The organism is Maritimimonas sp. 2210JD6-3 (assembly GCF_056591795.1).
In genome coordinates this window covers 1-115343 of sequence record NZ_JBWQOJ010000004.1, presented here as the reverse complement: position 1 = coordinate 115343, position 115343 = coordinate 1, and the positions used below count along the sequence as shown (strand labels likewise).

Below are 115343 nucleotides of genomic sequence, written 5' to 3'. Positions count from 1 at the left end.
CAGGCTCATGTCCATTGCGTTTTTTAACCAAGTCCATGAAAGCATTTATTTTCGATTCCATAATTCTGTACGTTATTTTATAGTAGATTTTATAAGATTATGAATGCAAATGTACTTAAATTAGTAATATCGCAATTCAAAAAAAATATTTATTTCATGATTAACGAAAACGTTTGAAGTCTAGTATTCTTAACGTATCAAATCTAAGCGAAAAAGCTCATTTTTTCTAATCAAAAAAACTTAAATTTGCACTCTAAAATTTGATTTTCTAGATGTTAGATAAAATTAAAGAATTAATTGGCGAAGTTGAAGCGTTTACTGCTACTTCTACGAAAGAAGTGGAGGCGTTTAGAATTAAATATTTAGGCTCAAAAGGAATCTTAAAAGAATTATTTTCTGAGTTTAAAAATGTTCCGAATGAACAGAAAAAAGAATTCGGACAGACTATAAACACGCTTAAAAACGTAGCCGAAGCTAAAGTTACTTTATTAAAAGAAACATTAGAAAATGTTATAAATGAAGAAGGAATTTATGGAGATTTAACCCGACCATCAACTCCTATAGCATTAGGTTCTCGACATCCAATTTCTATAGTTAAAAATCAGATAATCGATGTTTTTTCAAGAATAGGATTTACCATTTCTGAAGGACCAGAAATTGAAGATGACTGGCATAATTTTACCGCTTTAAACCTACCAGAATATCATCCGGCAAGGGATATGCAGGATACTTTCTTTATCGAAAAAGATCCTGATATTTTATTACGCACACATACCTCATCGGTACAGGTGCGTTACATGGAAAACAACACTCCACCAATTCGTACCATTTCTCCTGGGCGTGTATTTAGAAATGAAGACATTTCTGCAAGATCACATTGTATTTTTCATCAGGTAGAAGGTTTATATATTGATACGGATGTTTCGTTTGCTGATTTGAAACAAACATTATTATATTTTACAAAAGAAATGTTTGGAAAATCTAAGATTCGATTACGCCCATCTTATTTCCCTTTTACGGAACCAAGTGCAGAAGTAGATATTTATTGGGGGTTGAAAACCGAAACCGATTATAGAATAACCAAAGGAACGGGTTGGTTAGAAATTATGGGATGTGGCATGGTAGATCCTAACGTATTGCAAAATTGCAATATAGATTCTTCAACATATAGTGGTTATGCTTTTGGTATGGGTATTGAGCGCATTGCTATGTTATTATACCAAATTCCTGATATTCGAATGCTGTTTGAAAATGATGTTCGTTTTTTAAGTCAATTTAAATCTGTTATTTAAATTATGTCACTTAAAAAATATCTAGAAAAACAGGGATATCATGCCGTTAAACTAAAGAAAACCAAAACCAATCACTTTGAGCTAAAGGCCAAAATCAATGGTATCAAAGGACGTTTTATCATAGACACAGGAGCATCAAATTCGTGTGTAGGATTAGAAGAAGCGGATCTTTTTGGTCTAAATACTGAAAGTTCAGAACATAAAGCAACAGGTGCTGGTTCTAATGATATCGAAACATTGATATCTAGAAAAAACAAAGTTAATCTAAATGGTTTTTCATTGAAAAAAATTGATTTAGTACTACTAGATCTATCGCACATAAATACAGCCTTATTAAAACAAGAAGCAAAAGCTGTTAACGGAATTTTAGGAGCTGATGTTCTTGAACGCAGTAAGGCAATTATAGATTATAATAAAAAAAGACTCTACCTTATAAAGTAATATGGATAATTCTGCTGATAATCGTTACAAACTTCGCGGCGTTTCAGCCGCTAAAGAAGATGTTCATAATGCTATAAAAAATATCGATAAAGGATTATTCCCTAAAGCGTTTTGTAAAATTATACCCGATCATTTAACAAACGATGATGATTATTGTATTGTGATGCATGCAGATGGTGCAGGCACAAAATCATCTTTGGCCTACATGTATTGGAAAGAAACTGGTGATCTTTCTGTATGGAAAGGAATAGCACAAGATGCATTGATTATGAACATTGATGATTTGCTTTGTGTAGGTGCAACCGATAATATCTTACTATCATCTACGATTGGACGAAATAAAAATCTAATCCCAGGCGAAATATTATCAGCCATTATAAATGGTACCGAAGAATTATTATTAGACCTTAAAAAGTTTGGTATTACCATTCACTCTACGGGTGGTGAAACTGCTGATGTTGGTGATCTTGTACGAACTATTATTGTAGATTCTACAGTAACTGCTCGTATGAAACGTAGTGATGTAATTGACAATGCGAACATTCAAGATGGTGACGTCATTGTTGGGTTAGCCTCTTTTGGTCAGGCAACGTATGAAACTGAGTATAATGGTGGTATGGGCAGTAACGGATTAACCTCTGCTCGTCATGATGTTTTCAATAAGTATTTGGCTGCAAAATATCCTGAAAGTTTTGACGCTTCGGTCCCAGAAAAATTAGTGTATTCAGGTACTACTAAACTTACCGATTCTGTTGAAAATTCACCTATAAATGCGGGTAAATTAGTGCTTTCTCCTACGAGAACCTATGCACCAATCATAAAGAAAATTTTATCAAAGTATTCACGTCAAGAGATTCACGGCATGATTCATTGTAGTGGTGGCGCCCAAACTAAAATTTTACATTTTGTTGACGATTTACACATTATAAAAGACAATCTATTTGAGATACCTCCGCTATTTAAACTCATACAAGAGCAATCAAATACAAATTGGAGAGAAATGTATCAGGTTTTTAATTGTGGTCATAGAATGGAACTGTATGTACCGAAAGAAATTGCAGAAGATATCATTACTATCTCTAAAAGTTTTAATGTAGATGCGCAAATTGTTGGTCGTGTTGAAACTTCCGAAAAGAGAAAACTCACTATTAAAAGTGAACACGGAATTTTTGAATATTAATTTTAGCGTATGAGGTTATTAAGTTCTGCATCGTCAAAGAGAATTAGCTACTTTATAACAATACTTCTTTTTTCAAGTATTATTTACGGGCAGTCTATTCGTCAAGAAAGAATGAAGAAATTAAGCTTTTTGATTGGTGAATGGATTGGGACATCGACTTCTTATAAAAATGGAAAAGTAAAAAGTAAAGTTTCGGCTTTCGAAAAAATCTCTTATTCACTAGACGGTCATATAATAACAATAGACCTAAAATCAGAATCTTTACAATTACATACCATTATTTATTACGATGAAAACGATAAAGTCTATTATTATAATCCTTTTTATAAAAATGGTACAGCAAAATATGAGGCCGAACTTATTGATAACAAATTAATTGTTAAACCCTCTAAAACAAAACGATTTGTTTTCACATTAGACACTAATGGTAATTTTCAAGAATACGGAGAAACGTTAATTGATGGTAAATGGGTTAAGTATTTTGAAGATAATTTTAAGAAAAGCTAAAAGTTTGTACATAGTAATTTCTATTAAAGAATCTTCTGAAGTTTTACATATTGCAATAACATAATTGTTTTTGCATCTTTGATCTCACCCGTTCGAACCATTTTCATGGCATCTTCGATATGAAGCTCTAAAACTTCAATCTCCTCCTGCTCATCATCTGCTCCGCCGCCTTCACTTTTTTTCATAGAAGCATCATATGCTGCAATAAAAAAATGTAATATTTCGGTTACAGAACCCGGTGACATATACGATTCAAAAACTTTTTCTACAGAAGATAAATGATAACCCGTTTCTTCTTCTGTTTCCTTTTTTATACAATCTTCAGGATTGTCATCATCTAACAAGCCCGCACAGGTCTCTATAAGCATACCTGTTTTATTGCCATTGATATATGTGGGTGCTCTAAATTGCTTTGTAAGAATAACCGACTTTTGCTGTGTGTTGTATAGCAATATTGTTGCTCCATTACCGCGATCATAAGCTTCTCGCTCTTGAGATTCCCACACTCCATTTTTCTTTTGATACTCAAAAAACAATTTTCTAAGCGTGTACCAATTATCTGATAATATTTCTTCTCTTAAATTCTTTATCTTAGTGTTTTGCATAGCTGAATTGAAATTCTCGTGTAACAAAATACGATAATTAAATACATATACTCAAAACAACTCAATATGATTTCACACTTTGCAAAACTAGAGTGGAAACAATATTTCCGTTCCTCATATTGGCAAAAAAGTCTGGCATTAAACATCTTATTAATCTTTTTTGCACTTTATTTTCTAGTTACTTTTTTATTACTAGGATTCGGAATTGTTCCGCTGCTAAAGAAAATTTTTCCCGATGATGACCCGCTTCAAAAACTTAATTCCTTTTTAATTTTCTGGTTTTTAGGCGACTTGGTTTTTAGGTATTTACTGCAAAAAATACCGATGATGAATATTAAACCCTTATTGTTTTTACCGATAAAAAAAACAAAACTGATTCATTATGTATTAGGTAAATCGACAGTATCATTTTTTAATATCATGCCGCTATTCTTTTTTATCCCTACAAGCATTATGTTCATAAGAGAGGGATATAGTACTTCGAGTATTTTAGGTTGGTTAGTGGCAATGATATTTCTAACATTAGCGAACAATTTTATCAATTTTTTAATTAATAGAAGTAATATCGCTTTTATAAGTATCGCTTCGTTATTAGTGCTATTAATAGGATTACAATATTTCGGCATATATGATGTAGCATCCTTTTGTGGAACGCTATTTAACTTAATTATTGATAATCCGATACTATCAATTGTTCCGATAGCCTTAACATTAGTTGCATATTTCTTCAATTTTAAAAATTTAAAAGATCAGATATATTTAGATGGTGCGGTTTCTAAAAAAATTAAAGAAGCTTCAACTGCTGATTTATCTTGGGCAGATCGCTTTGGTGATATAGCACCATTTATTAAAAACGATATTAGACTTATATGGAGGAATAAAAGACCTAGAACCGTATTCTTTATTTCAATCATATTTATTTTATACGGATTAATCTTTTTCGGAAATGACAATTATAAAGGAATGACAGCTTTTCTTGTATTTGTAAGTGTTTTTATTACAGGAGGCTTTGCCTTAAATTTTGGGCAATTTATTCCAGCTTGGGATAGTTCCTACTACGCTATGCTTATGAGTCAAAATATTCGATACCGTAAATTCTTAGAGTCAAAATGGTATCTAATGGTAATCGTAACTGCAGCTTCATTCTTATTAAGTATACCTTATATCTATTTTGGTCTCAAAATATTTCTATTGATTGCTGCGGGTGCCATTTTTAATATAGGTTTTACCTCCTTATTCTTACTATATGCGGGATCTTTTAATAGAAAAAGAATTGATCTTGAAAAGAGTGGGTTTGCAAATTATCAAGGTACGAGCGCTACACAATTTTTAATCATAATTCCAATAATGGGCGTACCGATGCTTATTTTCTTTGTGTTCTCAAAATTGTTTGATTTTAATGCTGGTGTCACTGCTCTTGCGATTGTAGGAATTGTCTGTTTACTCTTCAGAAATTATCTACTCAATTATATTGAAAAAAGATATCTAGAAACTAAATATGAAACCATCAGTGCTTTTGAACAAAAAGCGTAATACAATAACTCATGATACAAACCACAAATATTACAAAAAAGTACAGTAAAGAAACGACTGTTTTAAGTATTGAATCCTTAGAAATCCCTAAAGGACAAAGTTTTGGTCTTGTAGGTAATAATGGTGCAGGAAAAACTACGTATTTCAATCTTTTATTAGACCTTATTAGACCTTCTACAGGCTCAATTACTAATAATGGAATTACTGTGAATGAAAGCGAAGAATGGAAATCGTTTACCAGCTCTTTTATAGATGAATCTTTTCTTATCGGATATTTGACTCCCGAAGAATATTTTTATTTCATAGGAGATCTGCGTGGTATGAATACTGCCGATATAGATACTTTTTTAAGTCAATTTGATGAATTTTTTAATGGAGAAATATTAGGGAAGAAAAAGTACTTGCGCGACCTTTCAAAAGGAAACCAAAAAAAAGCAGGAATCGTTGCTGCCATGATAGGCAATCCAGAAGTGGTGATTTTAGACGAACCTTTCGCTAATTTGGATCCAACAACACAAATTAGACTAAAAAAATTATTAAAAACTTTAACAGAAGATAACAACGTTACGGTATTAGTTTCTAGCCATGATTTAAGTCATGTCACTGAAGTATGTGAGCGCATTGTTGTACTCGATAAAGGCGAAATTGTAAAAGACATTAAAACATCTGCTGAAACTCTTAAAGAGTTGGAAAGTTATTTTGCTGTGTAAAACTTGAATTGTCATAAGAAATGCTTCTTAAACTATACTAAATACATAACTCGAATACAATCTCTATAAAAAAGCTTAAAATCGTTTATAAATAGTTTGTACTTTTACCTACTCAAATAACAATAATTCTTACAGAATTTAGTTTACAATTATATAACTCTCTATTTTGAAAAAAAGTTTTTGGTCGGCTTTTATTTTTATCAGTTTACTACTGTCGTTTTTTGCTTGTTCTACAAAAAAAGACGCCTTTTTAAATCGTAGTTACCACGCTATTACTACAAAATACAATGTATTATACAATGGGCAAGTGGCCTATGACCAAGCAAAACAACAAATAGATGATGAGTACAATGACAATTTTTGGGAAATACTTCCTATAGAACCCTTAAAAATTGAAGAAAAGAAAATAGAAATTGCACCGCTTCCTGGGCAACAGAAAGAACTCAAAGAAGAGGAGCTACAAGGTTTTGAAAAAGCAGAACTAAAAGCCATAAAAGCTGTTCAAAAACACTCTATGGAAATTAGTGGTCGAGAACGTAACAAACAAATAGACGATGCCTATCTTCTATTGGGTAAAGCACGGTATTATTCACAACGTTTTGTTCCTGCATTAGAAGCTTTCAATTTTATTTTAGGCACGTATAGTGATCCGCGAATGCGTGACGAAACTAAGCTTTGGCAAGCAAAAACCTTGGTTCGTTTACAAAATGAAAAGTTAGCGTTAGAAACCTTAAAAATTCTTTTAAAAAACGATAACGCCCCATTAGCTATTATTGAAGACGCACATGTGGGTATGGCCATGACATACCAATCATTAGACAGTACAAAATTAGTAATTAAACATTTAGATAGTGCCGTTTTATATTCTGTAGATCCAAAACAAAAAGCTAGAAATCTATTTATTTTGGGGCAATTACATAGACAAGAAAAAAATATTGATTCCTCTAATATTGCTTTTGAGAAGCTTATCAAATTTAAAAAAGCACCCTATCGCTACCGCATTCATGCTGAAATTGACAGAGCCAAAAATTATTCGAATTCAGATAGTACAGAACTCGTTCTTAAAAAATTATATAAACTCATTAAGAATCGTGATAATCGGCCTTATTTAGATGAACTCTATTATCAAACAGCCTCTGTAGAAATACAAAATAACAACACCGATAAAGGAATCGAACTACTTAATAAATCAATAAAAACAAAAGATGCAAAACCCTATCAAAAAGAGCTGACCTATGAACTACTAGGTAATGTCTATTTTGATAATGCCGATTTTAAGTTAGCTGGATCCTATTATGATAGTGTAATGCAAATTACCGAAACCGAAAATTCGAAAAGAATTCGAAGAATAGCGCGTAAACGGAGAAGCTTAGATGATGTAATTTTATTTGAAAATATTGCCAAATCTAATGATAGTATTTTGACTATCGTAGCGATGGACACCGCTCAACAACGAAGCTATTTTCAAGATCATATTGATAGACTAAAAGAAGAAGCTGAAGCGGAAAAAAGAAGATTAGAAACCATCGCTGCTAATTCTGATGATTTTTCAGGATTTGGAAACACCAATACAAACAACAGTGCAAACACTAATTTTTATTTTTACAACACTCGCGCTTCAGGATTTGGAGAACAGGAATTTAAGCGTATATGGGGAAACAGAGCACTAGAAGACAATTGGAGATTGTCTGATAAAACAATTGCAGTTAATAATCAACAAAATAATAGTAACATTTCTCAAACTACATCAGATACATCAAAACAATATGATATTAGTTATTATCTAGAGCGTATTCCACAACGAAAAGAAAAAATAGATAGTATTAAAACCACTCGTGATGATGCGTATTATCAACTCGGACTTATTTACAATGAGCAATTCAAAGAAAAAGAATTAGCAGCTAATAGGTTAGAAACATTATTGAGTTTTAGTCCAACAGAAAACTTGCGCTTACCCATAAAATATCAACTCTATAAAATTTACGAAGAATTAGACCCTTTAAAAAGCAATAAATTAAAAGAAGAAATCGTTAGTAATTATCCAGAGAGTAGATATGCTCAGATCATTGAAAATCCAAATGAAGTGCTCGTTTCAGATGATTCGACCTTAACTCCTCAAGGAGTATATAATGTTATTTATTGTGATTATGATTACGAACATTATGAACGCGCATTACAAAAAACAGAAGAAGCCATTAAACAATTTGAAGGTTTACCAATTATACCTAAATTTGAGTTACTAAAAGCGTATTTACAACTAAAGCTACATGATAGAGAAAGTTTTGAAAAAGCATTAAATTTCGTCGCATTTAATTATGCCAATACTGAAGAAGGCAAACATGCGATGAAGATTTTAAACGATATTAAGGCTAAAGAAAAAGAAGAAAACAAAAAATAATAGTTTTATACCCTACAAAGCATAAAGGAGAAATCAACAAACAACTAGTTAAACTTAAAAATTTAAAATTATGTTTTCTGAAAAAAGAGCAACACCAAACGGTCAGTCATTAGAGAGAAATATTATTGGCAAAAACACATCATTTGTAGGTGATATAAAATCAGATGGAGATTTTAGAATTGATGGTAAAGTGCAAGGCACTATCAAAACAAATGGTAGAGTTATTATAGGTCAAGCCGGATTTGTAGATGGTAATATAGAATGCACCAATGCCGATATTGAAGGGAAATTTTCTGGAAACTTATCGGTTGATCAATTACTTTCTTTAAAATCTACGGCTAATATTTCTGGCGAAGTAATATTAGGAAAACTTTCTGTAGAACCTGGGGCTACTTTCAATGCTTCTTGTAATATGAAAGGTTCTGTAAAAGCCCTCAAAAATGAACAACGCGCAACAGCAACCAAACCAGAAACCGAAAAGACCGCTTAATGCGTATGCTCGTTATTCGGGTATTGTAATTCAAATGCTCGTTATTATTGGCATAGGTACTTATACAGGTGTAAAGCTTGACGAGTATTATCCTAATGATTACAAAGCTTTTTCTATTACGCTATCGTTAGCAGCAGTCATTTTATCTATTGTTTTTGTAATAAGACGTATTATTGCAGCTTCAAAAGATGATACATGAATTCTGAATTTAAAAAGAGACAAACTTCATTTTTATTACAGCTAGTTGCAATAACACTAGGAAGCTTAGCACTACACAGTTATCTTTTTCACTACTTCTTTGAAGGTGAGTTGTTTTTTCCATTGTGGCACATCTATGTGTTTTTATGTATTATAACTTTTCTAATATATACCTTGATAAATTATAGGTTTTCTACAGGAAAAACAGAAGTTTTTAATGCCTTCATGATAGCCACACTAATAAAGATGATTTTGGCTATTATTTTTCTTTTGCCTCTAATACTTTCAGATGTTAAAAACAAGAAACCTGATATTCTCAATTTCTTTATTCTTTATTTCATTTTTCTCGGTCTAGAAGTCTTCTCTATTAGTAAGTTTTTACAAAACAACACGCCTGAAAATCAGTAAAAAAGCTTCATTTGTTTTACCGTAAAATAATCCTCTAAATATTGTTTGTCAATTCATATAATGTATGTACATTTGCACCGAATTTTTAGAGACATATATTTTAATTTATATAAGTAATGCAAAGCAATATCTTTAGAACTTTTTTACTAGGATTATTTTTATCTTTTTCAATGGTAAGTTTCGCTTCTGATAAGGATGAAAATTCTACACAAGAAGAAGAAAAATTTGATCCTAAAGAAATGATCTTGCATCACGTAAAAGATGCGCATGGTTTTCACCTTTGGGATTGGAATGGACATGCAGTATCAATACCACTACCAGTTATTTTATGGACAGATAATGGGCTAACAACTTTTATGTCTTCCGCTTTTCACCATGACGATGAAGGTAAAGTTATTGTTGAGGCCAATGGTAGTAAGTTTGTAAAAATTCATGAAAAAATATATCAGTTAAATGATGGTGCAACAACCGTAGCGTTTGACACTGAACATCATCCAACTAATGCAAAAAAGCCGATCAATATTTCGATAACAAGAAATGTATTAATGCTTTTTGTTTCTGCTATCTTGTTGATTCTAATATTTACTACTGCAGCCAGAAGTTATAGAAAATCTAAAGACGGAGTACCAACGGGTATCGCTGGTTTTATAGAACCTTTAGTAGTGTTTGTGAGGGATGAAATAGGTAAACCAATGATTGGTGAGCATAAGTATAAAAGATACATGCCATACCTTCTAACAATCTTTTTCTTTATCTGGATCAATAATATTTTCGGATTGATTCCAATTTTTAACGGAGCAAACTTAAGTGGTAATATTGCTTTTACAATGACGTTAGCAGTATTCACCTTTATCATAACAACACTAAGCGGTAATAAAAATTATTGGAAACATATTTTCTGGATGCCTGGTGTGCCAGTACCAATGAAAATATTCTTAATGCCAATAGAAATTATTGGAATGTTTGTAAAACCAATTTCACTAATGATTCGTTTGTTTGCGAATATTACAGCAGGTCACGTAATTGTACTTGCCTTAATGTCGTTAATATTTGTATTCAAATCGTATTTAGTGGCGCCTGTATCGGTTGGTTTTACATTATTTATTACGGTAATAGAGATTATCGTAACAGCAATACAGGCATATATATTTACAATTTTGTCAGCCCTATATTTTGGTATGGCAACAGAAGAAGAACATCATTAATTAATTTAAATTTTATATTATGACTATTACTGGAATTGCAGCTATTGGAGCTGGTTTAGCAGCGATCGGAGCTGGTTTAGGTATTGGTAAAATTGGTGGACAAGCTATGGAAGCTATGGCACGTCAACCTGAGATGCACGGTAAGATTCAATCTTCTGCATTAATTTTAGCAGCCTTCGTAGAAGCAGTAGCACTATTTGGTGTTGTTGTTGCTTTCTTACAAGGGTAAACAAAAATAAAAATATAGAAGTAACGGTTGGTTGCTTCTATATTTTTAAAAATTTAAATTAAAAAATAGAAAATAAAATGGATTTAATTACACCTGGTTTTGGACTCGTTTTTTGGACAGCAATTACTTTTTTAATCTTATTAACTATTTTAAGAAAATTTGCTTGGAAACCTATTTTAGGAGCAGTAAGCGAACGTGAAGATTCTATTAAAGACGCATTAGCTGAAGCGGAAAAAGCGCGTAAAGAAATGGAAAATTTAAAATCTGATAATGAAAAGATTTTAAAACAAGCTCGCGCTGAAAGAGATGGCATGTTAAAAGAAGCCCGAGAGATTAAAGATAATATGATTAACGAGGCTAAAGAAGAAGCTAAGGAACAAGCTAGTAAATTAATTGAGCAAGCTAAGACTACAATTCAAAATGAAAAGTTAGCAGCTATTACTGACCTTAAAAACCAAGTAGCTGAACTTTCAATTGATATTGCAGAAAAAGTAGTTAAGAAAGAACTTGCTACCAAAGACAAGCAATTAAACCTTGTTGAAGAAATGCTTGGTGATATTAAATTGAATTAATCACTTTTTAGAGGACTGAACTGATGAAAGATACTAGAGCAGCCATACGATATGCGAAAGCACTGTTAAACCTATCTATAGACATGCAAAAAGCTGATGAGGTGAATCAAGATATGCTGTCAATTGCAAATACAATTGAAGGTGCAAAAGATTTACAAATAATGTTGAATAGTCCTGTCATTAAAGCTAGTGCTAAAAAAGACACTTTACTGGCGATTTTTAGTGGTATTAATAATATTTCTAAAGGATTAATTAATCAGTTATTAGAAAACAAACGATTGGCTATTCTCGAAAATATAGCGAAACAATATACTATTATATATGATCATCATAAAGGTACGCAAGTAGCGAAGGTTACTTCGGCAGTTCCTTTAACTGATGCTTTAAAAGAAAAAGTACTTGCTAAAGTAAAAGCTATTGTAGGTAAAAAAGTTACTTTAGAGAATATTGTAGATCCTTCTATTATTGGAGGTTTTATACTAAAAGTAGGAGACAAACAATATGACGCAAGTATTTCTGGTAAAATGAACAATTTACGTAGAGAGTTTGATGATAACTTATACGTACCCAATTTTTAATGACATGAGGAAATTATTTGTGCTATTATTTATTTCTTTTTCTTTAGTGGGTTTTTCTCAAAAACTTAAGGTTAAGAAAAACACAATTTTACTAGGAGGAAATGAAATTGCTAAAATGACTACCGAAGGTGAAATTTATCTTTTTAAAGATTTGGAAGATACTACTTTAGCGAAACTAGAATTTAGTGGTCGTGAAGCAACATCAAGTTTAACTGAGCTTTGGGTCAATGTTTCTAATCCAGAAGGCACAGTTACTAATGAAGTAAGTTTTAGACCAGGATTAACATTTAATCCAAAAAAAATGATTGCAGGATTCATTCAAAATGAATTAAAATTTTTCGATTCTTCGGGTATAAAAACAGATATTATTACTTCTTTTTTTAATTCTAAAACTGAAAGAAAAGACAAGAAAATGTATGATGCTATTGCTGCGAATGAAAGCAAATCTAATGAATGGATCTCTCAATTTGATATTAATAGTATTGATGGTGTAGTAACCGAAATCGCTACAAAAAAAATTGCTTGTTACGTTAAACTAAAGAATCCAGAAAATAAAGATCCAAAATTAACCTCTCTTGTTTTAATAGATTTTGAAGATGTTATTATTGCAACTGTAACTCCTAAAGAGAAAGAAGTTTTAGGTGTAAGCATTAGTACAGGTCTTTCAAAAGATCTTTTAATTAAAGGATATGATGGTAAAAAAACATATGTCAGCTTTGATAACAAAGCTATCGAAAATAGAGATGATATCTACGCAGAAATCTTAAAGCAAATGTATCTTAATGGATATGATAAAGTATTTCAAGTAGGTGTAAAAGAAACAATTAATAAATAAAAACTTATACAGAAAAATAAGTTTAAAAATTGATAAATCAATAAAATGGCAACAATAAAACCAGCTGAAGTATCAGCGATTCTAAAACAACAACTTTCAGGGTTTGAAGGTAAAGCAACACTTGATGAAGTTGGAACAGTATTACAAGTAGGTGACGGTATTGCACGTGTGTATGGATTAGCGAATGTAGGCTATGGAGAACTTGTTCAGTTTGAAGGTGGTCTAGAAGGTATTGTATTGAACCTTGAAGAGGATAATGTAGGTGTTGTATTATTAGGCCCATCAACAGAAATTAGAGAAGGAGCTACCGTAAAACGTACTGAGCGTATCGCTTCTTTACGTGTAGGTGAAGGTATCGTTGGTAGAGTTGTAAATACATTAGGTGAACCCATCGATGGTAAAGGCCCTATTTCTGGTGAAACTTATGAAATGCCTTTAGAGCGTAAAGCACCAGGTGTTATTTACCGAGAGCCTGTAACGGAGCCATTGCAAACAGGTATTAAATCTGTTGATGCCATGATTCCTATTGGTAGAGGTCAACGTGAATTAATTATTGGTGACCGCCAAACTGGTAAATCTACCGTGGCTATTGATACCATCTTAAATCAGAAAGAATTTTACGATGCTGGTGAACCTGTATATTGTATCTATGTTGCCATAGGTCAAAAAGGTTCTACGGTTGCTGCTATTGCCAATATGTTAGAAGAACGTGGTGCATTAGCCTATACAACTATTGTTGCTGCCAATGCATCAGACCCTGCTCCTATGCAAGTATATGCCCCGATGGCAGGTGCTTCTATTGGTGAATATTTTAGAGATACTGGTCGTCCAGCTCTAATTATTTATGATGATTTATCTAAGCAAGCAGTAGCCTATCGTGAAGTATCATTATTATTAAGAAGACCTCCAGGACGTGAAGCCTATCCTGGTGATGTATTCTACTTACACTCAAGATTATTAGAGCGTGCTGCAAAAGTGATCAATGATGATACCATTGCGTCACAAATGAATGATGTTCCAGATTCTTTAAAAGGTAAAGTAAAAGGTGGTGGTTCATTAACGGCATTGCCTATTATTGAAACACAAGCAGGTGACGTTTCTGCATATATTCCAACAAACGTAATTTCGATTACAGATGGTCAGATTTTCTTAGAATCAGATTTATTCAACTCTGGTGTGCGTCCTGCAATTAATGTAGGGATCTCGGTATCTCGTGTTGGTGGTTCTGCCCAGATAAAATCAATGAAAAAAGTATCAGGTACGTTAAAATTAGACCAAGCACAATATCGTGAATTAGAAGCATTTGCGAAGTTCGGTTCTGACCTTGATGCTGCGACCATGAATGTAATTGAAAAAGGTAAGCGTAATGTTGAGATTTTAAAACAAGCGCAGAATGATCCATTTACTGTTGAGGATCAGGTGGCTATTATCTATGCAGGTTCTAAGAACTTGTTAAGAGATGTTCCTGTTGAGAAAGTAAAAGAATTTGAAAAGGATTACATCGCATATTTAAATGCAAAACATAGAGATACTTTAGACACTTTAAAAGCGGGTAAATTGACTGATGATGCCATTGCCGTTCTTGAAGATGCTGCAAAAGAATTATCAGCTAAATATGCTTAACAAGATTTTAGTATTGAGTATTGAGATGTTAGTACTTCTCAATACTTAGTACTCAATACTAAATACTTAAAAATAATATGGCAAACTTAAAAGAAATACGTAACAGGATTACATCTATCGGGTCAACGATGCAGATTACAAGTGCTATGAAAATGGTATCGGCTGCAAAATTGAAAAAAGCTCAAGATGCTATTACTGCTATGCGTCCATATTCAAACAAATTAACTGAGTTATTACAGAATCTAAGTGCTACTTTAGATGGTGATCTTGGAGGTGCTTTTACCGAACAACGTGATGTAAATAAGGTACTTGTTGTTACAGTAACTTCGAATAGAGGTTTATGTGGTGGATTTAATTCATCAATCATAAAGAAATCTATTGAGACAATTTCGAATGATTTTGATGGTAAACAGGTTGATATTTATGCAATTGGTAAAAAAGGAAACGATCTTTTATCAAAAGAGTATAATGTCATTGCAAATAAAAGTGCTCTTTTTGATGAGTTAACTTTTGCTAATGCTGCTACTATTGCCGAAGAACTTATGAGTTATTTTGTAGAAGGCACCTATGACAAAATTGTCGTAGTATATAATAAGTTTAAAAATGCCGCAACACAGATAGCAACGGTTGAAAAATTCTTACCGATTGTACCTGCCGAGCAAGATGCAAATGTAAACTTAGATTATATTTTTGAACCTTCTAAAGAAGAGATTGTTCAAGGATTAATTCCGAAATCATTAAAGACACAATTATACAAAGCTGTTAGAGATTCTTTTGCTGCTGAACACGGAGCGCGTATGACAGCGATGCATAAAGCAACCGATAATGCTACAGAGTTACGTGATGATTTATTATTAACGTATAATAAGGCGCGTCAAGCTGCTATTACTAATGAGATTCTAGAGATCGTTGGTGGTGCAGAAGCATTAAACGGATAATAAAACATAACGAATAAGCTAAAATAAAAACACCCAAAGTTTGTTAACTTTGGGTGTTTTGTCTTAAAACGTCATTACGAACAAAGTGAAGTAATCTCTTCAAAAGATTGCCACGTCACTTCGCTCCTCGCAATGACAAAAAATACAGTAATGAAAGTACTCCTACTAGACACGAATCACAATCTCTTAAAATCTGGACTAGAAAATCTAGGCCTTGAATGCCATGAAGATTATACATCCAGTAAGGAAGTTATTGAGCAAAAGATTGTAGAGTATGATGGCATAATCATTAGAAGCCGTTTTACTTTAGATAAAACTTTTCTCGGTAAAGCCAAAAACTTAAAATTTATTGGTCGTGTTGGTGCTGGATTAGAAAACATAGATAGTGAGTATGCCAAATCAAAGGGAATTGAGCTCATAGCAGCACCAGAAGGCAATCGAAATGCCGTTGGGGAGCACACGTTAGGCATGCTGCTTTCCTTATTTCATAAATTGAATAAAGCAGATAAGGAGGTACGACAAGGACAATGGTTACGGGAGTCTAATCGTGGCTTAGAACTCGATGGTAAGACGGTAGGATTAATTGGCTATGGTAATATGGGAAAAGCATTTGCTAAAAAATTACAAGGATTTGAAGTAGCAGTACTTTGCTATGATATTAAACCCAATGTAGGTGATGAAAATTGTAAACAAGTAACACTTGAAGAACTCCAAAAAAAAGCAGATGTAGTAAGTCTTCATACACCACAAACCGAATTGACTATCAATATGGTCAATTTAAACTTTATCAATGCTTTTAAAAAACCTTTCTGGTTACTAAATACAGCTCGTGGGAAATCGGTAGTAACTGAAGATCTTGTTACGACCTTGAAATCAGGTAAAATTTTAGGAGCCGGACTCGACGTACTCGAGTATGAGAAAACTTCTTTTGAAAATCTATTTAAAAAAGATGTCACATCGAGCGCAGTCGAGATGCCAGAAGCATTTCGATATCTCATTGATTCTGAAAACGTAATATTATCACCGCATGTAGCTGGGTGGACGCTAGAAAGCAAAGAGAAACTCGCACAAACCATCGTTGCTAAAGTAAAAGCAAAATTTTGCTAACTTTCTAGCATGAAAAAGACAATTCTTGTTTTCGGACTTTTAATTGTCGCTTTGCTCATACTCTTTGAAATAAGCAAGCGCACCTATCTTTCTGGAGATACTTCTATTGAAATAATTATTGCCATTGTTGCACTAGTTTTCTTCTTTGTTGGTATTTATATCAACAAAAAAAGCTTACATAAAAATACACCGGAACAAAAAGAGGTTAATCATAAAAAAATAAAGGAACTCAATATTAGCAACCGTGAATACGAGGTATTATGCGAGATTGCCAAAGGGTTATCTAATCAAGAAATTGCTAATAAACTATTTGTTTCTGAAAGCACCATAAAAACGCATGTCTCTAACATTCTTGTGAAGTTAAATGCAAAACGCAGAACGCAAGCAATACAAATATCTAAAGAGCTTAAATTGCTTCCGTTTTAATGTTTTCAAACTAAAGTAGTAGTGTTTTAGTACTTTCGTATGAGTCTAATTCTAGTTTACCATGATACTTTTGTGGTACCTTAAATTTTATAAAAATGAAAAATACGATTATTAAATACGGAATTAGAAGTGCACTAGCCATTGTTTTCTTATTCCTTATTAGCACATTACTTTTACAAAACCTAGACTTTAGCACACAAGAAGTTTATGGTTATGCCAGTATCATAGTTTCACTATCGTTTGTTTTTTTTGGTATTAAGCATTTTAGAGATCAGGTAAATAATGGATTCCTTTCTTTTGGAAAAGGACTTGTAATAGGGCTATTTATCACCTTATTTGCATCGGTAACGTTTGGCCTTTATAATGTAATATATGTCGAATATATCAATCCAGAATTTATGACAAAATATTACAATTATTCTGTAGAGCAAGTGAGCAAAACATTATCAGGCGAAGCACTTCAAACCAAATTAAAGCAAATGGAAGAAGAAAAAGAACTGTTTTCGAAACCTTTTATGAATTTCTCGCTGATGTTTTTAACAGTATTTATGATTGGATTAATAATTTCATTAATTTCATCATTAGTATTACAACGTAAATCTTCTTAAAATTATAGCGTATGCAATATGAAGCAACTTCAGTAGATAACTACATTGAGCAAATACCCGAAGAAAGAAAGCCTGCAGTAAGTAAATTACGCCAAGTAATTTTACAGAACCTCCCAGAAGGATTTGAAGAAGGCATCAATTACAAAATGATTGGTTACTATGTACCCCATTCAAAGTATCCAGCCGGGTATCATTGCGACACAAAATTACCTTTACCTTTTATGAATGTAGCTTCCCAAAAAAACTCCATTAATTTATATCATAGTGGTATTTATGCAGACAAAAAACTCTTAGATTGGTTTGTTGCTGAGTATCCAAAACATAGTAAACGTAAATTGGATATGGGGAAAAGTTGTATTCGTTTTAAGCACATCGAGGAAATTCCCTATGATCTCATAGGTGAGCTTGTATCGAAAATGACGGCAGATGAGTGGATTAAAACCTACGAAAAGGCAGTAAAGAAATAGTTAAGTTTAATTTAATAAGATTCCCGCCTGTGCGGGTAATAGATATGAAAAAACGAGTTACGGGTATTGGTGGATTATTTTTTAAAACCAAAGATCCTAAAGCAGCTAAAGATTGGTATCAAAAACATTTAGGTTTTAACACTGATGATTGGGGTTGTACTTTTTGGTGGAAAGATAAAGAAGGGAATGACTGTTCTACGCAATGGAGCCCATTTAAAAAAGACACTAACTATTTTGAACCCTCAAAAAAGGATTTTATGTTTAATTATCGTGTGGAAAATTTAGTAGAATTACTAGAAGAATTAAAAAAAGAAGGTGTAACCGTTCTAGATGAAATACAAGAATTTGAATACGGTAAATTTGGCTGGATTATTGACCTAGATGGTAATAAAATAGAATTATGGGAACCTAAAGACGCTGCTTTTTTGTAATTCTATACTAATTCTGTTAACAAAACGTTAAAATCTATATATTTACAAGACAATACAAAAAGGGGAATTGTATTTTTAGGTTTAAACATTTTTTAAACGCTATTTAAGTTATGTTTTTTGCTCTTATTCTGAGTCTAGCTATAATTTTCAACTTCTTCATTTTAGTATTTGACATTAATATATAATTATTAGTGCACAAAAATTAATCATGAGAAAGTTAATTATTTTATTATTTATTTTTATTCCATTTTGCTCTTTTTCACAAAGTAAATTATATGTCTATTCTCAACGAACTACTTTTGATTTTCAAGCCGATGCAGATTGTAGATACGGTGATTATCAATATCAATATCAAATATCTCATGAGTCAGGTGAATATGATATAACAACCGATGAAATAGATGTAAGACTTTTTTTTAGAGAAGGATATAATGATGACCCAAGTTATGATTGTAATGGGCCTTGTGGTCAATTTTCTTGGACGTGTACTCAAGAAATTAATGAAACATTAACTCCATATTCAACTTTTGTTAATACTTATAGCGGTCCAGATCCCGTAACATGTGAAACAGATTGCAACGATTTTCCTGCCACTTATTCATCAGTTTTGATACCAGAAATGGAACCATTAAATACGGACCCATGTCCAGAAGAGAAACTATTTGATTCATATAATGGCCAAACCTTTGAGCTCGCAAATGTAGGTGGCTTTTGGTTCTATGAAGATGATAACGGTAGCTTTCAACAAATACCCAATTTTGTAAACACATTTCCTTTGAATAAAAGTATTGAAGAAATTTTTGGTGCTAACTATCAAAACTATTTTACTGGAAACTTACAATTAAGGTATGTAATGCTCCAAGATTTCAATTACGGTGAATCCTTTATATTCTCCATTATCGATTGCTCTCCTCAACTAGTTCAAGATCCACCAAGTATTGTTGAGCCTACATGTTTTGATGCTAATGATGGTAATTTTGTAGCGCAGTTTGATAGAGCTCTTGATGCTACTCAGAATGAACGTATGTTACTTTATCTAGAAAAATTCAATCCAGATATTCCTCCTTCTGGCGAATTTGATTACTATGATCTTAGTAGTAATATTGACATACTAGATAGTAACGATATCAACGCTGGTAACGGTTTTACCTATTCTCCTGCAAACGGGTTTCTAGAACCAGGCCGCTATCGTTTACGATGGATTTCTAAATATAGTAATCCTCCCGATAGTGAACTTGACCCAAACAACCCAGAAATAGCCAATTCAGCCGAACAAAGCGCAGAGTTTGTAATTCAACCTGTAGATCCTATCACATTCTCTTATACTAAACAAGATGTTCTATGTTATGGTCAATCAACTGGAGTTATTAATTTTACAAATATTGAAAATGGTGCACCTCCATACGAATATTCTATACAAGATGGAGTTGATGGCTCTTGGCAAACGTCTCCAACATTTTCTGGACTTGGTGAAGGTAGTTATACACTTACCGTAAGAGACGCTGTTGGTTGTATTGCACAAACACCTATTACTATAGCAATTGATGCACCTCAAATAGCCTTTACCGTAGCTTTTGATAACATATCGCAAATCACACAAAATGATGCCGATGATGGTAGTATTTCTGTATTTGTAACAGGTGGTACGGGTAATCTAACCTATAATTGGACACGAGATGGGGCTGCCTATACTACCACAACCGTTAATCAAATAACCAATCTAGCACCTGGTGATTATGGTGTAACCGTCGTCGATGATAATGGCTGTACTGTTGCTCCTAATCCAGCTACCACACCAATACAAGAACCACCACTACTTTCTGTACAGTTTACAGAAATACAAGCTATCGATTGTCATGGGAACACAGGCACTATCAGTGCACAAGGTACCGGTGGTAATGGTGCACCCTATACCTATCTCTGGAACAATGATACAACCAATCAACAACTTGCAAATATTCCTGCTGGTACCTATACGATAACTGTAACCGATAGCCAAAGTGTATCTGTAACTCAATCCTATACACTTACTGAACCTGATCTGTTAGTTGTAACACCATCACAAACCAATATCTCTTGTAACGGTGTTGCTGATGCAACTATCGACCTTGTCATTAGTGGTGGTACCGGCGCTTATACCATCTCTTGGACAGACGATACTACCATTACATCAGCCAATAGAACTGATTTACCCTTCGGTGAATATTTTTATACTGTAACCGATGAAAATAGCTGTACTGTTAATGGCTCTGTAGTGATTACACAACCTGGCACTATTAATATTACCATCGACAACGTCGTTGATCCAACAACTGTAGATGGTCCTAATGGTGCTATTGACGTATCTGTATCGGGTGGAACTGTAGCTAGTGACTACACCTATCTATGGACAGATGAAAGTGGTAGTACTGTAGGTACCGATCAGGATATATCCGGTTTAACCGATGGTAACTATACCCTACTGGTAACCGATGATAATGGTTGTACAGCAACCATAACACAGCGTCTTACTGAACCACAACCACTCTCTGTTACTATTATCGAACCTGTCTCCATATCATGCCCTGGAAGCAGCGATGGGCAGTTAGAAGCACAACCTTTTGGTGGAGATGGTAACTATACCGTTGAGTGGTTTATTGATAACAATGGTGTCTTTGAATCGCTTAGTTTGACAGACTTAGTCATTAGCAATCGTGGTGCAGCTACCTATCGCGTGATTGCTTCTGATGGAAGTGGTGATACCGCTCAGTTCGACTATACACTTAACGACCCTATAGCGATACAAGTAGTAGAGAATCTAACCAACATCAGCTGTTTTGGTGGTAGTGATGGTGCCATCGATATTACCGTAACTGGTGGAACGGGTAACTATACCTTTATTTGGACAAACAGTAGTGGTACTGTCATTAGTACCAGTGAAGACATTGCTAATCTACCTTCTGGAACTTATAATCTCTCTGTAGTTGATGAAAACCTATGTGATGTATTTCTATCTTTTGAACTCACAGCACCTAATGAGCCTTTAACTATTGAACTCGTTGATCTTATTGATCCTAATTCAGCGGGAGCTACTAACGGTAGTATCGATATCTCCGTGAGTGGAGGAACTGCTGGATATACCTATCAATGGACAGATACTAATGGTGTAGTGCTTTCTACGAATCAAGATATTGACAATCTAGGAGAAGGAACCTATACCCTTACCGTACGTGATACCAATGTTGCTACGGCAAGCGATAACACAGGTTGTATCACCACTGAAAACTTTGTACTACTAGAACCTGATGCAATAGGAATCCTTATTGAGGAAACTCAGCGTGTTTCTTGTTTTGAAAGTAGTGATGGTGTCCTTACAGCCACCGTAACTGGTGGAGTACTTGCTACAGGGTCTGACTATACCTATCAATGGTTTATCGATGATAATGGAACTTTGGTTGCCATTAACCAAACTACGGCTGTAGCTTCTAATCTTATTGCTGGAACCTATACGCTTACCGTAACCGATGATAACGGAATCTCTGAAAGTGCGTCGTATACACTTACTGAGCCTGAGGCTTTAGCTATTGACTTGGTAGTAACCAGCGTAGTGAGTTGTCAGTCGGGTGCCGATGGTGCCATCGATGCAACCATCTCTGGAGGTACAGCTCCCTATACCTATTTATGGAACAATAGCGACATTGTTGAAGATATCACTGGACTCACCGTAGGAACCTATACTTTGGTAGTTACCGACGCTAACGGATGTAGTTTAGAAGAAAGTATTGAAGTCATTCAACCTGATGGGATGACTGTAGAAAGTACCATCAATCCTCCTTTATGCAATGGTGATGCGAATGGTGCTATTAGTCTGAACGTATCGGGTGGAAATGCACCCTATACCTATTTATGGAATACTGGTGCTACCACTGCTGCTATTACTAATCTTGCAGCGGGTAGCTACGAAGTAACCATCACCGATAACGAAGGATGTATTGCCTTACAAAGTTTCGTTATGGAAGATCCTGAACTTCTTACCCTAGACCTCGGTGAAGATCGTGTACTTTGTTTAGGGCAATCACACACCATCGATGCAACCATAGACGATCTAGGTGCTGCTTACAACTGGACTAGTGATAATGGATTTATCAGTACTTCGCCTATTGTTGAGTTAACTGATGATGGCACTTATACCCTTACTATCACAAATTCTAATGGTTGTACCGCAACAGACACCATCAACATCAGCTCTTCAAACGAAGAAATATCAGCTGACTTCCTCGTATCAACACAAACATTCGTCGATGAAACAATTGTAGTAGTAGATGTAAGTAATCCAGTACCAGAAACCGTAACCTGGTCCTTCTCTGAAGGTACAACCATCGTAACACAAAATGAAGATTATGCCGAAATAAAGTTCGCCCAACAAGGTACTTACTTCGTAACCCTAACGACAACTAAAGGAGCATGTACTGCAACACTCACCAAAGAAATCATCGTACAACAACGTACCGACTTCGGAACACAACAAGACGAGCAAACTACTTTTATTAAAACTTTTAATGTATATCCTAACCCTAGTAATGGTACTTTCAAAGCGGATGTTGAACTACAACAAGCGGCACCTATTAGCATGAAAATAATAGACCTTATCGCTAACACTGTAAATCATGCTAAAATACTAGAAAATCAAAATGAATACTCAATAGACTATAACCTAAACCTGCCTAGCGGAACTTACTTAATAATACTAGAAACCCCCAAAGGAACAACCATCAGAAAAATTATTGTGAATTAAATCTAATAACTTTCATTTTTTAGATACTTAACTTGTTAAAGAAACGTTAAATTTGATACACTAGGAGATTGTTAAAATAAAAGGGGAACATTGAATTTTAAAAGTGCGCTAACATTTTTATGTCTTTGTTGTAGCGTTATTCATGCGCAAAGGCTAGACAACCTCGGAAAAGCCAAACCACTATCTATTTCTGGTGGAATTTCGGCTAATTCTGTGTTTTATGATGGTACTGCAAATCGAGAAGATTTTACATATTTCTTAAATGGTAGTATTAACGCTAACGTATATGGACTTTATAATATTCCAGTTTCGTTTTCCTATACAAATCAACAATTCAACTTTAATGAGCCCTCTTTTAAAATAAATCGTTTAAGTCTTCATCCTTCTTATAAGTGGATAACTGCGCATATTGGCGATGTCGCTATGAGCTTTTCTCCCTATACCTTGAATGGCCATCAGTTTACAGGGTTGGGTTTTGATTTAACACCTAACAAGCCTTTTAAAGTTAGTGCCATGTATGGTCGATTAGTTAGAAATCGTGAGTATGATGCTAGCCAACCCGAGGCATTACCTTCCTATAAAAGAATGGGATATGGTTTAAAAGCAGGGTACGAAAAAACAGGGTACAGTGTAGGATTAACGGTTTTTAGTGCTAAAGATGAATTGAATTCCTTAAATCAGATAGTTCCTGATGATTTAAATATTACTCCAAAAGAAAACTTAGTATTAAGCGCAGAGGGTCAGGTAAAATTTTTGAAAAAAGGAAGACTAAATGTTGAGTATGCATCTAGTGCCTTAACGAATGACGTACGATCGGTAGCAACAAAAAGTACTAAGTTACTTGCTAACCTATTTAACAATAGAGAAACAACAACCTATCATACTGCATTTAATGCTGATCTATCGTATGTTGTTGGTACTGGGTCTATAGGTGTGGGTTATGAGCGTGTAGATCCTCAATACCAAACTTTAGGAGCTTACTATTTCAATAATGATCTCGAAAACATTACCGTTAAAGTTGGACAAACACTATTCAGCAATAAACTCAATATAAACTTGAATGCTGGTTTGCAACGCGATGATCTAGACAATCAAAAACAAAGTGAGTTAAGTAGATTGGTGGGCGCCGTAAATTTAAATTATCGTGCAAGTGATAAGCTAACATTAAACGGTTCCTATTCAAATTTTAGGGCCCAAACTCAAATTAAAAATCAGTTTGATTACATTAATGAAGTACGTCCTTTCGATAATTTAGACACCCTAAACTTTACACAAATATCACAGAATGCTAATTTAAATATTAATTACAATCTGATCCAACAAAAGAAAAAAAGACATACACTAAATCTTAATTTCTCGTATCAAAATACCAACGAAAAACAAGATGCTTTTTTAGTAGATGTTCAAAAAAATGATTCAGATTTCTTAAATGGTAATTTGGCGTATAATATCATCTTTACTGATTATAATTTATCGGTTACAGGAGCATTTAACTCTACCTATAGTACCATAGGCGGGTTAGAAACCGCTACTCTAGGTCCTACTTTAGCGATATCAAAACAATTTTTTGACAAACAATTGAGAACTACTTTTTCTAGTTCCTATAATACTACAACTACCGATGGCGAAAAGCAAGGTGATGTTATGAATTTTAGATTGGGTGCCAATTATCGATATAAAGAGAATCATAATTTTAACCTAAATGCTATTCAGCTTTTACGTAATTCTGAAACTTTGAGTAGTGCGAATGACTTTACAGCTACACTAGGATATGCATATACTTTTACCAACAGAAAAAAAAGAACTAGAACTATAGAAAGAGTTCAACCAGAAAAAGTAAAGAAAACAGGACAACCAGAACCACTTCTAAGAATAAATTTTAAAGGGCATAAGTTAGATGGGACACCTTCAAGCATCATAAAATATATAGATTCATTGCATAGTAGTATCAATCTTGACTATTTAGATGCGCTTACAAAAAAAGATGTAATAGACAAATATCAGAATGTGAAAAATTCAGATACACAAGACATAAAAACATTCAAAGACACTATTGAAGATTACTTAAAAGTCTATAATGCATTTAATGAATCTTTAAAAGTATATCAACAAAAGGTAACTAAAGCAGTTCAAAATTTAGCAACCGATATTACCCAGGCGCATCATGAATTTGAAAAGAAATATGTTGAAGCTCGGGGCGAATTAAATAAGTTACAGCAAGACCATCCTGAATACAAAACAAAAGAAAAAGCACTAGATAAAGCTAAAAAAGTATTTATGCACCATAGTTGGATCTTAAAACAATTACAACGCCCACAACAGCAGGTATTAAATGATCTTCATATTTTTAAAGGAAGTATGCTTAAAGAAGTGACACAGATGGAAAACAATAACAAAAGTGAAGCACAGATTTCAGCACAAATAAAACTAGCCTTAATAGCGTTCTATGATGAAGAGGCATCAAAATATGCATCAGAAAAAGACATTAACATAGTAAACTATGATTAATATGCACAAGAAACTCATATACCCATTACTAATTGCAACCTTATTTTTAATAGGATTACAATCTTGGGCACAGACATTTCCAGTACAGGCCATACCGCAAGTGACCCCACCTCCACCAGTATATCTTTCAGATTATGCCAGTACTAATACTATTAATGATCGCATCAGCTTACAACTATTACTTACCGACCTTACGGTATCGAATCGAGAAATTCGTTTGAAACTATATGTAGAAGGAAATGGTATCAATGCGCAGAGTAGAGATTTTGTTATAGGCGCACAACCTATTTTTATAGATGGAGGTATTCCCTTAGCTTTAGGTACTGTTGATTTAGCACCTTATTTCGAGTTACAAAACTTACAAGGCATTTCTGCCGGAGCGTATGCGAATGCTTTACCCGAAGGCTTATATCAGTTTTGTTTTGAAGTGTATGATGTGTTGTCGGGTAACCGTATTTCGAGCAAATCATGCACCAATGCTCTCCTATTTTTAAATGAGCCCCCGTTGCTAAACCTACCGCAGAACAATATCAATTTAGAGGCTATGAATCCTCAAAATATTGTTTTTCAATGGACACCTCGTCACATAAATGTAAGCAATGTAGAATACGAATTTAGTCTAGTGGAAATATGGGATTATACTATGGATCCTCAGGCTGTCTTTGTTGCTTCTCCACCACTCTACCAAACAAGAACACGTGCCACAACTTTATTATACGGGTTGGCAGAACCACAGCTTTTAGAAGGAAAACGCTATGCATGGCGTGTACGTGCCATTGCACTCTCTGGAGCTGATGAAGTAGGACTTTTTGCAAATAATGGTTTTAGTGAAATTTTCGCTTTTACCTATCAAGGTAATTGTGCTGAACCTACAGGTTTAACGGTAGAAGAAGTTTCTACAAAAACAGCGACGTTCAGATGGCAAGGAGACATCGATAACATCAACTATCGTATTGGATACAGAAAAGCTATTGATGAAGATGGCAACACAGGTACTGCAAATACCAATACTTGGTTTGAATATGATACCAACCGAGAAGAATTTGTAGTAATTGATCTAGAACCGAACACTATGTACGAATGGCGTATCGGTGGTTATTGTTTAGATGGAACGCTGTCGTATACCCTACCTACCTCTTTTACGACTATGGCAGAAGAAGCCGAAGCTTATTACAATTGTGGTATAGAGCCGAGTATAGATATTTCTAATCAAACCTTGTTAGACAATCTTCAGGTAGGTGATGTTATTAAAGCGGGAGATTTTAACGTCAAAATTCAAGAAGTATCGGGTGCTGGTTCGTTTACCGGAAAAGGATATACTACGGTTGGTTTCCTAAAAAACATAAAAATAGCCTTAGAATTCACCACCATTCAGGTAAATACAGACTATCAATTTGTAAGTGGCGAAATTAAAACTATATATGACCCAACCTGGAGTAATATACTAGATATAGATGATGTGATTGATGAATTTGAAGATGTTGTAGATGTATTTACCGGTAATGACAGAGATCATATCATTCAACTAGATTACGATATCGATCAGGATGATATTACAGTTGATACAGAAAACGGGCAAATTATTATTACAGATCCAAATGGCGAACAACATACCTATGACTATGACACCAATGATGTATATACCATTACCGACAGTACGGGTGAAGAGTTTACCATTAACCCAGATGGTAGTATTACCAATACAGGTAAGCCAGCAGAAGGAGGGCCCGCAACCGCCGCAAACACCTATGGTATTTCAGATAGTGGTGATCATAATGTAAGCAACCCATCTGTATATACTATTGGTAAACATCCTATCTCATTTATTTATGAATCTATAAACAATGTCACAAAATATGGTCTAGATAAAGCTGATAATACGCTTGAGTTAGATCAATACCATAAAGTAACCATTGAAGGTGGCGGACATTATTACCCTATACACAAAGCGGTTCAAGAAGGACAAGCAGAAGATAGCTTTATAGTAAAAGTAATCAATAGTAGTAACTACATAAATACCGATAGTCTGATTTTTAAAACGGTTTCTGGTAGAAAAATTGAGGCAGTACCAAACGGAGATGGTTATACTATTAAGGTAAAAGGCAAGAATTCTTATGTAAATGAAGAAGCGGTTATAACTTATAAAGATAGTGATGGTAAGCAACATGTATTGAGTAGTTTCTTTATACATCATATTAAAAAACAACCCGAACTTAAAGTGCAGGTCGTTCTTGTAAATGGAGCCGATGATATTGCCGATCTACAAACGAAATTAGACGCTATTTATAAGGTTGCTGCAGGTAACTTTAAAGTAGTGGGGCCTTCGCAAACCATTACGATACCAGAATCTGTTTGGGACATTGATGTTGATAACGGACAAATAGATTATAATGGTAGTGGTATTGCTTCAGATTACCCTAAAGAATTACGCGCTATCAAAGACTATTATAAAAATGAATTTGATAATTATGACAGCAAAGCCTATCATATTTTTGTAATAGACGGTTCCATATCGGTAACTAAAGCCTTAAGTGGCTTTATGCCCAAAACACGTCAGTGGGGCTTTTTATTTGAAGCACATTTAGGAGATGATAATAGTCTAGAGCGCAAAGATAACGTGGCTACTGTTGCAGCACACGAATTAGGGCATGGAGTATTCTCATTAGGCCACCCATTCGGTGATAACCCGGATAATTCTGGCAAAGCGGCAACCTGGTTAATGGATTATGCCGAAGGTACCGAACTCGCCTATCCTAACTGGGCCAAAATGAGTGATAAAGGCTTGCAACTTGGCTTGTTTCAGGATGATGAGGATAGTGAAAGTGCAATTACTTTCGTCGAAATAGAATCCTTTGACCTTGGTTCAGATACGGCAGTCGGTATTGAACCTTCTGGAAAGATAATTGATGAGATTTCCATTAATGATGCCAACAAATTTGTTATTAATGGAATTTCCACTAGCTATCAATATACAATCTATTCATTAAGCATCTATGAGTATACTGATGTAGAAAAAACAAGTTGGCAGAAAGTCAAAACTTATCGAGCCAGATTCAACAATGGTGTTTTCACTAACTATGCTACAAAAGAGGGAGAAGAATTTCCAGGAGCAATAACATACAAAACATCAGGAAACGTTTATATCTCCTACAAATTGGAGAATGATGGATGTAATTATTTGTACAATTCTATTTCATGGAATTCAGTACAATTACCAGTATTAGAATTAATTTCTCAATTAGGTGGCAAATGGCAAACATCTTATAATAAAAAAACTGGAACGTTTTTCAGTCCTGATCCATCTTGCTTTATTACAAATTCTTTGGCCTCACTAATTCAAAATGACGCCAATTCTAATATCTGTACTCAAGAAAAGATAGCTGCAGATTTACTGGAACTAAACACTCTTTTCGGTAAAACACCTTACACTGATGAGGAAATGCTTTCCTTAATAGTAGACAAAGAGATATGTCTATCTACTTTGAGACAACTTAGTTGGGAAAATTTAAGTAAAGTTTTTAGCCAATTAGGCAGTTCAGATGAAATTAAAGAAAGAAGCGAGATTGGTCTTTTAAGATTGATGGCCGCCATAAATAGCAGTAATTATTCTGACTTCTTAACTTTATTGGAAGGTAGTGATAATAAAAATACTTTACTATTAAACCTAATTAGCAAAATTAATGACAGGTCGATAAACCCCTTTGATGGTGATAATTTTACTTCATTCATTAGTGGGTTACTCGCTATTTACAATCTCAAACCAGAAGTCTGGCGAGATAGAATTAAACCAATAGACAACCCAGATTTACTAGGACAAGTAGTTTCATTGTCGCCGTATAGCTTTGATTTCCCTCATGTAGGAAGCTTCGTCATTTCTTTGAATTCAGCAAAATTCAAAGGTGAATTAAACGACAATAATGAAATTGAGATCGACAGATGGTTAAAAGTTTTGTCATCAGCCTCTGTAGTACCTGTTTGGGCAAAAGACAGTGACTTCGAAACTGTAAAACTTGATCCTCTAGATCCTGTTATCATAATTACAAATAACAATTTACCATTAGTTACCACAGCTATAAATGGCATAGAACCTGTAGGCGAAGATCGATATATTGTCCCAGCAATATTTTTAGAATATAAGTCTCAAAAAGAATTCAATAAAGCTGTTGAGACCGGAGTTATATTAACAATCGACGTCGCTACTATAATTGGAAGTGGTGGTACTGCATTAGCAACAAAAGTACATTGGGCACGAAGGCTATGGGCTTTAGCCGAAGTAGTCGGTGCCGCAGGAAACATTTACTTGAATGCGGCTAATATTGACCCAAACAGCGACCTAGGCAAGACAATTAACTATTACAACGGTGCGATGGCATTAGTTGGGCTAAAAAATGGGGCTGTTGGGCTAAAAAATGTAGTAAGAAATATTCCTCAAGCCACTAAAGATTTAATTAAAACTAAAAGTAGCATTAGGGAAATACTGCTCGCTCAATACACTAACTTTAGAATATTTGCAACAAAATTGAAAATGCCAGAAGGTAACGGAATTCCAACTGAATACCGACAAATTATTGATGACAAAATATTTTTCTTTTCCGAATTAGTTGGAAAAGCATTGATAAAATTTAATAGAGTTGATGAAATAGCCGATTACTTAAAAACTGAATCGAGTACGGCCTTTTTCTGGTCTGGTAGAACATCTCAGGGAATAGGAGTTCAGGATTTAGCCCTTGAGATAGCACAAAGTAAAGGTGGAACTACATTAGAAGGATTAATTTCAAGTAAGAATATTGATATGCCAACTTGGGATAGTTCAAACCCAGAAATAATCAAAATTTGGGAGGATGTTTCTGCATCTTATGCAAATCAAGCTTCTGGAGAGGTAAGGGTAGTTTTAGGTTCAGAATTAAGACCAAATAATATTTGGGAAACTGTTGAGTTTCCTAGGCTAAAGGATAATCAAAAGGTCACCAAAATTATAGCAATAAATGCAGAAACCTTAGAAGAAACAACAATATTTATAAGATAAGAAATGAAAATCGAATATTCTATTATTTCAAGAGGGACAATTCTCATCCAATACGGAGAGAAAAAAACTAAAGTTTCAGGTGAATTAACCTTTAATCCTCCAATATTTTATGCTGATTTAAGAGGCTTTAAAAAATGGGAGTATCCTTTTGATAGTGAGAAAATCTCAGATGAAGAAAAGGAAAACATTATCCAATATATTACAGAAAAAAGTTCAAAGTCTTGCGGAACAAAAATAATCTTTGATTAATAATGACAGAGGCAATTAATGATATGAAAAAACATTGCTACATACTACTCTTACTGCTGTTTGGTTCACTAAGTCTTTGGGCAAATACAGACCCTAAAGATTCCACAGTAGTACAACAAAAAACGGTCTATACAGATTTAGCAAATCTTAATGAGACGGTAAAGTCGTTGGCTGAGCACTACAGTAGCCCAACCGCTAGTAGTAGCAATCAGTTTAGAAGTTTCCCAGAGCTAAACGCATATAATAGCAATGCAATTTTTAACAATCCAGATCCCAATATTGCAGAATTTACAGAAGCCTATTTAACAGAAGTCTTTAAAACTGATAACAAAACAGACTCGGTCATTAGCCCCGCTACCGCACGATTGTATCGTGTGGTATTAAATAAAAAGTAGTATAACGATAAAGAAATAAAAAATAAGAAGTAAAAAACAGAAAAATAAGACAAGAAGTAATGAGTCGTAATTATAAATTCCATAATCCTGAAGGCTTATATTTTGTAAGCTTTGCCGTGATAGAATGGCTAGATGTATTTACAAGAAATCAATACAAAGATATTTTGATAGATAGTTTAGTGTTCTGCCAAAAAGAAAAAGGTATGGAAATTATAGCTTGGTGTATAATGACTAACCATGTACATCTTATTTTTAGAAGTATAAAAGAAGAAAAGCCAGAGCAAATACTAGGTGATTTTAAAAGGTTTACCAGCAAAGCCATTGTAAAAGCTATAAAAGAAAACCCGAGAGAAAGCAGAAAAGAGTTTTTGCTAGAACAATTTAGTAAAGCTGCATCAAAAGCATCAAATGTCAATAACTATCAATTTTGGAGGCATGATAATAAACCCATAGAACTATGGAGCAATGCAGTGATAAGAGAAAAAATAAATTATATACATCAAAATCCTGTTGTAACAGGATTGGTATATAAGGCAGAAGACTATGTATATAGTAGTGCAAAAGATTACGCCGGAGAAAAAGGATTAATTAAAAATATATTAATATTTTGAATATTATGAATAGATTTTATAACCACACGAAAGGATTCGTGCGGCAGCAAGGGCTTAAAGTTTATGATTCTGAGAATGGTGATACTATCTCAGGTATTAAAAAAATATGATATAATGGATAAAAGAAACCTTATAAAAGGAATTAAAAATGTATTAGAAGACATCGATTATAGACCGATAAGTGTTGGAGCGGGATCCGTATCACTAAGGAATAAAAATTCAGAAATAATTTTTTCTTATAGTAAATATCCAGGTGTTTATGTTTTGGGTAATCAGGTTAACGGTTATAAAGCTTTTCCTGAGGTTGAAGAAATCCTAAAACCGTTATATAAAAAACATAATATTGGTTATTTACAGTATACAATTCATAAAAGAAGCAGAAGCTATGAACAAATGTTTAATGTGGAAATTTCTAATGTAAGTGATTTACAAAAAATTAGAGGTAGTTTACAAAAAATGGTTTTTGAAGATCTTTTACCATTTTTTGATGAGTACCAAAATGTATCGCAAGTTATGAATAAGGTCAATTCTCTACCAAAAGAAGATATTAGCAAATTTTTATTCATGCCTCCATTGCCGAGGATAATGATTCTGAAGAGAATAAATGAAGTAAAGGATTGGAAAGAATTTTGCGAATGGGCAGTTGATATTTATAAAACTGCGGCCTCAGGGCAAAATGGAAAGCAGCATGAAGCAGTAAGTAATTTAGTGTCTGAACTGTATGCTTACTTGTTAAATTACAAACCTATAACCTAAATTTATAATAGAGTTATCACTAACCTAAAAAATATAAAAAAGAGAAAAATCATAAGATGAGTAAATCTGGTTATACATACACATCAAAAAATAAAAATATATACTTGGAAATATTAGACCTTGAAGAGCCTAATTATGGAAGACTTCAATACAAGTATAATTTTCTAGTGAATGGTTCAAAAATAGAAAATGAATATATAGGAGGAAAATACAGTGCACTTGTGCCTAATTTAGATGGTTTTAAATTTGAATCAGAAGACAGTAAATTTATCCTAATTCCTTTGACAAATGGTTTCGTTCTTTTTTTACCACAGAACAATACGTTCATAAAATTGCCTACAAATAGTGTTGCTCGTAATAACGAATTTGTAATCAATCTTTTTGAGAATAATAAATTAATTATAGTAAGATCTAGGGAAGTAATAATATATGATTTAGAAACCAAGAACTCTGCAAATGTAGCGTTTCCTTTTGGTAAATATCAATTATTATCTGCAGCTGTAAGTGAAGAAAATTTAATCATTAAATATAAGAGTCTTAAAGACTATAAAATATATAATAAGAAATATAGTTTGATTGAAACCGGATTGCTAGAATAAATAAATGAATAGAGTAAAAACAAAATAATATACCAAGATGTTATTATGAAAAAACATTGCTACATACTACTCTTATTGCTGTTAAGTAATTTAATAATTTGGGCAAATACAGACCCAAAAGATTCTACAGTTGTACAACAAAAAACAGTCTATACCGATCTCTCCAATCTTAATGAAACGGTAAAAACTTTAGCTGGTGATTATAGTAAGCCTATAGCGAGTTCTGGTAGTCAGTTTAGAAGTTTTCCAGAGTTAGAATCCTTTTCTACAACAAATGATATTGGCACGGGTGATATAGCAGAATTCATAAAAGAAAATCTTAACAAATGGTATAATAACAAAGACGATGAGACCAGTATAAAGCAAGACTCTATGGTGAGTGCTGCCAATAAAATTCTAGATAAAATTATTCAAAACGATAATTTTATAGATTAGATGATTGGTAATGAGCTGGTACCCCGCTACCGCACGATTGTATCGTGTGGTATTAAATAAAAAGTAGTATAACGATAAAAAAATAAAAAATAAGAAGTAAAAAATAGAAAAATAAGACAAGAAGTAATGAGTCGTAACTATAAATTCCATAATCCCACGCTTCCGCACGAATCCGTTCGTGTGGTATCATTCAATAGCTGTACAACAAAAACGGTATTAAAATAATTAGATGGAAACCAATCGTATAGAATACAAAAAACAACTTACCCACTTTATAGAAAAAGAGATTATTGCATTTCTTAATTATAGAGAAGGTGGTATTCTATATATAGGTATTGACGACAGTGGTAGGGTAATAGGCTTAGAGAATGTAGATAAAATAGCACTTCAACTAAAAGACAAGCTAAAAAATAATATCAGCCCTTCTGCTTTAGGTTTATTTGATATTGTTATAGAACCAAAACAAGAAAAAACTATTATCAAAGTTATAGTAGCTAGCGGAACAGAAAAGCCATATTACTATACTAAATATGGTATGACACCTAAAGGTTGCTTTATTAGAGTAGGTACAGCAGCTGAACCTATGAATCAACATACCATAGATAATGTATTCGCAAAAAGAACACGCAACTCTATTAGTAAAATTAAATCACCAGTTCAAGGGTTATCGTTTAGTCAATTAAAAATTTATTATCAAGAAATAGGCATTGAGTTACCTAGTCAATTTGCAAAAAATTTAGAATTATTAACAGAAGAAAAGGATTTCAATTATGTAGCATATTTGGTTTCTGATAAAAATAATATTTCTATAAAAGTAGCTAGATATCGAACTAATGATAGATTAGATGTAATAGAAAGTAACGAATATGGATATGAATCTGTTATAAAAGCCACCTTTAAGGTGCTTGATAAGTTTACTTTAGAAAATAGCACGCATACTAGAATTACCGAGAAACAACGTGAACAGAAGCAATTATGGCATGCTATTGCGCTAAGGGAAGCTATTATTAATGCTTTTGTGTATAATGATTATAGTAAAGAGGTGTCGCCAAAGTTTGAGTTATTTTCTAACAGAATAGAGATCACATCTGCAGGCGGGCTACCTGAAGGATTAAATAAAAGTGAATTTTTTGAAGGGTATTCTGTACCTAGAAATAAGGAGTTAATTCGAATTTATAAGGATCTAAGATTAGTAGAACAGTTAGGATCTGGTGTGCCTAGAATTTTAAAATTCTACAACAAAGATTGCTTTTATTTTTCTGATAATTTTATTCGTATGATCTTTCCTTTTGAAATAGAGACAGGTAGTCCAATAGGTAGTCCAATAGGTAGTCCAATAAGTAGTCCAATAGCGCATCTAAAAGACATATCTGATAGACAAAAGCAAATATTAAATTTAATTGACCAAGACACTACCATTAGCAAAGCAAAGTTATCTAGAATAATCAAAATAAACGAATCTGCCATACAAAAACATTTTAATGTATTGCAAGAAAAAGGTTATTTAGAACGTATTGGAGGCACAAGAGGCTATTGGAAGGTAAACTCAAAAAATAGTTGAATTTTATGAAAAAACATTGCTACATACTAATACTCTTACTGTTAAATACGGTAACACTTTGGGCAACTACAGACCCTAAAGATTCTACAGCAGTACAACAAAAAACAGTGTATACAGATTTAGCAAATCTTAATGAGACGGTTAAGACCTTAGCTGGGCATTATAGTAGTCCAACGGCTAGTAGTAGCAATCAATTTAGAAGTTTTCCAGAGTTAGAAACCTTTTCTACAACAAATAATATTGGCACGGGTGATGTAGCAGAATTTATAAAAGAAAACCTTAACAAATGGTACAATAACAAAGACGATGAGACGAGCATAAAGCAAGACTCTATGGTGAGTGCTGCTAATAAGATTCTAGATAAAATTATTCAAAACGATAATTTTATAGATCAGATGGTTGGTAATGAGCTCGTACAACTACCTGTAGGTATTAGAAAAAGTTTTGGAGGTACTAGTGCCGGTAGCAATGTACCTGAAACAAGCAATCAAACTTCCATTACCATTGGTGTAATCAAAGCTAAACTTTACCCAGAATATAGTGAATTAGATCTCTTTGCTAAACTTGAAATACCTGCATTAAATGCTGAATTATATTTTGGCGCTAGTGGTGTAAAATTATCGCATACGGGTGGTATCTATGGTGAAGCGAAATTGTATTTATTGAAAGATGTACCTGTTGCCCAAAATAGTGGGCAATGGCTTTTAACATTTAAGGGTGGATATAAAAGTGATGGAAATCCAGATGATAATGCCACCTATGTTGTGATTGATTGTGAAGGTAAAGTAAAAGAGGTAGCAATTTCTGCTGATGTACGTATAGCAAAAACAGTAGCAGTACCTTTAAAAGCAGATGGCACCCATAAATATCCAAATAAATTAAAACCTGGTGCAGAAAATAATACGAAACCAACAAGTAATGATAGCTATGTAGGTGCTAGTTTTAGAGTAGCTGCTACCTCATTAGAAGATCTTATTTTAGAAGTGAACTTACCTCCTTTTGAACTTGTAAAGTTGCCCAAATGGGGATTTCAAATGAAAAATACGGTATTAGATTTGAGTGATACTCGTAACGCTTTGACTAAAGTTAATTTTCCCCCTATTTATACCCAGCAGCAATTACTAATACCAGGCAACGAGGCTTTATGGCGGGGTTTTTATTCTAAAGAAATAAGCATTATGTTACCTCCAGAGTTTAAAAAGAAAGGCTCTGATGAGCGTATTATGGTTGGCGCTAAAAACTTATTAATAGACAACTTTGGCGCTTCTGGTAATTTTTATGCTAAAAATATATTAAGTATTAATGACGGTGATGTTAGTAAATGGCAATTCTCACTCGATAATCTTGAGGTAGATATACAAGTAAACCAGTTTGTAAAAGCAAAATTTGATGGACGTATTGTACTACCCATTTCTACTGAAGTTGTTGAGGATACTACGCAAACATCAGGACAACGTATAGATAGTATTTCACATGGTGGTTTAAAATATCGTGGCTTAATTTCGGCCGATAGAAATTACAGTTTACGTGTTGACATACAAGAAGATGTAGATTTTAATGTTTTCAAATCGAAAGCCAAACTCTTTCGTGATTCGTATGTAAAACTAGAAGTAAAAGACGATAAGTTTCTACCAGAAGCTAACCTTACAGGATTGATGTCTTTTAATAGTGAACAAGAAGAAGCTATAGACACTTTAAATTCAGCATTAGGAGACATTAAAGAGCTTGATTTTCAGGGGTTATCCTTTCAAAATTTTAAAATACAAACTGCTAGTCGTCCCTACCTTAACATAGAATATATAGGATATAAAGATACTATAGCACTCCCAAAAATATATGGCTTTCAGTTAGGTTTCTATAATATATCTGGTGATACAGATTTCCCGGATAATCATGCTGAAATTGGGTTTAATAGTTATATAAATCTAGACAAGTCAGGTATAAAAGGTGATGTGCGACTTAGAATCATAGGTGAACTTGAAGAAGGCGACTATCTACGTTGGAAATACAAAAAGATAGCGGTAGATTCAGTATCTGTAGATGTAAAAAGAAAGTCTTTCGAGTTTAGTGGCAAACTGCACTTTTTTAGAGAGCATGAATTGTATGGTAAAGGACTCACGGGTTCTTTAGACCTATATTCTGAAAGTTTAGGAATTGAACTAGGTGCTAAAGGCATTTTTGGTAATGTAGATGATTATCGCTATTGGTATGTTGACGCTTATGGGCATCCAACAGGTTCTAATCAGAAAAATTTTAAAATTTATGATTTTGGCGGTGGTGTCTATCATCATATGCGAAAAGCAGGTGTTGATGAACGAGCCAGTTCGATGTCTGGTATTTATTATGCCCCTGACAAATCCATAGATTTTGGGTTTAAAGCCCTAGCCGCTTTTGAAGTGAAAAAATCGGCAACCTTTTTAGGACTCGTAGCCATTGAAATGAGTTTTAACACAAGTGGCGGTATTAATAGACTTGGCTTCTACGGAGCTGCCTCTTTAATGACGGGTAATAGTTCTAGTAAAGGTGATGATGGTAGATTTCAGCCTTTTGGCAGTACTAAAGACATGCAAAAGAAAGTTGCTGATAAAGAACAAACCTTGGGGAATTTTCATGAACTTTCAATCGATAAAGAAGGTATTAATTATTTCGCTACGCATGTTTTCCCAGATTTATTAACTGGTAAAGAATTATTTGCTGCTCAGGTGGGTATAGATTTCGATTTTGAAAATGAGACCTACTGGGGAATGTTTGATGTATTCTTAAACGCTGGAGCCATTAAGGGTGAAGGTGAGAAGAACCGATTGGGCTATTTAGAATTTTACAATGCTCCAGATGACTGGTATATTTATGTTGGTACTCCTGAAAAAAGATTTGGAGTACGTGATATTCCTATTGGTGCATTTAAAGCCTCGGTTAATCTCTATTATATGACCGGAACCATTTTACCAGATCCAGCTAAACCAGATCCAATTGTTATAGACATTCTCGATCTAACGGCTGAAGAGCTGGCTTTTGGTAGAAATTTTGACGATGACTTAGCAGTAGGAAACGGGTATGCTTTCGGAGCTACCTTTAGATTAGGAATGGGCTTCGATTGGGGTATTGTGTATGCTCAAGCAGAAGCTGGTGTAGGCTTTGACTTGATGATACGTAATTTTGGAGATGCCACTTGTCGCGGTAGTGAAGAACGTGTGGGTATTGATGGATGGTATGCTACCGGTCAACTTTATGCTTACTTAGTGGGTGAACTGGGTGTGAAAATTAAAATTTTTGGATTTAGAAAACGAATTAAAATATTAGAGGCGGGTCTAGCTACGTTAGCACAAGGTCAATTTCCGAACCCCTGGTATTTAAAAGGATATGCAGGCATCAAAGTACGTGTATTAGATATAGTGACAGTTAAAGCACGTTTAAAGATAATTATTGGTGAAGAATGTGAACTCATAGGTCAAACTGGGCTACAAAATATAGCTATGATATCAGATATAGTTCCTTCTGATGACACCAGAAATGTAGATGTTTTTGATGCAATACAAGTAGCTTTTAATGCTTCGATGAATGAAGAATTAATCGTCGAAGAGGATTCCGGTAGAAAAACCTATAAGGTGAGCTTAAAAGAGTTTATTGCCAAAGAAGGGAGCAATAACATTCCTGGTGAGCTTATCTGGAATAATCAAAATGACTTATTGACTTTTGAATCTGATGATATTTTACCGCCACAAAAAGATATTACGGTTACTGTTAAAGTTGGTTTTGAGGAAAAAGTAAATGGAACTTGGAAATTAGTTACAGATGAAAACGGTAATGTAATCTTAGAGGAAAAAACAATTACGTTCACAACAGGTGATGCACCAACGTATATTCCATATAGAAATATTACGGCTATGTATCCTGTGATTGACCAAAAATATTTCTTACCAGATGAAAGTACTACAGGATTTATTCAGTTAGAACAAGGACAAGATTATCTATTTGGTATTGATGGCTACAATGATGAATTGTTCTTTATTGATGAAAATCAAGAAACTCAACAAGTAAGTTTTACCTATGATAGAAATGATAATGTTCTAAACTTTGACCTACCTACTAATTTCAAAAAGGAAACTCAATATACCTATAGATTAATTACTTCTAAAATTGGTAGCGAACAACAAGCAACAACAGCTGTTGACAATATTCAGGTTAATGATAATGTTTCTATATCTACCAATACAGTAAGTGGTACAGGAAGTACCGATGCTATTTTTGAACGACTCATATTTAATTTTAATACAAGTAGGTATAGCACATTAGATAGAAAAATAAATGCCTTAAGTGTTACTAATTATTATACACTTATTGACCAAGGCATGTCTCAGGTAGGTGCAATGGGGCTAAGTATTAGTGATGCTGAACCTTTCGGAGTAAATGATGTAAAGGGTACGGTGTACACTGGTTTTAAACCCTTATTGAAACTTGAAGGTGTACAAGAAGATTTTTATTACACGAATGATGTTTATCCTTTAGTGTATCAAAACTATCCGCTTGACGGAGATTTAAAAGTTGATAGAGATGAAGCTATTTTAGGTTTACCACCTATTCGAAATCTTTTACTAACAACATCGTATGACCATTATGCATCAAATATGCCTGACCATGGATATTTGAGAACAAATTTCCCATTCCGTTGGCATTTGGCTCGTATCTATCATAGTGATTTTAAACGCTTACAATATCTATTAGTGAATAAGTATCCTAACGGTGCTGCTGCGCACCCTACTATTTATCAACAGTATGGTTATATTATTAATGGTACATTCCCATATTTACGAAGAGAATTTTATAAAGTAAAAGTAGAATATATATTACCAAATCAAACCTCAGGTAATGCAACAATTATCAAATTTAAAAATGAATTTTAATGAATTCTTTGTATAAACATAGCATCATTTTAATATTAAGTTTCTTTTGTATTCAAAGTTTTTCTCAAGATACCATTCAAACTTCTCAAAATCCAACTGTAGTTGTAAAAGCACGAGCTAAAAAAGATAAAATACTATTGCGCTGGGGTGTAAATAACAAATATGCTTGGCTGTATGGTACTAGATACGGATATACTATTGAGCGTACTACTATTTTACGAGATGGGCAACCTTTAGCAAAACCTGAAAAAATTATTTTGGGTGATGGTGTCATTAAACCGAAGCCTTTGTCAGCATGGGAATCTTTTGTGCAACAAAATGACAGAGCTGCCGTAGCAGCACAAGCACTGTATGGTGAAGATTTCGAAATGAATGATAACGCTAATAATAAAGTACTTAAAGTTATTCAAGAAAGTGAAGAACTCGACAGAAGGTTTGCTTTCTCGATGTTCGTGATAGATCAAGATTTTGAAGTGGCAAAATACGCTGGATTAGGATTTATAGATACCAATGTGAAACCTAATGAAAAGTACTTATATAATATTCGATCCGAAGTTCCTTCAGAAATTATGGATATTGATAAATCAGGCGTTTTCATTAGTCCATCCGAAGAAGAAAATTTACCAAAGCCAATTGATTTTCTAGGGTATTACTATAAACAATCATTTGTATTAGTTTGGGAATATGAGTCTATGCTTAATTTTTATACCGCGTATGATTTAGAAAAATCGACAGATGGTAAAAATTTTGTAAAAGTTAATAAAGTGCCTATTACGAAGTTAGCAGATAATACATCATCAGGGATTTCCTTTACGGATAGCGTTGCCGTATTCAATAAAAAATATTGGTATCGCGTAGTTGGGATTTCAGCATTTAATGAAAAAAGTCCGCCATCAGATGCAGTTGAATTGTTTGCTTACAAAGGTATTACTGCTGTTCCTTTCTTTGAGAATAATATAATGATCTCAGATAAAGAAGTGTTATTAGAGTGGACATACCCTAAAGAACAAGAAGCTGAAGTAAAACAATTTGATCTTCTTAGGGCTGACAAAGCAGTAGGTCCTTATGAAATAGTAAAGGAAGGTATAACACCTACTACAAGAACCTATACATATAATCAATTAAAATCAATTAATTATTTTAAGCTAAAAGCTATTGGTAAAAATGGTCAAAGTTTATCTTCATCGCCCAATATGGTGCAACCTATAGATTCTGTACCTCCCGTTAAACCTAGTGGCTTAACAGGAACTATTGATACCTTAGGCGTAGTACAGCTTTCTTGGAATGCTAACACAGAACTTGACCTAAGAGGTTATAAAATATTAAGAGCTAATCGCCCTAATCAGGAATTCAGTATGCTTAATAAATATAGTAAAAAAGCAACTTCATTTATAGATACTGTTAATGTCGTAACCTTTAATAAAAATGTGTATTATAAAATTCAAGCCTTAGATCAGCGTTATAATCAATCTGAATATTCTGATGTTTTGGTATTGAAACGTCCTGATAAGATTCCACCAACATCGCCAGTGTTCGATAGCTATGAGCAAAAAGAAGATAAAATTATTTTAAAATGGATTAAGAGTTCTTCAGACGATGTCGCAAAAGAAATCGTATATAGAAAAGCGTCTGACCTTCAAACTGATTTGTGGGAAAAAGTATTTGAAACAGCATCTGATACCACATCGTATTTCGAAGACGTGCAGATCAATCCTGGGGTTAAGTATTTATACACTTTGGTATCCATAGATAAAACTGGATTGGAAAGTCCACCTTCACCTCCTGTAGCAATAGATGTTATTAAAACATTAGTGAAACCAGAAGTAAGAGGTTTATATGCCAATGTGAATAGAGAGCAGAAACAAATCAATCTGTTTTGGCGTTATAAAGAAGATAATGTGCAAGAATTTCTCATTTATAAAAAGAAAAAAGAGGGAAAATTTAGTTTGTTTAGAACAGCAAGTTCTGACAAGCGACAGTTAATTGACGAAGATCTGAATATAAATACTACCTACTATTATGGTATTAAAGCCATATTTAAAGATGGTACGATAAGTAAATGGAATGAAATTGAAGTGGTGTATTAAATAGAATGAAGATGAAAAAAGTTGTTTTTTTGGTATGCCTTATTTTTAGTTTGACTCAAGTTGCAGGTCAGTTTAAATATAGATTTGAGACTAAAGGAAATGCTGTTCTTTGTGGCGGTGCTAATTCCATTTGTACCTCAAATTTTAATTTAGTTTTAGAAAATGGAAATGAAGTGAGGGTACTATCTTTATCTACATACTTGGGAGAAAGTAATAATTTAGAAATTGATGTTCCTAGCAAGGTTGTTGCCATACGTTTTTTTGGTAATAATATAGTCATCTTTCCAAGTTATAATGAATATCCTTGGGATGTTACTTATCCATATTTATATAATTGCAGTCCTCACAATTTTGATTTTTCTGCTACACCAAATACAACTTTAGATGATACCGAAAAATTTCAATTAATACCAATCGCTTCTATCAAAGAAACTGGTGGTTCAAATGAGTTTTATCAGTGTGCTCCTTTAGAATTAAATACTGGTTTCGGAGAAGAAGAAAATGCTTTTTTTAACTGGGAGTACTCTGTTGGTACTTTATCTTATAAACCTTTACCTAGCAAGTATCAAAATAAGAATAAAATATTTGTAGAATCATCCGATATTCCTGAATTAGATCCAACACTTCCTATACATTTTAAAATAAATACTTGCAACGATCTTTATGAGTCAGAAATTATTAGTTATCAATATATATTATGCTCCCCTCAGTTATTAGAAGATCCACCACAGGTGGTTCAAATGACTTGTAGCGATGCCAATGATGGTGGTTTTATAGCTCAGTTTGATAGAGCACTTGATGCTGCTCAGAACGAACGTATGCTACTCTATCTAGAACGATTTAATACCGATACAAATGCTTTCGACTATTACGATGGAAGTAGCAATATTCCTATTCTAACCAATAACGATATCAATGCTGGTAACAGTTTTACCTATTCTCCCTCGAACGGATTTCTAGAACCAGGCCGCTATCGTTTACGATGGATTTCTAAATATAGTAATCCTCCCGATAGTGAACTTGACCCAAACAACCCAGAAATAGCCAATTCAGCCGAACAAAGCGCAGAGTTTGTAATTCAACCTGTAGATCCTATCACATTCTCTTATACTAAACAAGATGTTCTATGTTATGGTCAATCAACTGGAGTTATTAATTTTACAAATATTGAAAATGGTGCACCTCCATACGAATATTCTATACAAGATGGAGTTGATGGCTCTTGGCAAACGTCTCCAACATTTTCTGGACTTGGTGAAGGTAGTTATACACTTACCGTAAGAGACGCTGTTGGTTGTATTGCACAAACACCTATTACTATAGCAATTGATGCACCTCAAATAGCCTTTACCGTAGCTTTTGATAACATATCGCAAATCACACAAAATGATGCCGATGATGGTAGTATTTCTGTATTTGTAACAGGTGGTACGGGTAATCTAACCTATAATTGGACACGAGATGGGGCTGCCTATACTACCACAACCGTTAATCAAATAACCAATCTAGCACCTGGTGATTATGGTGTAACCGTCGTCGATGATAATGGCTGTACTGTTGCTCCTAATCCAGCTACCACACCAATACAAGAACCACCACTACTTTCTGTACAGTTTACAGAAATACAAGCTATCGATTGTCATGGGAACACAGGCACTATCAGTGCACAAGGTACCGGTGGTAATGGTGCACCCTATACCTATCTCTGGAACAATGATACAACCAATCAACAACTTGCAAATATTCCTGCTGGTACCTATACGATAACTGTAACCGATAGCCAAAGTGTATCTGTAACTCAATCCTATACACTTACTGAACCTGATCTGTTAGTTGTAACACCATCACAAACCAATATCTCTTGTAACGGTGTTGCTGATGCAACTATCGACCTTGTCATTAGTGGTGGTACCGGCGCTTATACCATCTCTTGGACAGACGATACTACCATTACATCAGCCAATAGAACTGATTTACCCTTCGGTGAATATTTTTATACTGTAACCGATGAAAATAGCTGTACTGTTAATGGCTCTGTAGTGATTACACAACCTGGCACTATTAATATTACCATCGACAACGTCGTTGATCCAACAACTGTAGATGGTCCTAATGGTGCTATTGACGTATCTGTATCGGGTGGAACTGTAGCTAGTGACTACACCTATCTATGGACAGATGAAAGTGGTAGTACTGTAGGTACCGATCAGGATATATCCGGTTTAACCGATGGTAACTATACCCTACTGGTAACCGATGATAATGGTTGTACAGCAACCATAACACAGCGTCTTACTGAACCACAACCACTCTCTGTTACTATTATCGAACCTGTCTCCATATCATGCCCTGGAAGCAGCGATGGGCAGTTAGAAGCACAACCTTTTGGTGGAGATGGTAACTATACCGTTGAGTGGTTTATTGATAACAATGGTGTCTTTGAATCGCTTAGTTTGACAGACTTAGTCATTAGCAATCGTGGTGCAGCTACCTATCGCGTGATTGCTTCTGATGGAAGTGGTGATACCGCTCAGTTCGACTATACACTTAACGACCCTATAGCGATACAAGTAGTAGAGAATCTAACCAACATCAGCTGTTTTGGTGGTAGTGATGGTGCCATCGATATTACCGTAACTGGTGGAACGGGTAACTATACCTTTATTTGGACAAACAGTAGTGGTACTGTCATTAGTACCAGTGAAGACATTGCTAATCTACCTTCTGGAACTTATAATCTCTCTGTAGTTGATGAAAACCTATGTGATGTATTTCTATCTTTTGAACTCACAGCACCTAATGAGCCTTTAACTATTGAACTCGTTGATCTTATTGATCCTAATTCAGCGGGAGCTACTAACGGTAGTATCGATATCTCCGTGAGTGGAGGAACTGCTGGATATACCTATCAATGGACAGATACTAATGGTGTAGTGCTTTCTACGAATCAAGATATTGACAATCTAGGAGAAGGAACCTATACCCTTACCGTACGTGATACCAATGTTGCTACGGCAAGCGATAACACAGGTTGTATCACCACTGAAAACTTTGTACTACTAGAACCTGATGCAATAGGAATCCTTATTGAGGAAACTCAGCGTGTTTCTTGTTTTGAAAGTAGTGATGGTGTCCTTACAGCCACCGTAACTGGTGGAGTACTTGCTACAGGGTCTGACTATACCTATCAATGGTTTATCGATGATAATGGAACTTTGGTTGCCATTAACCAAACTACGGCTGTAGCTTCTAATCTTATTGCTGGAACCTATACGCTTACCGTAACCGATGATAACGGAATCTCTGAAAGTGCGTCGTATACACTTACTGAGCCTGAGGCTTTAGCTATTGACTTGGTAGTAACCAGCGTAGTGAGTTGTCAGTCGGGTGCCGATGGTGCCATCGATGCAACCATCTCTGGAGGTACAGCTCCCTATACCTATTTATGGAACAATAGCGACATTGTTGAAGATATCACTGGACTCACCGTAGGAACCTATACTTTGGTAGTTACCGACGCTAACGGATGTAGTTTAGAAGAAAGTATTGAAGTCATTCAACCTGATGGGATGACTGTAGAAAGTACCATCAATCCTCCTTTATGCAATGGTGATGCGAATGGTGCTATTAGTCTGAACGTATCGGGTGGAAATGCACCCTATACCTATTTATGGAATACTGGTGCTACCACTGCTGCTATTACTAATCTTGCAGCGGGTAGCTACGAAGTAACCATCACCGATAACGAAGGATGTATTGCCTTACAAAGTTTCGTTATGGAAGATCCTGAACTTCTTACCCTAGACCTCGGTGAAGATCGTGTACTTTGTTTAGGGCAATCACACACCATCGATGCAACCATAGACGATCTAGGTGCTGCTTACAACTGGACTAGTGATAATGGATTTATCAGTACTTCGCCTATTGTTGAGTTAACTGATGATGGCACTTATACCCTTACTATCACAAATTCTAATGGTTGTACCGCAACAGACACCATCAACATCAGCTCTTCAAACGAAGAAATATCAGCTGACTTCCTCGTATCAACACAAACATTCGTCGATGAAACAATTGTAGTAGTAGATGTAAGTAATCCAGTACCAGAAACCGTAACCTGGTCCTTCTCTGAAGGTACAACCATCGTAACACAAAATGAAGATTATGCCGAAATAAAGTTCGCCCAACAAGGTACTTACTTCGTAACCCTAACGACAACTAAAGGAGCATGTACTGCAACACTCACCAAAGAAATCATCGTACAACAACGTACCGACTTCGGAACACAACAAGACGAGCAAACTACTTTTATTAAAACTTTTAATGTATATCCTAACCCTAGTAATGGTACTTTCAAAGCGGATGTTGAACTACAACAAGCGGCACCTATTAGCATGAAAATAATAGACCTTATCGCTAACACTGTAAATCATGCTAAAATACTAGAAAATCAAAATGAATACTCAATAGACTATAACCTAAACCTGCCTAGCGGAACTTACTTAATAATACTAGAAACCCCCAAAGGAACAACCATCAGAAAAATTATTGTGAATTAAATAATACTCTAGAAAATAAATAAAAATTAAGAGAACAGTTCTTTGATTTTACTTCAAGCAGAACTCAATACGATACTTTTAAAGAGTGCAGGTTTATGTGTAAAATCTGCAGTATCTAAGTTTAGCATTTGACTTACATAGGTATAAATCTCAGGGAGTTTTCGTTTGAACTCATCGGGTGTTTCAAAGAAATGCTCAACTAGTACCGATAAGAATTCATATTGATTTCTAAAACCATATTCACGAAGATATCCTGATTTTACAATTTTGCGTTGCAATCTTCTATCTCTCAATCTAAGTAGTAATTCATCAAATTTGTTAATGAATCGTTTAGATGAGAAATTCTTACGTTTTAGGCATGTAAAATGAAGAGCATGTGCCAATTCATGAAGCCCTAAATTTAAGTTGTCATCTTCTATCTTTAAACCTTCAAGGTAATCATCCCAAGAAAAAACTATGGTTCTATACTTAGGATTCGTTTCTCCCTTATGCTTCAAATTGGTAACCTTAGACAAATAATCTTTAGGATAAATGATAATATTATCAAACTCTGAATACAAATAACGACGCATTCCAAAAGTTAACATTACTGCTGATGAAGATATTAATATCTTCATTTTTTCTGTAATAACAACACCTTCTCTACCAATAAAGTTATGCTTTTCAATGAATTTTTTTACACGAAACTCAAATCGTTTTTTATCCGATAAAGAAAGTCTTCTGTAAAACGCAAAATATCGTGTGATCAAACCACGCTGGAATTCATTGAGCTCTCTATAATTGATAGCTCTTTCGGCAAGATCATTACCTTTTACCCATATGTTTAGCAGTTTGAACATAAATTGTATTCATTACATCTTAAAATAGAATAATATTTTATCCTACTTTGTTAGTTGATTTCTAAAGTTAGCACAAAAAATGAGCCATTTATGCTAAAAACTATACAATTTACCCCTTACATATAGTTGAAATTATAGCAATTTCTATGGTAAATATAATAAAATATATGGATTGAATACTATAAAGTGTTAAAATTTAAAGGCAATTTATATCTGATAATCCATCCTTTAAAGCTCTAAAATAGTATTTTAAGGATTGATTTCATCAATAGTTAAGAAGCATCATTTTGAGAATCAAGGATTGCTTATGCCATCCTAACAAAGCTCTGCTTTGAAAACCAAGGATTGCTTGCGCCATCCTGACAAAGCTCCGCTTTGAAAATAGTTCAAACAAAAAAACGCTCAAGTAAACTTGGCGTTTTTTCTTATCGAACTATTTATTCGTGACCCCGGCAGGATTCAAACCTGCAACCCTCAGAGCCGAAATCTGATATTCTATTCAGTTGAACTACGGGGCCAATACTATAATCTAAAATAAAGATCTATTTACATTAAATTCTTTTTTACAATAGTAGAGATTGTTTTCCCGTCTGCTTGTCCAGCAAGTTCTTTCGACACCATACCCATCACTTTCCCCATATCTTTCATACCAGAAGCGCCTGTAGCTTCAATAGTTGCTACAACTACTTTTTCAACTTCTTCTTCACTTAAAGGTTCTGGCAAAAATTGCTCAATCACGGTAGCCTGCGCTAATTCAGGATTTGCTAAATCTTGTCTGCCTTGTTCTAAGAAAATAGCAGCACTATCTTTACGTTGCTTTACTAATTTCTGCAATATTTTCAGCTCTTGGTCCTCAGAAAGTTCTTCTTTAGCACCACTCTCGGTTTGTGCCAACAAAATAGCAGATTTAACAGCCCTTAACGATTCTAATGCAACAGTGTCTTTTGCTTTCATGGCTTCTTTAAGCGCTACCATAATATCTTTTTGTAAACTCATCGTATTAATTTTGGGTCACAAAGATAACAAAACAGCATTGAAAAAAATGGAGTAATTAAAACTTGTAAAAAACAAAAACCCAAATCATAAAAAGGGAAGATTTGGGTTTTCTCAACAAACAAAAACTAAATAGTCTTATTAATCTACATTATCATGTAGAAATGAATTATTCGAGCGTAATTGAATATCATTATTTTCATCTATATCTAGTGTTGTTCTAGACTGATTTGTAGATGATATTTCTGCTGATGGCTCTACATCTTCTAAATCAACCCCCATGCGTTTATACGCAGGCTGATTTTCAATCTCTTCTATATTTTTATTTACTCTATTTGTAAACTTATAATTGAATTCTTTCATTTTTTCTCTTCGTTCTTCTGCCTTTTGCTGCAACTCAGAAATCGTTAAATTAAGTGGCGATGCATCTTCATCTTCGACAATTACACTAGATCTATTTGCCGAATTCTCAACGCGAATATCAAATCGCAACTCTTCGTCATCTATCGGCTGATTAACAACTTTGTTTATTTCTTTTTCTTCTTTATCCATATAATCTTCAAGACCATATTTAATCTTTCCATCAGAAGTTGTAGCCACAGGATTTACATGCTCTGCATCAACAACTTTAATCTCATCAATCTTAGAAATCAAGTCATGTTGGCTTTCAACTTTTTCTTTTCTTGGCGTTAATGGCAAATCAAATGTCAATGTTACCTGATTCTCCTCCTCTCTTTCCTCAACTTCTGGCGTTTCTTTCACTACAGGTGTAATAACAAAATCATCTATTTTTTCAATAGAAATTTCTTCATACGTTACATTGATATCTTTAATCAACTCAGTTGTAGGGATCAACTCATTCAAGGGTTCTTCTGCTTTTGGCACTTCTTCTACTTCAATATCTTCAAGCGTATATTTTACAACTTTCTGTTCTTTTTCTTCTTTAACAGGAACTGGAGTTGTAAGTGGCTGCGGTGCCGAACGTATCTCACCTAGATTATGCACAATTTTCTTAGACTCTGTAGCACTAATTTCCATCTGTTGTTCAATATTAAACCCCGTAGCAATTACTGTTACAGAAATGGCCTCTCCTAACGTTTCATCTTCACCAACACCCATTATGATGTCAACATTACTCTTAGCTTCACTTTGTATATAATCGTTAATTTCTCCGATTTCATCGATAGTGATTTCTGTAGTTCCAGAAACGATTAATAGCAATACGTTTTCGGCACCCGTAATTCTATTATCATTTAATAAAGGAGAGTCTAATGCACTCGTAATAGCTTCTTGTGCTCTGTTAGATCCAGACGCTGTAGCAGATCCCATAATAGCGGTACCACTGTTAGAAAGTACCGTTTTAGCATCTTTTAAATCTATATTCTGAGTATAGTGGTGTGTTATGACTTCAGCAATACCTGTTGCAGCTGTTGATAAAACTTCATCTGCTTTAGAGAACCCAGCTTTGAAACCTAAATTACCATATACTTCTCTTAATTTATTGTTATTAATTACAATCAAAGAATCTATATACTCACGCAATTTGGCAATTCCCTTTTGCGCTTGCTCATTTCGCATTTTTCCTTCGAAAGAAAATGGTATCGTAACTATCCCAACAGTTAACAAATCCATTTCTTTTGCAATTTTGGCAATAATTGGTGCCGCACCAGTACCAGTACCACCGCCCATACCCACAGTAATAAATACCATTTTTGTATTGTTACCGAACATTTTTTTAATATCGTCAATACTTTCTATAGCCGCTTGTTCACCAACTTCAGGGTTTGCTCCTGCACCTAATCCTTCTGTTAAACTTACGCCTAATTGTATTTTGCTAGGAACTGGGCTATTCTGTAAAGCCTGTGCATCGGTATTACATACCACAAAATCAACACCTTTAATTCCTCTTTGACACATGTGATTTACGGCATTACTACCTCCGCCACCTACACCAATCACTTTAATAACATTAGACTGATTTTTTGGTAAATCGAACGAAAGATTTTCAAATTCTTTGCTCATATCTTTTTGTTTTGGGATTTTTTTAATTATTTAAATTCTGTTTGTTTCTTATTTTCGTTTCTCAAAGCCTCCCCTTCAGCGCTGGCTCTTCGTTAAAATTGTCTTCAAGACAATTTCTTAACACTCAGCCCTACTCTGCGTTGTCTAAAAATTCTCTAAACTTATCAGCCCATTTTTCAAAAATCGACTTCTTATTTGCTTCTGATGCTTCACTTCGCTTTAAAACCTCTTTCTGTGTTTCAAATGATTCTGTTTGGCTTACTGTTTCTTTTTTAGCTTCTTTATTTTTCTGATTCAATCCTTTCATTAGCAATCCGACAGCCGTTGCAAATGAAGGACTCGACAGATCAATGTCTGAATTACCAGCAATGTGTTCATTAGGATATCCGATACGAGTATCCATACCCGTAATATATTCTACCAACTGCTTGATATGTTTTAGTTCTGCACCACCTCCTGTCAAAACAATACCTGCAATTAGCTTCTTTTTCGTTTCTTCATGTCCGTAGTTTTTTATTTCAAGATATACCTGTTCAATAATTTCTACTACACGAGCATGAATAATTTTAGAAAGGTTTTTTAGCGTAATTTCTTTCGGTTCTCTACCACGTAATCCCGGGATTGAAACGATCTCATTGTCTTTATTTTCTCCCGGCCATGCCGAACCAAACTTCGTTTTTAATAACTCTGCTTGCTTTTCTATAATAGAACAGCCTTCCTTTATATCTTCAGTAATTACATTTCCTCCGAAAGGTATCACAGCGGTATGGCGAATAATACCATCTTTAAAAATGGCTAAATCAGTTGTGCCGCCACCAATATCAATTAAAGCCACACCGGCTTCTTTTTCTTCTTGACTCAATACAGCTTCCGCAGAAGCAAGTGGCTCTAGAGTAATGCTAGCTAATTCTAAACCTGCACTTTTAATACATCTGCCAATATTTCGAATGGAAGAAACCTGACCTACAACCACATGAAAATTAGCTTCTAATCGACCTCCGTACATTCCGATAGGCTCTTTAACTTCACTCTGCCCATCTACTTTATAATCTTGGGGTAACACATGAATAATTTCTTCTCCAGGGAGCATGACCAGTTTATGTACTTGATTGATCAATTTTTCAATATCAGTCTCATCAATTACCTTTTCGGAGTTAGGTCTTGTAATATAGTCACTATGATGTAAGCTACGAATATGTTGACCTGCAATGCCCACAACCACATCTTTTATCTTATGATTTGAGACACTCTCTGCCTCTTCGATAGCCTGTTGAATGGATTGAATTGTTTGCGTGATATTATTTACCACTCCTCTATGAACACCAAGGCTTTTCGCCTTACCCATGCCAAGCATCTCTATCTTACCATATTCGTTAAGTTTACCGATCATGGCAACAATTTTAGTAGTACCGATATCTAAACCAACTGCTATTTTTTCGTGTTCCATTTATTGCTTTTTTGCACAAACAACTTGATCGTCAAACATTAGATTTATTGTTTGGTATTGTTCGAGGGTTTCGTCATTTAATTTTTTCTGATAAAAAGCCTTTAACTTTTTAAATTTTTTGTCCATTCTGTTTAAACTTCCAAAAAGTATTTCTTGTCCGCCTACTCGTGTCTTTAATACAAACTCTTTTTGGTTGTTTTGATTTATCCCAATGATTTGTTTATGAAAAAAAGGATCTTTATCAATATAACTTGCAAGTTTATAGGCATCATTGATATCTGCACCTTTTACACCGCTCATAACTGGAACTCTAGCAGAATAATTTGACGACAATGGCATTTTTAAACCCCTGCTATCAATATAATATGCTATACCTTCATCGTTAACTCTAGCTATTGGTGTTCTTTGTTTTAGCGACGCACATAATTTTCCATCAACGGTAACATATACATCAGCCTTTTCTATCATTTCATTAGATTGCAAAACAGCCTCCAACTTGTCCAAAATTATAGTTTCTTTTCGCTGACTTTTAAGGTTTCCATAATTTTGTATTAACAATTTATTAACCGTCTCGTAGGTAATAAAAAGGTTGTCACCATTGACAAAATTGATGTCGATATCTGTTATTTTTTTATTGTTATTTCTGAGTGATGTAAAACCGAATAAAAAAGCCAACAAGCTAACAAAAACAAGTAGTTTGAGGTATTTTAAATATTTTTTCATACGCTACTTTTAAGTAATTTTTCTTTAATAGGCGTTACCAATTCACCAATGTCTCCAGCTCCTATCATTACAACTACGTTTGCATTAGTTTTCAAAATGTTTTCAAATAAGTCTTCCTTTTTTACCAACTTTTTTTCAGACAGCTCAACCTTACTTAATAGCCACTCAGAATTCACACCCGCTATGGGTAGTTCTCTTGCCGGATAAATATCTAACAACAGTAACGCATCGAAACGTGAAAGACTTTCAGCAAAATCATCAACAAAATCTTGTGTTCTGCTAAACAAATGCGGTTGAAATACAGCCACTATTTTTTTATCAGGAAAAAGCTCTCTAACCGCATCAGAAACAGCATTAATTTCGGTAGGATGATGTGCATAATCATCGATCAACACTACATCTCCTGTTTTGATTTTATAGGTAAACCTACGCTGTACACCTTTAAAGTTTTTTAAAGCTTTGGCAATACCTTGGAGTGATACCCCATAAGAATTAGCCATTGCCAAAGCCACCACAGTATTTAGCACATTATGTTTTCCTGAAAGATTCAGTTCTATATTTTTTATAATTTCTGAAGGCGTTTTTACATCAAAGACATAGGCCCCATTTTTAATGGATATATTTCGGGCTTCATAGTCAGCTTCCTCATCAATACCGTATGTTATTCCATCGATTGGTAGTCCTTTTTTTACAAATAATGTATCAGAAACTTTATTAGCAAACTCCCTAAATGATTTTTGTAATTCATCAGATTCACCATAGATATCAAGGTGATCGGCATCCATTGACGTAATACAGGCAACATTTGGAGAAAGTTTTAAAAATGACCTATCGAACTCATCCGCTTCAACAACACTAATTTTATCTCCGCCAAGAATCAAATTAGAATTATAATTTTCTGCAATACCTCCTAAAAAAGATGTTGCGTTTACACCACATTCTTTTAATATATGACCTAAAATAGTTGATGTGGTAGTTTTACCGTGTGTGCCTGCCACAGCAAAGCAAAATGTATTCTTGGTAATTTCTCCTAAAATTTCGGAACGTTTAAAGATTCTAAAATCATGATCCTTAAAATAAGTTAGTTGCTTATGTGTTTGTGGTATCGCAGGCGTATAAACGATTATTGAATGTTGAATATGTAAAAACACATCTTCTAGTAAAGCAATCGTATCTTCATAGTGTATTTTAATACCTAAATCTTCTAAGGCGTCTGTTATTACAGAATGTGATTTATCATAACCTGATACATAAAATCCATTTATATGAAAATATCTGGCTAAGGCACTCATACCAATGCCGCCAATGCCAATAAAATAGATGTTATGTATTTCTTTTAGATTCACTTTATAAGTTTTTCTATTTCGTCAACAATGTCACTCGTTGCGTTAGGCAATGCTAATTTTTTAATATTCACACTTAATAATTCTTGTTGCTCAGCACAATACGTAAGTTGTTCTAGCAGTTGTTCAAAATTATCAAGCTCAGATTCCTTCAACATGAGAGCAGCCCCTTTATCAACTACGGCCATCGCATTTTTTGTCTGATGATCTTCAGCAACATTTGGTGAAGGAATAAAAATTACAGGCTTACCCACAATGCATAATTCTGATATAGAACCTGCTCCTGCTCTACTAATAATGACATCGGCAGCGGCATACGCTAAATCCATTCTATTTAAGAATGCATGTGTTTGAATTCCTTGTTGTTTTTTTTCGTGCGTTTTATAATCTTCTATGTATAATTTTCCTGTTTGCCAAATAAGTTGTACATCTTTGTCAATAAACCAATTCAGCTTATCAGCAATTAATTTATTAATAGCTCTTGCTCCTAAACTACCCCCTAACACCAATACCGTTTTCTTAGTCGAATCGAGCTTAAAAAATGCTTGTGCTTCTTTTCTTTTACTTGAAATATCTAATAAATCTTGACGTACTGGGTTTCCTGTTTTTATAATTTTTTCTTTCGGAAAGAAACGTTCTAATCCGTCATAGGCTACACAAATTTTATGGGCTTTTTTCGATAACAGTTTATTCGTTATTCCTGGATAAGAATTTTGTTCTTGAACCAGTGTCGGAATTCCTTTTCTATTTGCCATTTGTAATGTAGGTCCCGATGCAAATCCACCTGTCCCAACAACTACATCAGGCTTAAATTTTTTAATAATCGATCTCGCTTTCCATAAACTCGAAATTAATTTGAAAGGAAATAATAGATTTTTTAAGGTCAACTTACGCTGGATACCAGAAATCCAAAGCCCTATTATTTCATAACCTGCCTGTGGCACTTTTTCCATTTCCATTCGATCATTAGCACCAACAAATAGAAATTTCGCGTCATTATAACGCGTCTTTAACTCATTTGCAATCGATATGGCAGGATAAATATGACCTCCTGTACCTCCTCCGCTAATTAATATGTTTACTTGTTTTTTAATAGTTTACTATTTATAATTCAGAATAAAAATTCTTAGTTTAACCTATCGCTTCACGCAGTACATCAAGCGGGTTTTCTTCTTTATTTTTTTTATTGACAACTATATCTTCTTCTCTTGCTACACTAACACTTAAAATAATTCCTATGGCAAAACAAGTCATCCAAATAGAGGTTCCTCCTGCACTCATAAGAGGAAGAGGCTGACCCGTTACAGGAAATAATCCTACTGCCACTGCCATATTTATAAATGCCTGAAAGACAATAGGCACTCCTACACCCAACACCAAAAGGGTTCCAAAAATGCTTTCTATTTTTGTAGCTACAATTACAATTCTAAAAAGCAATCCTAAATAAAGGATCAATAAAAAAAGTGCTCCTATGAGCCCATACTCTTCAACAATTACAGCATAAATAAAATCTGAAGAAGATTGTGGTAAAAAATTCTTTTGTACACTTTTACCTGGTCCTTTTCCTTGTATTTCACCAGAAGCAATTGCCACTTTCGCTTTTTCGGCTTGATAATTTGCTTCAGCATCTGGTTTAGAAAAATTTTCGATTCTATTTACCCAAGTATTGATTCGTGTATTCTTAAACGTATCTGGAAACGCTTTTGCAGTTAAAATGAATAGTGCAAAAACCAAAACGCCAATTCCGACTATGGATGCTAAATATTTTATTGGATATCCACCTAAAAAGGTTAGTGTTAGAATCATTGTAAAAATAATAGCTGTAGTAGAAAAGTTAGCGGGTAGTATTAACATAAGTATCAACCCTACTGGCAACCACAATTGCCAAATACTTTCTTTAAAAGTGATTTGCTTTTCTTTATTTCTTGCGAGATATCTCGCAACATACATCATAATCACAACTCCTGCCAACGTAGAAGTTTGAAAGCCTATTCCTACAAACGGAATGCGTATCCATCGACTTGCATTCACACCGCTTATAGTTTGCCCTTGAAATAAGGTATAGATAAGCAATACCACAACAACAGGAATCAATAAAACCGATAGACCACTAAAATATCTGTACGGTATTCTATGCGTTGCATATATGATTATAAAACCTAGCAATAATAGCATAGCATGTTTTAGCAAATGACCGAACGTTGTACCATTTTCGACCACATACACCAAATTGGTACTGGCACTATATACCGGGAGAAAGGAAAATATAGCTAATAGTGCCACAATAGCCCAAATGGTTTTATCACCTTTAATATTTTGAAATAATGTTGGCATTTACAACTCTCTCACCGCTTGTTTAAATTGACGTCCTCTATCTTCATAATTCTCAAATAAATCAAAACTTGCGCAAGCTGGAGATAATAATACTGCATCTCCTTTATTTGATAACTTATACGCAACTTTTACTGCTTCTTCTGCCCCTTGAGTATCTATAATCATATCAATTACATTCCCAAAAGCTTCATGTATCTTGCGATTATCTACTCCTAAACAAATAATTGCTTTTACCTTTTCATGTACCAATGGTAGTAATTCTGAATAATCATTACCTTTATCTACACCGCCAACAATCCAAATAGTATCTGTTTTCATGCTCTCTAAAGCATAATAGGTCGCATTTACATTGGTAGCCTTTGAATCGTTGATATACTGAACTCCGTTTATTTTTAACACGGGTTCTAAACGATGTTCTACACTTTCGAAATTTTCTAAACTTTCACGAAGTGTTTCATTTCTTACATTTAATAATGTAGCTGCTAAAGCCGAAGCCATTGCATTTTTAGTGTTGTGTTTTCCTTGTAAAGCAAGTGTTGCTATTCCCATTGTAAATTTGTTTGACTTAGTTTGTATTATTATCTTTTCATTCTCTATATACGCACCTTTATCAAGCTTTTTTGTTATTGAAAAAGGCAGTAATTGCGCATTTGTTTTATTACTTTTTAACCAGTGTATTATCGCTTTATCATCAGCATCGAAAATCAGATAATCACTTTCAGTTTGGTTCATTGTGATTCTAAATTTTGCAGCGATATATTTATCATACTCATAATCATAGCGATCTAAATGATCAGGTGATATATTTGTTATGATTGCTATATGCGGAGCAAAATCAACAATACCATCTAACTGAAAACTACTTAGCTCAAGCACAAAATTTTCTCGATCATTTTCTGCTACTTGTAATGCAAAGCTGTCACCAATGTTTCCTGCTATACCCACATCTAATCCTCCATTTTTTAGTACGTGATGTGTTAACATTGTAGTGGTAGTTTTACCATTACTACCCGTAATACCTATAATTTTTGCCTTGGTAAATTTGCTAGCAAACTCTATTTCTGAGATTACAGAAATGCCTTTTGCAACAAGATTCTGTATTAACTGCACCTTATCTGGAATTCCAGGGCTCTTCATTACGACATCAGCATCTAAAATTTTTGAAACAGTATGCTTACCCTCTTCAAAAGCAATATCATTTTGTAAAAGAACTTCTCTGTATTTTTTTGCAATTGTCCCTTTATCAGAAACAAAAACTTCATACCCTTTTTGTTTTGCCAACATTGCCGTACCAACACCACTTTCTCCTCCACCTAAAACAGCAATCTTCATTTATCTCACTTTTAATGTGATAATAGATAGTACGGCTAGCATAATTCCTATAATCCAAAATCTGGCTACAATCTTACTTTCGTGATATCCCTTCTTTTGGAAATGATGATGCAACGGCGACATTAAAAAAATGCGCCTACCCTCACCGTATTTCTTTCGTGTGTATTTGAAATAACTTACTTGCATCATTACCGAAAGTGTTTCTGCAAAAAAGATTCCTGCTAGAATTGGCAATAGAAATTCTTTTCTTACAGCAATAGCCAGCACTGCTATAATACCTCCAATCGTTAAGCTACCTGTGTCACCCATAAATACCTGAGCGGGATATGTGTTGTACCATAAGAAACCTATTAGTCCTCCAACGAATGCGCTTATAAAAACCGTCATTTCACCAGAATTAGGTATGTACATTACATTGAGGTAATTAGCAAAAATGATATTACCAGATATCCATGCGAAAATTCCTAATGCGAGTACTATTATCGCAGACGAACCTGCAGCCAAACCATCAATACCATCGGTAAGGTTAGCTCCATTAGATGTACCTGTTATAATAAAAACTACTATGATTATGAATAAGATCCAGCCATATTGTTTTGCTCCTTCACCCAACCAACTTACTAAATCTTCATAGTTGAATTCATTATTTTTTACAAATGGAATTGTTGTTTTTAATGACTTATGTGCTTTTTCAAACAACTCTGAAGTATTGGTAGTTTGTAATTCTGTTTGCACTCCTACCGGTAACTGCTTTTTTTCTTTTACGGTAACATTTGGTGAAAAATAGAGCATGCTCCCCACAAAAATCCCTAAGCCCACTTGACCTAATATTTTAAAGCGTCCTTTTAAACCTTCTTTATCTTTTTTAAAGACTTTGATATAATCATCTATAAATCCGATAAGACCCATCCATAAAGTGGAAACCACTAATATGATAATGTATATATTATCTAGTTTAGCTACTAGTAGTACAGGAATCAGCGTTGCAAGAATTATGATAACCCCCCCCATGGTTGGTGTACCTGCTTTTTCTTTTTGCCCAGCTAAACCTAGGTCCCTAACTGATTCTCCTATTTGAAGTCTGCGCAGTTTATCAATAATTCTGCGACCGAAAATGGTAGAAATGAGAATTGAAAAAACAAAAGCTAGCGCAGATCTAAATGAGATGTACTGAAATAATCCGGCTCCGGCTAGCTCATATTGTTTCTCCAAAAATTCAAATAAATAATATAACATTAGGTTCGTATTCTTATTTTTCTAGTTGCTTTAAAATTTCTTTTACAATAGCATAATCGTCAAAATTATTTTTTTTCCCATTTATCTCCTGATAGGTTTCATGTCCCTTACCTGCAATCAATAAAATATCTCCAGTCTCTGCTAGACTACTAGCAGTCTTAATCGCTTGCCTTCTATCAACTATAGAAATGGTTTTCTTTACATTTTGTGGTTCTACACCTTTTTCCATATCCTCAATGATCATTTGGGGATCTTCGGTTCTGGGATTGTCTGATGTGAAAATTGTTTGATTTGAAAGTTCTGAAGCGATATGTGCCATTTTAGGCCGTTTGGTTTTGTCTCTATCGCCTCCGCAACCTACTACAGTAATAACTTTTTCGTTATGCGTTCTAATACTATTAATAGTCTCAAGTACATTCTTCAGAGCATCTGGTGTATGTGCATAATCAACAATAGCTGTTATGCCATTATCAGAAACTAAATACTGAAAACGCCCACTCACACTTTCTAACTCACTTAATAAGCGTAAGTTTTCGATCTCCTCAATTCCTAAAAGATCAGCTGTAGCATAAATCGCCAATAAATTATAAGCATTAAAATTTCCTATGAGTCTTGTCCAAACTTCATTATTATTAATACTAAGTAATAATCCGTTAAGCTGATTTTCTAAAATTTTAGCTTTATAATCAGCCATCGTTTTTAATGCGTAGGTATATTGCTTCGCAGGTGTATTCTGAAGCATTACACCTCCGTTTTTATCATCAATATTCACTACTGCAAAAGCCGTTTTGGGCAAATCATCAAAAAATTGCTTCTTTACATCGCGATATTCGGCGAATGAATTATGGTAATCTAAATGATCATGTGAAAGGTTGGTAAAAATTCCTCCTGCAAATTCTAAAGCTGTAGATCGTTTCTGAGCAATACCATGAGAGCTAACCTCCATAAAACAATAGTCAACTTCATTATGAACCATTTTATCTAGATACCTATTAATAGTTACAGAATCTGGAGTGGTGTGTGTAGCCTGAAACTCTTGATCGTTTATTAAAATTTTCACCGTCGATAATAAACCTACTTTATAGCCCGCTTTTTTAAATAGATTGTATAACAATGTTGCAATGGTAGTCTTACCATTCGTACCTGTAATACCTATAAGTTTTAATTTTCGTGAAGGATTTTCATAGAAATTGGCAGCCATGTATGCTAGAGCTTCATTAGTATCATTCACTAATACATACGTGACTTCGGGCACTCTATTTTTTGGCATCACCGAACAAATCACCGAACAAGCTCCCTTAGCAATAACATCATCTATATATTTATGCCCATCTGATACCGTTCCTTTAATAGCTACAAAAAGGGTATCGTTAACAACTTTTCTTGAGTCAAATTCAATTGATTTTACAAACGTATCTGTACTACCATACACCTCTTCGATGGCTACTTTATACAATATGTCTTTTAGTTGCTTCAACTTAACTTAGACTTAGTTTTATAATTGATCCTTTTTCTATTTTTTCACCTGCCTTTACAGATTGCCTCTTAACTTTTCCTGTTCCCTCAGAGTTTACTCTAAAACCTAAATTTTCTAACAAGGCAATTGCATCCATACCCACCATGTTCTTAAGATTCGGTACCGCAACCGTCTCTTTTCTTAATTGCTCATTGTATTTTTTGAAATCTTTTTTTACAGTAGCATAATTGAAGTCAGATTTTTTAATTTCATCTAGCAGTGGAGTTTCTGTGTATATTTTCTTTGCAATTTTTTTAAACACTGGTGCAGCTACTACATTACCATAGTATCCAATTTTTTTATTTGGTTTATGAATGACTACTATACAAGAATATTTAGGGTTATCAGCAGGAAAATATCCTACGAAAGAGGATATGTATTGTGTGCTCCCTGTCCAATACTCGGTTTGACAAGTACCCGTTTTACCTGCCATTGAATAATTTTTATCATAGATATTGGTAGCCGTCCCTCTTTTTACCACATTCTCCATCATAACCTTCACTTTACTGATAGATTCTTGAGAACATACTTGAGGGTTAATTATCTCTTTATCGAATTTTTCAATAACCTTATCTTGCGCCCTGACCTCTTTAATAAACCTTGGCATTACCATTTCACCATTATTCGCAATAGCATTATAAAAAGCAAGTGTCTGTAATGGTGTTATATGAACACCATATCCATGGGTCATCCAAGCTAATGAAGTTCCATACCAATGGTTTTTATCTTCAGGATTTGGTAAAAGCGGTACTCCTTCACCTTTTATGGGTACGTTTAATTTATCACCAACACCCATCTTGCGAAGACCTGCTATGAATTTCTTAGGATTATTTCGATAGTTCTCTTCGATAATTTTTACTAAACCTACATTCGAAGACACCTCAAAAGCACGCGCAACAGATACTTTACCATACCCACCTTTGCGAGAATCACGCACTACACGATCATAAATTTTCAGTGTACCATTTTCTGTATCTACCACAGCACCCGTATCAATTACTTTATCTTCTAAAGCAACCAACAAACTCATTAGCTTAAATGTTGATCCTGGTTCATGTGATTCACCTACCGCATGGTTTAAGCGTTCATAATATTTACCTTCTTTATTTCGACCTAGATTTGATATCGCTTTTACCTCGCCAGTTTTGGTTTCCATAACTACCACAGTGCCGTGATCTGCGTTGTATTTTTCTAATTGTTCTAATAAAGCATGATGTGCTATATCTTGTATATTAAGGTCAATCGTCGTATAGATATCTTTACCGTCTATGGGTTCAATTTCATTGTTGTTATTTAAAGGTTTCCATTGTCCTTTTGCAATTTTTTGTTTGAGTCTTTTCCCATTTTTACCTTTTAAATACTTTCGAAAATTCCCCTCAATACCTACACGACCTCGATAATCGTCATATCCTACATATCGTTCCGCTATTTTACCTATAGGATGCTCTCTCACCGTACGTTGCTCTGCAATAAGTCCACCTTTGTAAGTACCTAATTTGAATATTGGAAATGACTTAACATGCTGATATTGGTTATAATCGAGGTTACGCGTAATAAACAGATATCTGTTCTTAACTTTTCGCGCCTTTCTAATTTTTGACTCCCAAGCACCAGCAGTACTTCCTAACATTATCGAAAGCTCTTTGCTCAACCCTTTTATACCTTCCTCAAAATTTTTATCGTTTACTGAAACTGCATCCATTCGAATATCAAATCGCGACATAGATGCTGCTAATAAACTTCCGTCTGACGTATAAATATTACCTCTATTGGCAGGTATTTCGAAATTCTTTACGGTAGCTTGCTCAGCTTGATCTCTATAAAAATCACCTTTAAAAAATTGAATATCAACAAGTTTATAGGTTATCGCTGCAGCAAACAAGAACATAAAAACTGTAAGCAGATATAATTTATTTAGTATGTTCTTTTTTTGTGTCACCACTATTTAGTTAATTTTTTACAATGATTTTTTGCGGTGGATTATCAGAAATAAACAATCCTTTTTCTTTTAATTTCTTTGTAATCGAAGACTCCATTTTTAGTCTCATTAGCTCAGATCTTGTCGCCATAAATTCTGAGCGCAACTCTTGATTTAGTTTGTTTAGTTTAGCAATCTTTTGAACTTTATTATCGATGCTGTGCGAGCTGGCAATCATTATGAGTGCTAGAAAAGCAAGGAAGATGAGAAAGCTCCAGTTTTTTGGTGCATCTTTATCAACTAAGAATTTACCTTTTAGTAAATCGTATAATTTTTGCTTCACTTTTGTTACTTATAGTTTTGTTGCTATTCTAAGTTTCGCACTTCGCGCTCTATTATTTTCTTTTATTTCTTGCTGTGTTGGAGTAATTAATTTTCCTTTTTTAAAAGGAACCGAAATATTTCCGTAAAAATCCTTTTCAGGCTCACCTTCAAATAATCCATTTCGCATAAATCGCTTCACCAATCGATCTTCTAATGAATGATATGAGATCACACTCAACTTCCCTCCTGGCCTCAACAGTTCTTTTGCCTGTTGTAAAAATTCTTTCAATACTTCTAACTCCTCATTAACTTCAATTCTAATCGCTTGAAAAATTTGCGCTAAAATCTTATGCTCTTTACTTTTCGGAAGGAATCTTTGCAACACTTCCTTTAACTGAAAACTAGATCTTATTGATTGATTCATTCTCGCTTCAACTATTTGCTTTGCTATAGCTCTAGAGTTTCTTAACTCACCATACAGAAAGAGAATAGAACTCAATTTTTCTTCATCGTATTTATTAATAATATCATAGGCAGAAATTTCATTTTGCTGATTCATCCTCATATCTAACTCAGCATCAAACCGAGTTGAAAACCCGCGTTCTGCAACATCAAACTGATGTGAAGAAACTCCTAGATCAGCCAAAATTCCATCTACCTCTTTTACCCCATAAAACCTAAGAAACCTATTAAGGTATCTGAAGTTTTCATTGATAAGTGTAAAACGCTCATCATCGATGGTATTTTCTACAGCATCTTCATCCTGATCGAATGCAAACAGACGACCGTTTTCACTTAGATGCTTTAAGATTTCACGAGAATGACCTCCACCACCAAACGTTACATCTACATAAACTCCATCAGGATCAATTTCTAAACCTTCAACACTTTCAAAGAGCAAAACCGGATTATGATAATTCATCATCCATTATATTATCACCACCCATCACCTCTTCTGCTAATTCTGCAAAATCTACGGCAGCTTCGTCGATTGCTTTTTCATATCGCTGCTTATCCCATATCTCTATAATATTCACCGCAGAAGACAAAACCACTCCTTTAGAAATACCCGAGAATGAGTGCAAATCTTTAGGTATTAAAAGTCTTCCTGAATTGTCGAGTTCTACCATTTTTACACCCGCCGTAAATCGACGTATGAAGTCATTATTTTTCTTCACAAACCTGTTGAGCTTATTTACCTTTTGCATTAATTGACTCCATTCACGCATCGGATATAATTCTAAACAAGGCTGAAAAACAGCGCGCTTTAGCACAAAACCTTCTTGTAAAACCGTAGTCAACTGCTTTTTTATCGGAGATGGCAACAACAAACGCCCTTTTACGTCTGCTTTACATTCATATGTACCGATTAGATTTACCACTTAACCACTTTTTATCAAGGATTTAATGACAAATATACAGATTTTTACCACTTTTTACCATATTTTACCACTTTGTTGATAACTTTTAAAATCAGAAAATATTGTACTGATTTACAGTTTTTTAAACAGTCTTGAACAACGCTAGAAAGAAATCAAATGGATAAATCTGAGGAAAAAGTGTATTTTGTATCAAATTGGTTACATTTGTATTTAGCCAAAAAACCTAAACATATTTAATGGGCAACAACTACAAGAAAGAAGGAAAATTCAACTACCTAGAAGCTGGAGAAGGAAGGCCAATTATTATCCTTCATGGTTTAATGGGTAATCTTAGTAATTTTGATGGCGTATTTGACTATTTTTCTGAGAAAGGATATAAAGTATTAATGCCAGAATTACCCATTTATTCGCTTCCTGTTTTAAAAACCAACGTAAAGAGTTTAGCTAAATTCATAAAGAAATTTACTGTTCATAAAAACCTAGAAGATTATATACTTTTAGGCAACTCTTTAGGAGGTCATATTGCCTTATATTATACCAAAAATTACCCCGAGAAAGTAGCAGGTATCGTACTTACTGGCAGCTCTGGGTTGTATGAAAATTCTATGGGTGAAAGCTATCCTAAAAGAGGTGATTATGAGTACATAAAGAAAAAAACAGAAGACGTTTTTTACGACTCGAAAATTGCTACAAAAGAAATTATTGATGATGTTTATGAATCGGTGAATGATAGAAATAAATTAATTCGAACGCTATCAATCGCCAAAAGTGCTATTCGTCATAATATGGCAAACGATCTGCCTGACATGAAAATGCCTGTAGGTTTAATTTGGGGGAAAAATGACACTGTTACGCCACCAGAAGTGGCTGAAGAGTTTCATAAATTACTACCAAATTCTTCTTTGTATTGGATCGAAAAATGCGGTCATGCTCCCATGATGGAACACCCAAATTCGTTCAACAAGTTGTTAGAAGATTGGCTGAATAAAGAGCAACTTTAAAGTTATGAAAATTAATTCGGCAAAATTCATCATAAGCAATACGAATGTTGCTAAATGCCCTAGTGAACCATTGCCAGAATATGCTTTTATAGGAAGATCTAATGTAGGTAAGTCTTCATTAATTAACATGTTGGTCAATAATAAAAACCTAGCGAAGACATCAGGCAAGCCTGGTAAAACGCAACTCATTAACCATTTCAAAATTAATGATAACTGGTTTTTAGTTGACTTACCTGGTTATGGCTATGCAAAGGTTTCAAAAACGCAACGCGCTAAATTTCAAAAATTCATCACTGATTATTTCTTAAAACGCAAACAACTCACTTGCTCTTTTGTTTTAGTAGATTCAAGACATGCGCCTCAAAAAATAGATCTTGATTTTATGCAATTTCTTGGCGAAAAAGGTATTCCGTTTTGTATCGTATTTACAAAAACTGATAAGCTAAAGCCTTCGCAACTCAATAAAAATATTAGTGATTACCAAAAAGAGATGCTAAAAGTTTGGTCAGCAATGCCGCAATATTTTATCACCTCAGCATCCACAAAAGTGGGACGAGATGAATTATTAGGTTTTATTGATGATGTCAATCAAGATTTTAAATAAAAATGCCCTCTTCGTTAGCAAATCTTGATGTACTCTTTGAAGATAATCACCTTATTATTATCAATAAAAAGGTAGGTGATATTACTCAAGGAGATAAAACCGGTGACACTCCTTTAAGTGATATTGTTAAAGCTTATATTAAAAAAAAATATGACAAACTTGGTAATGTTTTTTTAGGTGTTGTACATCGTTTAGACAGACCAACGAGTGGTATTATCATTTTTGCGCGTACATCGAAAGCATTAGAACGACTGAACAAAATGTTACGAGAGAAAAAGATAAAAAAAACCTATTGGGCAGTGGTTAAAAATAAACCCCCGAAAATCGCTGATACCTTAATTAATTTTTTAAAGAAGAATCACAAAAATAATAAATCTACAGCTTATAAAAAAGAAACCGAAGGTAGTAAAAAAGCAATACTTTATTATAATCTTATTAGACAATTAGATCATTATTATCTATTAGAAATTGATCTCGAAACTGGGCGCCATCATCAAATAAGAACTCAGTTATCAGCCATAGGTTCACCTATAAAAGGAGATCTAAAATATGGATTTAACCGAAGTAATAAAGATGGTGGTATTCATTTACATGCTAGAAAAATTGAATTTGAACATCCGGTTTCTAAAGAAACCATAAAATTAGAAGCGCCATTGCCACAAGACCCAATTTGGGATAGTTGTATATGAATGATTCTTATTTTTCGTAGTTTTATATCAAATATTTAAAATGAAAAAAATAGCTTTTCTTTTAGTTGTCGTAGTATTATTTTCCTGTGGAAGCTATAACTCTATTAATAGCTTTTATAACCAACATAAAAATGATGCAAATGTAACCGCAGTCAGAGTGCCTCAATTTATGTTAAGTTTGTTACGCAACGCAACGCCAGAAATGAACAGTTTTATGGGCAATGTTCGCGATATTCGCTTTATACAATTACAACCAAAAAATGATGTAGAAAACAGCACTATAAATGCTCAAATTAATAATTTAACTACAAATAGTTTTGTGGAAGTATTTAGAAAAAACGAAGATCCAATCCGCACATTAATTAGTGTTCGAGAAAATAAAGATGTGGTAAAAGAGATAATAGTTTATAAAACAGCTCCTAAAAGTAGTTCTGTGTTTTATATGAACGGAAATTTTGACCCGAACCGTGTTCGTAACTATGCTAAAGATGGTAACTTTGATACACTTTCGAATACTTTAATGCGACAATACAATATTGTACCACCAACATCAAAAGCTGAAGATTAATGCTCAAACGAATAAAATACTTTTTGGTTTATATACTACCTATTTTAGCATATGTATCTTTTACCTCAAAAGGCTGGCTCACTTTTTTACCCATGTTATTGGTTTTCGTACTAGTGCCTTTTATCGAATTATTTTTAAAAGCTGATAGTCGCAATTTTGATAAAGAAACCGCTAAACTTGAAAAAAATAACAAGCTCTACAGCTTTATTTTATATCTTTCTGTACCTGCACAATTAGCCATGTTATTTTTATTTTTTGAAAGTATTCAAGAAACTGGATTAACTACATTAGAATATGTAGGACGCATTAGTGCCATGGGCATATTATGCGGAATTATAGGTATTAATGTGGGACATGAATTGGGGCATCGCTTACATAGAACTGATCAATTCTTTGGAGAACTCTTATTATTAACCTCACTAAACACACATTTTCTACCGTATCATAATGGTGGTCATCATTTTAATGTAGCGACTCCTAAGGATGCTGCTACCGCGAGAAAAAATGAACCCCTGTATATTTTTTGGATTCGTTCACATTTTTCAAGTTATGTCGAAGCATGGCAACTAGAAAATAAGCGAATGAAAGAAAGTGGTAAACCACCCTTTTCATTACACAACCGAATGGTTGTATATACTTTAGCCAATAGTATAGTACTTGTTTCTATTTATGCTTTCTATACTTGGTTGGTTTTAGGTGCCTTTCTTATTGCCGCTGTTTTTGGCATCTTACTACTAGAAACCGTTAATTATATTGAGCATTATGGTCTGCTTCGTAAACAAAATGAGCAAGGTCGTTATGAGCGTGTAAAACACACACATTCTTGGAATTCTGATCATATTATTGGTAAATTATTCTTATTTAACTTATCGCGCCATTCAGATCATCATTATAATGGCAGTAAGCCGTATCAAGTATTAAAATCGTTACCTGAAAGTCCGCAGATGCCAACTGGCTATCCTGGCATGATGTTACTATCGTTAATTCCACCTTTATGGTTTAAATTTATGAATCCTAGAGTTGCTCAATTCAACTCATAAATTGTATATATGACCCAAGAAAAGTCAGTTGCAGAAGCGGTAAAATACCGTCGTTCTGTTCGTATTTTTAACGCTGAAAAACCTATTGATTCACGAAAAGTAAAACAATGTATTGAACAAGCTGTATTAGCACCGAATAGTAGTAATATGCAGTTGTGGGAGTTTTATCACATTACTTCCAATGACATGATTGCTGAATTGGCGCCTTATTGTTTTGATCAAAATGCAGCAAAAACAGCTCAAGAATTAGTTGTGGTTGTAGTTCGTAAAGATCTTTGGCGTAAACGTGCTAAGGCAAACCTAGAATTTGTAAATAATGCTTACCAAGGCATCGATGATCAGAGAATGCTAAAAAGAAAAAAAGGGATTACGACCTATTATAGTAAAGCCATTCCATTTGCTTATGCTGAATTCTTGGGCATCTTTGGTATTTTTAAATATCTTTTATCTATCATCATCGGTTTTTTTCGACCCATGTATCGAGAAGTAAGAAAATCTGATATGCGTATTGTAGCGCATAAGAGTGCCGGATTGGCGGCACAAACTTTCATGTTGAGTATGGCAGCTATAGGGTATGATACCTGCCCAATGGAAGGATCTGATACTTGGCGTGTGAAACGTGCCTTGAAATTACCTTTAAGAGCCGAAGTAAATATGATTATAGGTTGTGGTATCAGAACCGAAAAAGGTATATATGGGGATCGCTTTCGTATTCCTTTTGAAGAAGTCTATAGAAAAGTTTAATTTTTCATATTAGGACGACTTCACCATAAATGGTTTCTATTATCACATAAGTTTTATAAATTATACTCTGTAGCTTTGTACTTCATTATTCCATAAATTTGGTAAACAATTTTTCTACTAATATTTAAAAATAAGTAAATATGGAACATAACGAGCAACATGGTGAAGCTTGGGATATTAATGAATCAACTGCGCAATGCCCTTTTCTTAGCGGTACCCAAAAAAAGACGGCTGGTAGCGGTACTTCAAACCGTGATTGGTGGCCCAACGAACTTAAGTTAAACATTCTTCGCCAACATGGTAAAAGTTCTAATCCGTTTGATAAAGACTTTGACTATGCAAAAGCTTTTAAGAGCATTAATTATGCTGAATTAAAGCAAGATGTTATTGATGTAATGACCAATTCGCAAGACTGGTGGCCTGCAGATTATGGTCATTACGGTCCTTTTATGATACGCATGGCCTGGCACAGTGCTGGCACCTATCGTGTGGGTGATGGTCGTGGTGGTGGAGCCTCTGGTAATCAGCGATTTGCCCCTTTAAATAGCTGGCCAGATAATGGAAATTTAGATAAAGCTCGATTATTATTATGGCCCGTTAAAAAGAAATATGGAAGAAATGTTTCATGGGCAGATCTTATGATTCTCGCAGGTAATTGTGCGCTAGAATCTATGGGCTTTAAAACTTTTGGTTTTGCAGGAGGACGTGAAGATGTTTGGGAGCCAGAACAAGATGTATATTGGGGGTCTGAAACTGGGTGGTTAGACAATGATGAGCGCTATGACACAAGTGATGGCGACCTTGAAGGACACTTAGGAGCTGCACATATGGGATTGATCTATGTAAATCCAGAAGGACCTAATGGTGTTCCTGATCCTATAAAGTCGGCGCATGATATAAAAATTACATTTGGTAGAATGGCTATGAATGATGAGGAAACAGTAGCACTTGTAGCTGGCGGTCATACTTTTGGAAAAGCGCACGGCGCAGCCGACCCTGATAAATACGTTGGTCCTGAACCGCATGGTGCCACTATACAAGAAATGAGTACAGGTTGGAAAAACACTTATGAGTCTGGTGTTTTAGATGATACGATTACCAGTGGTCTAGAAGGTGCATGGACGCCCAACCCAACTCGATGGGATGATGAATACTTCGATGTATTATTGAATTATGATTGGGAATTAACAAAGAGCCCTGCTGGCGCCCATCAATGGACACCAACTGCTGCTTCAAATGCGAGAATGGCACCCAAAGCTGGTGATACAAATGGCAAGCAAGCCTTAATGATGTCAACAGCAGACATGGCTTTAAAAATGGATCCTACTTACTTAGAAATTTCTAAGCGTTTTCATAAAGATCATAAAGCCTTTGAAGATGCTTTTGCACGTGCATGGTATAAATTAACACATAGAGATATGGGGCCTATTGCTCGTTATTTAGGTCCAGAAGTACCAAAAGAAGAGCTAATTTGGCAAGATCCAATACCTAAAGTGGCCTATACACTAAGTAATGAAGATATTGCTTTGTTGAAAAAAATGATACTGGCTTCTGAGTTGACTATCTCGCAGTTAGTAACTACAGCGTGGGCTTCTGCATCTACTTATAGAGATTCCGATAAAAGAGGTGGTGCTAATGGTGCTCGTTTACGTTTAGAGCCGCAACGAAGTTGGGAAGTTAATAACCCCAATGAGTTAAAGAAGGTTTTAGCTGTTTTAGAGGCAATACAAAAAGATTTTAAAGGAGATGTTTCGATGGCTGACCTCATCGTATTAGGGGGTACTGCTGCCATTGAAGAAGCAGCCAGAAATGCAGGACATACTATTACAGTACCTTTTACACAAGGTCGAGGTGATGCTTCACAAGAGCAAACTGATTTGGAGTCTTTTGGTTATTTAGAACCTTTAGCTGATGGCTTTAGAAATTATATAAAAGCTGATCTTAATGTAAAAGCTGAAGATCTATTGGTTGATCGTGCAAATTTGATGTCACTATCTATACCTGAAATGACGGTACTGGTTGGTGGTTTACGTGTGTTAGGTGCTAATTATAATGGATCAAATCATGGGGTATTTACTGAAAATGTAGGGCACTTAACTAATGATTTCTTTACAAACTTATTGGATTTTGCCATTACTTGGAAAGCAGCATCACCAGAAGATAAAGAATTTATAGGAAGAGATCGTAGAACAGGCGCTATGAAATTCTCGGCAACGCGTGCTGACCTTATTTTTGGTTCAAATACAGAGCTAAGAGCTATTGCAGAAGTCTATGGTGCAAATGATGGGCAAGAAAAATTTGTTACTGATTTTGTAGCTGCATGGGTTAAAGTGATGGATGCAGATCGATTTGATTTGAAATAGTTTAAAATTATAATTTGAAAGGAAAAGGTGATCAAATGATCACCTTTTTTATTTCAATATACAGTTTATTGACATACAAATATTTGTTTTTCTGAAGTATCATTAAACGCTTCTTCTTCAAAACTTCCAAACTTATGAATAACAGTAAAACCAATATGTTCTAGATATGCATCTAGTTCTTGAGGATAGAAAAGTCTCATGTCTAAATTTTGAATCGAATCAAACATACCATTTATATAATAATACCATTCAATACGGTTAATTTGAGTATTATTTTCATATCGCATGAGTTGTTTTATCAATACTTCTCTGCCGTCACTAGTTGTATATTCAGCAATTTGTTTTTGTTCTTTTTCACCTTCCACAATTAATTGAATGTTCGGATTAAAGCAATCTAACAAAAATAACCCTCCTTCTTTAAGATGATTTTTAACAACAGTGAGTGCTTTAAATAGATCTTCATTTTTATATAAATGATGAATTGAGTTAAATGGAATAAAAATTAGGTCATATTTTTCTGATAAATCTAAGGTTCTCATATCAGCTTCAATAAAGGTAACATCTAGTCCTTCTTTCGAAGCCTTTTCTCTTGCTTGCTCGAGCATGGAAGGTGTATAATCTATCCCTGTGATATTATAACCTTCTTTTGCAATAGGTAGCGTTAATCTGCCTGTACCACAACAAAGTTCAAGTATCTGTGTTTCTTTATTCTTTGGTAACCACCGCTTATAGAATTGCAAATCATTTATATTGGTATTCATACCGTCATAAATATTCGCATCATAAATTAAATCGCCTACTTTATAATTACTATTCATATTATTTTTAATTGTATGTCTGTTTTATGTCATCAACATATTTTAAAGCGTCGTTCCAAATTTATTTCGGAATCTCATTATTCAATAATTCAAGTATTTACAATGAGAACCTCAAACAAGTTCAGGTTGACGAACACCTTTTATGACTCTTTACGGGTAATCAAAATATTTTTCTATTATAGTCACTAAAAAAACAATGAGTGATACTATCAAAAAAGCTATCCACAACTTATTAGAGCGTAATTAATTATGGTAAAGGGCACGAGTCACTTTCAATAAGTAGTAACTGATAGGTAATTAATAAGATTTAACAGCAGCTAAAATAAGTTACTATTTTATTTTCTTTTTTAGAAAAAGCTATTCTATTTCCGCTTTCTTCTCCGATTAAATAATAAAACCCAACTGCAGTAGAGTCTGATTTTATATCATTCCAATCTTTAAATTCAGAATATTCTTCATCATACTGCTCATTACTAGCAATAGCAGGACTAAAAAAATTATCATCTTTAAAAAATTCTTTTACTCTCTTTTTTATATATTCTATTTGCTTTTCTTTCGATTCATCATCATATAATTCGTAACCAATTAGATAATATGACGGAAATTCTTCTTTATAGATAAAATCTCCATTTGTATCAGTAATTTGAAACGTCATTTTACCGTCGAGAAGAGAATTACCAGTTATTATAATTTTAAAATTATCTTTTGTTTTAGGATTTGAAAAAGTGCACACAACGTTCAGTATAAGAAACGTAGGGCAGGTGATAAGCACTTTCGTTTCGGTTTGTTACTTAGCTAAATATAAATATTTTGCTTTTATCTTTTCTACTATAAACGCCAAATTTTATATTTAGCGGACTTTGTTAATATGTACAGACCTTTCGGTTTAGCACAAACGCCCTATGTTTTTTATACATTGTTATGTGCTGGCATTATTTAGTTCGTGTTCAATCAGCCATTTTTTTCTCTCAATTCCGCCACCATAGCCAGTCATTTTTCCATCTTTTCCAATTACTCTATGACAAGGTACAATTATAGAAATTCTATTATAACCATTTGCAGATGCAACTGCTCTAATTGCTTTTGGATTGTTGATTTTTTCTGCTTGCTTTTGATAGGTTGTCGTTGTTCCGTATTCTATTTGTTGTAAACAATTCCAAACTGAATTTTGAAAATCAGTTCCTGGTGTTTCAAGTTTTACATCAAATTTTTTTCTTGTACCCTCAAAGTATTCTTTAATCTCTTTCTTAATTTGTTTGATATGTTCGTTTTCGCCCGAAATAATATTAGCATTCAGTAATTTTTGCAAATCTTTAAATTCAGTTTCGAGCATTCTTCTGTCAACAAATTCTAATAAACATATTCCGTTATTCGTTGCGCAGACAAACATAGGTCCTAAAGGTGTTGTTAGTCTGTTTATGAGGATTATGTTTTTATCTTTAATTTGCTTTGGTGATTTACCTATAAGTTTTTTAAAAGTATAGCCAAAACCACTTAACGATTCGTAACTCGTGTCAAAAGCAGTATTTGTAGCATTCTTTCCTTTTTTCAATTCTTGAAAAGCATTGTTTATTCTATACATTCTTTGATATGCTTGAAAAGTCATACCATAATTATTTTGGAACCATCTACGCACAACCTCTGGACTAATTCCTTTCTGTCTTAATTGGAAGTCGGTTATTTTGTCTTTAGGGTTTTCTTTTACCAATATAATTGCTTTCTCAACTTGTTCAGGTGCTTGATTTGCATTTTCCGTTGGCTTACAGATTTTACAAGGTCTATATCCGTTATCCAAAGCCTCTTTAAATGAAGTGTAAAATTCTACATTTTTCAGTTTTGGTTTTCTTGCTCTACAAGTAGCAATACAAAAAACAGAAGTGGTTTTTACACCAACAAAGAAAATCCCAACAAAGCTCTGTTTTCTTTCTAACAGAGCTTGATAATAAGTTTCGATTTTGTTATTGTCTTTAATCAGCATTTTAAAATATAGACTTAAATGAATTTTGATTTAAAACAGTTTTTGTAGTTTCTTCAAATTTATCATACATTTTGTCGAAAAGGAAATTACCCATACTTATTCGTTTTACACCTAATTTTGTTAATGTCGCAAAATCTGGAAGGTTAGGCATACACATTACATTAATTGGTAAATTTGTTGAGTTTACAATTGTTTTAATATCATTTTCTTTCTCAATGCAAGGTGTGAAAATTCCATTTGCTCCAGCATTTTGATAAAGTTGAATTCTTTTTTTTGTTTCTTCAATTATGTTTTCTTGAAGCAGAATAAATGTATCGGTTCGTACATTTAAGAAAATATCAATATTTTCTTTTTCTAAATGTTCCTTTATTTCTGTTAGTGTCTTAGTAAATTCATTAGAGTCTAATAAAATTCTTTTCTTATTAATAACCACACTATCTTCAATATTAATACCAATAACTCCTAATTCTGCTAATCTTTTAATGTGATTAACGATTTCTATTGGTTTACGACTATATCCCGATTCCAAATCAACTGATAAAGGTAGATTTGTGTTTAGGGCAATCCGCTTTACGAAATATTCTAATTCAGAAAATTCCATTTCTTCGCCATCGTTATATCCTAAAATCGATGCAATTGCAGAACTCGAAGTTCCAATTGCTTGAAAGTTTAATTTTTCGCTTGTTTTGGTACTTGGTACGTCCCAAACATTTCCGATTAATAATGGTTTATTATGATTGTGTAAGTTTTTAAATTCCATCTTTTTATGTTTTGAAGCAAAGTAACGATGATGAAATTTAGTCAGCAACCGAAAATTAGACGAGTATTTTTTTCTGCTTGCACATAACTATAATATAAGTGTATTGCACTTATATTCTTTATGGTTTCTAAGTTGTAAAACTATCAATTTTTTTAGAAAGTAGTAGAGTCAACTTCTTTTTATTAAAAAATAGTTTGGTACAGGTAAAAGCTAACAGTATCCATAATTCTCTAGCCTCCAAAAAACCAATAGTAGTATTGTTAAAATAGCTACCTAGCCACAATAACATGGCTACAGCTCCAAAAATCAAGCCTACACTTACTGCTAAAAATGTAATGATTAGCGTTAAAAAAGAAGAAACCAATCTTGCCAGTGTTTTTATTTACGTTTCTATACCATGTTGTACTTAATGTTGTCGATACGTTTTACCTTTTAAGGTTAATTTTTAAATAGTATCAATACCTAAAAACTTAAAAAAGTGCATATAAGTATTGTACCGTTCTTTTAGTTTCTTCATCATGTTATAAATCTTGCTCTACAATCTTTTTAGCTGCTCTCAAAGATTCTAATAAAATTGATTTGACGCTTTGTTATCCATATTATTAAGATTTATCAGAAGTCATAATGGGCTTATCAAAAATATTAACACCTCCCTTGCCACCAAAGTCGAGTGTGGTAACTGCATACGCCAACGAAATGTCTTCTTGTTTGAATCGTTTTTTAATACGTGTAATAATTTCACTCATCGCATTTAAATAATCTTTTTGGTGCTTGAATTGTATCCAAAAGCGAAGTTCAAAATTATACGAGTAACTCCCTATTTCAGTAAAATAGAAATCTATTACTTCATTCTTTAAAACCGCTTCAATCTTATCAACTTCTTCTAAAGCTGATTGTTTTACCAAGTCTAAATCATCACCATATGACACACCACTTTTAAAGATCACTCTACGTTTACCAAAAGTTGAGTAATTTATAAATGTATTATTGTAAATTAATTGATTAGGAACAAACACTTCTTGCCCCGAAATGGTTTTTATAGAAGTTGTAATTGATCCTACCTCTTTAATTGTCCCAAAAACAGAATCTATTTCTACCCAATCACCTACTTTGAAGGGACGTTGTATGTTTAGTAAAAACCCTGCAAAACCGTTAGAAGCGATATCTTTAAAGGCAAAACCTGCTACAATACCAACAATACCAGCTCCCGCTAATAGTTTCGTTAATACACCTTCTAAACCAAGTACTTCAAGTGCTAAAAAAACTCCAGATAGTAAAAAGAAAGAATAAACAATAGTAGCAATAATTTTAACTGCTTCTGTTTTACTTTTAAACAGCCTAGCATAAAATTTAAGACTTAGTTTTTTTAAGAATTTTGCAATAAAATAAAAGGCAATTAGAATTAGTAATGCCAACAATATCTTAGGCAAATAATCGAAGGTAGCATCTTGCCATTTTTCTAATAATTTGTCTATATCTTTAAAATCATTCATGTAGAATATCACTTTTTATGTTCTGTTTTTTTATAAATATACTCAACTAAAAAACTAAAAGCTATAATACCTAAAGCTATGAAAACATCTTTTTTACTAACCGAGTAATGCTGAACTAATAATGCGATTATAGCTATAAAACATAAAACAAATCCTAAAAGCGGAATACTTCTTTTACCATTTATATCTTTATATAACTTATAACCCGTATAATTTACGATAGCAAATATGAGTAAGAAACCAACACTACCAGCAGTTGAAATACTTTCTAACTTTAAAGTATTTACTAAAACAATAGTTGCAACAGCAGTAATAAATAATCCTATGGGTTGACTCCATAACTTTCGAGTGAATTCACAAGGTAATTCGTCATCTTGAGCAATTTCGTAATTCACCTTACTTCCACCATAAAGTGACGCATTAATAGCTGAAAAAGTTGAAATAAGTGCTGCTATGGTTATAATTGTAAATCCAACTTTACCTAACATAGGTTTTGCGGCTTCAGCCAATACATAATCTTGAGCTGTAACTATGTCACTAAATGCTAAGGATCCTACTGTAACCATCGCAATAATAATGTATAAGATAATCACAAAAACAACCGACCAATAATACGCTCTAGGAATATTTTTTTCGGGATTCTCTATATCTGGAGCTGCGTTGGCAATCAATTCAAACCCTTCATAAGCCACAAAAATTACCATCCCAGCTGTTAATAATTTAAAAGGAGACTCCCAATATTCTGGTGATAATTGTTCTAAATGTGGATTACCAAATAATCCGTACACACCAACTATAATAAAACCTAGTAAAATTAGTAACTTTATAATTACCGCGTACGATTCTATTTTACCAACCACAGCAATACTATAATAATTAATCGCAGTACCTAAAATTACTATGGCCGTAGCATATATATGAGAATCGACAACCTTATTACTTGTTATTTGAAACAAATTCGGAGCATACGAACCAAATGCTGAAGCATATAAGGCCAGCATAATAATATAACTAAACCATAATAAGTTATTTATACCTCCACTAAATACACCGACACCAAAACCTTGGTTAATAAACTTCACGGTTCCACCTCTATCGGGGTATTTTAAAGAAAGTTTTACATAACTATAAGAAGTAATTAATGCAATAAGACCTGCGATTAAGAAAGAAACTGGAGTACCTCCTTTTGCTAATGCTGCTGCCAAACCCAACACAGCAAAAATACCACCACCAACCATGCCCCCAATACCAATTGACATTGCTTCTTTTAAACCAATTTTGTTTGCCATAAACTATTGAGTACTAATTACAATTTAAAATATAAAAAATCTTTACTATTTAGAACTTTTGAATTGTGTACTTAAATATACTTGTTTCCATGTACCATCTTTATAGTCACCAACTTTAAAGTTATATGTGTTATCATCAACATATTCCCACATATCGGTTACAAGCGAATCACCATATTTATATTGGTATACAATATTCTTCCCTTTATAAAAAACAACTCCTTCTGTTAATCCTCCAAAAACATCAAACTCCCAAAATTTAATTTTTTGAGACGCTTTATCAAACTGACGAATGCCATGATTTCTATGTCCTAACTTGGTTTGTTCTTTATCTATAAAACCAATTGAGTTTACAATAACCAGTGTGCTATCTAAAGAATAATTCATAGTTATTTCTTGTTTAAACTTGCTTCCATCACCCCAATTACCATCAGCTTTCCACGTTTTATCCATCAGGTTTTCAAAAATTGTTAATTCTGATTTCTGACTATATGCTATTACTGAGATTAGTAGCGCGATCTGTAATATTTTAGTTTTCACAATACTTTTCTATTAATTTGCTTCTATATACTACAAGTTTTACACTTACTCCTGCCAATCAATTTTAGCTGTTTTATAATAATTAACTTTCATACGATCTAAAAAAGATTGATGTTTTGCTAAACGTTTTTTATAATCTTCCCAATTACGATTTTCTTTAGATGTCCACCCTAATTCAGCATAGCCTATAACTCTTGGAAAAGCCAAATATTCTAATTCTGATATGTTCGTAATCGTTTCTGACCATAAAGGTGCTTCAATTCCCAGTATATGTTCTCTAGCAATACCTTTATAATCTTCAGGATGCCATTGATAGGCCTTTTTAACAGGAATATAACCTGCCCATCGTAAACCATATGTTGACAATGAATCATATTTCATATCTAAATACGCATGTTTTGCAGGAGACATAATAATCTTCATTTTGTTTTGAATCGAATTATTTACAAAATCAGCATGACGCCAAAACTGAGATATACTATTAGAACTTAAACTTGCTTGCCCTATTTCATCCCATCCTATAAGTTGTTTATCATATTTTTGTACAATCTTTTCTACGCGTTCCACAAAATAGATATAATCATTTTTCTTAGTTGCTTCGCTCTCGTCACCACCAATATGAAAGTAAGGACCCGGTGTCATTTTAGATATCTCTCGAACTACGTCATCAATAAATGTATATACTGTATCCTTTCTAGTATCAAACGTGCTAAAACCAACACGCATTCCTGTATAAATCTGTGCTTTTTTACCGTTACCATTTAGGATGGGGTAGGATGCCGAAGCCGCACTTGTATGCTCTGGCATATCGATCTCGGGTACAATAGTTATGTGATGTTTTGTAGCATAGGCTACAATATCTTTATACTCTTCTTGTGTATAAAAACCTCCTTTTCCCCCTCCTACAGCAGTTTGTCCACCAATTTCAGTGAGCTTTGGCCATGATTTAATTTCAATACGCCAACCTTGATCATCACTTAAATGTAAATGCAACACATTGTATTTATAATAGGCTAAGAGATTAATATACCTTTTAATATCTGCTACTGTGAAAAAATGACGTGCTACGTCTAACATCGTACCACGATATTCAAAAGTGGGTTGGTCTGTTATTATCCCTGTAGGGATCACCCAAATTGGGTTTGATGTAAGGGTATCATTTACTTTTTTAGGAATTAATTGTCTAAAGGTTTGCACACCTCTAAAGGCACCTTCAGCCGTTTGTGAACGCAAAATCACAGAATCTTGTGAGATTTTTAATACATATGATTCGTTTGCGTTTAACGAACTCTCTTTCGATTTTTCAAGATAAATGCTAGGCTCACTATTTTTAGTTACTTCAGGATTGATAATAAGTTTTAATCCCGTTTTATTATGTATTTTTTCTTTAAGAAATGAAGCTACTTCTTTAACATCTTGCTGTGCGTAAATTGCCGTAAAGGAATCTAAAGGAAATCCCGAATGGGTAGCTTCTACCTGTAATGGTTTTGGAATAATTGCCGCTTTAGTTATGTCGGTTTTAGGAAAAGCAAGTTTACGATCTGACTTATTTTCTTGACATGAAAGCACCACCGAAATACAGCATACCAATAGGATATATAATATATTTTTAAGCTTCATTTTTTCTCTTGTTAATTTGTTGGTTTAAATACCAGCTTTTGCTTGCTTTTTTGAATCGTTTCTTTATTTAATAACATGGGTATAAATTCTCCATCTACATATTTTTGTGCTTGATCTTTATAATGAGTACTAAAAGGATTTCCTGATTGTCCAGTTGGAGAAATGCTCATACTATTTTCAATATCTGAAAAGTCAATTACTCGGCGTGTTGATGGTCCCGAATTTACTTTATAATACCCTGTACTATCTAATTTGAAACTTAAATTATTAATCACTTCTTTTCCTCCATTAATTTCAAATGGTCCGACATTAAAATAACTGCGTAACAATTTTACTTGCCCCATTGGATGTGGATGTTCTATGGTATGCACACGATTCCAAGTCCATGAATTCATATCATCTCCTAACTGATTTTCTAAGAAGTTGACAGCTTCTTTTAGTGACTTAGAAATAATATCATGCTTCGTTTCTTTTATGTTTTTTGTTGTGATATCATCCCACCAAACAGAGGTATCTCTCGCCATTTGATTGGCTGCCACTTTCTTTTGTTGCGAAGTATTTAAAAAGGTATAAAAAGTAGTTCCCATTTCGTCTAAATAGGTGTTTTCTAACCATTCATAGATAAAGCGATTATAAATGGTAGGTGCTACGTTTCGTAAATTATAATTACCATCCCAAGCTTTTAATAATTGTAATACTTTCTGTTCTTTTTCTGAAAAATCTGTTTCATTGATATCTTTAAAGGCTCTTTCTACCATTACAGGTGTCATAGCACTGGTTACATCATTGATCATCACCATAACATCTTGTTTAGTAAAATCATGCTTAGCTTCCAGTAAATTTACTATACGCTTGGCTCGATCTTCGGGTTGATAATACCCAGGATATAAAATTCCTGCAATAGAATCTGGTTGATTGTTTGCTGAATAGACATAATGCCAAGAAGGATTGATTGCTTGTGGATTTTCTTCAAAATCTAGCAACTCTTTTTCATCATCTGCACTATTTCCATTCAAGATCAATTTAGAATTTACTTCATTTTTAAATTTATGAAGTTTACCAGAGGCAAACCAAGCGATGTTATTTTGAGCGTCCCCATACATAACATTCAATCCTGGTGCATGAATCATCTTCGCGGCCTCTTTAAATTCTGTTAAAGAATTTGCATGTGACATTTGATAGGATACATCGAGCATTTTATTTTCAAAATTAGTGTAAACCCAATCCATAGCGATGAGCCTATCATCGTGTATCTGTTCAATTACATCATTCACTATTGGTCCATGATTACTTACTCGTAAGTCATACGAAATCGTTTCTCCATCTTTTACTTTGATATTCTTTTTAAGAATTTGATACTCTTTTGGTCCTTTAGGTGTCATATACTGACTGTCGTTTTCGGGATTATTTTCTTCAAAATAAAAATCGAGATCATCATTGGCAAACATAGTTAGTCCATACGCGTAGTCTCTATTATGACCCAGTAAAGGAAATGGAGTTAATGCTAAATTATAACCATAGAGTTCGTAGGTAGGCGTTACTATATGCGACTGATACCAAACAGCTGGTTGTGAAAAAGCAATATGCGGGTCATTAGCGAAAATCACCTTCCCATTTTTCGTTTTTTCTGGACCAATTACCCAACTATTACTTCCAATAAAAGGAGGTACTGGTAGTGTTTCATAAATAGTATTGACCGCTTTTGCCAAGCGACTTTCAAAAATCGCATTCTTTTCATTTTTAATTAATGTAGTAGTACTGTCTATATACACTTCCAATTCAGCTAAATAAGCTGCACCTAATTTTTCTTTGACTTCAGTTAATACAGGTTCTGTTTTATGGGCAATGGCAAAACTAAAACCCATGTAACCAATGACATTATAGATATCTTTTAAGGTATATTCTTCTTTTTCTAAACCTACCAAATAGAATTCTATAGGCGTTGGGCCTTCTTGTATAAACTGATTAATACCGTCTAAATAGGCGATTGCTTCTTTATATGCTTTGCTGTTTGTATCAAGATTTTTAATGGTTTCTTCAGCGGCTTCTTCAATACCCAAACTCGAAAAAAACTTATCATTCCGTATTAACTTTTCACCAAATAGTTCAGAAAGTCTCCCAGCAGCGATCCTACGAACGAGTTCCATTTGCCATAGCCTGTCTTGCGCATGTACATAGCCTAAAGCTCTTCTTGCGTCTAACTCATTTTGTGCATAGATATGTGGCACACCATTCGCGTCGTAATATACATCAACTTGGTCTTGTAGATTTTTTAATTCTAAATTTCCTTGGTAGGTAGGTCTCAAGCTATTTGTAAATAGAAATCCACTTAAAAGTGTGATAATTAATAGTACGAGAATTGTAAATACTATTTTTTTTAGCATTGAAACAAGTATAAATATTAATGAAAATTAAAAATACAATATATAGCTATAAAATTTCGGCTTTTTTAGTAACTTTATGACAAAGTAGCGGGAAGGGGATTTAAATAAAAACCGCGACTTAATTCACGGCACCCAACTTCTTGGGTGCTTTTTTGTATAAAAAAACCTCAGAGAAGTCTGAGGTTTTTACTATATAAATGATAATATTTATTGCTAAAATTCTTCTTCTCCTTCTCGAATAGGAACTGTTTGTGGTGTGAAATCTTGTCCGCCCCACAATTCTCCATTCTCATCAGTCTTACTATAATCGTACGCCCAACGATGTACAGCTGGTATTTCTCCTGGCCAGTTACCATGTATATGTTCAACAGGTGCTGTCCATTCTAAAGTATTTGAATTCCAAGGGTTTTGAGAAGCTTTTGGTCCTCTATAAATACTCATAAAGAAGTTTCCTAAAAAGATAAGCTGTGCAAGACCTCCTATAATAGCAAACACTGTAATTACCTGATTAATATGTAATAAATCATCAAAAATAGGGAATGCTGTATTGTTATAGTATCTTCTTGGCAATCCTGCCAGTCCTGTAAAGTGCATTGGGAAGAATACCCCATATGCAGAGATTGCTGTTAGCCAAAAATGTAAATACCCAAGATCTTTATTCATCATTCTTCCATACATTTTAGGGAACCAATGATAAACTCCTGCAAACATACCAAAGATTGCAGACACCCCCATTACCAGGTGAAAGTGTGCTACTACAAACATGGTATCGTGTACATTAATATCTAAGGCACTATCACCTAAAATTAATCCTGTTAAACCACCAGAAATGAATGTAGAGACCAAACCTATAGAAAACATCATTGCGGGATTGAGCTGTAAGTTTCCTTTCCAGAGTGTGGTGATATAGTTAAATGCTTTTACCGCAGATGGGATTGCAATCAATAATGTTGTAAAGGTAAATACCGATCCTAAAAACGGATTCATACCTGTTACGAACATATGGTGCCCCCATACAATTGTCGATAAGAAAGCAATCGCTATAATAGAACCTATCATGGCTCGATAACCAAAAATAGGTTTTCGTGAATTTGTTGCAATCACTTCAGATGTTAATCCTAACGCTGGTAATAAGATAATATATACTTCGGGATGCCCTAAGAACCAGAAAAGGTGTTCAAATAATACGGGGGAACCTCCTTTATAATGCAACACTTCACCCGAAATAAAAATATCTGATAAATAGAACGAAGTACCAAAACTTCTATCGAATATTAAAAGTAACGCAGCAGATAATAATACTGGAAATGAAATAACACCAATAATTGCTGTAATAAAGAATGCCCATATAGTTAATGGTAATCTTGTCATCTTCATTCCTTTAGTACGCAGGTTTAATACCGTTACGATATAATTTAAAGATCCTAATAAAGAAGATGCAATAAAAATTGCCATAGATACCAACCATAACGTCATACCCATACCTGAACCAGACATTGCCTGAGGTAAAGCACTTAATGGTGGATAAATGGTCCAACCTGCTGATGCTGGTCCTGCTTCTACAAACAAAGAAGCAACCATAATCACACTAGATAAAAAGAACATCCAGTATGATAACATATTTAAAAAACCTGATGCCATATCTCGTGCACCAATTTGTAAAGGAATTAATAAGTTACTAAATGTACCACTTAACCCAGCTGTTAAGACAAAAAATACCATGATGGTACCATGTATAGTTACCAGAGCAAGATACATATCTGGGGTCATAACACCTCCCTCACCACCTTTACCTAAAAAGGCTTCAATGATACTAAATTTTTGTTCTGGATACGCTAATTGTAAACGAAATAACATAGACATAAAAATACCTATGATACCCATGATCATACCAGTAATTAAATACTGTTTTGCGATCATTTTATGATCTTGACTAAAGATATACTTCGTTACAAAAGTTTCTTTATGATGATGATGATCTGACATATCTCTATTTCTTTATTTCTTTTAGTTTAAAGTTTGTGCTAACGTCTTTTGAGTGGCAATCCACTTATTAAATTCCTCTTCTTCTTCTACTACTATTTTTAATTGCATATTGTAGTGTGATGCACCACAAATCTTATTACATAGTAATAAATAGTCAAATTCTACTGGGTCTTTTCCTTCGGTCTTTCTTAAAGCATTAATTTTTTCAAATTTTGTCTTTGTATCAGGATATTCACGCATCTCTTCTGTTGTCACAGACGGCGTGTAAGCAATTTGTGTGACCATACCTGGTACACAATTCATTTGTGCTCTAAAATGTGGCATATAAGCTGAATGCAAAACATCTTGCGAACGCAATTTAAAAATCACTTTCCTTCCTTTTGGTAGATGTAATTCTTTTACAAAAGACGTAGGGTCTGCTACCACAGGTATATCATCTGAGGCATTCTTATCAGACATATCTACACCCATTATGTTTAGACCTTCTATAAAACGTACATTAGCAGCTCCTAAAACATTATCTTCTCCTGCATAACGAGCATCCCATTTAAATTGCTGCGCATAAAGTTCTATAACTAAAGGATCGTCTTCATCAGAAAAATCCATTACTTGGTTCCACGTCCATAAACCATAAATAATTAAGAACGTTAACACAATAGCAGGGGTAACTGTCCACCATAACTCTAACTTATGACTATCTGCAAAGAATAATGCTTTTCTACCTTCAACTCCTCTATATTTCCAAGTAAAGAAGAAAATCAAAAATTGTAAAATAAACTGAACAACCAGAATTAGGGTCATTGTTATTTTAAACAGTACATCAATATGATATCCTTCTGAAGAAGCTGATAATTGAGGTAATAATACATCTTTACCTCCATACATACTGTATAGCATCAATCCATATAAGAAACCCATAAGGACTAACATTAACCATCCGTTAATATTATTTTCTCTTGGAGTTGCTGCCTGATTACCTTTAGTTAGTCCTAAAAGCTTCACAAATTGCCAACATGCAACTGCAATTACTACAAATATTAATATATAAAATAATGCCTTCATCTTAAAATTGATAATTTTCTTTTAGTAATGAAATATTTCACTTTCTTTCAATAACGGATTTCCTTTTGGCTCTAATGGTGCCTTTGTTAAGGCATTGAACACTACATAAATAAAGAGACCTAAAAAGAAGAACAATGCTCCGAATTCAGGAACTCCAAAGTGCCAATTACTACCTACGGTACCTGGTGCAATCATTACAAATAAATCAATATAATGACCTGCTAGTATTATTAAACCTGCAATTACCAAAAACCAAGGAACTCGCTTGTAATCACTATTCATTAACACCAATATTGGAAACGCAAAGTTCATAACAATCATACCTATAAATAATGGTTGATACGTACCTACTAAACGAGGGTAGAAATACGTTGTTTCTTCAGGAATATTTGCGTACCACTGTAACATAAATTGTGCAAAAAATAAATACGTCCAGAAAATACTAAAGGCAAACATATACTTTGCTAAATCGTGGATGTGACTATCATTTACCTTTGGTAAATACCCTCTAGATTTTAAGTAGATTGTTACAAAAGCAATCACTGTAATTGCTGAAACAAACATACTTGCAAATACATAAAAAGGATATAATTGACTAAACCAGTGATGGTCGATAGACATTAACCAGTCGAACGCCATAAATAATTCTGTTGTTAAGAAAACCACTAAAAACACTACAGATAGTGTGAAATTTCTCTTGTAATGCTTCAAATCTGAAGCCGTGTCTTGTGCTCTTGAGTTTTTAACAATAAAATGTCTAAAGCCAATCCAAATTAACACATAAATAACTGATCTTATCAACCAGCCTGGTATGTTTAACCACCAATCTTTTACTTCCATTGCATAATCATAGTTCTCTGCTGTAGGATCTATACTGGTGTACATCCAAGCAAACATATGATTACCATGACCTACTGATGACCAAATTAAAAATATCAATACTATAATAGATCCTGGTAAAATATAAGCTGAAATCCCTTCCATTACTCTAAAAATTAATGGAGACCATCCTGCTGTAGCCGCTCTTTGTATGCAGTAATATACAAATGCACATACACTCACCAATAAGAAAAATAACATTGCAGTATATAGGGCTGTCCATGGTCTATTTTTAGCAAATGTAAGTTCATGCTCTAAATGTGCTTGTTCGTCAACTTCTCCATGCCCATCTCCGTGACTATCGGTGGTAACAACATGTGTTTCTTCTTTATGACCTTCCTGAACTCCATGAGCATCTCCATGTGTGTCATCTTGCTTTTCCTCGGCATTATGAGATTCCTCAGCATGATTCCCTTCCGTATGTGTTGAATCTTGAACTACCTCGGTATGTTTGCTTGTAGAAACAGCATCCTCTTTATGCACAACCGCAAGTTGCTCACTGATATTTTTTGTTTTAGCATGATCTTCCGCAGAAGCATGACCTCCACCATGACTATCATCTTTGTGAAGCATTTCTTTTACCTCTTCAGTAGTTGTTGGAGTACTTAAAAACCCGTAAACAATACCTATTAAACCAATCACCATAAAGGCTAAGGCTAAGGTTTTTAATTTACTTGAAAATGTATACATATCTATAATATTCGGGTAACCGTTATTTACTTTTTTAACATATCGTTTCGTAGTTTCTCTACATACAGCGTCACTTGCCAGCGTTCAGTATCTGTTAACTGAGAGGCATGTGAACCCATAAGATTTCTACCATGCATAATAACATAGTAGATACTACCTTGCGTGATTTCTCTATCTTTATAATTAGGGATTCCTAAAAACTTTTCATTTTGCACTAAAGGTCCTTGACCATCTCCTTTTGTACCATGACAAGTAGCACAATAGATATCATACATCTTTTTACCATTCGCCAAATTAGCTTCCGTTGCTTTTATTGGAGAAAATAAAGAATCTTTTGCTCTTTGATATTCTGCTTCAGAATTACCATATTCGAACGGTAACATAGTTCCTCTAGAAATAGTACCTGCTACTGGTAACTGTGCTGAAGTACTGTCTTTAAATACTGCATCGGCTGAATAAGTCTCATAAGGAACAGGCGTGTACATATCTACATCTGCCATGTATTGTACTTGTCTCTCTCTTTTATTATGACAAGAAGCCAATAATAATATTACTACAAATACAGCTGCTATTTTTATAAAGCTCTTCATATAATTTTAGTGCTTTTCTTTTACGTTAATTTCTATTGCTCCAGAATTTTTTAATAAAGAAGTCAATTGCTCTTCATTACCATCTACAGCTATTTCCATTAAGAATTTATCATCTGTAGTTCTAGGATCTGGATTTTCTGCTTTTCTAAATGGCCAAATTTTGCTTCGCATGTAAAATGTAATTACCATTAAGTGTGCAGCAAAAAATACAGTCATTTCAAATAAAACTGGTACAAAAGCAGGCATGTTCATATAGTATGCAAAACTTGGTTTACCACCTATGTTCATCGGCCAATCTTGAATCATAATAAAGTTTAAGAACCAAGTGGCAAATGCTAACCCTGTTAGACCAAACATAAATGCAGTAATACCCATTCGTGTTCCTTCTAAGCCCATTGCTTTGTCTAAACCATGTACAGGAAAAGGTGTATATACTTCTTCAATATGGTGATGAGCTGCACGAACATCCTTTACGGCTTTCATTAGCACTTCATCATCGTCATATAAAGCGTGAATTACTTTTGAACTCATAATTATGATTTAAGATTTTTAGCTTGACCCGCCCAATCATCACGTTCTGCCCTACCAGGGAAAGAGCCCGTAATGCTATCTAGCAAGTCATATTCTTTTTTAGTCATTTTACTTACCTGATCGAACGTATAGATACCAATCTGGTTTAATGTCTCCTCCATCTTTGGTCCAACACCTTTTATTTTTTTAAGATCATCTGCCGCTTGAGTCGTAGGATCAAAACTACCTAAAGAACTCAATAAGTCATTAGTTTTAGAAGCAAGATCTTCTCCAGAAAAACTAGTACTATCGTCAGTTTCAGAAAGATCTTCAAATGTATTTTCTAAATCATCCTTCATAGTAGTTGCGGCACCTGTACCTATTGCATCATCTAACTTAAGTTTTGTATGATGCGCACTTGTAGTAGGAGCATTATTTGGATTTGCAAATGTGACAGCACCATGGTTTTCCATTACTCTTTTGTAATTATCACCTGTAGATTTTAGTATCGATTTCACCTCTGCCTGAGCAATCACTGGGAACGTTCTTGCATACAATAAGAATAGTACAAAGAAGAAACCTAAGGTACCAATAAAAATACCAATATCAACAAATGTTGGTGAGAACTGTGTCCAAGAAGATGGCAAGTGCCCTCTACTCAAATTGATAACAATAATATCAAAACGCTCAAACCACATACCAATATTGATAAAGATTGAGATGATGAATGTCCAGATATAACTTGTTCTTATCTTTTTAAACCAGAATAATTGTGGAATTACTGAGTTACAGATTATTAACGACCAGAATGCCCACCTGTACGGACCAGTAGCCGCACCCACCGATAAATACACAAAATCTTCATAACTACTACCTGTGTACCATCCCACAAAGAATTCAGATAAATAAGCCACCGTTACGATACCTCCAGTTACTAAAATTACTTTGTTCATATTCTCTACATGTACTCTGGTAATATAATCTTCAAGATTACATACTTTACGCATTATCAATAGTAGTGTTTGTACCATGGCAAATCCTGAGAATACCGCACCTGCAACGAAATAAGGTGGATATACTGTACTATGCCATCCAGGGATCACCGAAGTTGCGAAGTCAAAGGATACAATTGTATGTACAGAAAGTACTAAAGGTGTTGCTAAACCAGCTAATACTAAAGACACTTCTTCAAAGCGTTGCCAATCTTTTGCCTTACCACTCCATCCAAAACTTACCAAGCTGTATATTTTCTTTTGAAAAGGTTTTGTTGCTCGATCGCGAATCATGGCAAAATCAGGCAATAACCCAGTCCACCAGAATACCAACGACACTGTTAAATACGTTGAAATTGCAAATACATCCCATAATAATGGTGAGTTGAAGTTAACCCATAGTGATCCTAATTGATTCGGGATTGGTAATGTATAGAATCCATTCCAGATACGTCCCATGTGAATTAAAGGAAACATACCCGCTTGTACTACCGCAAAGATGGTCATTGCTTCTGCAGAACGGTTAATACCCATTCTCCACTTTTGACGGAATAATAAGAGTACTGCTGAGATTAGTGTTCCGGCATGACCGATACCTACCCACCAAACGAAGTTGGTAATATCCCAAGCCCAGTTAATTCTATTATTTAAACCCCATACACCAATACCAGTTCCGATGGTATAAGCTATGGCACCAAAGCCCCATAACATACATACCAACGCAATGATAAAAGCTATCCACCATGATTTATTTGCTTTACCTTCTATAGGCTTCGCAACATCTACAGTGATATCGTGATAACTCTTATCTCCTGTAATGATGGCTTCTCTAATAGGCGCTTCGTAATGACCCATAATTATATCTAATTCTTAATTATTATAATGTTATTTCTTCGCTTGTATTTCTAACATCTAATTGATAGAATACATTTGGTTGTGTACCTACAAAATCTAAGAGATGAAATGTTCTTTCATCCTTTTTTAGGTGTGATACCTTACTTTCTTCATTATTAATATCTCCAAACTGTAAAGCTCCTGTACTACATGCATTCGCACAAGCTACTTCGAACTCATCTTTCTCAACTGGTCTTCCTTCACGTTTTGCTTTTAAGATGGTTGCCTGTGTCATTTGAATACACATAGAACATTTTTCCATGACACCACGAGAACGTACTACAACATCAGGATTTAAGACCATTCTTCCTAAATCACTATTCATATTATAATCAAACTCGTTGTTATCGAAATACTTAAACCAGTTAAATCTACGTACTTTATAAGGACAGTTATTCGCACAGTAACGCGTACCAATACATCTATTATATGCCATCTGGTTTTGACCTTGACGCCCATGTGATGTTGCCGCTACTGGACATACTGTTTCACAAGGTGCATGGTTACAATGCTGACACATTACTGGCTGGAATGTTACCTCCGGATTTTCTGAAGGAACTGTTTGTGCTTCGAAAAATTCTCCTGAACCAAAAATACCTTCTTCTTTACCACGCTCCTTTGTCATTTCAGAAGAATAATATCTATCGATACGCAACCAATGCATATCTCTACTTTTTCTAACTTCTTCTTTACCAACAACAGGTACATTATTCTCGGCATGACATGCCACTACACAGGCGGCACAACCTGTACATGATGCAAGGTCGATTGATAAATTGAATTTAGGACCGATAGAATCATCGAATTTATCCCATAAATCTACCTTCTCTAAACCAACAGATTGATGTTCTAATTGAACATGCGGTGCAGGATTCCAATCGTGCTTAGGCTTGTTTTTATAATCATCTAGCGTAGTCTCTCTAATAATCTCGTCTCTACCCATTAAGGTATGCTGTAACTGAATACAAGCGAACTCATGACGACCTGCTACTTTCTCAATCGTTACAGGCTGCGTAGTAGAAAAATTCTGATATAATGGATATGCATTTACACCCACTTTCATATTCTCGCTTACACCATCAACTCTACCATATCCCAATGCCAAACCAATCGATCCAGGCGCCTGACCAGGCTGAATATATACGGGAACATTCTCTATAGTTACACCATTTACAGTAACATTTACTAGATTACCATCTAATGCTCCATTAGAAACCGTCCAGTTTTCAATACCATTCGCCTTGGCATCAGCAGCAGACATGGTAACATAATTATCCCAAGAAGTTCTTGTAATCGGATCTGGCAATTCTTGTAACCAAGGATTATTTGCCATTTTACCGTCACCTAGACTTGTTTTGGTGTATAAGTTTAATTCTAAATCAGCAGTCTGTACATTTGCTAAAGCGGAAAGTGCAGCAGCAATATTAACTACAGGAGTATTATCAGCTTCCATACTTTCAACATTTTCTGGAACCACAGAAGATGAATTTGCAGTAAATACACCATCATGTAATGCTTTATTCCAAGAGGTTCCTCCTAGAATTGAAGAATTCCAATATGCTTTTAAATAATCATGGTATGATTTACCAGCTCCAATCCATTTTAATAGGCTGTCTTGAAACTGTCTTGTTTTAAATAGCGGTCTAATAGTTGGTTGTGTTAACCCAAAATGGCCTTTTTTTGTTTGCACATCACCCCAAGCTTCTAAATAATGCGGTGTAGCTGCTACATATTGCGCAGCTTTAGCAGTTGCATTATCGCTTGATGCAAAAGCTACAGACAATCCTACATTCTTAACTGCTTCAGCGAAATCTGCTGCATTTGCTAACGTATAAGCAGGATCGGTATTATACGTAAATAATGCTCCTACTTTACCAGCTTTCATGTCAGCTAGTAACTGAGCTAATTTGCTATCACTACCATTTCTTATATATCTAGGAGCTGTTGTATCAATAGCTTTACTAGCAATCGCTTTGTTTAATGCTAAAGCTACTAGCTGTGCATTTTTATCATTCGAGCCCGTTACAACAACAGCTTTACTACCTGCTTGTTTTAACTGCGACGCTGCTTTTACTACATTTTCATCTGAAGGTGTAGCTCCATTTACTAGTGCATTGTATAAGTCATATAAAACTTTCGCTTGCTGCGATGGCTTTACCATATAGCGTTTATCAGCATTTGCTCCTGTTAACGTCATATTAGACTCGAATTGAATATGACGTGACATTTTTCCTTTTTTAGGAACGCGCCCTTTCGCATAGCCAACTTCAAACCCACCGCCTTGCCAATCACCTAAGAAATCTGCTCCAACAGAAACAATAACAGCCGCTTTGCTAAAATCATAATCAGGTAAGGCTCTTTCTCCATACATCGCCTCATAAGCATCTAAAGCTGCAGATTCTGAAATCGCATCATAAGTTACATGCTCTGTATTAGGATATAAGGCTGTAAAATCTTTAATAATATTCTCTGTAGAAGGACTTGCTAATGTTCCCGTGAGGAAAACAATCTTTTTATCGCTTCCTTTTAATTTTGCTAATTCACCAGCTACAGCACTATCTAAAGTTGCCCAATCTAAATCTTCACCACCAACTTTAGGCCCTTTAAGGCGATTATTATCGTATAAATTCAATACAGATGCTTGTACTCTAGCATTCGTATCACCATTCGTTTTTGCTAATTTATTTGGCTCAATTTTAATAGGGCGACCTTCACGAACTTTCACTAGTACATTCGCAAAATCAGTACCATTTGCAATAGATGAAGCATAATAATCTGGCACACCTGGCACTACATCATTAGGTTTCACCACATAAGGTATTGATTTTATAACTGGCCCTTCACAAGCAGCCAATGAAGCTGCTGCCGTAGTAAAACCAACATACTTTAGAAAATCTCTACGAGTTGTATCAGAATTTTCTAAGCTTTCTTTATCACCAAGAAATTGATCTGTAGGAATATCTTCAACAAATTCATTTTGCCTTAGCTTTTCAACAATCGAGCTATCTTCTTTAAGCTCTTCAACACTTTTCCAGTATCTCTTGTTTGATGCCATATTAAATTGACTATTTATATTGACTAATGTCTAATTTTTAATTTGATTTTAGTAGTGGCATTTACCACACTCTTTACCACCCATCTGCGCTACTGTCACTTTCTCTATACCATACTTTTTAGATAATTCTTCATGAATTTTAGCATAGTACTCATTCCCTTTTAAATCTACTTCTGTATCTTTATGACATTCAATACACCAACCCATCGTTAACGGAGAGAATTGATACATCTCATCCATCTCTTCTACAGGACCATGACATTGCTGACACTGTAAATTACCAACTGTAACGTGCTGTGAATGATTAAAATAAGCGAAATCTGGCAAATTATGAACTCGTGTCCATTTAATAGGCTTTTGCTCATAACCTTCTATGTACGCAAGCTTTTCTTTATCAAAACCAATTGCATCGTATATTTTCTCGATCTCTTTATCTAGTTCTGCTTTTCCTAAAGTAACACCATCAACAACTACCTTCGTATCTTCTGCCACCTCTTGAATTGATTTATGACAGTTCATACAAACATTTACTGAGGGAATACCTGAAGTTTTACTGTGTTTTGCTGAAGAATGGCAATATTGACAATCTATTTTATTATCTCCAGCATGTATTTTATGTGAAAATGCAATGGGTTGTATCGGCTCATACCCTTGATCTACACCTATACTCATTAATGCATAATACCCAAAATAACCAGTAGTTAACAGCAACGCAATCGTAGTTACTAATTTTAAAAATTCATTATTACTTTTAAAATACACCCACAAAGCTAACAGCAATAAGACAGCTAAAACCACATACGTCATCCAAGCCGTAGAAGGTTCTTCTTTCACTTCCTCATCACCTCCTCCACCTACTGATGCAGGTTTTAACATATCTGCATTCTTAGTATATAAAAGTATCGCATCTATATCTTCATCAGATAACTGAGGAAACGCAGTCATTACTGAACCATTGTATTCATTAAAAATTGCGATTGCATCAGCGTCTCCACTGGCTCTTAAAGCGGCGTTATCTTTTATCCATAACTTTAACCATTCATCTGTACGTCTTTCGGTTACATCACCTAGAGCTGGCCCTATTAAAACACCTTCTAATTTATGACATGAAGCACAATTAGCATTAAATATTTTCTTACCCTTAACCACTGTTAATGAGTCAATTTCTTGCGCGTATAGCTGAAAAGAAAAAAGAAAAAAAAGCGAAAGACTTGAAATGAATAATCTTAAGGTTTGATTGTGTTTTTCGACACTTTTCATATTGTAAAGTATATTTCTGTCTATTTTGGTATAGTTTTTTCTTTATAACAGACAATGTATCATCTAAACACAATACACCCTGTAAAAAAGATTGCACAAAAATACTATTTAAAAGTAGTATTCAAAATCTAAAAATAATGTTAAATGTAATTTATAATAATTCTAAATAAGCTTTTTTTAACGACAACAAAAAACAATATTTTATTTTTGCACAAATATCAATTCAAAATGAGAAGGTTACCATTTATATATATACCAATTATAGCCATTTTATGTTTGGCTTTTTCAACTCAAATCACAGCGCAAGATTCTACGAAATTACCTGAAGGAACTGTTAAAGTTGAAGTAAGCGAAGGTATTAAGAGGTTAATTGCTAAAAAAAGACACTACAATCGCACTAAGAAATATATTAAAGGCTATAAAGTTCAATTATTTTATGGTTCTGAGCAGGGTGCTATCGATGTAAAAACGAAATTTGAGAGTGTTTTTACCGAAACCAGAGCCAGTTTAGATTTTGACACGCCTTATTGGAAAGTAATTGTTGGTAATTACAAAACTCGATTAGAAGCAGACAGAGCCTTGGTAGAAATTAAAGAAGCCTTTCCTAGTGCTATACCTATTCCGGCCAAAGTGAAGATTTAAATATCCCAATACAAATATTTTAGAAAGCATCTTCTTAATTGAGAATGCTTTTCTTTTTAATATATCTTTGTTTTTATGAATGAGCATTTAGATGCTTCGGGTGAACATCTTTCACACGAAGAAATAGATATAGAAAAAAAATTACGTCCACTAGCCTTCGATGATTTTACGGGTCAAGATCAGGTTATTGAGAATCTAAAGATATTTGTAGAGGCAGCGAATCAACGTGACGAGGCACTCGATCACACTTTATTTCATGGCCCTCCTGGACTGGGCAAAACTACCTTAGCCCATATACTTAGCAATGAATTAAATGCAAATATTAAGGTTACCTCTGGCCCTGTATTAGATAAACCTGGCGATCTTGCAGGATTATTAACGAATCTTAACGAACGTGATGTACTATTTATTGATGAGATTCATCGCTTGAGTCCTATTGTGGAGGAATATCTATATTCTGCTATGGAAGATTATAAGATAGACATCATGATCGAATCAGGGCCTAATGCTAGAACAGTACAGCTAAATCTAGAACCTTTTACATTGGTAGGAGCTACAACGCGTTCTGGTTTATTAACTGCGCCTATGCGTGCTCGCTTTGGTATTAGCAGTCGGCTTAATTATTATAAAACTGATCTATTAACCACCATTGTGCAACGTAGCGCTAAAATTTTACATGTGCCTATTTCTATGGAAGCAGCCATCGAAATTGCTGGTCGTAGTCGTGGAACCCCTAGAATAGCGAATGCGTTATTGCGTCGTGTGCGTGACTTTGCCCAAATAAAAGGTGATGGAACCATCAATATTCAAATTGCTAAATACGCTTTGAAGGCCTTGAATGTAGATGCGCATGGTTTAGATGAAATGGATAATAAAATATTACTCACCATTATCGATAAATTTAAAGGGGGACCTGTTGGTCTTTCTACACTTGCCACTGCTGTGGGAGAAAATGCCGAAACCATAGAAGAGGTATATGAACCTTTTTTAATTCAGGAAGGTTTTATTATGCGAACTCCTCGCGGTCGCGAGGCAACTGAATCTGCTTATAAACATTTAGGGCGTATTAAAACAGGAAAGCAAGGAGGATTATTTTGAGTTTTAAACATAAAAACACCCAACTTATAAAATCCGAAGCCAAACGCCTCGGATTTTTGTCTTGCGGTATTAGCAAAGCTGGGTTTTTAGAAGAAGAAGCACCTCGATTAGAAAAATGGCTCAACCAACATATGCATGGTGAAATGCAGTATATGGAGAATCATTTTGATAAACGACTTAATCCTATAAAATTAGTCGAAGATTCTAAATCTGTCATTTCTTTGTTGTTGAATTATTATCCTAAACAAGAGCAAAAAGCTGGTAGCTATAAGCTATCAAAATATGCCTATGGCGCTGATTATCATTTCGTCATAAAAGACAAACTCAAAGCATTATTGAATTTTATTCAAGAAGAGATAGGCGAAGTTCATGGTCGTGCCTTTGTAGATTCTGCTCCTGTTTTAGATAAAGCCTGGGCAGCAAAATCGGGTTTGGGTTGGATCGGAAAACATAGCAATCTATTAACCCAACAAGTCGGTTCTTTTTATTTTATAGCTGAATTAATTGTCGATTTAGATTTAGAATATGACACTCCAGTTACCGATCATTGTGGCACCTGCACGGCTTGTATAGATGCTTGCCCAACAGAAGCTATTGTAGAGCCTTATGTAGTTGATGGTAGTAAATGTATATCCTATTTTACCATTGAATTAAAAAATGAATTACCAACATCTATGAAAGGTCAATTTGATAATTGGATGTTTGGCTGCGACGTGTGTCAAGATATATGTCCATGGAATCGATTTTCGAAATCACATCAAGAACCATTGTTTAATCCACATCCTGAATTACTATCAATGACTCAAAAAGATTGGGAAGAAATTACGGAAGATGTATTCAAAAAAATCTTTAAAAAATCTGCCGTAAAACGCACTAAATTTTCAGGACTCAAAAGAAACATTCAATTTTTAAAAGATTAGTCCACCAACTTTTTACCTTTGTATTTATAATTTAGACAACTTTCTATGAGCAATAATAGACAGAAAAAAGCAGCTTTAAATTACCATGCGCAACCTAAGCCTGGTAAAATTCAGGTTATACCTACAAAAAAACATGCTACGCAAAGGGATCTCTCTTTAGCTTATTCACCTGGTGTAGCTGAACCTTGTCTAGAAATTGCCAAAAATAAAAGTGATGTTTACAAATACACCACTAAGGGTAATTTGGTTGCTGTAATCTCTAATGGCACAGCTGTTCTAGGTCTAGGTAATATAGGTCCCGAGGCATCTAAACCTGTAATGGAAGGAAAAGGGTTGCTTTTTAAAATATTTGCCGATATAGATGTATTTGATATTGAGGTTGACACAACAGACGTAGATACTTTTGTAGAAACTGTAAAAAATATTGCACCAACCTTTGGGGGTATTAATTTAGAAGACATTAAAGCACCTGAAGCTTTTGAAATAGAGTGCCGTCTTAAGGAAGAATTAGATATTCCTGTGATGCACGACGACCAGCATGGTACAGCCATTATCTCTGCCGCGGCTTTAAAAAATGCTTGTGAAATAGCCGAAAAAGACATTTCGAAAGTGCGAATCGTTGTAAGCGGTGCTGGTGCCGCCGCTGTTTCTTGTACAAAACTTTACATTAAGTTAGGAGCAAATCCTAAAAATATAGTAATGCTCGATAGTAAAGGTGTAATTAGAAAAGATAGAAGCAATTTAACACCTTCTAAAGCTGAATTTGCAACCCATAGAAAAATAGACACCTTAGATGAGGCAATGAAAGATGCTGATGTATTTATTGGTTTGTCGCAAGGTAATATTGTATCGCCCGAAATGATTAACTCTATGGCAAAGAATCCTATCGTATTTGCGATGGCGAATCCAGATCCTGAAATTCCTTATGATATAGCCATTAAAACTAGAAAAGATATCATTATGGCAACGGGTCGTTCAGATCACCCTAATCAAGTGAATAATGTTCTCGGGTTTCCTTTCATATTTAGAGGCGCGCTAGATGTACGGGCTACAGCAATTAATGAAGAAATGAAAATGGCTGCTGTACATGCCTTGGCAGATTTAGCAAAACACCCAGTACCAGAGCAAGTAAATATCGTATATGATGAAGTGAATTTAAGTTACGGTAGAAATTATATAATTCCTAAGCCATTTGACCCAAGATTAATTTATGAAATTCCTCCTGCAATAGCGAAAGCAGCCATAGATTCTGGTGTCGCAACCGAACCCATAAAAGATTGGGAAGCGTATCGTGATGAATTAATGGAGCGTCTCGGTACAGGTAATAAAGTAATTAGATTAATACACAATCGTGCAAAAGCAGATCCAAAACGTGTTGTTTTCGCTGAAGCAGATCACCTAGATGTATTAAAAGCTGCCCAAATTGTAAATGACGAAGGTATAGGTATTCCTATTCTTTTAGGTGATAAAGAAACCATTTTAGAACTTAAAGAAGAATTAGGATTTGATGCTGATGTAGAAATCATAGATCCGAAAAGTAGAGAAGAAAAGACCAGAAGAGATCATTTTGCACAAATTTATTGGAATACACGACAACGCAAAGGTATTAAGTTATTAGATGCTCAAAAATGGATGCGTCAACGTAATTATTTTGCAGCTATGATGGTGAATGAAGGTGAGGCTGATGCACTTATTACGGGTTATACACGTAATTATGCTACCGTAGTAAAGCCAATGTTAGAATTAGTGGGTACGGCTCCTGGCGTGACCAGAATTGCTGCCTCTAATTTAATGCTTACAAAACGAGGTCCTATTTTTTTGGCCGACACCACTATAAATATCGATCCAACTTCAGAACAACTAGCAAAAATTTCGCAACTTACAGCCTCTTTAGCAAAGCTATTTGGTATTAAACCTAATATAGCCATGTTGTCTTTCTCAAATTTTGGAGCTTCAGATACCAAGAATGCACAAAAGATATCTAATGCTATCAAACAAATACATGACAAATATCCTAATGTAGTTATCGATGGAGAAATTCAAGCTGATTTTGCCTTGAACCCTGAGTTATTAAAAAAAGAATTTCCATTTTCGAAACTAGTAGATAAAAAAGCAAACGTGTTAATTTTTCCAAATTTAGATTCAGCAAATATCACCTATAAGCTTATGAAAGAGCTATATGAAGCGGAGTCTATTGGACCCATAATGCTAGGCATGAAAAAGCCAGCACATATATTACAATTGGGTGCCAGTGTTGATGAAATGGTAAATATGACGGCTGTTGCTGTGATTGATGCTCAAGAAAAAGCGAAAATTAATTAAATTTTGTTTTATTTGTAACCTAATTATAATAACTCTATTTTACTATATGGCATAAAACTACTTTTTAAACAGCTAAATATACATTGTATCTATTAAAACAAACATGTAGCTTTGGCACTCAAATTTTTGATGAATGATAACTCATTTGAGGGGAAAACTAGTAGAGAAAAATCCTACGTATGCCATTATAGAATGTAACGGAGTTGGTTACTTTTTACATATTTCTTTAAATACCTTTTCTACTATACCCGATAGCGAAGCTGTTGTATTATATACACATCTATCGATTAGAGAAGACGCACATACACTTTTTGGCTTTGCAGATAAAACCGAACGTGAAGTATTTAAATTATTAATATCTGTATCTGGTGTAGGCCCAAGTATTGCGAGAACAATGTTATCATCTATGACCTCTAAACAGATTCAAGAAGCAATAGCTTCTGAAGATGTTGCGCTAATACAATCTGTAAAAGGTATCGGAGCGAAAACAGCGCAACGCGTTATTGTTGATTTGCGCGATAAAATTTTAGCTACGTATGAAATATCTGAAGAAGTTGTTAACAATAACAATACCCTTAAAGATGAAGCGTTATCTGCACTAGAAGTACTTGGATTTTCTCGTAAACAAGTTGGCAAAACAGTTCAAAAAATTATTCAAGATTCTCCTAATATCAACCTTGAAGACATTATTAAACAAGCACTTAAAAACTTGTAATTAATTGAAAATCAATTCTTTCAATACATATAATTCTCTTTTCGCTTTTGTATTACTGCTTTTAACTTCAGTGGTTTACGCACAAACCACGTCTAATAAATCAGAAAAAGATTCTATCACTGCTAAAAAAGCAGATACTATCATAAAACCAACTACGCCATCTAACACATTAAAATATCCATTTAAGGCTTCGCAAAAGGGTAGTTTATTTTTAGATAAGTTTAAAAATATGGAAATCATCTATGACCCTGACCGAGGGCATTATGTATTTCTAGAAAAAATAGGTGATTATTATATTGAGCATCCTTTTTATATGACACAAGAAGAGTATAAAAAATACCGCCTTCAAAAGGATATGCTCGAATATTTTAAAGAAAAATCTACCGCTTTTAGCTCAAAGAAAAATAAAGAACAAGCACAGAAGAATTTATTACCCAAATACTATGTGCGTTCTGAATTTTTTGAAAATATTTTTGGTGGAAATGAAATAGAAGTAAATCCCCAAGGATCTGTATTGGTGCGAATGGGTGTATTATATCAAAAAGTAGAAAATCCACAGCTTTCAGAGCGTAATCGAGCTAATACAACATTTGATTTTGATCAAGAAATAAGTGCGAGTTTAAACGCAAAAATAGGCAGTCGTTTACGTGTAAATGCTGCTTTTGATACGCAGTCAACTTTCAACTTTCAAAATCAAATAAAATTAGAATACACACCGACTGAAGATGATATTATTCGCAAAATTGAAGTGGGTAATGTCAACATGCCCGTGCAGAGTTCTTTAATTTCTGGTGCTCAAAATCTTTTTGGCGTAAAAACACAATTGCAATTTGGCAGAACCACGGTAACAGGAGTGTTCTCACAACAACGTTCGCAAACCCGTTCTGTTGCTGCACAAGGTGGTGCAACTATTAATGAGTTTGATCTTCGTGCTAGTGATTATGATCAGAATAGACACTTTTTTCTATCACAGCAATTTAGAGATGACTATAATGCTTCGCTAGAAGACTTACCACTTATTAAAAGCTCAAAATATATTACCAGAGTCGAAGTATGGATTACCAATAGAAACAATACCACTGAAAATGTTCGAAACATCGTAGCATTAGCTGATCTAGGTGAAACTGATGATGACAAATATACTGATGGTGCTAACATAAATTCTTTCAACGGACCAGGACCAAGAAATGGCGCCAATACCTTGTTTAGTTTAACGCAACAAGATGCTAATGGTCTCATACGTGACATTGCGAGGGTTGAAGATGCTGTAGTAAGTTATAACATAGTCCAGGGGTCTGGATTTTCAGTACTTGAAAATGCTAGAAAACTAACTTTAGATGTAGATTTTACTTTAAATCCGCAATTAGGGTATATTACCTTAAATAAAGCCTTAGCTGATAGTGATATTCTAGCTGTCGCGTATGAGTACACAGACAACAGTGCTGTTAACCCTGAAACTAATACGAATGTATTTAGGGTTGGTGAATTGAGTGGCGATGGCATAATAGCCCCTAATAACTTAGTAGTTAAATTATTGCGTAGCGAATTATTAGACCCAGGATCATCATTATGGGATTTAATGATGAAAAATATATATGTGCTGCCTGGCGCTTATCAATTGCAGCAAGATGGTTTTAGATTAGAAGTACTCTATAGAGATGATAAAACAGGTGTCCCTATAAACTTCTTGCAAAATGCTATTTCGGTGGCTAACGGAAAAGCCGTAAGTGAAATACCATTATTAAATCTTTTGCATCTCGATTTATTAGATGGTACCAATACCAAAATTGAAGAGGGAGATGGTTATTTTGACTTTATTGAAGGCGTTACGATTAATTCACAAGATGGGTATATTATATTTCCATCGGTAGAGCCTTTCGGCGGGAAAAGCTCGCCTGCACCTGTAGATGTATTAGATTCTGGTGAATTAGGCGACATTCTTACAAATTCAGCTGATGAAATTTTTGTGTTTGACGAATTATACACCAAAACACAAGCACAAGCACAGAATGAATTTCAAAACAAGGATAAATATTTTATACGTGGGTATTTTAAGTCAGAATCTCGCGGTGGAATTCCTGTTGGATTTAATCTGGCTCAAGAATCAGTAAGAGTGACCTCTGGAGGTCGCGAACTTACCGAAGGTATCGATTATGTAGTCAATGGCGGTAGTGTTGAAGTAATAAACCCAAATCTTATTGCATCTAATGCACCCATAAATATTTCTGTAGAGAATAACAACGGCTTTAATCAACAGAACAGAAGATTCATGGGGGTTGATGTACAACATATCTTTTCTGAAGATTTTGCGATTGGAGGTACGTTAGTAAATTTAAACGAACGCCCGTTTACTCAAAAACCTCAATTTGGTGCTGAACCTGTAAATAATACCATTGTTGGCTTTAACCTCAACTATCAAACAGAAGTTCCCTCTTTTACAAAGTGGGTCAATAAATTGCCTAATATAGATACCGACGTTGAGTCTAACTTTTCGGTTCGTGCTGAAGCAGCCTATTTACTACCTGGTTCCCCTAAAGGCATTAACCTCAATGGTGAAGCTGCATCGTATGTAGATGATTTTGAAGGATTTCAAATACCTCTTGATATTAGTTCGCCGCGTCAATGGTTTTTAGCCAGTGTTCCACAGTATCCTTCGGGTAATGAATTAAATTTTACAGATGCTCAAATTCCTGTAGGTTTGAGCGATCGGTTACGATCTGGTGCAGAGCGTTCAAAATTAGCTTGGTACACGATTGACAGATTATTTTATGGCTCTCAACTACGACCCAGTAATATTGATGATAATGAATTATCTAGAGCTGAAGTGCGTCGCGTAGGTTTTGAAGAATTATTTCCGCAGTTACAGTTGGATATTACACAAACGAATATTATAAATACATTTGATTTAGCCTATTACCCGAATGAGCGAGGTAGTTACAGTTTTAATGAAAATGTAAGTGCTGACGGTTTAACATATACCGATAATACTCCCGAAGATAAATGGGCGGGCATTATGCGTTCTATTAATACAAATGACTTTCAACAGGCTAACGTAGAATATATTCAGTTTTGGTTAATGGATCCTTATCAAAATTATTCTATGACGCCCGAAGAAGGTGCTCCCGCCGTAATTAATCCAAATGATTTTGGAGGTGAATTGTATTTTAATTTAGGGAATATTTCTGAAGATATTCTTGACGATAATCGTAGAATGTATGAGAACGGTTTGCCAGAAGACGGCGTGAAAATTCCGGGTAATAATATCATAGAGACAGACTATGGCGATGTGCCCAAAAATCAATCCTTAATTTATGCCTTTACAGAGGAAGATGACGAACGCCCAAACCAAGATATTGGTTTAGATGGACTTAAAAATGATGAAGAACGTAGTCGATTTGGCAATAACGATCCAGCCAACATATACAATAATCTTGAAGATCCCGCCAATGACGATTTTCAGTTTTTTAGAGGCAGTCAATTAGACAATGAGCGAGCAGGTATTCTTACCCGATATAAGCGTTTTAACAATACCGAAGGTAACTCACCTACGATTAATAATTCTACAGAATCTTTCCCCACATCGGCAACTTCGTTTCCAGATATTGAAGATATCAATCAAGATCAAACCATGAGCGATATTGAAAGTTTTTATCAATATAAGATTTCGATCAACCCAACAGATTTGGTAAAAGGTCAGAATAATATTGTTGATGAAAAAATTGTTCCCATCACATTGGCAAACGGACAAACACAGAATGCAAAATGGTATCAGTTTAGAATACCTATTACTTCTGGAGAAGCTATTAATGGTATCTCTGGTTTTAATTCGATACGTTTTATTAGAATGTTTTTAACCAAATTCAAAGTACCCGTTGTATTGCGCTTTGGTGAGCTTGAATTGGTTCGTGGTGATTGGAGACGATATTTATTTAGTGTTGATGATATCAATCCTACGCTTCCTCCTGAGCCTTTAGGATTTACGGAAGATCAAGATTTTGAGGTAGGTGTAGTTAATGTTGAGGAAAATGAAAGCAAGCAACCTTTTGGATATGAATTACCACCAGGAGTACGCCGAGAACGCTTACAAGGAAGTACATCTGTACAACAACAAAATGAACAATCATTACTGGTTAAAGTGAACGATCTCGAAGATGGTGAATCACGCTTTGTATTTAAGAATACTTCGTTTGACATGCGCATGTTTAACAAAATAAAGATGTTTGTTCACGCTGAAAGTATAAATGATTCAGAAATTGAAGATGGAGATATGACTGCTGTTTTGCGACTTGGTACTGATACCAATGACAATTATTATCAAATTGAAATGCCATTAAGAATTACTAGGGATAATCCAATTGAACAAAATGCAGATAGTATTTGGAAAAATAATCTTGAAGCAAATTTAAGAGCCCTTGGTAGGTTAAAACTAGAGCGTGTACAGCAAAATAGTTCAGCAGTAGAATTGTTTCCCAGTATAGCTAGTGATCCTTCCGCTAGAATACGAGTAAAAGGTAATCCGAATCTATCCAATTTGCGAACATTAATGATTGGTGTACGCAACGATAGCGATTCACCGAAAAGTGCTGAGTTTTGGTTTAATGAATTACGCGTTACCGATTTCGACAATGAAGGTGGTTGGGCTGCTGTGTTAAATGCTGATGCTAATTTTGCTGATTTTGCTGATATTTCAATTTCAGGTCGTGCAAATTCGCAAGGCTTTGGTTCTTTAGATCAACGACCACAAGAGCGCAGTCAAGAAGATGTAAAACAGTATGATATTGTTACCAATGTCAATATAGGGCAACTTCTTCCTAAAAAAGCTGGAATAAAAATTCCATTCAATTATAGTATTAGTGAAGAGTTCAGAGATCCAAGGTGGGATCCTCAATTTCAAGATGTTTTATTTGAGGATGCAATAGAAACAAATGAGAATAGTGAAAACTCTAGAGACTATACTAAAAGACGTAGCATTAATTTAATAAATGTTAGAAAAGAACGTACAAACCCAGAAAAGAAACAGCGTTTTTATGACGTAGAAAATTTTTCTGCATCCTATTCTTTTAACGAAACGTATCATCGAGACTATAATATAAAAAGAGCGCTAGATCAAAATGTACGGGCTTCGGCTACGTATAATTATAATTTTAAACCTTTTGTATTAGAGCCTCTTAAAAAATGGAAAGTACTTGATAAAAGTGCGTATTTAAAATTATTTAAAGAGTTTAATATTAATTTATTACCGACTTCTATTTCTGTAAATTCTAATATTACAAGAAGCTTTAATCAGCAAGAGTCAAGATCATTGGTAGAAAATCTACCTCCATTACCTATATTAACTCAACAACGGTTTTTCTTCGATTGGGATTATAATGTTGCTTATAATCTTACGAAATCATTTCAATTTAATTTTAGAGCGACCAACAATTATGTTTATGATGGTTTTAACCGCAAGACTACTACCTTATTTTCTAACTTTTTTACAATAGGAAGACCTAATAATTATCATCAAACCCTAGATGCCAATTATAAATTACCTTTTAATAAAATACCTATTCTAGACTTTATAGATGCCTCGTATGCCTACAAAGCTGATTTTGATTGGCAAGCGCCAGCCAGAGACCTTAGAAACGATATTGGTAATATTATTCAAAATGCCAATACCCATACCTTTTCTGCCACTTTAAATATGAATAAATTGTACCAAAAAACAGGTATTTTAAACCTAGCAACTAAGAAAAAGCGCACTAAAAAGGATAGAAAATCTAACAAGAAGAAAAATGCCTCTGATAAAAAACTACCTGCTAGGCCTAGTATTGCCAATAATTCAAAAAATAGAACAGCCAATAGAAAAAAGATGACTTCAAGTCAAAAAATTGTACAAGGGTTGGTTGATGTTGTTACCTCTGTAAAAAGCGTTAAAATAGCATATACTGATAACAATAGCACATTACTACCAGGCTATAAACCAGAAATTGGATTTTTAGGACGTAATAATTTTGAAGGTGGTTTGGCACCAACGTTAGGATTTGTTTTTGGTAGTCAGCGAGATATTAGAGATTTGGCTATAGCCAATAATTGGCTGTTAGAGAATGATGAGTTTAGTCAAGTATATAGTAATTCGCATTATAATAAGCTCGATATAAATGCAGACATACGACCGTTTAGAAATTTAAATATAGAATTATCTGCCAATAAAATATATGCGAGAAGAAGGTCTCAACAAATTGACATTGAAAATGGAGCACTCAATACAGATTTTCCATTTACTGAATCTGGTAATTTTAGCATGAGCTATTTTATGTTACGAAATGCTTTTGATGGTAATGGTGATGCTACTTTTGAAAAATTTAAGGCAAATAGGGCTGTCATACAAGAACGTTTAGCTAGAAGGGCAGGTCAAGGAACGAACACTGTTGGTTATGGTAAAAATAGCCCTGAGGTTTTACTCCCAGCTTTTTTATCTGCCTATTCAGGTCAAAATGCTAAAAAAGTAAAATTAGGTGCTTTCAGAAATGTACCAATACCGAACTGGCGCTTAAATTACAAAGGATTGATGCAAATACCATGGTTTAAGAAGAACTTTAGAAGTTTTGTGGTAGAGCATCGTTATAATTCTGCTTATTCCATTTTAGGATTCACAAACAATTTACAATATGTGGCAAGCGATCCTACGGCAAATGTTGATATAAATGGAAATTACCAACCAGAAAAACTATTTAACGGTGTAAGTTTAGTAGAAGAGTTTAACCCATTAGTAAAAGTCGATATGAAAATGCGTAATAATTTTTCTTTCAGAGCAGAATTAAAACGCGACAAGTCTTTAAATTTAAATCTAAATAATAATACCCTGACAGAAATAAGAGGAACCGAATATGTATTTGGATTGGGTTATCGCATAAAAGATGTAAGACTCAATGTTCGTACAGGCAATACGGTTAATAAATTTAAAGGAGATATTAACCTAAAAGCCGACATAGGCTTTCGAAACAATGCAACTGTTATACGATCTATAGATATCGATAACAATCAAATAACGGGAGGACAACAGTTATTATCGATAAAATTCATTGCAGATTATGCATTGAGCAAGAATCTAATGGCTTCATTTTTCTATGATCAAAACTCTTCTAGGTTCTTAATTTCGAATACCTTCCCAAGGAATTCTATCAATACCGGAATTAGTTTACGATATACTATTGGAAATTAATTCAAAACTTTTAAATTCGCAACATATATAAATACTTTTTAAAATGAATATTCCTGCTGATTTAAAATATACGAAAGACCACGAATGGATTAAGTTAGACAATGATATTGCAACTGTAGGTATTACAGATTTTGCGCAAAGTGAATTAGGTGATATTGTTTATGTCGATATAGATACTTTAGATGAAACGGTAGAAAAAGACGAGGTCTTTGGCTCGGTAGAAGCTGTAAAAACGGTATCTGATCTTTTTATGCCATTAAGTGGAGAAGTAATCGAATTTAACGAAACTTTAGAAGACAGTCCAGAAAGTGTAAACTCTGATCCTTATGGTGATGGTTGGATGATTAAGATCCAAATCACTGATAAATCACAAATTGATGCACTGTTAGATGCCGATGCTTACAAAGCACTTATTGGAGCGTAACGCGCTTACAATTGCCATTTTTTTAACAATCATTGTAGCTTTTCTGAGTCTTATTTCGATTTCAGGCTTAAGCTTTGGGTTGAGATTACATAAAGTAGAAAACTCTGATAAACTAGGACATATTATCGCATATTTTGTATTGAGTTTATCTTGGTTCTATGCCTGTAATTTTGATCTTAAATCTACAAAACAAAAACTACTATTTATTCTCATTTTAATTAGTTACGGCATAATTCTTGAGGTTTTACAAGAGAGCATTACTACCTATAGAACAGGTGATTTTAAAGATATTCTTGCCAATTCTTTAGGTGTATTTATCGCAGCTATGAGCTTCAAAAAATTGAATTACTGGTTCAATTCTCTGTTAAAATAGTTGTTCGTTATTTTTTATTTATTAAATTAGCATCAAATAAATCTATTTACCGATGGAAATCAAAAAAAACCCTAAAGCAAACTTAGAAAAATATAGTAAGTTGTTTATGCAACTTGGTCTTTTACTGGCTTTGCTTATTGTTTACTTAGGTGTAGAATACAAAACCTTTGACAGAAGCTTATCAGACTTGGCTGGTGTAATGGGAGATGAAGAAATTGAAGAAGAAATTCCGATTACTGAGCGTATCGAACAAATTAAACCACCTCCACCTCCACCACCAGCTCCAGAAAAAATAGAAGTGGTAGAAGATGAAAAAGAGGTTGAAGAAACTGTTTTAGAATCTACTGAAACCGATGAAGATGATGTTGTAGAAATTCAGGATATTGTTGAAGAAGAAGAAGAAGAAGTGGTAGCAGAAGATGTACCCTTTGCTATTATTGAAGATGTACCTGTTTTTCCAGGTTGTAAAGGAACCAATCAACAAAAGAAAGATTGCCTGAACAAGGCAATGCAAAAGCATATTCGTAGAAAATTCAATACAGAATTGGCAAATGACTTAGGATTATCGCCAGGTAAAAAGAGAATTTTCGTTTTATTTAAAATTACGAAAACTGGTGGAATTCAAATTACAGGTGTAAGGGCTCCACATAAACGATTAGAAGATGAAGCTAAGCGCGTTGTAAAATTATTACCAAAAATGACACCTGGAAGACAACGCGGTCGTGCGGTAAATGTACCATACCAACTACCTATCGTTTTTCAAGTTGAATAACAATTATTCTCCGTTATAATATCAAATCCCAGCCTTTCAGCTGGGATTTTTTTGGTACGTTTCTTGTGGTTTAACATAATATTAACATCTTAACTTTATTATTATGAACACAAAAAAACATTACCGAAATGACAAGTTACAAAAAAGTTCAAAATTATTTTTACAGCTAGGTTTGATTCTTGCGCTTTTAATAAGCTATGCAGTTTTAGAAATATCATCTCTGCAGCCTACACTAGCTGATTTCACACAAAAAGATGCCGATTCAGAGGTCTATGTAATTCCAGACGCTCCTACCCATTTTGAGTACAAGAAAAAGAAAGAATCTAAAAAAAAGGTTATTAAAAAACCAAAACAACTTGATCAAGTTATTATAGATGATAAACATACAGATGCTACAATAGATATTTTCAAAACTGTAGATTTAGATAACCCTGATATTGATAGAGCTATTAATAAACTACCTGATGAACCCACTGAACAGCCAAGTGAATATGAATTTATAAAAGTAGAGATTAAACCTACTTTTAAAGAGTGTCAAGACTTATATGGATTAGCTCAAAGCCAATGTTTTCAACAACAAGTGCAACGCTATATTAATAAAAACCTTAGGTATCCTGAGGCTGCAGCGAATGCAGAGCAACAAGGTAAATCATGGATAGAATTTATTATCGATGAAAACGGAGATGTAAAAAATGTAAAAACGTTTCGTGACAGAAAATCTTATAGATTACTTGATGATGCAGCAATTAAAGCCGTAAAAAAGTTACCTAAAATGATTCCTGGTAAGCAAAGTAATAAAACTGTAAAAGTCAAATATGTAGTTCCTGTCAATTTTAGATTAAACTAAATACAAATCCTGCCTGGTGCAGGATTTTTTATATGTGATAATTTGTACTTTCGCTATACAATTAAAATGCATTGAATATACATCAATATTTAGATAGTACCTATTTAAAAACAGCTAAACAAGCTGGTATCTCAGAAAAAGAAACTATTAAAAAAATTGAGACGCTAACATTAGAGGCCATAGCAAATAATTTCAAGCTGGTGATGGTTCGTCCTGAATATGTTGCTTTCGTAAAGAGCCTTATTTCTAAAGTGAATAGTAAGGTCTTGGTAGGTACTGTGATCGATTTTCCTAAAGGAAAAGCATCAATAAACAAAAAGTTAGAAGAAGCTAAACATGCAATTAAAAATGGCGCAGATGAATTAGATTTTGTAATCAATTACACAGCTTTTATAAATGGTGATTTAGAGTTGATTAAAATTGAGATCATACAAAGCACTAAACTTGTACTAAAACACAAAAAAATCATAAAATGGATTATTGAAGTCGCGGCCTTGAGTACTACTCAAATTGCTTCCATTTCTAAATTTATTAGCAATATTATCTTAGAGAATTTTGACAATTCCCTCGCTAAAAATGTATTTGTAAAATCCTCTACGGGTTTTTACAAAACTGAAAATGAGAAACCTAATGGTGCAACTATAAAATCTATGAAACTTATATTATCAAATGCACACCCTTTAAAAGTAAAAGCTGCTGGAGGTATAAAATCTTATGATGATGCCATTAAAATGATTAATTTAGGCGTTTATAAGAATTGGAACTTCATCTGCTAAACTAATAGTCGAAGGAGGCAAAAGTAACAACATATATTAATGGAAAAAGAATATTTCGCACACGAAACCGCCGTAATAGATGAAGGCTGTCGTATTGGTAAAGGAACCAAAATATGGCACTTTAGTCATGTTATGCCTAATTGCATAATTGGTAAAAAATGTAATATTGGTCAGAACGTAGTAGTTTCTCCAGATGTTACATTAGGTGACAACGTTAAAGTTCAAAATAATGTCTCTATTTATACAGGCGTTATTTGTGAAGATGATGTTTTTTTAGGACCTTCTATGGTTTTTACTAATGTAATTAATCCGCGTAGTGCTGTGAATCGTAAAAGTGAATACATGAGAACTGTGGTTAAAAAAGGAGCAACCATTGGTGCTAACGCCACAATAGTCTGTGGGAATGATATCGGTGAATATGCACTTATAGGAGCAGGAGCAGTGGTTACGAAAGAAATTAAACCTTACGCATTAGTTGTAGGTAACCCCTCAAAGCAAATTGGCTGGATTAGTGAATATGGGCAACGGTTGTATTTTAATGAAGATGGTTATGCCATTTGTTCTGAAAGCAAGGAAAAATATCAATTAAAAGACGAAAAAGTCTCAAAACTTTAAAAAAGATATAAAAGCCAGATGAAAAGACTTTATTTTTTAGTTGTAGCAATTTTCTATACAATGTTTACATCTTCACAATCGGGAAATGAATTATTTCCCGAACATACTAGTGAGTTGAACATTCCGTTTTTACATAGTTCATATAATGAGATCGATTTCTATTTAAATAAGAACGAAAATACGCATACAACCTCAAAACCTTATATATATAGTGATGTACGTAACTATGTAGATTTAAGTACGCTTAAAGAACCGTTATTTAAAGATAAATCAACATGGTTAGGTAAAAAGTTCTGGAATGAGCATTTTGTAAACGTTCAAGGTGAAAATTTTTGGTTTACTATTAATCCAGTTTTTGACTTACAACTAGGTAAAGATAATTCTGATGAAATCGATTATACGTATAATAATACCCGTGCTATTCAAATTCAAGGTGGGTTAGGAAAAAACTTAAGTTTTAATACTTCATTTTATGAAAGTCAAGGTCGATTTGCAGAATATATTAATCAATTTGCTAGAAATAACCCTCCTTTAGGAGCAGGGGGTACAGTTCCGGGAAGGGGTAAAGCTAAAGGTTTTAAAGAAAACGGATTTGATTATCCTATTGCTGAAGCCTACTTATCATACACACCTAATGACATTTTTAATTTTCAATTCGGAAATGGAAAAAATTTTATTGGCGACGGGTATCGCTCTTTTATGCTCTCAGATGTTGCTGCTCCGTATCCATTTTTAAAAATTAACACTAAATTCTGGAAAATTAAATACACCAATATTTGGATGTGGATGGATGATGTGAGACGCGACTTAACAGATAATGAAACGAATTTTAGAAAATATGTTGCTATTCATCATTTAAGTTTTAATGTTACTAAAAGATTGAATTTAGGATTATTTGAAGCTGTAGTAACGCAACGCACACCCTCAACTGGATTTGATATTAATTTTTTTAATCCTATAATTTTCTATAGAGCAGCAGAATTTACCAGAGGTTCTGAGAGTGGTAATGCTATGATCGGATTAAATACCAAATATAAAGCCACAGATAATATTGCATTATATTCACAATTTGTACTTGATGAACTTACCGTAGGGCGCTTTTTTGATGGTGATGGTTATTGGGGTAATAAGTTTGCTTTTCAGGTAGGTGCTAAATATTATAATGCATTTAAAGTTGATAATTTATTCTTGCAAGGTGAATTTAATGTCGCTCGACCTTATACGTTTAGCCATTTTGGTACTTCTACTTTAAATTATGGCCATTTTAATCAACCTATAGGACATCTTTGGGGAAGTAATTTCTGGGAAACTGTAGGCATTGCTCAATATAGAAAAGATCGTTGGTTTGCCAATGCAAAAATAGTATTAGGTAAAAAAGGTTTTGACTTTGAAGGAAACACAACCAGTTTTGGTGGTGATATTTATATTTCGAATGAAAATCGTACTGGTGATACTGGTGTAGAACTTTTACAGGGTAATAAAACAGATATTTTTATTGGAGACTTACAAGCAGGTTATATTATAAACCCAAGCACAAATATGAAATTATTTGCTGGTTTTACCTTTAGAAATTTTACACCTGCAACGGTAAGTAATAATTTTACAAAAGATAATACCACGTGGTTCACTTTTGGTCTTAGAACCGATCTGTTTAATTGGTATTTTGATTTTTAATACATTAGAAAAAGAACCCGAACCCGCCTTTTATAGCAAACTTACTTGCTCCAGGTAAATCGTTGTAATTACCCCTAAAAATAAAATCGATACGTAATACTTTAAAAATATTATCAACTCCTAGATGATATTCGTAATAAGGTTTTGTAGGAGCTAATGCGTTACCATCTCTTAAGAAATTATTCATCTCAATATTATCTGCTGATAAATTACCAATCACGCCTCTTATTCCTACAATTTCACGTAAATTCAATTTTCTAAGTAAAGGTATTCTAGAAAATATTCTTCCATTAAAATTATGTTCAAGGTGTAATGATGCATATTCATCTGTAACAAACTCATAATAATCAAGTAAATCAAAAGTTCGCGCTGCAAAAAATGGTGTCTGGTTTCCTGGTACAGCATCTAATAGGCTTAATGGCACCGCACCAAAAGTCTTACCTGCCTCTAACGTATATTTTAGTTTACCAAAACCACCCATTAATATACGATGCCTGTAGAACAATTGTAGTTTATCATAATCGAAATCACTATTTAAAAACCCTTTTAATCCTTTCGTATAACTTACATAAATCGTTGGATATCGTCCCTCATTACTTATGGCACGTTCAACACCAAAACCCGCAGTTTTTCGTCCAGGTGTATAATTAATAGCCAAATCTACTTCAGACTGTTTTACTTCAGATTGCTCAACACCGTTTTGATCAATATAGTTAAGGTCAAACAAATCTGGTGCAGCCGATCGTAATGTTTTATACGTTGCTCCTACTCTAAAATTTAGATTTTTTACAGGTTCAATATCAATAGCTGCGTTCGTTAGATTTAAATTGGTAAGCCTAAAATTCTCGCCGCGTGTGAAGAAAGCAGCCGATGCAAAGCTTCGATTTAATACATCGTTGGCAGTAGTTAAACTTACACCTGTCTGTTCCACGTCTCGGCGATTACCAGCGGAAATAATAATTCTATTTCGTTTATCAACCATCCATTTACCACCTATACCATATTTAAACTTTTCATCATTAAATCCATACGCCAAAAAGCCTTGCAGTCGCCAAGTATCATTTTGATTCCAATACGTTCTCCCTCCTATTCTAACACGAGTTCCTTCAACATCATTACTACCAAAAGTTGAGAAAATGGGTCCGTAATCAAATCCTTTAAAAGGTTGCCAATACCCTGAGGCAAGAATTGATCCTAGGCTATAAAGCTGTTTAAATCGTTTTACTGTTTTTAAGGTGTCAAGCATTTTATAAATTCCTTCCTCATCATCATTCAATTTTTCTAGTCTATTGTCTTTCCAGAAATCATCGGGTCGATCATATATTTCAGCATTATAGGTATCTACGCGCGGTTTATAAAAGCTATCCTCATGTGTGGTTACAAAATCATAATTATTGAATAACGTTGTTCTCCTACCATAAACTCCTTTAGCTTTATCTTTTTTTCGTAAAGCAAAGTCAGACATCATATGATCTCTTTTCAACAAAAAAACAGAATCATTTAATACATTAAATTCTTGTTCGATATGAATCTCTTTCACCCAATTAATATTTGCACTACGGGTAGCATCCATTTCGATTTGTTTCACGGCATAGGTAGAATCGTTCACCCAAAAATCTCCTTTAAAAGTGAGTTCATTTTTTCTGCGCGGATAGAAAACAATATTATAACACCATTTATTATCTATATAAGCACTATCGGTTAATACATAGTTATACACAGAGGGACCAGTGCGAGAAAGTGGACTTGTAAAACTTTTATCAAAGAATTTTAGATAATTATCATAAATATTATAATCGACATACAGTTGTTTAATAAACTCTATCAGTTCTTGGTTACTATCAAATCCTGAGTTTTTATTTCCTTTTAGCTCTTCTCTATACTTTTTTGATGGTTTATTCTTACCATAAGCTTTATAGGCAGCCTCATTAATAAAGATTGGCAAATACGACTTACCAGTAACGCTGGAAGTATCTATTTTATCAAAAACAAATTCCATTCCTTTAAAGAGCTTTCGCTTTTTAAACTTTTCATCAATATTATTTAAGTCAAATTCAATTTTTTCGTACTTATCATATTCATATTGTGAATAGAGAAGTACTCCGTTTTGCCTTTTCTTAGCCCATATTTTTCGAAGAATGGCAATAGCAGGATTTCCTTTTTTCTTTACTTTACCAGAATACACTACAACCTCATCTAATTGTGCGCCTTCCGCAAGAACAATTTTAAGATCAAAATTTCGGGCTTTAAGTTGAATTGTTTTTGATTGATACCCAATAAAAGATACTTCGAGTTCTTTATAGGTAGTTTCAGATTCTATATAGAATTTTCCGTTTTCATCAGATACAGTTCCCTCAACTGATCCTTTAAAAATAATATTTGCAAACGGAATTGCTTCTCCATTTTCATCTACCACTACGCCACTTACTTTTACTTGCGCAAAAATTGCGATGGTAAAAAGAAAAAATAAAACTGTTAAATATTTAATTTTTAACATA

90 protein-coding genes and 1 tRNA gene (1 of these 91 running past the window's edge) are annotated in these 115343 nt (G+C 34.1%); 54 read left to right on the top strand and 37 right to left on the bottom strand.

All coding sequences use genetic code 11. The features are described 5' to 3' along the window. On the bottom strand, positions 1–61 hold the 5' end (the start) of the coding sequence (gene gdhA, locus AC1EUY_RS03680) for an NADP-specific glutamate dehydrogenase (RefSeq protein WP_480194147.1). 1283 nt of this gene lie to the left of the window's left edge; 61 of the gene's 1344 nt are visible here — the first part of the coding sequence; its start codon is at positions 59–61; its stop codon lies beyond the left edge, outside the window. Between the two features lie 211 nt (positions 62–272). Between gdhA and pheS the strand changes: the two genes are divergently transcribed. The 4 genes from pheS to AC1EUY_RS03660 are packed head-to-tail and all read left to right on the top strand — an operon-like array spanning position 273 to position 3420. Further along, positions 273–1292, top strand: a complete 1020-nt coding sequence (pheS, locus tag AC1EUY_RS03675) for a phenylalanine--tRNA ligase subunit alpha (protein WP_480194146.1) — start codon at positions 273–275, stop codon at positions 1290–1292. A gap of 3 nt (positions 1293–1295) precedes the next feature. Then, on the top strand, positions 1296–1733 hold the full coding sequence (locus AC1EUY_RS03670; protein ID WP_480194145.1) for a retropepsin-like aspartic protease family protein: 438 nt from the start codon (positions 1296–1298) through the stop codon (positions 1731–1733). 1 nt (position 1734) lies between these two features. Beyond that, positions 1735–2913 (top strand): AIR synthase related protein, encoded by a 1179-nt coding sequence (locus AC1EUY_RS03665; RefSeq protein ID WP_480194144.1) that lies wholly within the window; start codon positions 1735–1737, stop codon positions 2911–2913. Positions 2914–2922: 9 nt separating this feature from the next. Further along, positions 2923–3420 (top strand): hypothetical protein, encoded by a 498-nt coding sequence (locus AC1EUY_RS03660; RefSeq protein ID WP_480194143.1) that lies wholly within the window; start codon positions 2923–2925, stop codon positions 3418–3420. Between the two features lie 23 nt (positions 3421–3443). Here the strand turns inward: AC1EUY_RS03660 and nudK are convergent, their stop codons facing one another. After that, the gene (gene nudK, locus AC1EUY_RS03655) at positions 3444–4025 is read right to left on the bottom strand and encodes a GDP-mannose pyrophosphatase NudK (RefSeq protein ID WP_480194142.1); all 582 of its coding nucleotides are present in this window, start codon (positions 4023–4025) and stop codon (positions 3444–3446) included. A gap of 66 nt (positions 4026–4091) precedes the next feature. On the opposite strand from nudK, the gene AC1EUY_RS03650 reads away from it, so the two are divergent. From AC1EUY_RS03650 to AC1EUY_RS03505, 30 genes are all read left to right on the top strand, one after another. After that, the gene (locus AC1EUY_RS03650; RefSeq protein WP_480194141.1) at positions 4092–5558 is read left to right on the top strand and encodes a DUF5687 family protein; all 1467 of its coding nucleotides are present in this window, start codon (positions 4092–4094) and stop codon (positions 5556–5558) included. Positions 5559–5569: 11 nt separating this feature from the next. Then, positions 5570–6268 (top strand): ABC transporter ATP-binding protein, encoded by a 699-nt coding sequence (locus tag AC1EUY_RS03645; protein ID WP_480194140.1) that lies wholly within the window; start codon positions 5570–5572, stop codon positions 6266–6268. A 166-nt stretch (positions 6269–6434) separates the two neighbouring features. Then, complete coding sequence (gene porW / locus AC1EUY_RS03640) at positions 6435–8666, top strand: type IX secretion system periplasmic lipoprotein PorW/SprE (RefSeq protein ID WP_480194139.1); 2232 nt, start codon at positions 6435–6437, stop codon at positions 8664–8666. 70 nt (positions 8667–8736) lie between these two features. After that, a complete protein-coding gene (locus AC1EUY_RS03635; protein WP_480194138.1) occupies positions 8737–9156 on the top strand; it encodes a bactofilin family protein in 420 nt (139 codons plus the stop codon). Beyond that, positions 9107–9355 (top strand): AtpZ/AtpI family protein, encoded by a 249-nt coding sequence (locus tag AC1EUY_RS03630; RefSeq protein WP_480194137.1) that lies wholly within the window; start codon positions 9107–9109, stop codon positions 9353–9355. The genes AC1EUY_RS03635 and AC1EUY_RS03630 overlap by 50 nt, the downstream gene beginning before the upstream one ends. Positions 9356–9878: 523 nt before the next feature. After that, positions 9879–10967: a F0F1 ATP synthase subunit A gene (gene atpB, locus AC1EUY_RS03625; protein ID WP_480194136.1), complete on the top strand. Its 1089-nt coding sequence runs from the start codon at positions 9879–9881 to the stop codon at positions 10965–10967. 19 nt (positions 10968–10986) lie between these two features. Beyond that, positions 10987–11196, top strand: a complete 210-nt coding sequence (gene atpE, locus AC1EUY_RS03620) for an ATP synthase F0 subunit C (protein ID WP_480194135.1) — start codon at positions 10987–10989, stop codon at positions 11194–11196. Between the two features lie 77 nt (positions 11197–11273). After that, positions 11274–11768, top strand: a complete 495-nt coding sequence (locus tag AC1EUY_RS03615) for a F0F1 ATP synthase subunit B (protein ID WP_480194134.1) — start codon at positions 11274–11276, stop codon at positions 11766–11768. Between the two features lie 23 nt (positions 11769–11791). After that, a complete protein-coding gene (atpH, locus tag AC1EUY_RS03610) occupies positions 11792–12346 on the top strand; it encodes an ATP synthase F1 subunit delta (RefSeq protein ID WP_480194133.1) in 555 nt (184 codons plus the stop codon). A 4-nt stretch (positions 12347–12350) separates the two neighbouring features. Further along, positions 12351–13181, top strand: a complete 831-nt coding sequence (locus AC1EUY_RS03605) for a hypothetical protein (RefSeq protein ID WP_480194132.1) — start codon at positions 12351–12353, stop codon at positions 13179–13181. A gap of 45 nt (positions 13182–13226) precedes the next feature. Further along, positions 13227–14804 (top strand): F0F1 ATP synthase subunit alpha, encoded by a 1578-nt coding sequence (gene atpA, locus AC1EUY_RS03600; protein ID WP_480194131.1) that lies wholly within the window; start codon positions 13227–13229, stop codon positions 14802–14804. 77 nt (positions 14805–14881) lie between these two features. Continuing rightward, complete coding sequence (atpG, locus tag AC1EUY_RS03595; protein WP_480194130.1) at positions 14882–15742, top strand: ATP synthase F1 subunit gamma; 861 nt, start codon at positions 14882–14884, stop codon at positions 15740–15742. A 150-nt stretch (positions 15743–15892) separates the two neighbouring features. Further along, complete coding sequence (locus AC1EUY_RS03590; protein ID WP_480194129.1) at positions 15893–16849, top strand: 2-hydroxyacid dehydrogenase; 957 nt, start codon at positions 15893–15895, stop codon at positions 16847–16849. A gap of 9 nt (positions 16850–16858) precedes the next feature. Beyond that, positions 16859–17275: a response regulator transcription factor gene (locus AC1EUY_RS03585; protein WP_480194128.1), complete on the top strand. Its 417-nt coding sequence runs from the start codon at positions 16859–16861 to the stop codon at positions 17273–17275. A gap of 95 nt (positions 17276–17370) precedes the next feature. Beyond that, positions 17371–17883: a DUF4199 domain-containing protein gene (locus tag AC1EUY_RS03580; protein WP_480194127.1), complete on the top strand. Its 513-nt coding sequence runs from the start codon at positions 17371–17373 to the stop codon at positions 17881–17883. Positions 17884–17894: 11 nt separating this feature from the next. Further along, entirely contained in the window at positions 17895–18350 is a 456-nt protein-coding gene (locus AC1EUY_RS03575; protein ID WP_480194126.1) for a DUF1801 domain-containing protein, read from the top strand. A 44-nt stretch (positions 18351–18394) separates the two neighbouring features. After that, positions 18395–18781, top strand: coding sequence for a VOC family protein (locus tag AC1EUY_RS03570; RefSeq protein ID WP_480194125.1), 387 nt, complete (start codon positions 18395–18397; stop codon positions 18779–18781). Positions 18782–18989: 208 nt separating this feature from the next. Beyond that, positions 18990–23555 carry a T9SS type A sorting domain-containing protein gene (locus AC1EUY_RS03565; RefSeq protein ID WP_480194124.1) on the top strand — a complete coding sequence of 1522 codons (4566 nt, stop codon included), beginning with the start codon at positions 18990–18992 and terminating at the stop codon, positions 23553–23555. Positions 23556–23645: 90 nt separating this feature from the next. Further along, entirely contained in the window at positions 23646–26063 is a 2418-nt protein-coding gene (locus tag AC1EUY_RS03560; RefSeq protein ID WP_480194123.1) for a TonB-dependent receptor, read from the top strand. 1 nt (position 26064) lies between these two features. Beyond that, complete coding sequence (locus AC1EUY_RS03555; RefSeq protein ID WP_480194122.1) at positions 26065–31089, top strand: hypothetical protein; 5025 nt, start codon at positions 26065–26067, stop codon at positions 31087–31089. Positions 31090–31092: 3 nt separating this feature from the next. Further along, positions 31093–31338 (top strand): Imm74 family immunity protein, encoded by a 246-nt coding sequence (locus tag AC1EUY_RS03550; protein WP_480194121.1) that lies wholly within the window; start codon positions 31093–31095, stop codon positions 31336–31338. A gap of 2 nt (positions 31339–31340) precedes the next feature. Beyond that, positions 31341–31733 carry a hypothetical protein gene (locus AC1EUY_RS03545; RefSeq protein ID WP_480194120.1) on the top strand — a complete coding sequence of 131 codons (393 nt, stop codon included), beginning with the start codon at positions 31341–31343 and terminating at the stop codon, positions 31731–31733. 59 nt (positions 31734–31792) lie between these two features. Continuing rightward, a complete protein-coding gene (locus tag AC1EUY_RS03540) occupies positions 31793–32344 on the top strand; it encodes an REP-associated tyrosine transposase (protein WP_480194119.1) in 552 nt (183 codons plus the stop codon). A 114-nt stretch (positions 32345–32458) separates the two neighbouring features. Continuing rightward, positions 32459–33100 (top strand): hypothetical protein, encoded by a 642-nt coding sequence (locus tag AC1EUY_RS03535; RefSeq protein ID WP_480194118.1) that lies wholly within the window; start codon positions 32459–32461, stop codon positions 33098–33100. A gap of 56 nt (positions 33101–33156) precedes the next feature. Then, on the top strand, positions 33157–33699 hold the full coding sequence (locus AC1EUY_RS03530) for a hypothetical protein (protein WP_480194117.1): 543 nt from the start codon (positions 33157–33159) through the stop codon (positions 33697–33699). Between the two features lie 45 nt (positions 33700–33744). After that, entirely contained in the window at positions 33745–34134 is a 390-nt protein-coding gene (locus AC1EUY_RS03525) for a hypothetical protein (protein WP_480194116.1), read from the top strand. A gap of 229 nt (positions 34135–34363) precedes the next feature. Then, complete coding sequence (locus AC1EUY_RS03520; RefSeq protein ID WP_480194115.1) at positions 34364–35695, top strand: RNA-binding domain-containing protein; 1332 nt, start codon at positions 34364–34366, stop codon at positions 35693–35695. A gap of 5 nt (positions 35696–35700) precedes the next feature. Next, positions 35701–40596, top strand: coding sequence for an Ig-like domain-containing domain (locus AC1EUY_RS03515; protein WP_480194114.1), 4896 nt, complete (start codon positions 35701–35703; stop codon positions 40594–40596). After that, entirely contained in the window at positions 40596–42683 is a 2088-nt protein-coding gene (locus AC1EUY_RS03510; RefSeq protein WP_480194113.1) for a fibronectin type III domain-containing protein, read from the top strand. Before AC1EUY_RS03515 ends, AC1EUY_RS03510 begins: the two co-directional genes overlap by 1 nt. An 11-nt stretch (positions 42684–42694) precedes the next feature. Beyond that, positions 42695–47242 carry a T9SS type A sorting domain-containing protein gene (locus tag AC1EUY_RS03505; RefSeq protein ID WP_480194112.1) on the top strand — a complete coding sequence of 1516 codons (4548 nt, stop codon included), beginning with the start codon at positions 42695–42697 and terminating at the stop codon, positions 47240–47242. A gap of 53 nt (positions 47243–47295) precedes the next feature. Here the strand turns inward: AC1EUY_RS03505 and AC1EUY_RS03500 are convergent, their stop codons facing one another. The 16 genes from AC1EUY_RS03500 to mraZ form a co-directional block, all read right to left on the bottom strand. Then, positions 47296–48081 carry a zinc-dependent peptidase gene (locus AC1EUY_RS03500; protein ID WP_480194111.1) on the bottom strand — a complete coding sequence of 262 codons (786 nt, stop codon included), beginning with the start codon at positions 48079–48081 and terminating at the stop codon, positions 47296–47298. A gap of 444 nt (positions 48082–48525) precedes the next feature. Then, positions 48526–48599 (bottom strand) — tRNA-Arg (locus AC1EUY_RS03495). A 28-nt stretch (positions 48600–48627) separates the two neighbouring features. After that, complete coding sequence (locus tag AC1EUY_RS03490; RefSeq protein WP_480194110.1) at positions 48628–49077, bottom strand: GatB/YqeY domain-containing protein; 450 nt, start codon at positions 49075–49077, stop codon at positions 48628–48630. A 138-nt stretch (positions 49078–49215) separates the two neighbouring features. Continuing rightward, positions 49216–51096, bottom strand: coding sequence for a cell division protein FtsZ (gene ftsZ / locus AC1EUY_RS03485; protein ID WP_480194109.1), 1881 nt, complete (start codon positions 51094–51096; stop codon positions 49216–49218). Between the two features lie 130 nt (positions 51097–51226). Continuing rightward, on the bottom strand, positions 51227–52543 hold the full coding sequence (ftsA, locus tag AC1EUY_RS03480) for a cell division protein FtsA (protein WP_480194108.1): 1317 nt from the start codon (positions 52541–52543) through the stop codon (positions 51227–51229). Further along, positions 52544–53266: a cell division protein FtsQ/DivIB gene (locus tag AC1EUY_RS03475; RefSeq protein WP_480194107.1), complete on the bottom strand. Its 723-nt coding sequence runs from the start codon at positions 53264–53266 to the stop codon at positions 52544–52546. It abuts the gene before it with no gap. Continuing rightward, on the bottom strand, positions 53263–54612 hold the full coding sequence (murC, locus tag AC1EUY_RS03470; protein WP_480194106.1) for a UDP-N-acetylmuramate--L-alanine ligase: 1350 nt from the start codon (positions 54610–54612) through the stop codon (positions 53263–53265). The genes AC1EUY_RS03475 and murC overlap by 4 nt, the downstream gene beginning before the upstream one ends. Next, entirely contained in the window at positions 54609–55703 is a 1095-nt protein-coding gene (gene murG / locus AC1EUY_RS03465; RefSeq protein ID WP_480194166.1) for an undecaprenyldiphospho-muramoylpentapeptide beta-N-acetylglucosaminyltransferase, read from the bottom strand. Before murG ends, murC begins: the two co-directional genes overlap by 4 nt. Before the next feature lie 37 nt (positions 55704–55740). Continuing rightward, entirely contained in the window at positions 55741–56943 is a 1203-nt protein-coding gene (locus AC1EUY_RS03460) for an FtsW/RodA/SpoVE family cell cycle protein (protein ID WP_480194105.1), read from the bottom strand. After that, positions 56944–58275: a UDP-N-acetylmuramoyl-L-alanine--D-glutamate ligase gene (gene murD / locus AC1EUY_RS03455; protein WP_480194104.1), complete on the bottom strand. Its 1332-nt coding sequence runs from the start codon at positions 58273–58275 to the stop codon at positions 56944–56946. Beyond that, positions 58276–59511, bottom strand: a complete 1236-nt coding sequence (mraY, locus tag AC1EUY_RS03450) for a phospho-N-acetylmuramoyl-pentapeptide-transferase (protein WP_480194103.1) — start codon at positions 59509–59511, stop codon at positions 58276–58278. 13 nt (positions 59512–59524) lie between these two features. Next, a complete protein-coding gene (locus AC1EUY_RS03445) occupies positions 59525–60988 on the bottom strand; it encodes a UDP-N-acetylmuramoyl-L-alanyl-D-glutamate--2,6-diaminopimelate ligase (protein ID WP_480194102.1) in 1464 nt (487 codons plus the stop codon). A 1-nt stretch (position 60989) separates the two neighbouring features. Continuing rightward, the gene (locus AC1EUY_RS03440; RefSeq protein WP_480194101.1) at positions 60990–62969 is read right to left on the bottom strand and encodes a penicillin-binding protein; all 1980 of its coding nucleotides are present in this window, start codon (positions 62967–62969) and stop codon (positions 60990–60992) included. A 7-nt stretch (positions 62970–62976) separates the two neighbouring features. Further along, a complete protein-coding gene (locus AC1EUY_RS03435) occupies positions 62977–63288 on the bottom strand; it encodes an FtsL-like putative cell division protein (protein WP_480194100.1) in 312 nt (103 codons plus the stop codon). Positions 63289–63297: 9 nt separating this feature from the next. After that, complete coding sequence (gene rsmH / locus AC1EUY_RS03430; protein WP_480194165.1) at positions 63298–64191, bottom strand: 16S rRNA (cytosine(1402)-N(4))-methyltransferase RsmH; 894 nt, start codon at positions 64189–64191, stop codon at positions 63298–63300. After that, positions 64178–64651 carry a division/cell wall cluster transcriptional repressor MraZ gene (gene mraZ, locus AC1EUY_RS03425; protein ID WP_480194099.1) on the bottom strand — a complete coding sequence of 158 codons (474 nt, stop codon included), beginning with the start codon at positions 64649–64651 and terminating at the stop codon, positions 64178–64180. The genes rsmH and mraZ overlap by 14 nt, the downstream gene beginning before the upstream one ends. Before the next feature lie 236 nt (positions 64652–64887). Between mraZ and AC1EUY_RS03420 the strand changes: the two genes are divergently transcribed. The 7 genes from AC1EUY_RS03420 to katG all read left to right on the top strand — a co-directional run bounded on the left by AC1EUY_RS03420 (position 64888) and on the right by katG (position 71660). Then, positions 64888–65652, top strand: a complete 765-nt coding sequence (locus AC1EUY_RS03420; RefSeq protein WP_480194098.1) for an alpha/beta fold hydrolase — start codon at positions 64888–64890, stop codon at positions 65650–65652. Positions 65653–65656: 4 nt separating this feature from the next. Further along, positions 65657–66256 (top strand): ribosome biogenesis GTP-binding protein YihA/YsxC, encoded by a 600-nt coding sequence (yihA, locus tag AC1EUY_RS03415; RefSeq protein ID WP_480194097.1) that lies wholly within the window; start codon positions 65657–65659, stop codon positions 66254–66256. A 2-nt stretch (positions 66257–66258) separates the two neighbouring features. Beyond that, on the top strand, positions 66259–66945 hold the full coding sequence (locus tag AC1EUY_RS03410; protein ID WP_480194096.1) for an RluA family pseudouridine synthase: 687 nt from the start codon (positions 66259–66261) through the stop codon (positions 66943–66945). A gap of 40 nt (positions 66946–66985) precedes the next feature. Further along, complete coding sequence (locus AC1EUY_RS03405; protein ID WP_480194095.1) at positions 66986–67513, top strand: DUF4252 domain-containing protein; 528 nt, start codon at positions 66986–66988, stop codon at positions 67511–67513. Continuing rightward, positions 67513–68553, top strand: a complete 1041-nt coding sequence (locus AC1EUY_RS03400; protein WP_480194094.1) for an alkane 1-monooxygenase — start codon at positions 67513–67515, stop codon at positions 68551–68553. Before AC1EUY_RS03405 ends, AC1EUY_RS03400 begins: the two co-directional genes overlap by 1 nt. Before the next feature lie 9 nt (positions 68554–68562). Then, positions 68563–69297, top strand: a complete 735-nt coding sequence (locus tag AC1EUY_RS03395; RefSeq protein WP_480194093.1) for a nitroreductase family protein — start codon at positions 68563–68565, stop codon at positions 69295–69297. 140 nt (positions 69298–69437) lie between these two features. Continuing rightward, positions 69438–71660 carry a catalase/peroxidase HPI gene (katG, locus tag AC1EUY_RS03390; RefSeq protein WP_480194092.1) on the top strand — a complete coding sequence of 741 codons (2223 nt, stop codon included), beginning with the start codon at positions 69438–69440 and terminating at the stop codon, positions 71658–71660. Positions 71661–71725: 65 nt separating this feature from the next. Here the strand turns inward: katG and AC1EUY_RS03385 are convergent, their stop codons facing one another. The 18 genes from AC1EUY_RS03385 to AC1EUY_RS03300 all read right to left on the bottom strand — a co-directional run bounded on the left by AC1EUY_RS03385 (position 71726) and on the right by AC1EUY_RS03300 (position 94460). Then, a complete protein-coding gene (locus tag AC1EUY_RS03385; RefSeq protein WP_480194091.1) occupies positions 71726–72478 on the bottom strand; it encodes a class I SAM-dependent methyltransferase in 753 nt (250 codons plus the stop codon). Between the two features lie 307 nt (positions 72479–72785). Further along, positions 72786–73211, bottom strand: coding sequence for a hypothetical protein (locus AC1EUY_RS03380; RefSeq protein WP_480194090.1), 426 nt, complete (start codon positions 73209–73211; stop codon positions 72786–72788). Between the two features lie 186 nt (positions 73212–73397). Beyond that, positions 73398–74456 (bottom strand): bifunctional transcriptional activator/DNA repair enzyme AdaA, encoded by a 1059-nt coding sequence (locus AC1EUY_RS03375; protein ID WP_480194089.1) that lies wholly within the window; start codon positions 74454–74456, stop codon positions 73398–73400. Position 74457: 1 nt separating this feature from the next. Further along, a complete protein-coding gene (locus AC1EUY_RS03370) occupies positions 74458–75216 on the bottom strand; it encodes an isocitrate lyase/PEP mutase family protein (protein ID WP_480194088.1) in 759 nt (252 codons plus the stop codon). A gap of 127 nt (positions 75217–75343) precedes the next feature. Beyond that, positions 75344–75580, bottom strand: a complete 237-nt coding sequence (locus tag AC1EUY_RS03365; protein ID WP_480194087.1) for a hypothetical protein — start codon at positions 75578–75580, stop codon at positions 75344–75346. A gap of 238 nt (positions 75581–75818) precedes the next feature. After that, a complete protein-coding gene (locus tag AC1EUY_RS03360; protein WP_480194086.1) occupies positions 75819–76709 on the bottom strand; it encodes a mechanosensitive ion channel family protein in 891 nt (296 codons plus the stop codon). Positions 76710–76717: 8 nt separating this feature from the next. Further along, on the bottom strand, positions 76718–77998 hold the full coding sequence (locus tag AC1EUY_RS03355; RefSeq protein WP_480194085.1) for an APC family permease: 1281 nt from the start codon (positions 77996–77998) through the stop codon (positions 76718–76720). Between the two features lie 45 nt (positions 77999–78043). Further along, positions 78044–78538: a hypothetical protein gene (locus AC1EUY_RS03350; protein WP_480194084.1), complete on the bottom strand. Its 495-nt coding sequence runs from the start codon at positions 78536–78538 to the stop codon at positions 78044–78046. 45 nt (positions 78539–78583) lie between these two features. After that, positions 78584–80158 carry a family 20 glycosylhydrolase gene (locus tag AC1EUY_RS03345; RefSeq protein WP_480194083.1) on the bottom strand — a complete coding sequence of 525 codons (1575 nt, stop codon included), beginning with the start codon at positions 80156–80158 and terminating at the stop codon, positions 78584–78586. A gap of 11 nt (positions 80159–80169) precedes the next feature. Beyond that, a complete protein-coding gene (locus AC1EUY_RS03340; RefSeq protein ID WP_480194082.1) occupies positions 80170–82542 on the bottom strand; it encodes a penicillin acylase family protein in 2373 nt (790 codons plus the stop codon). A gap of 213 nt (positions 82543–82755) precedes the next feature. Then, the gene (locus AC1EUY_RS03335) at positions 82756–84528 is read right to left on the bottom strand and encodes a cytochrome c oxidase subunit I (protein ID WP_480194081.1); all 1773 of its coding nucleotides are present in this window, start codon (positions 84526–84528) and stop codon (positions 82756–82758) included. A gap of 21 nt (positions 84529–84549) precedes the next feature. Then, positions 84550–85590, bottom strand: a complete 1041-nt coding sequence (locus tag AC1EUY_RS03330) for a cytochrome c oxidase subunit II (protein ID WP_480194080.1) — start codon at positions 85588–85590, stop codon at positions 84550–84552. Positions 85591–85611: 21 nt separating this feature from the next. Further along, positions 85612–87159, bottom strand: coding sequence for a quinol:cytochrome C oxidoreductase (locus AC1EUY_RS03325; protein WP_480194079.1), 1548 nt, complete (start codon positions 87157–87159; stop codon positions 85612–85614). 26 nt (positions 87160–87185) lie between these two features. After that, positions 87186–87749 (bottom strand): c-type cytochrome, encoded by a 564-nt coding sequence (locus AC1EUY_RS03320; protein WP_480194078.1) that lies wholly within the window; start codon positions 87747–87749, stop codon positions 87186–87188. Positions 87750–87755: 6 nt separating this feature from the next. Further along, the gene (locus AC1EUY_RS03315) at positions 87756–88280 is read right to left on the bottom strand and encodes a DUF3341 domain-containing protein (protein WP_480194077.1); all 525 of its coding nucleotides are present in this window, start codon (positions 88278–88280) and stop codon (positions 87756–87758) included. A 2-nt stretch (positions 88281–88282) separates the two neighbouring features. Then, positions 88283–90109 (bottom strand): NrfD/PsrC family molybdoenzyme membrane anchor subunit, encoded by a 1827-nt coding sequence (gene nrfD / locus AC1EUY_RS03310; RefSeq protein ID WP_480194164.1) that lies wholly within the window; start codon positions 90107–90109, stop codon positions 88283–88285. A gap of 19 nt (positions 90110–90128) precedes the next feature. Then, entirely contained in the window at positions 90129–93200 is a 3072-nt protein-coding gene (locus AC1EUY_RS03305) for a TAT-variant-translocated molybdopterin oxidoreductase (RefSeq protein ID WP_480194076.1), read from the bottom strand. 48 nt (positions 93201–93248) lie between these two features. Further along, complete coding sequence (locus AC1EUY_RS03300) at positions 93249–94460, bottom strand: c-type cytochrome (protein ID WP_480194075.1); 1212 nt, start codon at positions 94458–94460, stop codon at positions 93249–93251. Positions 94461–94688: 228 nt separating this feature from the next. On the opposite strand from AC1EUY_RS03300, the gene AC1EUY_RS03295 reads away from it, so the two are divergent. The 13 genes from AC1EUY_RS03295 to AC1EUY_RS03235 all read left to right on the top strand — a co-directional run bounded on the left by AC1EUY_RS03295 (position 94689) and on the right by AC1EUY_RS03235 (position 112845). Further along, positions 94689–95102, top strand: a complete 414-nt coding sequence (locus AC1EUY_RS03295; RefSeq protein ID WP_480194074.1) for an SPOR domain-containing protein — start codon at positions 94689–94691, stop codon at positions 95100–95102. A 75-nt stretch (positions 95103–95177) separates the two neighbouring features. Next, entirely contained in the window at positions 95178–96200 is a 1023-nt protein-coding gene (gene ruvB, locus AC1EUY_RS03290) for a Holliday junction branch migration DNA helicase RuvB (RefSeq protein ID WP_480194073.1), read from the top strand. Next, complete coding sequence (gene queG, locus AC1EUY_RS03285; protein ID WP_480194072.1) at positions 96197–97120, top strand: tRNA epoxyqueuosine(34) reductase QueG; 924 nt, start codon at positions 96197–96199, stop codon at positions 97118–97120. The genes ruvB and queG overlap by 4 nt, the downstream gene beginning before the upstream one ends. 45 nt (positions 97121–97165) lie before the next feature. After that, positions 97166–99442 (top strand): NADP-dependent malic enzyme, encoded by a 2277-nt coding sequence (locus AC1EUY_RS03280; protein WP_480194071.1) that lies wholly within the window; start codon positions 97166–97168, stop codon positions 99440–99442. Between the two features lie 133 nt (positions 99443–99575). Next, a complete protein-coding gene (gene ruvA / locus AC1EUY_RS03275) occupies positions 99576–100157 on the top strand; it encodes a Holliday junction branch migration protein RuvA (protein WP_480194070.1) in 582 nt (193 codons plus the stop codon). A 4-nt stretch (positions 100158–100161) separates the two neighbouring features. Continuing rightward, positions 100162–107364 (top strand): T9SS outer membrane translocon Sov/SprA, encoded by a 7203-nt coding sequence (gene sov / locus AC1EUY_RS03270; RefSeq protein ID WP_480194069.1) that lies wholly within the window; start codon positions 100162–100164, stop codon positions 107362–107364. Between the two features lie 43 nt (positions 107365–107407). Further along, positions 107408–107788 (top strand): glycine cleavage system protein GcvH, encoded by a 381-nt coding sequence (gene gcvH / locus AC1EUY_RS03265; protein WP_480194068.1) that lies wholly within the window; start codon positions 107408–107410, stop codon positions 107786–107788. Further along, positions 107778–108161, top strand: coding sequence for a VanZ family protein (locus tag AC1EUY_RS03260; protein ID WP_480194067.1), 384 nt, complete (start codon positions 107778–107780; stop codon positions 108159–108161). The genes gcvH and AC1EUY_RS03260 overlap by 11 nt, the downstream gene beginning before the upstream one ends. A 52-nt stretch (positions 108162–108213) precedes the next feature. After that, the gene (locus tag AC1EUY_RS03255) at positions 108214–108933 is read left to right on the top strand and encodes an energy transducer TonB (protein WP_480194066.1); all 720 of its coding nucleotides are present in this window, start codon (positions 108214–108216) and stop codon (positions 108931–108933) included. Positions 108934–109036: 103 nt separating this feature from the next. Next, positions 109037–109780 (top strand): energy transducer TonB, encoded by a 744-nt coding sequence (locus AC1EUY_RS03250; protein WP_480194065.1) that lies wholly within the window; start codon positions 109037–109039, stop codon positions 109778–109780. Between the two features lie 71 nt (positions 109781–109851). Next, on the top strand, positions 109852–110556 hold the full coding sequence (deoC, locus tag AC1EUY_RS03245) for a 2-deoxyribose-5-phosphate aldolase (RefSeq protein ID WP_480194064.1): 705 nt from the start codon (positions 109852–109854) through the stop codon (positions 110554–110556). Between the two features lie 39 nt (positions 110557–110595). Beyond that, complete coding sequence (locus AC1EUY_RS03240) at positions 110596–111171, top strand: acyltransferase (protein WP_480194063.1); 576 nt, start codon at positions 110596–110598, stop codon at positions 111169–111171. Positions 111172–111189: 18 nt separating this feature from the next. Continuing rightward, entirely contained in the window at positions 111190–112845 is a 1656-nt protein-coding gene (locus AC1EUY_RS03235; protein WP_480194062.1) for a gliding motility protein RemB, read from the top strand. Positions 112846–112849: 4 nt separating this feature from the next. Here the strand turns inward: AC1EUY_RS03235 and AC1EUY_RS03230 are convergent, their stop codons facing one another. Next, complete coding sequence (locus AC1EUY_RS03230) at positions 112850–115342, bottom strand: DUF5686 family protein (protein ID WP_480194061.1); 2493 nt, start codon at positions 115340–115342, stop codon at positions 112850–112852. Position 115343 lies beyond the last annotated feature (1 nt).

Excerpts from the sequence above, each read along its gene's own strand:
- mraY (WP_480194103.1), bottom strand. The coding sequence starts at position 59,511 with ATGTTATATTATTTATTTGAATTTTTGGAGAAACAATATGAGCTAGCC.
- AC1EUY_RS03530 (WP_480194117.1), top strand. The coding sequence starts at position 33,157 with ATGAGTAAATCTGGTTATACATACACATCAAAAAATAAAAATATATAC.
- AC1EUY_RS03340 (WP_480194082.1), bottom strand. The coding sequence starts at position 82,542 with ATGCTAAAAAAAATAGTATTTACAATTCTCGTACTATTAATTATCACA.
- AC1EUY_RS03355 (WP_480194085.1), bottom strand. The coding sequence starts at position 77,998 with ATGGCAAACAAAATTGGTTTAAAAGAAGCAATGTCAATTGGTATTGGG.
- AC1EUY_RS03500 (WP_480194111.1), bottom strand. The coding sequence starts at position 48,081 with ATGTTCAAACTGCTAAACATATGGGTAAAAGGTAATGATCTTGCCGAA.
- AC1EUY_RS03315 (WP_480194077.1), bottom strand. The coding sequence starts at position 88,280 with ATGAGTTCAAAAGTAATTCACGCTTTATATGACGATGATGAAGTGCTA.
- ftsA (WP_480194108.1), bottom strand. The coding sequence starts at position 52,543 with ATGGAACACGAAAAAATAGCAGTTGGTTTAGATATCGGTACTACTAAA.
- AC1EUY_RS03535 (WP_480194118.1), top strand. The coding sequence starts at position 32,459 with ATGGATAAAAGAAACCTTATAAAAGGAATTAAAAATGTATTAGAAGAC.
- AC1EUY_RS03305 (WP_480194076.1), bottom strand. The coding sequence starts at position 93,200 with ATGGCATCAAACAAGAGATACTGGAAAAGTGTTGAAGAGCTTAAAGAA.
- AC1EUY_RS03575 (WP_480194126.1), top strand. The coding sequence starts at position 17,895 with ATGCAATATGAAGCAACTTCAGTAGATAACTACATTGAGCAAATACCC.
- AC1EUY_RS03405 (WP_480194095.1), top strand. The coding sequence starts at position 66,986 with ATGAAAAAAATAGCTTTTCTTTTAGTTGTCGTAGTATTATTTTCCTGT.
- AC1EUY_RS03410 (WP_480194096.1), top strand. The coding sequence starts at position 66,259 with ATGCCCTCTTCGTTAGCAAATCTTGATGTACTCTTTGAAGATAATCAC.
- AC1EUY_RS03420 (WP_480194098.1), top strand. The coding sequence starts at position 64,888 with ATGGGCAACAACTACAAGAAAGAAGGAAAATTCAACTACCTAGAAGCT.
- murD (WP_480194104.1), bottom strand. The coding sequence starts at position 58,275 with ATGAAGATTGCTGTTTTAGGTGGAGGAGAAAGTGGTGTTGGTACGGCA.
- AC1EUY_RS03665 (WP_480194144.1), top strand. The coding sequence starts at position 1,735 with ATGGATAATTCTGCTGATAATCGTTACAAACTTCGCGGCGTTTCAGCC.
- AC1EUY_RS03550 (WP_480194121.1), top strand. The coding sequence starts at position 31,093 with ATGAAAATCGAATATTCTATTATTTCAAGAGGGACAATTCTCATCCAA.
- AC1EUY_RS03505 (WP_480194112.1), top strand. The coding sequence starts at position 42,695 with ATGAAAAAAGTTGTTTTTTTGGTATGCCTTATTTTTAGTTTGACTCAA.
- AC1EUY_RS03605 (WP_480194132.1), top strand. The coding sequence starts at position 12,351 with ATGAGGAAATTATTTGTGCTATTATTTATTTCTTTTTCTTTAGTGGGT.
- rsmH (WP_480194165.1), bottom strand. The coding sequence starts at position 64,191 with ATGAATTATCATAATCCGGTTTTGCTCTTTGAAAGTGTTGAAGGTTTA.
- ftsZ (WP_480194109.1), bottom strand. The coding sequence starts at position 51,096 with ATGAGCAAAGAATTTGAAAATCTTTCGTTCGATTTACCAAAAAATCAG.
- AC1EUY_RS03320 (WP_480194078.1), bottom strand. The coding sequence starts at position 87,749 with ATGAAGAGCTTTATAAAAATAGCAGCTGTATTTGTAGTAATATTATTA.
- AC1EUY_RS03525 (WP_480194116.1), top strand. The coding sequence starts at position 33,745 with ATGAAAAAACATTGCTACATACTACTCTTATTGCTGTTAAGTAATTTA.
- AC1EUY_RS03335 (WP_480194081.1), bottom strand. The coding sequence starts at position 84,528 with ATGTCAGATCATCATCATCATAAAGAAACTTTTGTAACGAAGTATATC.
- AC1EUY_RS03370 (WP_480194088.1), bottom strand. The coding sequence starts at position 75,216 with ATGGAATTTAAAAACTTACACAATCATAATAAACCATTATTAATCGGA.
- AC1EUY_RS03395 (WP_480194093.1), top strand. The coding sequence starts at position 68,563 with ATGACCCAAGAAAAGTCAGTTGCAGAAGCGGTAAAATACCGTCGTTCT.
- AC1EUY_RS03650 (WP_480194141.1), top strand. The coding sequence starts at position 4,092 with ATGATTTCACACTTTGCAAAACTAGAGTGGAAACAATATTTCCGTTCC.
- AC1EUY_RS03540 (WP_480194119.1), top strand. The coding sequence starts at position 31,793 with ATGAGTCGTAATTATAAATTCCATAATCCTGAAGGCTTATATTTTGTA.
- gcvH (WP_480194068.1), top strand. The coding sequence starts at position 107,408 with ATGAATATTCCTGCTGATTTAAAATATACGAAAGACCACGAATGGATT.
- AC1EUY_RS03295 (WP_480194074.1), top strand. The coding sequence starts at position 94,689 with ATGAGAAGGTTACCATTTATATATATACCAATTATAGCCATTTTATGT.
- AC1EUY_RS03660 (WP_480194143.1), top strand. The coding sequence starts at position 2,923 with ATGAGGTTATTAAGTTCTGCATCGTCAAAGAGAATTAGCTACTTTATA.
- katG (WP_480194092.1), top strand. The coding sequence starts at position 69,438 with ATGGAACATAACGAGCAACATGGTGAAGCTTGGGATATTAATGAATCA.
- yihA (WP_480194097.1), top strand. The coding sequence starts at position 65,657 with ATGAAAATTAATTCGGCAAAATTCATCATAAGCAATACGAATGTTGCT.
- AC1EUY_RS03280 (WP_480194071.1), top strand. The coding sequence starts at position 97,166 with ATGAGCAATAATAGACAGAAAAAAGCAGCTTTAAATTACCATGCGCAA.
- AC1EUY_RS03585 (WP_480194128.1), top strand. The coding sequence starts at position 16,859 with ATGAAAAAGACAATTCTTGTTTTCGGACTTTTAATTGTCGCTTTGCTC.
- AC1EUY_RS03515 (WP_480194114.1), top strand. The coding sequence starts at position 35,701 with ATGAAAAAACATTGCTACATACTAATACTCTTACTGTTAAATACGGTA.
- atpB (WP_480194136.1), top strand. The coding sequence starts at position 9,879 with ATGCAAAGCAATATCTTTAGAACTTTTTTACTAGGATTATTTTTATCT.
- AC1EUY_RS03630 (WP_480194137.1), top strand. The coding sequence starts at position 9,107 with ATGAACAACGCGCAACAGCAACCAAACCAGAAACCGAAAAGACCGCTT.
- AC1EUY_RS03490 (WP_480194110.1), bottom strand. The coding sequence starts at position 49,077 with ATGAGTTTACAAAAAGATATTATGGTAGCGCTTAAAGAAGCCATGAAA.
- AC1EUY_RS03235 (WP_480194062.1), top strand. The coding sequence starts at position 111,190 with ATGAAAAGACTTTATTTTTTAGTTGTAGCAATTTTCTATACAATGTTT.
- AC1EUY_RS03325 (WP_480194079.1), bottom strand. The coding sequence starts at position 87,159 with ATGTATACATTTTCAAGTAAATTAAAAACCTTAGCCTTAGCCTTTATG.
- AC1EUY_RS03330 (WP_480194080.1), bottom strand. The coding sequence starts at position 85,590 with ATGAAGGCATTATTTTATATATTAATATTTGTAGTAATTGCAGTTGCA.
- AC1EUY_RS03510 (WP_480194113.1), top strand. The coding sequence starts at position 40,596 with ATGAATTCTTTGTATAAACATAGCATCATTTTAATATTAAGTTTCTTT.
- atpA (WP_480194131.1), top strand. The coding sequence starts at position 13,227 with ATGGCAACAATAAAACCAGCTGAAGTATCAGCGATTCTAAAACAACAA.
- AC1EUY_RS03670 (WP_480194145.1), top strand. The coding sequence starts at position 1,296 with ATGTCACTTAAAAAATATCTAGAAAAACAGGGATATCATGCCGTTAAA.
- AC1EUY_RS03565 (WP_480194124.1), top strand. The coding sequence starts at position 18,990 with ATGAGAAAGTTAATTATTTTATTATTTATTTTTATTCCATTTTGCTCT.
- AC1EUY_RS03645 (WP_480194140.1), top strand. The coding sequence starts at position 5,570 with ATGATACAAACCACAAATATTACAAAAAAGTACAGTAAAGAAACGACT.
- AC1EUY_RS03460 (WP_480194105.1), bottom strand. The coding sequence starts at position 56,943 with ATGCCAACATTATTTCAAAATATTAAAGGTGATAAAACCATTTGGGCT.
- AC1EUY_RS03345 (WP_480194083.1), bottom strand. The coding sequence starts at position 80,158 with ATGAAGCTTAAAAATATATTATATATCCTATTGGTATGCTGTATTTCG.
- AC1EUY_RS03240 (WP_480194063.1), top strand. The coding sequence starts at position 110,596 with ATGGAAAAAGAATATTTCGCACACGAAACCGCCGTAATAGATGAAGGC.
- AC1EUY_RS03255 (WP_480194066.1), top strand. The coding sequence starts at position 108,214 with ATGGAAATCAAAAAAAACCCTAAAGCAAACTTAGAAAAATATAGTAAG.
- AC1EUY_RS03570 (WP_480194125.1), top strand. The coding sequence starts at position 18,395 with ATGAAAAAACGAGTTACGGGTATTGGTGGATTATTTTTTAAAACCAAA.
- AC1EUY_RS03360 (WP_480194086.1), bottom strand. The coding sequence starts at position 76,709 with ATGAATGATTTTAAAGATATAGACAAATTATTAGAAAAATGGCAAGAT.
- nudK (WP_480194142.1), bottom strand. The coding sequence starts at position 4,025 with ATGCAAAACACTAAGATAAAGAATTTAAGAGAAGAAATATTATCAGAT.
- AC1EUY_RS03230 (WP_480194061.1), bottom strand. The coding sequence starts at position 115,342 with ATGTTAAAAATTAAATATTTAACAGTTTTATTTTTTCTTTTTACCATC.
- ruvA (WP_480194070.1), top strand. The coding sequence starts at position 99,576 with ATGATAACTCATTTGAGGGGAAAACTAGTAGAGAAAAATCCTACGTAT.
- AC1EUY_RS03400 (WP_480194094.1), top strand. The coding sequence starts at position 67,513 with ATGCTCAAACGAATAAAATACTTTTTGGTTTATATACTACCTATTTTA.
- atpH (WP_480194133.1), top strand. The coding sequence starts at position 11,792 with ATGAAAGATACTAGAGCAGCCATACGATATGCGAAAGCACTGTTAAAC.
- AC1EUY_RS03385 (WP_480194091.1), bottom strand. The coding sequence starts at position 72,478 with ATGAATAGTAATTATAAAGTAGGCGATTTAATTTATGATGCGAATATT.
- atpE (WP_480194135.1), top strand. The coding sequence starts at position 10,987 with ATGACTATTACTGGAATTGCAGCTATTGGAGCTGGTTTAGCAGCGATC.
- AC1EUY_RS03615 (WP_480194134.1), top strand. The coding sequence starts at position 11,274 with ATGGATTTAATTACACCTGGTTTTGGACTCGTTTTTTGGACAGCAATT.
- AC1EUY_RS03580 (WP_480194127.1), top strand. The coding sequence starts at position 17,371 with ATGAAAAATACGATTATTAAATACGGAATTAGAAGTGCACTAGCCATT.
- AC1EUY_RS03555 (WP_480194122.1), top strand. The coding sequence starts at position 26,065 with ATGCACAAGAAACTCATATACCCATTACTAATTGCAACCTTATTTTTA.
- AC1EUY_RS03475 (WP_480194107.1), bottom strand. The coding sequence starts at position 53,266 with ATGAAAAAATATTTAAAATACCTCAAACTACTTGTTTTTGTTAGCTTG.
- pheS (WP_480194146.1), top strand. The coding sequence starts at position 273 with ATGTTAGATAAAATTAAAGAATTAATTGGCGAAGTTGAAGCGTTTACT.
- AC1EUY_RS03520 (WP_480194115.1), top strand. The coding sequence starts at position 34,364 with ATGGAAACCAATCGTATAGAATACAAAAAACAACTTACCCACTTTATA.
- AC1EUY_RS03635 (WP_480194138.1), top strand. The coding sequence starts at position 8,737 with ATGTTTTCTGAAAAAAGAGCAACACCAAACGGTCAGTCATTAGAGAGA.
- AC1EUY_RS03590 (WP_480194129.1), top strand. The coding sequence starts at position 15,893 with ATGAAAGTACTCCTACTAGACACGAATCACAATCTCTTAAAATCTGGA.
- AC1EUY_RS03250 (WP_480194065.1), top strand. The coding sequence starts at position 109,037 with ATGAACACAAAAAAACATTACCGAAATGACAAGTTACAAAAAAGTTCA.
- AC1EUY_RS03300 (WP_480194075.1), bottom strand. The coding sequence starts at position 94,460 with ATGAAAAGTGTCGAAAAACACAATCAAACCTTAAGATTATTCATTTCA.
- AC1EUY_RS03375 (WP_480194089.1), bottom strand. The coding sequence starts at position 74,456 with ATGCTGATTAAAGACAATAACAAAATCGAAACTTATTATCAAGCTCTG.
- atpG (WP_480194130.1), top strand. The coding sequence starts at position 14,882 with ATGGCAAACTTAAAAGAAATACGTAACAGGATTACATCTATCGGGTCA.
- AC1EUY_RS03545 (WP_480194120.1), top strand. The coding sequence starts at position 31,341 with ATGACAGAGGCAATTAATGATATGAAAAAACATTGCTACATACTACTC.
- ruvB (WP_480194073.1), top strand. The coding sequence starts at position 95,178 with ATGAATGAGCATTTAGATGCTTCGGGTGAACATCTTTCACACGAAGAA.